Source organism: Clostridium sp. HBUAS56017, assembly GCF_007115085.1.
GTDB lineage: Bacteria > Bacillota > Clostridia > Clostridiales > Clostridiaceae > Clostridium > Clostridium cibarium.
In genome coordinates, this window is record NZ_SULK01000001.1 from 1 (window position 1) to 114740 (window position 114740).

Annotated in this window: 143 protein-coding genes (1 of these 143 running past the window's edge); 8 read left to right on the forward strand and 135 right to left on the reverse strand. The window is 29.6% G+C overall.

Annotated features, from left to right (window positions below):
* Positions 1–253, forward strand: a 253-nt coding sequence (locus FAY47_RS20040; RefSeq protein WP_185966657.1) for a hypothetical protein, incomplete at its 5' end; no start/stop codon positions are given.
* Between the two features lie 108 nt (positions 254–361).
* On the opposite strand, the gene FAY47_RS00005 is transcribed toward FAY47_RS20040, so the two are convergent.
* The 65 genes from FAY47_RS00005 to FAY47_RS00310 form a co-directional block, all read right to left on the reverse strand.
* Complete coding sequence (locus tag FAY47_RS00005) at positions 362–1510, reverse strand: GH25 family lysozyme (RefSeq protein WP_243129478.1); 1149 nt, start codon at positions 1508–1510, stop codon at positions 362–364.
* A gap of 60 nt (positions 1511–1570) precedes the next feature.
* Positions 1571–2023, reverse strand: a complete 453-nt coding sequence (locus FAY47_RS00010) for a phage holin (protein WP_143314182.1) — start codon at positions 2021–2023, stop codon at positions 1571–1573.
* 56 nt (positions 2024–2079) lie between these two features.
* Positions 2080–2556: a phage holin family protein gene (locus FAY47_RS00015; protein WP_143314184.1), complete on the reverse strand. Its 477-nt coding sequence runs from the start codon at positions 2554–2556 to the stop codon at positions 2080–2082.
* Between the two features lie 70 nt (positions 2557–2626).
* On the reverse strand, positions 2627–7600 hold the full coding sequence (locus tag FAY47_RS00020) for a phage tail spike protein (RefSeq protein WP_143314186.1): 4974 nt from the start codon (positions 7598–7600) through the stop codon (positions 2627–2629).
* A 23-nt stretch (positions 7601–7623) separates the two neighbouring features.
* On the reverse strand, positions 7624–8007 hold the full coding sequence (locus FAY47_RS00025; protein ID WP_143314187.1) for a hypothetical protein: 384 nt from the start codon (positions 8005–8007) through the stop codon (positions 7624–7626).
* Complete coding sequence (locus tag FAY47_RS00030; protein WP_143314188.1) at positions 7991–8254, reverse strand: hypothetical protein; 264 nt, start codon at positions 8252–8254, stop codon at positions 7991–7993. The genes FAY47_RS00025 and FAY47_RS00030 overlap by 17 nt, the downstream gene beginning before the upstream one ends.
* Before the next feature lie 69 nt (positions 8255–8323).
* A complete protein-coding gene (locus tag FAY47_RS00035) occupies positions 8324–9040 on the reverse strand; it encodes a phage tail family protein (RefSeq protein WP_143314190.1) in 717 nt (238 codons plus the stop codon).
* A 6-nt stretch (positions 9041–9046) separates the two neighbouring features.
* A complete protein-coding gene (locus FAY47_RS00040; RefSeq protein WP_243129479.1) occupies positions 9047–12691 on the reverse strand; it encodes a phage tail tape measure protein in 3645 nt (1214 codons plus the stop codon).
* 2 nt (positions 12692–12693) lie between these two features.
* Positions 12694–12861, reverse strand: a complete 168-nt coding sequence (locus FAY47_RS20730; RefSeq protein WP_243129480.1) for a hypothetical protein — start codon at positions 12859–12861, stop codon at positions 12694–12696.
* Positions 12862–12946: 85 nt separating this feature from the next.
* On the reverse strand, positions 12947–13378 hold the full coding sequence (locus FAY47_RS00050) for a hypothetical protein (protein WP_143314194.1): 432 nt from the start codon (positions 13376–13378) through the stop codon (positions 12947–12949).
* Between the two features lie 20 nt (positions 13379–13398).
* Entirely contained in the window at positions 13399–14001 is a 603-nt protein-coding gene (locus FAY47_RS00055; protein ID WP_207706202.1) for a hypothetical protein, read from the reverse strand.
* Between the two features lie 20 nt (positions 14002–14021).
* A complete protein-coding gene (locus FAY47_RS00060) occupies positions 14022–14357 on the reverse strand; it encodes a hypothetical protein (protein ID WP_143314196.1) in 336 nt (111 codons plus the stop codon).
* A gap of 11 nt (positions 14358–14368) precedes the next feature.
* Positions 14369–14716, reverse strand: coding sequence for a hypothetical protein (locus FAY47_RS00065; protein WP_143314197.1), 348 nt, complete (start codon positions 14714–14716; stop codon positions 14369–14371).
* Positions 14713–15081, reverse strand: coding sequence for a hypothetical protein (locus tag FAY47_RS00070; RefSeq protein ID WP_143314199.1), 369 nt, complete (start codon positions 15079–15081; stop codon positions 14713–14715). Before FAY47_RS00070 ends, FAY47_RS00065 begins: the two co-directional genes overlap by 4 nt.
* Positions 15078–15389, reverse strand: coding sequence for a hypothetical protein (locus FAY47_RS00075; protein WP_143314201.1), 312 nt, complete (start codon positions 15387–15389; stop codon positions 15078–15080). Before FAY47_RS00075 ends, FAY47_RS00070 begins: the two co-directional genes overlap by 4 nt.
* 44 nt (positions 15390–15433) lie before the next feature.
* A complete protein-coding gene (locus tag FAY47_RS00080) occupies positions 15434–16492 on the reverse strand; it encodes a major capsid protein (RefSeq protein ID WP_143314203.1) in 1059 nt (352 codons plus the stop codon).
* Between the two features lie 18 nt (positions 16493–16510).
* Complete coding sequence (locus FAY47_RS00085) at positions 16511–16876, reverse strand: hypothetical protein (protein WP_143314205.1); 366 nt, start codon at positions 16874–16876, stop codon at positions 16511–16513.
* Positions 16877–16892: 16 nt separating this feature from the next.
* Positions 16893–17519, reverse strand: coding sequence for a phage scaffolding protein (locus FAY47_RS00090; RefSeq protein ID WP_143314207.1), 627 nt, complete (start codon positions 17517–17519; stop codon positions 16893–16895).
* 486 nt (positions 17520–18005) lie between these two features.
* Positions 18006–18203: a hypothetical protein gene (locus tag FAY47_RS00100; protein WP_143314209.1), complete on the reverse strand. Its 198-nt coding sequence runs from the start codon at positions 18201–18203 to the stop codon at positions 18006–18008.
* Positions 18204–18237: 34 nt separating this feature from the next.
* Positions 18238–18483, reverse strand: a complete 246-nt coding sequence (locus FAY47_RS00105; protein WP_143314211.1) for a hypothetical protein — start codon at positions 18481–18483, stop codon at positions 18238–18240.
* Between the two features lie 50 nt (positions 18484–18533).
* Complete coding sequence (locus FAY47_RS00110; RefSeq protein ID WP_143314213.1) at positions 18534–18797, reverse strand: hypothetical protein; 264 nt, start codon at positions 18795–18797, stop codon at positions 18534–18536.
* Positions 18798–18806: 9 nt separating this feature from the next.
* Entirely contained in the window at positions 18807–19775 is a 969-nt protein-coding gene (locus FAY47_RS00115) for a hypothetical protein (protein WP_143314215.1), read from the reverse strand.
* A complete protein-coding gene (locus tag FAY47_RS00120) occupies positions 19768–21363 on the reverse strand; it encodes a phage portal protein (RefSeq protein WP_143314217.1) in 1596 nt (531 codons plus the stop codon). The genes FAY47_RS00115 and FAY47_RS00120 overlap by 8 nt, the downstream gene beginning before the upstream one ends.
* Positions 21363–22715, reverse strand: coding sequence for a PBSX family phage terminase large subunit (locus FAY47_RS00125; protein ID WP_143314218.1), 1353 nt, complete (start codon positions 22713–22715; stop codon positions 21363–21365). The genes FAY47_RS00120 and FAY47_RS00125 overlap by 1 nt, the downstream gene beginning before the upstream one ends.
* Positions 22708–23673 carry a terminase small subunit gene (locus FAY47_RS00130; protein ID WP_143314220.1) on the reverse strand — a complete coding sequence of 322 codons (966 nt, stop codon included), beginning with the start codon at positions 23671–23673 and terminating at the stop codon, positions 22708–22710. The genes FAY47_RS00125 and FAY47_RS00130 overlap by 8 nt, the downstream gene beginning before the upstream one ends.
* A 184-nt stretch (positions 23674–23857) precedes the next feature.
* Positions 23858–24718 carry a DUF2971 domain-containing protein gene (locus tag FAY47_RS00135; RefSeq protein ID WP_185966658.1) on the reverse strand — a complete coding sequence of 287 codons (861 nt, stop codon included), beginning with the start codon at positions 24716–24718 and terminating at the stop codon, positions 23858–23860.
* Positions 24719–24775: 57 nt separating this feature from the next.
* Entirely contained in the window at positions 24776–24997 is a 222-nt protein-coding gene (locus FAY47_RS00140) for a hypothetical protein (protein WP_143314224.1), read from the reverse strand.
* 361 nt (positions 24998–25358) lie between these two features.
* Positions 25359–26168, reverse strand: coding sequence for a hypothetical protein (locus tag FAY47_RS00145; protein WP_143314226.1), 810 nt, complete (start codon positions 26166–26168; stop codon positions 25359–25361).
* 48 nt (positions 26169–26216) lie between these two features.
* A complete protein-coding gene (locus FAY47_RS00150) occupies positions 26217–26687 on the reverse strand; it encodes a hypothetical protein (protein ID WP_143314228.1) in 471 nt (156 codons plus the stop codon).
* A 189-nt stretch (positions 26688–26876) separates the two neighbouring features.
* Entirely contained in the window at positions 26877–27704 is an 828-nt protein-coding gene (locus tag FAY47_RS00155) for a hypothetical protein (protein ID WP_143314230.1), read from the reverse strand.
* A 135-nt stretch (positions 27705–27839) separates the two neighbouring features.
* Entirely contained in the window at positions 27840–28004 is a 165-nt protein-coding gene (locus FAY47_RS20045) for a hypothetical protein (protein WP_185966659.1), read from the reverse strand.
* 177 nt (positions 28005–28181) lie between these two features.
* The gene (locus FAY47_RS00160; protein WP_143314232.1) at positions 28182–29021 is read right to left on the reverse strand and encodes an SEC-C domain-containing protein; all 840 of its coding nucleotides are present in this window, start codon (positions 29019–29021) and stop codon (positions 28182–28184) included.
* 80 nt (positions 29022–29101) lie between these two features.
* Complete coding sequence (locus tag FAY47_RS00165; RefSeq protein WP_143314233.1) at positions 29102–29446, reverse strand: nucleoside triphosphate pyrophosphohydrolase family protein; 345 nt, start codon at positions 29444–29446, stop codon at positions 29102–29104.
* 11 nt (positions 29447–29457) lie between these two features.
* The gene (locus FAY47_RS00170; RefSeq protein WP_207706203.1) at positions 29458–29718 is read right to left on the reverse strand and encodes a hypothetical protein; all 261 of its coding nucleotides are present in this window, start codon (positions 29716–29718) and stop codon (positions 29458–29460) included.
* Between the two features lie 56 nt (positions 29719–29774).
* Complete coding sequence (locus FAY47_RS00175; RefSeq protein ID WP_143314237.1) at positions 29775–29996, reverse strand: hypothetical protein; 222 nt, start codon at positions 29994–29996, stop codon at positions 29775–29777.
* Positions 29997–30153: 157 nt separating this feature from the next.
* A complete protein-coding gene (locus FAY47_RS00180) occupies positions 30154–30378 on the reverse strand; it encodes a hypothetical protein (protein ID WP_243129481.1) in 225 nt (74 codons plus the stop codon).
* Positions 30379–30403: 25 nt separating this feature from the next.
* Positions 30404–31381 (reverse strand): radical SAM protein, encoded by a 978-nt coding sequence (locus FAY47_RS00185; RefSeq protein ID WP_143314239.1) that lies wholly within the window; start codon positions 31379–31381, stop codon positions 30404–30406.
* Positions 31381–31575: a hypothetical protein gene (locus FAY47_RS00190; RefSeq protein ID WP_143314241.1), complete on the reverse strand. Its 195-nt coding sequence runs from the start codon at positions 31573–31575 to the stop codon at positions 31381–31383. Before FAY47_RS00190 ends, FAY47_RS00185 begins: the two co-directional genes overlap by 1 nt.
* Positions 31572–32165 (reverse strand): hypothetical protein, encoded by a 594-nt coding sequence (locus tag FAY47_RS00195; RefSeq protein ID WP_243129482.1) that lies wholly within the window; start codon positions 32163–32165, stop codon positions 31572–31574. Before FAY47_RS00195 ends, FAY47_RS00190 begins: the two co-directional genes overlap by 4 nt.
* Before the next feature lie 20 nt (positions 32166–32185).
* Positions 32186–32542: a CDC27 family protein gene (locus tag FAY47_RS00200; protein ID WP_143314243.1), complete on the reverse strand. Its 357-nt coding sequence runs from the start codon at positions 32540–32542 to the stop codon at positions 32186–32188.
* A 44-nt stretch (positions 32543–32586) separates the two neighbouring features.
* The gene (locus FAY47_RS00205) at positions 32587–33195 is read right to left on the reverse strand and encodes an HNH endonuclease signature motif containing protein (protein WP_143314245.1); all 609 of its coding nucleotides are present in this window, start codon (positions 33193–33195) and stop codon (positions 32587–32589) included.
* A 3-nt stretch (positions 33196–33198) separates the two neighbouring features.
* Entirely contained in the window at positions 33199–33432 is a 234-nt protein-coding gene (locus tag FAY47_RS00210) for a hypothetical protein (RefSeq protein ID WP_143314247.1), read from the reverse strand.
* A 131-nt stretch (positions 33433–33563) separates the two neighbouring features.
* Positions 33564–33929: a hypothetical protein gene (locus tag FAY47_RS00215; protein ID WP_143314249.1), complete on the reverse strand. Its 366-nt coding sequence runs from the start codon at positions 33927–33929 to the stop codon at positions 33564–33566.
* A complete protein-coding gene (locus FAY47_RS00220) occupies positions 33913–34446 on the reverse strand; it encodes a hypothetical protein (protein ID WP_143314251.1) in 534 nt (177 codons plus the stop codon). The genes FAY47_RS00215 and FAY47_RS00220 overlap by 17 nt, the downstream gene beginning before the upstream one ends.
* 30 nt (positions 34447–34476) lie before the next feature.
* Positions 34477–34740 (reverse strand): hypothetical protein, encoded by a 264-nt coding sequence (locus FAY47_RS00225; protein WP_143314253.1) that lies wholly within the window; start codon positions 34738–34740, stop codon positions 34477–34479.
* A gap of 66 nt (positions 34741–34806) precedes the next feature.
* A complete protein-coding gene (locus tag FAY47_RS00230) occupies positions 34807–35067 on the reverse strand; it encodes a sporulation transcriptional regulator SpoIIID (RefSeq protein WP_143314255.1) in 261 nt (86 codons plus the stop codon).
* Between the two features lie 17 nt (positions 35068–35084).
* Positions 35085–35684 (reverse strand): hypothetical protein, encoded by a 600-nt coding sequence (locus FAY47_RS00235; RefSeq protein WP_143314257.1) that lies wholly within the window; start codon positions 35682–35684, stop codon positions 35085–35087.
* Positions 35662–36846: a hypothetical protein gene (locus FAY47_RS00240; RefSeq protein WP_143314259.1), complete on the reverse strand. Its 1185-nt coding sequence runs from the start codon at positions 36844–36846 to the stop codon at positions 35662–35664. Before FAY47_RS00240 ends, FAY47_RS00235 begins: the two co-directional genes overlap by 23 nt.
* 484 nt (positions 36847–37330) lie before the next feature.
* Positions 37331–38140, reverse strand: coding sequence for a DNA adenine methylase (locus FAY47_RS00245; protein ID WP_347562775.1), 810 nt, complete (start codon positions 38138–38140; stop codon positions 37331–37333).
* Between the two features lie 64 nt (positions 38141–38204).
* Positions 38205–38387 (reverse strand): hypothetical protein, encoded by a 183-nt coding sequence (locus tag FAY47_RS00250; protein ID WP_143314752.1) that lies wholly within the window; start codon positions 38385–38387, stop codon positions 38205–38207.
* A 59-nt stretch (positions 38388–38446) separates the two neighbouring features.
* A complete protein-coding gene (locus FAY47_RS00255) occupies positions 38447–39352 on the reverse strand; it encodes an ATP-binding protein (protein WP_143314261.1) in 906 nt (301 codons plus the stop codon).
* A gap of 39 nt (positions 39353–39391) precedes the next feature.
* On the reverse strand, positions 39392–39751 hold the full coding sequence (locus FAY47_RS00260) for a hypothetical protein (RefSeq protein WP_143314263.1): 360 nt from the start codon (positions 39749–39751) through the stop codon (positions 39392–39394).
* 35 nt (positions 39752–39786) lie between these two features.
* A complete protein-coding gene (locus FAY47_RS20050) occupies positions 39787–39930 on the reverse strand; it encodes a hypothetical protein (RefSeq protein WP_185966660.1) in 144 nt (47 codons plus the stop codon).
* Positions 39927–40334 (reverse strand): RusA family crossover junction endodeoxyribonuclease, encoded by a 408-nt coding sequence (locus FAY47_RS00265; RefSeq protein WP_143314265.1) that lies wholly within the window; start codon positions 40332–40334, stop codon positions 39927–39929. Before FAY47_RS00265 ends, FAY47_RS20050 begins: the two co-directional genes overlap by 4 nt.
* 172 nt (positions 40335–40506) lie before the next feature.
* Positions 40507–40938 carry a sigma-70 family RNA polymerase sigma factor gene (locus tag FAY47_RS00270; protein ID WP_185966661.1) on the reverse strand — a complete coding sequence of 144 codons (432 nt, stop codon included), beginning with the start codon at positions 40936–40938 and terminating at the stop codon, positions 40507–40509.
* A gap of 11 nt (positions 40939–40949) precedes the next feature.
* On the reverse strand, positions 40950–42056 hold the full coding sequence (locus FAY47_RS00275) for a sigma-70 family RNA polymerase sigma factor (protein WP_143314269.1): 1107 nt from the start codon (positions 42054–42056) through the stop codon (positions 40950–40952).
* A 4-nt stretch (positions 42057–42060) separates the two neighbouring features.
* Positions 42061–42366, reverse strand: a complete 306-nt coding sequence (locus FAY47_RS20735; protein WP_143314271.1) for a hypothetical protein — start codon at positions 42364–42366, stop codon at positions 42061–42063.
* 71 nt (positions 42367–42437) lie between these two features.
* Complete coding sequence (locus tag FAY47_RS00285; protein WP_243129483.1) at positions 42438–43220, reverse strand: DnaA/Hda family protein; 783 nt, start codon at positions 43218–43220, stop codon at positions 42438–42440.
* Positions 43135–44241 carry a hypothetical protein gene (locus FAY47_RS00290; RefSeq protein WP_143314272.1) on the reverse strand — a complete coding sequence of 369 codons (1107 nt, stop codon included), beginning with the start codon at positions 44239–44241 and terminating at the stop codon, positions 43135–43137. The genes FAY47_RS00285 and FAY47_RS00290 overlap by 86 nt, the downstream gene beginning before the upstream one ends.
* Positions 44242–44268: 27 nt before the next feature.
* Entirely contained in the window at positions 44269–45144 is an 876-nt protein-coding gene (locus FAY47_RS00295; RefSeq protein WP_143314274.1) for a recombinase RecT, read from the reverse strand.
* A 13-nt stretch (positions 45145–45157) separates the two neighbouring features.
* Positions 45158–46270 carry a lambda-exonuclease family protein gene (locus FAY47_RS00300; RefSeq protein WP_243129484.1) on the reverse strand — a complete coding sequence of 371 codons (1113 nt, stop codon included), beginning with the start codon at positions 46268–46270 and terminating at the stop codon, positions 45158–45160.
* A complete protein-coding gene (locus tag FAY47_RS00305) occupies positions 46271–48019 on the reverse strand; it encodes a hypothetical protein (protein WP_143314276.1) in 1749 nt (582 codons plus the stop codon).
* Between the two features lies 1 nt (position 48020).
* Positions 48021–48185, reverse strand: coding sequence for a hypothetical protein (locus FAY47_RS20055; RefSeq protein ID WP_185966662.1), 165 nt, complete (start codon positions 48183–48185; stop codon positions 48021–48023).
* 58 nt (positions 48186–48243) lie between these two features.
* Complete coding sequence (locus FAY47_RS20060) at positions 48244–48396, reverse strand: hypothetical protein (protein ID WP_185966663.1); 153 nt, start codon at positions 48394–48396, stop codon at positions 48244–48246.
* A gap of 111 nt (positions 48397–48507) precedes the next feature.
* Entirely contained in the window at positions 48508–48741 is a 234-nt protein-coding gene (locus tag FAY47_RS00310) for a helix-turn-helix transcriptional regulator (RefSeq protein WP_143314278.1), read from the reverse strand.
* 167 nt (positions 48742–48908) lie between these two features.
* Between FAY47_RS00310 and FAY47_RS00315 the strand changes: the two genes are divergently transcribed.
* On the forward strand, positions 48909–49274 hold the full coding sequence (locus FAY47_RS00315) for a helix-turn-helix transcriptional regulator (RefSeq protein WP_143314280.1): 366 nt from the start codon (positions 48909–48911) through the stop codon (positions 49272–49274).
* 8 nt (positions 49275–49282) lie between these two features.
* Here FAY47_RS00315 and FAY47_RS20065 read toward each other — a convergent pair whose 3' ends face one another.
* Complete coding sequence (locus FAY47_RS20065; RefSeq protein WP_185966664.1) at positions 49283–49429, reverse strand: hypothetical protein; 147 nt, start codon at positions 49427–49429, stop codon at positions 49283–49285.
* A 632-nt stretch (positions 49430–50061) separates the two neighbouring features.
* On the opposite strand from FAY47_RS20065, the gene FAY47_RS00320 reads away from it, so the two are divergent.
* Positions 50062–50340 (forward strand): helix-turn-helix transcriptional regulator, encoded by a 279-nt coding sequence (locus FAY47_RS00320; RefSeq protein ID WP_143314282.1) that lies wholly within the window; start codon positions 50062–50064, stop codon positions 50338–50340.
* Positions 50318–51889 carry a recombinase family protein gene (locus FAY47_RS00325; RefSeq protein WP_243129485.1) on the forward strand — a complete coding sequence of 524 codons (1572 nt, stop codon included), beginning with the start codon at positions 50318–50320 and terminating at the stop codon, positions 51887–51889. Before FAY47_RS00320 ends, FAY47_RS00325 begins: the two co-directional genes overlap by 23 nt.
* 26 nt (positions 51890–51915) lie before the next feature.
* On the opposite strand, the gene FAY47_RS00330 is transcribed toward FAY47_RS00325, so the two are convergent.
* Entirely contained in the window at positions 51916–52833 is a 918-nt protein-coding gene (locus FAY47_RS00330; RefSeq protein ID WP_143314284.1) for a sulfide/dihydroorotate dehydrogenase-like FAD/NAD-binding protein, read from the reverse strand.
* 145 nt (positions 52834–52978) lie between these two features.
* On the opposite strand from FAY47_RS00330, the gene FAY47_RS00335 reads away from it, so the two are divergent.
* The gene (locus FAY47_RS00335) at positions 52979–53848 is read left to right on the forward strand and encodes a methionyl aminopeptidase (RefSeq protein ID WP_143314286.1); all 870 of its coding nucleotides are present in this window, start codon (positions 52979–52981) and stop codon (positions 53846–53848) included.
* Between the two features lie 100 nt (positions 53849–53948).
* Here FAY47_RS00335 and deoC read toward each other — a convergent pair whose 3' ends face one another.
* Entirely contained in the window at positions 53949–54614 is a 666-nt protein-coding gene (gene deoC / locus FAY47_RS00340; RefSeq protein WP_143314288.1) for a deoxyribose-phosphate aldolase, read from the reverse strand.
* A gap of 78 nt (positions 54615–54692) precedes the next feature.
* Entirely contained in the window at positions 54693–55604 is a 912-nt protein-coding gene (locus tag FAY47_RS00345) for a D-alanyl-D-alanine carboxypeptidase family protein (protein WP_143314290.1), read from the reverse strand.
* A 137-nt stretch (positions 55605–55741) separates the two neighbouring features.
* Between FAY47_RS00345 and FAY47_RS00350 the strand changes: the two genes are divergently transcribed.
* A complete protein-coding gene (locus tag FAY47_RS00350) occupies positions 55742–56323 on the forward strand; it encodes a DUF2953 domain-containing protein (protein ID WP_185966665.1) in 582 nt (193 codons plus the stop codon).
* Complete coding sequence (ytfJ, locus tag FAY47_RS00355; RefSeq protein ID WP_143314294.1) at positions 56320–56772, forward strand: GerW family sporulation protein; 453 nt, start codon at positions 56320–56322, stop codon at positions 56770–56772. Before FAY47_RS00350 ends, ytfJ begins: the two co-directional genes overlap by 4 nt.
* Positions 56773–56900: 128 nt before the next feature.
* Here ytfJ and scpB read toward each other — a convergent pair whose 3' ends face one another.
* The 48 genes from scpB to FAY47_RS00585 form a co-directional block, all read right to left on the reverse strand.
* A complete protein-coding gene (gene scpB / locus FAY47_RS00360) occupies positions 56901–57503 on the reverse strand; it encodes an SMC-Scp complex subunit ScpB (protein WP_143314296.1) in 603 nt (200 codons plus the stop codon).
* Positions 57496–58245, reverse strand: coding sequence for a segregation/condensation protein A (locus tag FAY47_RS00365; RefSeq protein ID WP_143314298.1), 750 nt, complete (start codon positions 58243–58245; stop codon positions 57496–57498). The genes scpB and FAY47_RS00365 overlap by 8 nt, the downstream gene beginning before the upstream one ends.
* A 134-nt stretch (positions 58246–58379) precedes the next feature.
* Positions 58380–59648 carry a D-alanyl-D-alanine carboxypeptidase family protein gene (locus FAY47_RS00370; RefSeq protein ID WP_243129487.1) on the reverse strand — a complete coding sequence of 423 codons (1269 nt, stop codon included), beginning with the start codon at positions 59646–59648 and terminating at the stop codon, positions 58380–58382.
* A gap of 124 nt (positions 59649–59772) precedes the next feature.
* Positions 59773–61077 carry a pyrimidine-nucleoside phosphorylase gene (locus tag FAY47_RS00375; RefSeq protein WP_143314300.1) on the reverse strand — a complete coding sequence of 435 codons (1305 nt, stop codon included), beginning with the start codon at positions 61075–61077 and terminating at the stop codon, positions 59773–59775.
* Positions 61078–61096: 19 nt separating this feature from the next.
* Positions 61097–62266, reverse strand: coding sequence for a phosphopentomutase (locus FAY47_RS00380; protein WP_143314302.1), 1170 nt, complete (start codon positions 62264–62266; stop codon positions 61097–61099).
* A gap of 54 nt (positions 62267–62320) precedes the next feature.
* Positions 62321–63199: a tyrosine-type recombinase/integrase gene (locus FAY47_RS00385; RefSeq protein ID WP_143314303.1), complete on the reverse strand. Its 879-nt coding sequence runs from the start codon at positions 63197–63199 to the stop codon at positions 62321–62323.
* Positions 63200–63286: 87 nt separating this feature from the next.
* On the reverse strand, positions 63287–63916 hold the full coding sequence (gene spoIIM / locus FAY47_RS00390; protein WP_143314304.1) for a stage II sporulation protein M: 630 nt from the start codon (positions 63914–63916) through the stop codon (positions 63287–63289).
* A 153-nt stretch (positions 63917–64069) separates the two neighbouring features.
* Positions 64070–64588: an NUDIX hydrolase gene (locus tag FAY47_RS00395; protein ID WP_143314307.1), complete on the reverse strand. Its 519-nt coding sequence runs from the start codon at positions 64586–64588 to the stop codon at positions 64070–64072.
* Positions 64589–64629: 41 nt separating this feature from the next.
* Positions 64630–65121, reverse strand: a complete 492-nt coding sequence (locus tag FAY47_RS00400) for a hypothetical protein (protein ID WP_143314309.1) — start codon at positions 65119–65121, stop codon at positions 64630–64632.
* A 160-nt stretch (positions 65122–65281) separates the two neighbouring features.
* Positions 65282–67318, reverse strand: a complete 2037-nt coding sequence (locus FAY47_RS00405; protein WP_207706204.1) for a hypothetical protein — start codon at positions 67316–67318, stop codon at positions 65282–65284.
* Positions 67319–67958: 640 nt separating this feature from the next.
* Positions 67959–68102, reverse strand: a complete 144-nt coding sequence (locus FAY47_RS20070) for a hypothetical protein (RefSeq protein ID WP_185966666.1) — start codon at positions 68100–68102, stop codon at positions 67959–67961.
* A gap of 683 nt (positions 68103–68785) precedes the next feature.
* Complete coding sequence (locus FAY47_RS00410) at positions 68786–69190, reverse strand: hypothetical protein (RefSeq protein ID WP_143314311.1); 405 nt, start codon at positions 69188–69190, stop codon at positions 68786–68788.
* A 554-nt stretch (positions 69191–69744) separates the two neighbouring features.
* Positions 69745–69879, reverse strand: a complete 135-nt coding sequence (locus FAY47_RS21105; protein ID WP_279232028.1) for a hypothetical protein — start codon at positions 69877–69879, stop codon at positions 69745–69747.
* A 539-nt stretch (positions 69880–70418) separates the two neighbouring features.
* On the reverse strand, positions 70419–71201 hold the full coding sequence (locus FAY47_RS00420; protein ID WP_243129489.1) for a site-specific integrase: 783 nt from the start codon (positions 71199–71201) through the stop codon (positions 70419–70421).
* 78 nt (positions 71202–71279) lie between these two features.
* Positions 71280–71435, reverse strand: coding sequence for a hypothetical protein (locus FAY47_RS20740; RefSeq protein ID WP_243129490.1), 156 nt, complete (start codon positions 71433–71435; stop codon positions 71280–71282).
* Between the two features lie 146 nt (positions 71436–71581).
* Positions 71582–72397, reverse strand: coding sequence for a sporulation transcription factor Spo0A (spo0A, locus tag FAY47_RS00425; RefSeq protein ID WP_143314313.1), 816 nt, complete (start codon positions 72395–72397; stop codon positions 71582–71584).
* A gap of 404 nt (positions 72398–72801) precedes the next feature.
* Complete coding sequence (spoIVB, locus tag FAY47_RS00430) at positions 72802–73989, reverse strand: SpoIVB peptidase (RefSeq protein ID WP_143314315.1); 1188 nt, start codon at positions 73987–73989, stop codon at positions 72802–72804.
* Between the two features lie 162 nt (positions 73990–74151).
* A complete protein-coding gene (recN, locus tag FAY47_RS00435) occupies positions 74152–75846 on the reverse strand; it encodes a DNA repair protein RecN (protein ID WP_143314317.1) in 1695 nt (564 codons plus the stop codon).
* A gap of 20 nt (positions 75847–75866) precedes the next feature.
* Positions 75867–76316 carry an arginine repressor gene (locus FAY47_RS00440; RefSeq protein ID WP_143314319.1) on the reverse strand — a complete coding sequence of 150 codons (450 nt, stop codon included), beginning with the start codon at positions 76314–76316 and terminating at the stop codon, positions 75867–75869.
* Positions 76317–76328: 12 nt separating this feature from the next.
* Complete coding sequence (locus FAY47_RS00445) at positions 76329–77168, reverse strand: NAD(+)/NADH kinase (RefSeq protein ID WP_143314321.1); 840 nt, start codon at positions 77166–77168, stop codon at positions 76329–76331.
* Positions 77169–77185: 17 nt separating this feature from the next.
* A complete protein-coding gene (locus FAY47_RS00450; protein WP_143314323.1) occupies positions 77186–77995 on the reverse strand; it encodes a TlyA family RNA methyltransferase in 810 nt (269 codons plus the stop codon).
* 15 nt (positions 77996–78010) lie between these two features.
* Entirely contained in the window at positions 78011–79867 is a 1857-nt protein-coding gene (gene dxs, locus FAY47_RS00455) for a 1-deoxy-D-xylulose-5-phosphate synthase (RefSeq protein WP_143314325.1), read from the reverse strand.
* A gap of 19 nt (positions 79868–79886) precedes the next feature.
* Positions 79887–80759 (reverse strand): polyprenyl synthetase family protein, encoded by an 873-nt coding sequence (locus FAY47_RS00460; protein ID WP_143314327.1) that lies wholly within the window; start codon positions 80757–80759, stop codon positions 79887–79889.
* Positions 80746–80970, reverse strand: a complete 225-nt coding sequence (gene xseB / locus FAY47_RS00465; protein WP_143314329.1) for an exodeoxyribonuclease VII small subunit — start codon at positions 80968–80970, stop codon at positions 80746–80748. Before xseB ends, FAY47_RS00460 begins: the two co-directional genes overlap by 14 nt.
* Positions 80971–80979: 9 nt before the next feature.
* Positions 80980–82176 (reverse strand): exodeoxyribonuclease VII large subunit, encoded by a 1197-nt coding sequence (gene xseA, locus FAY47_RS00470; protein WP_143314331.1) that lies wholly within the window; start codon positions 82174–82176, stop codon positions 80980–80982.
* Positions 82166–83014 carry a bifunctional methylenetetrahydrofolate dehydrogenase/methenyltetrahydrofolate cyclohydrolase gene (locus FAY47_RS00475; RefSeq protein WP_143314333.1) on the reverse strand — a complete coding sequence of 283 codons (849 nt, stop codon included), beginning with the start codon at positions 83012–83014 and terminating at the stop codon, positions 82166–82168. The genes xseA and FAY47_RS00475 overlap by 11 nt, the downstream gene beginning before the upstream one ends.
* Before the next feature lie 11 nt (positions 83015–83025).
* On the reverse strand, positions 83026–83433 hold the full coding sequence (gene nusB / locus FAY47_RS00480) for a transcription antitermination factor NusB (protein WP_143314335.1): 408 nt from the start codon (positions 83431–83433) through the stop codon (positions 83026–83028).
* Between the two features lie 196 nt (positions 83434–83629).
* Positions 83630–84007, reverse strand: a complete 378-nt coding sequence (locus FAY47_RS00485; protein ID WP_143314337.1) for an Asp23/Gls24 family envelope stress response protein — start codon at positions 84005–84007, stop codon at positions 83630–83632.
* Between the two features lie 87 nt (positions 84008–84094).
* Positions 84095–84631, reverse strand: coding sequence for a SpoIIIAH-like family protein (locus tag FAY47_RS00490; RefSeq protein ID WP_143314339.1), 537 nt, complete (start codon positions 84629–84631; stop codon positions 84095–84097).
* A gap of 42 nt (positions 84632–84673) precedes the next feature.
* The gene (spoIIIAG, locus tag FAY47_RS00495; protein WP_143314340.1) at positions 84674–85270 is read right to left on the reverse strand and encodes a stage III sporulation protein AG; all 597 of its coding nucleotides are present in this window, start codon (positions 85268–85270) and stop codon (positions 84674–84676) included.
* Positions 85271–85283: 13 nt separating this feature from the next.
* On the reverse strand, positions 85284–85850 hold the full coding sequence (gene spoIIIAF / locus FAY47_RS00500) for a stage III sporulation protein AF (protein WP_143314342.1): 567 nt from the start codon (positions 85848–85850) through the stop codon (positions 85284–85286).
* A gap of 4 nt (positions 85851–85854) precedes the next feature.
* Entirely contained in the window at positions 85855–87054 is a 1200-nt protein-coding gene (gene spoIIIAE, locus FAY47_RS00505) for a stage III sporulation protein AE (protein WP_143314345.1), read from the reverse strand.
* A 9-nt stretch (positions 87055–87063) separates the two neighbouring features.
* A complete protein-coding gene (gene spoIIIAD / locus FAY47_RS00510) occupies positions 87064–87447 on the reverse strand; it encodes a stage III sporulation protein AD (protein WP_143314347.1) in 384 nt (127 codons plus the stop codon).
* 8 nt (positions 87448–87455) lie between these two features.
* A complete protein-coding gene (gene spoIIIAC / locus FAY47_RS00515) occupies positions 87456–87653 on the reverse strand; it encodes a stage III sporulation protein AC (protein WP_143314349.1) in 198 nt (65 codons plus the stop codon).
* A gap of 15 nt (positions 87654–87668) precedes the next feature.
* Entirely contained in the window at positions 87669–88187 is a 519-nt protein-coding gene (gene spoIIIAB, locus FAY47_RS00520) for a stage III sporulation protein SpoIIIAB (RefSeq protein ID WP_143314351.1), read from the reverse strand.
* A complete protein-coding gene (gene spoIIIAA, locus FAY47_RS00525; protein WP_143314352.1) occupies positions 88175–89071 on the reverse strand; it encodes a stage III sporulation protein AA in 897 nt (298 codons plus the stop codon). Before spoIIIAA ends, spoIIIAB begins: the two co-directional genes overlap by 13 nt.
* Before the next feature lie 167 nt (positions 89072–89238).
* Positions 89239–89601, reverse strand: a complete 363-nt coding sequence (locus FAY47_RS00530; RefSeq protein ID WP_143314354.1) for a CD1247 N-terminal domain-containing protein — start codon at positions 89599–89601, stop codon at positions 89239–89241.
* A 63-nt stretch (positions 89602–89664) separates the two neighbouring features.
* A complete protein-coding gene (efp, locus tag FAY47_RS00535; protein WP_143314356.1) occupies positions 89665–90222 on the reverse strand; it encodes an elongation factor P in 558 nt (185 codons plus the stop codon).
* Between the two features lie 125 nt (positions 90223–90347).
* Positions 90348–90764: a hypothetical protein gene (locus FAY47_RS00540; protein ID WP_143314358.1), complete on the reverse strand. Its 417-nt coding sequence runs from the start codon at positions 90762–90764 to the stop codon at positions 90348–90350.
* Positions 90718–91128, reverse strand: coding sequence for a hypothetical protein (locus FAY47_RS00545; protein WP_143314360.1), 411 nt, complete (start codon positions 91126–91128; stop codon positions 90718–90720). The genes FAY47_RS00540 and FAY47_RS00545 overlap by 47 nt, the downstream gene beginning before the upstream one ends.
* Complete coding sequence (locus FAY47_RS00550; protein WP_143314362.1) at positions 91109–91735, reverse strand: hypothetical protein; 627 nt, start codon at positions 91733–91735, stop codon at positions 91109–91111. Before FAY47_RS00550 ends, FAY47_RS00545 begins: the two co-directional genes overlap by 20 nt.
* Positions 91710–92096: a hypothetical protein gene (locus FAY47_RS00555; protein WP_143314364.1), complete on the reverse strand. Its 387-nt coding sequence runs from the start codon at positions 92094–92096 to the stop codon at positions 91710–91712. The genes FAY47_RS00550 and FAY47_RS00555 overlap by 26 nt, the downstream gene beginning before the upstream one ends.
* A gap of 40 nt (positions 92097–92136) precedes the next feature.
* A complete protein-coding gene (locus FAY47_RS00560) occupies positions 92137–92589 on the reverse strand; it encodes a prepilin-type N-terminal cleavage/methylation domain-containing protein (protein ID WP_143314366.1) in 453 nt (150 codons plus the stop codon).
* On the reverse strand, positions 92582–92989 hold the full coding sequence (locus FAY47_RS00565; protein ID WP_143314368.1) for a hypothetical protein: 408 nt from the start codon (positions 92987–92989) through the stop codon (positions 92582–92584). Before FAY47_RS00565 ends, FAY47_RS00560 begins: the two co-directional genes overlap by 8 nt.
* A gap of 22 nt (positions 92990–93011) precedes the next feature.
* The gene (locus FAY47_RS00570; RefSeq protein ID WP_143314369.1) at positions 93012–93476 is read right to left on the reverse strand and encodes a type II secretion system protein; all 465 of its coding nucleotides are present in this window, start codon (positions 93474–93476) and stop codon (positions 93012–93014) included.
* Positions 93477–94511, reverse strand: coding sequence for a type II secretion system F family protein (locus FAY47_RS00575; protein ID WP_143314371.1), 1035 nt, complete (start codon positions 94509–94511; stop codon positions 93477–93479). It lies immediately after the preceding gene.
* Complete coding sequence (locus tag FAY47_RS00580) at positions 94462–95868, reverse strand: GspE/PulE family protein (protein WP_143314373.1); 1407 nt, start codon at positions 95866–95868, stop codon at positions 94462–94464. The genes FAY47_RS00575 and FAY47_RS00580 overlap by 50 nt, the downstream gene beginning before the upstream one ends.
* An 82-nt stretch (positions 95869–95950) precedes the next feature.
* Entirely contained in the window at positions 95951–97003 is a 1053-nt protein-coding gene (locus FAY47_RS00585) for a hypothetical protein (protein ID WP_143314375.1), read from the reverse strand.
* A 134-nt stretch (positions 97004–97137) separates the two neighbouring features.
* Between FAY47_RS00585 and FAY47_RS00590 the strand changes: the two genes are divergently transcribed.
* Positions 97138–98877, forward strand: a complete 1740-nt coding sequence (locus FAY47_RS00590) for an NFACT RNA binding domain-containing protein (RefSeq protein WP_143314377.1) — start codon at positions 97138–97140, stop codon at positions 98875–98877.
* Between the two features lie 39 nt (positions 98878–98916).
* Here FAY47_RS00590 and FAY47_RS00595 read toward each other — a convergent pair whose 3' ends face one another.
* From FAY47_RS00595 to FAY47_RS00680, 18 genes are all read right to left on the reverse strand, one after another.
* On the reverse strand, positions 98917–100086 hold the full coding sequence (locus FAY47_RS00595; protein ID WP_143314380.1) for a class I SAM-dependent RNA methyltransferase: 1170 nt from the start codon (positions 100084–100086) through the stop codon (positions 98917–98919).
* An 18-nt stretch (positions 100087–100104) separates the two neighbouring features.
* Positions 100105–100641 carry a bifunctional pyr operon transcriptional regulator/uracil phosphoribosyltransferase PyrR gene (gene pyrR, locus FAY47_RS00600; protein WP_143314382.1) on the reverse strand — a complete coding sequence of 179 codons (537 nt, stop codon included), beginning with the start codon at positions 100639–100641 and terminating at the stop codon, positions 100105–100107.
* An 11-nt stretch (positions 100642–100652) separates the two neighbouring features.
* Positions 100653–101570 carry an RluA family pseudouridine synthase gene (locus FAY47_RS00605; protein ID WP_143314384.1) on the reverse strand — a complete coding sequence of 306 codons (918 nt, stop codon included), beginning with the start codon at positions 101568–101570 and terminating at the stop codon, positions 100653–100655.
* A 150-nt stretch (positions 101571–101720) separates the two neighbouring features.
* Positions 101721–102326 (reverse strand): DivIVA domain-containing protein, encoded by a 606-nt coding sequence (locus tag FAY47_RS00610; RefSeq protein WP_143314386.1) that lies wholly within the window; start codon positions 102324–102326, stop codon positions 101721–101723.
* Positions 102327–102341: 15 nt separating this feature from the next.
* A complete protein-coding gene (locus FAY47_RS00615) occupies positions 102342–103109 on the reverse strand; it encodes a YlmH/Sll1252 family protein (RefSeq protein ID WP_143314387.1) in 768 nt (255 codons plus the stop codon).
* A gap of 2 nt (positions 103110–103111) precedes the next feature.
* Positions 103112–103372, reverse strand: coding sequence for a YggT family protein (locus FAY47_RS00620; protein WP_143314388.1), 261 nt, complete (start codon positions 103370–103372; stop codon positions 103112–103114).
* 9 nt (positions 103373–103381) lie between these two features.
* Positions 103382–103843: a cell division protein SepF gene (sepF, locus tag FAY47_RS00625; RefSeq protein WP_143314390.1), complete on the reverse strand. Its 462-nt coding sequence runs from the start codon at positions 103841–103843 to the stop codon at positions 103382–103384.
* Entirely contained in the window at positions 103836–104516 is a 681-nt protein-coding gene (locus FAY47_RS00630; protein ID WP_143314391.1) for a YggS family pyridoxal phosphate-dependent enzyme, read from the reverse strand. The genes sepF and FAY47_RS00630 overlap by 8 nt, the downstream gene beginning before the upstream one ends.
* A gap of 92 nt (positions 104517–104608) precedes the next feature.
* Positions 104609–105343 carry a DUF881 domain-containing protein gene (locus FAY47_RS00635; RefSeq protein WP_143314393.1) on the reverse strand — a complete coding sequence of 245 codons (735 nt, stop codon included), beginning with the start codon at positions 105341–105343 and terminating at the stop codon, positions 104609–104611.
* A gap of 9 nt (positions 105344–105352) precedes the next feature.
* Positions 105353–105694 (reverse strand): DUF1290 domain-containing protein, encoded by a 342-nt coding sequence (locus FAY47_RS00640; protein ID WP_143314395.1) that lies wholly within the window; start codon positions 105692–105694, stop codon positions 105353–105355.
* Between the two features lie 11 nt (positions 105695–105705).
* Entirely contained in the window at positions 105706–106434 is a 729-nt protein-coding gene (locus FAY47_RS00645) for a DUF881 domain-containing protein (RefSeq protein ID WP_143314398.1), read from the reverse strand.
* A 13-nt stretch (positions 106435–106447) separates the two neighbouring features.
* Positions 106448–107194, reverse strand: a complete 747-nt coding sequence (locus FAY47_RS00650; protein WP_185966669.1) for an FtsQ-type POTRA domain-containing protein — start codon at positions 107192–107194, stop codon at positions 106448–106450.
* A 137-nt stretch (positions 107195–107331) separates the two neighbouring features.
* A complete protein-coding gene (gene spoVE / locus FAY47_RS00655; RefSeq protein WP_243129492.1) occupies positions 107332–108450 on the reverse strand; it encodes a stage V sporulation protein E in 1119 nt (372 codons plus the stop codon).
* A 21-nt stretch (positions 108451–108471) separates the two neighbouring features.
* Entirely contained in the window at positions 108472–109446 is a 975-nt protein-coding gene (gene mraY, locus FAY47_RS00660; RefSeq protein WP_143314402.1) for a phospho-N-acetylmuramoyl-pentapeptide-transferase, read from the reverse strand.
* A gap of 52 nt (positions 109447–109498) precedes the next feature.
* Positions 109499–110845: a UDP-N-acetylmuramoyl-tripeptide--D-alanyl-D-alanine ligase gene (gene murF / locus FAY47_RS00665; RefSeq protein ID WP_143314404.1), complete on the reverse strand. Its 1347-nt coding sequence runs from the start codon at positions 110843–110845 to the stop codon at positions 109499–109501.
* A 106-nt stretch (positions 110846–110951) separates the two neighbouring features.
* Complete coding sequence (locus tag FAY47_RS00670) at positions 110952–112409, reverse strand: UDP-N-acetylmuramoyl-L-alanyl-D-glutamate--2,6-diaminopimelate ligase (RefSeq protein WP_143314406.1); 1458 nt, start codon at positions 112407–112409, stop codon at positions 110952–110954.
* Between the two features lie 34 nt (positions 112410–112443).
* Positions 112444–114645, reverse strand: coding sequence for a stage V sporulation protein D (locus FAY47_RS00675; protein ID WP_143314408.1), 2202 nt, complete (start codon positions 114643–114645; stop codon positions 112444–112446).
* 49 nt (positions 114646–114694) lie between these two features.
* On the reverse strand, positions 114695–114740 hold the 3' end of the coding sequence (locus FAY47_RS00680) for a cell division protein FtsL (protein ID WP_143314410.1). Its footprint extends 455 nt past the window's final position; the window shows 46 of its 501 coding nt (coding positions 456–501); its start codon lies off the right edge, out of view — the gene reads right to left on this strand; it ends in the stop codon at positions 114695–114697.

Consider the following 114740-nt stretch of genomic DNA (forward strand, 5'->3'; position numbering starts at 1 on the left):
AGATTCAGAAAGAAATGTAATGCTCAGTGAATGCACTAAAGAATTTGATAATATTTTTAAGAAAATTGATCCTATTATTTCTGATTTAAAGAAACAAGTTGATAATTGTGTTGACCCTGAACCAGTTCCTGGAACTATCGCTATTCCAATATGCTCTATTATTCAGAATGAGTATTCTTCAAAAAATAATTTATATTTACAACTTAAAAAGCAAAAAGATGCTATAGAGAAATGTCTTCTAAATCCTGAATAATTTACTAGTTATTTTATTGAAAACAAAAAAAGAAGGTAGAGAAGAAAATTAATTCAACTCTACCCTCTTTTGGTTAACTGTTTTATTATTTATTTCATTCTTAGTATACTACATTTCTAATAATTCACGCCAGGTATTTTCTCCCACTATTCCATCTGCACCTAATTGATGGTCTCTTTGAAAATTAAGCACTGCATTATAAGTTCCAGTTCCAAAAATTCCATCAGCTCCATTAGTATCATATCCCAAGTTATTTAATTTCTCTTGCAATAATCTTGTTATATTTCCGCTAGCTCCTTGTCTAATGGTAGGGCATCCATTAAGTGTATTTTCTCCAGCAATTCCATCTACAATTTGATTGCTAAATCTTTGGCTGTTACATTCTTGTTGTAACCTTCTAACCCAATCATCCCCATTGGAATTATTGTATAAGGCATTGAATGTTTGCTCACCAGCTAATCCGTCAGCAACTAATCCATTATCTTTTTGAAACTGAATTAATGAATTATAAGTACCTTGACCAAACTTACCATCAGCGCCACAACCTCCACAATCATAACCTTTGTTTATTAGTAGTTGTTGGAGTTCTGAACATCTTGAACCTACAAATTCTCTAGCTTTATCAACAAGGCTTTCCTCCGAATTATTGTTTCCGGAAATATCCCCTGAATAACTAGAACCTAAGAATATTCCTTCATAGAAGTTGTTTATATCCACGTTGCCATCAATGCCCGAAAGGCTTCCACTCTCAGTATATTGATGTCCCACTAACGGAAAACCTGTTTCCATCGGAGAATCAACTCCATAATGTGCTATCCATCCACCGTAACATTTTACTCTACTGTCTAAATTATCTCTGCCGAAATATCCTCCTGTGTAGATTATAACTTCTTGTCCACTTAGTTCTCTAAATCTATTAATAAACGCTAAACATCTATCGGTTATTTCAGATGCTGAACGCCCATAATTGTTAACCTCTATATCTAAACAAGGTTTAACATCATAATTTTTTCCTTTAATTGCATTATAAAAATCTTCTGCCTGCTGACTAGGATCTGTTTTTTCACTCATAAAGTGATAAAACCCTATATGTGGTATAACCCCATTAGCTCCATTGTAATGTTGTGATAATAAATCATCTACAAAATCTACGCCCTCTGTTGCTTTTATTATTACAACCTCAACTCCACTATTTTTTACTGATTCAAAATCAATTGTTCCATTATGACTAGATACGTCAATTCCTTTAATTTTCATATTACTCACCTTTCCTTCCATTTAATAAATTAAAATAAAATAAAAGAGCAGCCATAAAGACTACCCCTGAACTGGATTCAGCGCGCTATTAATTTGTTCTAACTTTGCTTTTAAATCTGCATTCTCTTTTAGCAAAGTATTAGTATCAACATCAGTATTTTGTGTTGTTTCAACTGTTTTTTCTGGAGTAGAAATTTCAATATTATCTTCAACTTTATTTCCTTGAGTTAATACATCTATAGTATTATTGGTTGATATATTTGGACCAGGTACCTTAATATCATCCTGCTTAGCATTAAGTGTAACTTTCTTATCAGAAATTCCACTTGTACTTGTATCTACGACTACCCCTAGCATAACTAATATAGTCAATACACTATTTACTATATCTCCATAGTTGCCAGGAATTAAATCCTTTAATCCAAGTTGTTGAATAAGTAATACAATGGCACTAATTAAAGCCACCCAAAACGCTTTATTTTTCATTCTTGCTTTCAAATCAATTGTTAACATTTAACGTTCCTTCTTTCTTTTTTGTATTAAAAAAGAGTAGTCTCAGTATCTTAAAACTACTCTTTTTCATTCTTTATTTTATTTGCTAAATTATCGCCACTAGATTCAACTACCACTTTAAAATTAGATACAACTTTAAGCAAAAACGCGGGCATTGGCACCTCCAATCTTGTTAAATTTTCTAATATTGATATTAGTTCATTAATTATTAGCCATATAGTTATTAGCAACCCAAAAAACGTTACAGTGGGTATATTAAATCCTAAGTTGGTAGCAACATTAATTATTGTCCAATCTACAATCATAGCCGTTGCAACCTCTACACCATAAAGCAGCTTTTTAACTATTCCCCACATACCAGTTTTACTATTAGTTTTCCCTTCTTTTTTAGCTGACAACATACCTGTTAAATAGTCAATTATCATAACCGCCATAAGAAGTGGCAATATTATATATAACAATCCAAGCTTAGCGCTTAGGAATGCTCCTATACTAGCTATTGCAGCCTTAACTCCAACTATCATCTTTTCCATTTTCCCTTTACCTTCTTTCTTTAGAGCAATAAAAAAACACCTGCATTGGTGTTTCGGTTTTCTAATCAAATTATTTATGAATAAATTTATACTGTAACTTTTCAGGCTTTGGATTTTCTATTACATCTCTAAATATACATTCCTCATATTGCTGAATAACTTCTTTTAAGTCAACATCTAAAACTTGTTCCTTTTTTTGTAGCTTTAAATAATTATAAAGATCTTCAATCAAGATTCTCATATAATCATTTTCCTTTTTAAGTTCCTGGATTGCTTTAGATAGAACAGGAATTATATTTTCCGGCTTAATTTGATAAGTATCAATTCCATTTGGTTGTCTTACTTTTAGCACGTAGTTAGAATTAATCGACTCCATTTCTTGAGCGATATATCCTATTTCTTGGTGTATATTGGTCTCTTTCCAATCGAATGATCTATGCTTGAATTTCATCACTTCATCAATTCCACTAACATTACTTATATCTATATTCTTCTTTAGCCTTCCATCAGAATCCCAAACAGTTATTCCCTTCAAAAATTGAGCACTCTGAGTTCTGTTTACTACAACTTGAACATATTTTCCATTGGATATATAATTCATAGCTCTAATGTAATTCGATTCAATAAGATTACCTGTATTATTTATATTCCAATTATTCATATTCAAACTTGCACCAGCATTTAAACCTTCAGCTTCAAAACTTCCCGCTCTATGATAGCTTAATACAGTATCATACGTACTAGAACTTGATGAACTTCTAACAGCAAATGATATATATTTCCCAGCCATGTCAAGATCTAATGTTAATCCCTTAATATTACTATCATTTAAATATTCATTGCTTCCTAACCCTCCGATATATCCACCAGTTTCATTGTAAATATTTAATTTTTTATTAGTCAATGACGCTCTTAAAACATTATTATAGTCGTAATTATAAAAATTTCCTCTTGTATTAATATTTCCACTATAATCAACATTAAAAATATTAACTCCCTTACGGTTTAAAATATTAAAAGCGCCATTTTTTATTGTTAATCCATCATTATCCATGACAAATTGTGTTGTTTTAATACTTGCAGTACCATTATCGATTCCACTTGTAATTGTAGTTGTTATAGCCGATGCAGTTATGCTTTGCTCTAATGAGTTTAATCTAGTAGTATTATTACTTGTATCTTTCGTTATTTTACTAACAACCTGACTTATTCCGTCTGAATCTATTTGAAGTTGAGAATATACTGTATTAACTTTAGATTTAGTGTCATCTATTTCGGATTGATTATCTTCTAAAGATGGGGTCCACGCAGTAGCAACTATACCTTCTTCAAATTTAATATCAGCTACCCATATTGCAGTTTTCCCAGTTCCAGAAGCAAAATCTAAACACATAGCACTAAATTTTGTTCCTACGCTACTTGTTTTAAATGTCGCCGTAAATTTAGTCCATGTTTTATCTGGAAGATTTGCAGAAGTAATTGTAATATAATTTCTATAATCAATCAATGTAGAACCATTATACTCTGGAAAATAAACTCTAAATGGTCTTACTAAATCTCCCCAACTAGAAGTACTATCTCTATAAACCCATAAACTTACCGTATAATTAGTATTGTTTTTATAAGGAATATCATACGTAGACCTCGTTCCATCAAATCCAGATGATACTGAATGTATAACCATTGTCTTATGTTTGTTAAATATTAAGCCATCAAATTCTATATAGCTAAAACCATTACTAATCCAAAAATTATAAGACTCTGTAAAAGCAGAATTTCTTATTAGATTTCTTCCACCAATGGTAATATTGTTAATCGCATTAGTGATATCAGTCTTTTCAACTTTTAATTTTATTGAATCTTTAAGTTGAGTTATGCTACTTTCTGCACTTGTTATTCGAGTAGTTATACCACTTAGAGTTGTTCCTATTCTTATATTCCTGATTCCAGAACTTTGTTCATAGAATGAAGCATCGATAATCATTGGCAAAGTTGGTGCAATTAAACTTGTATAAAACAACTCTCCATTTTTGTAATATAAAATTTTATTACTTTCAATAGAAACTCTTAATTTATCACCTATCTCAATATTACCAAAAGTTCCTTTAATAACACCTTTCTCGTATACCTGCACCATTTGCGTAGTAACATTGTTAGCTGTCTGATAAGTTTGGTATATAGCGTAATCTATAGTATTATAATTTGCATCTTTATTAGTAGTACTAAGTCCAACCATTACATGTGTACTTAACTTAGCAACTGTAAATTCTACATACTCACCATTGCTTAATGTATTAATACTTGCAAAGCCACTATTCCAGGCAATACCACCAGTATTTTTAGTAAAATTATTACCATCAAATATCCCATTGACTACATCCTTAAAAGAAAGAGCTATATTTTGTTTATACAAAACATCTGTAACATCGAACATTGAAACTTTACTTGTTATTGATTCTTGCAATGCAGTTATTGAACTAGTAGTCTTTTTTAAATTATCCTGAAAAGTGCTTAAACTACCATCTAAAGCTATCATTTTTGAAGTATAAATTTGTGTATCTAACTTTAACCCAATTGCTTTTTCATTAGCTGTTATTTCAGTTGTATGTGTATCTATCTGTGCTTGTAAATCCTCTGGAGCTGGTGTCCATGCAGTTGCAACTGTACCTTCTTCCATCTTAATATTATCTACAACAAAATCGCAATTATTTCCACCGTTTGAGTTTCCTAAAACAAATCTCAATTCCACCTGCGTGCAATTATTAGGTGGAATAAAGTGTACTACAACCTTCTTCCAAGTTCCATCATAGCCATTAACATAGTCAACAGCATTCCCTTTGCGTAGTCTATTAGCTTCATCTTCTACAGTAGTAGTACCATATAAAAGAATAGCGCCTAAATTTTTACCATTGTTATCTATAAAGTTATGTTCATGAGAAACTGAACAATTCTGTACCTGCCTATAATAGCTTAAAGTGTATTTTGAATTTGGTTTTACTTTTATATAAGTAGTTGTACGTAACATACCACCACATACCAATGCCTCATTACTCTCTTTTACATGAATGTTTGGAGTATAATTTCCTATAACATCAGCGTTTTCACTTAATGTAAGCATTCTAAGTTTTGTATTTCCAGCATTTCTCCATTCTGAAAATTGCCAACCACCGCTCAAATCTCCAGTCTCGAATCCACCATTTAAAACTAGATTTCTACCACCAACTTGAATATTACTCACATTATCACTTAAAGTTTTAAACTGTACATCTAAACTTGTATTATTCATAAGAATCTTTGAACTTTGTATTGTTGTAGTTCCATTATTTATTCTAGTTACAACTTTTGCTATATCTATTTTACTAGGATCTAGGGAATCATTGTCTAACTTATTGTATCCATCTGTAAAACCTTCTTTAGTAAAACCATTTTCATCAAATAATCCGGTCTTACCATCATCTGCTCTAACCCTTATACCAAACTTGGTACCATTGTTATCAATATCTCCTATAACAATCTTTTCAAATAGAGTAGAATCAGACTTTTGCCCAAATATTTGTAACCTATTTCCCTTTAAAACAAGTCTACTATTTGCACCAGCAAGACTTATTTTGGTAGTGTCTATTGTACCTGCATTCAACTTATTAACATCTAAAGAGCTAATTTGTGCATTTCCAATAGCCCCATCTGCGATTACTCCAGAACCAGCTTTTATTGTATTCGCTTCTAACATATCAACAGTAATATGTCCAGCTAATATAGTTTTTATATCTGCTACTTTGCCCTCTAAAATAACTACTCGTTCAATCCCAGCATTTAATACATCTATGTCTGCTTTTTTAGCAAATAAATTATCAATATTTGCTTTATATGCTATGAATTCAGTTGCTTTTACTGTAGTGACTTCTAAAGCACCTATTCTTGCGGTTACTGCATTAAAAGAATTTACATCTATTTTATTTGCTGTTAATTTATCAACTACATTTTTAATAGCAGCTTCACTAATTGTCCCATTGTCACTAGTAATATTATTAACTGTATCAGCCACACTTTGATATTCTTGTTGTATCTCTGCAAAATCTAAGTAAGTATTAGCTAATTCAACTGTGTTTTTAGAAGCATCTTTTAAATACTCAACAATTTTAATAACTTTTTGCTTATCTTTTGTTTTTGATTCAATATCAATAATAGTTACAATATCACCAATCCCATAACTTAAAAATGAATACTCTTGATATTTCTTAGCTAAATCTCTTATGCTAACTTGATAAGCTTTATATGGTTTTGATAATTCTGAAAGTTTATACCCTGCATCCTCTTTTAAATTTTCAACAATAGTATATCTTTCATCTTTCCAAATCTGAGTTTTAACTTTTTTTGAGTACTGATAATTTTCTAAGTAGTTTTTACCACCAGTTATACTTTCTATTGTTAAACCATCTTTTCCGTAGGGTATAAGCCTTGTAAAATATTCTAATGTTGAATCTTGTGAGCTAAGATCAATCAAATTCAATTCATTATGAAAATAGACCCCTTTATCGGAGCCTATATTTTCATAAATATTAATTTTTTTGTTTATTGTATCATACTCGATGAAACACCTATATGTCTTAATCGCTTCATTTATTATATCCAAACTTGAAGTATTAGTAAGTCTTATTGTCCTTTTTTTTGTAACATCACATGAACCTATTACATATCCTGTGCCAGCTATAGCTAAAGTTAAAGAATCTTTAATTGTCTGCTCTACAGTTTCAAACCTATCCCAAGGTTTTCCTTCTAATTCTTCTAGATTAAGATAAGCATAAATTTCATAATACTTTTTCCTTTTGTTCCTTTGCTGTATAACATATTCCTGCTCTTTAGTCTTTAAGTACCCTTCTAGCTCTAGTTCCTCTAATGTATTTTTTATTGGATACCTAAAGATAAGTTTCATATCTCCATTTTTACTTTTTTCTAATCTTAAATCATCTGCTTTATCTATATCTAAAAGGCCTATTTTAACTTTTTCCTTTGTAAAAACTTGCATTCCTAAGTCTTGCTGCATATAATCACCTACTTAAACAAGTCTCATTCCTTTATCATATAGTCAATTTTCATAAGTTCTATAGGTGTGATATCCACACTAGATTTTTCAAGCTTAGATAGTTCAATTTCTTTCAATTCTAACTCATTTTCTATTGCTAATATGTTAGACATTTCTTGATTCCATTTTTCTAGATAGTCTGCTTTTATAACAAAGTTTCCGTTTTCTATCTTTGGCTTTCCATCTTCTTTCTCAGCACACTCATCAATTAATTTTTCTCTTGTAGTATTATAAATCTTTAGTTCACTATTTATCTTATCTATATTTTTATTTAGTGCATATGCTATAACTATAGGTAGCTTTTCATTTAATAAGCTGCCTAATACTTCTATACTATTAACTAACTTCTCATTACTTACTTTTATCACTAGTATTAGTACCTCCCATAACTTCATCTTGTATAACATAAACTGCATCTGTAAAAGCTGCTATATCTTTTCTACATTCGATTTTATTCGCAGTATATGTAACTTGGTCAGTAATTACTGTAGATATCCCTGGTGTTTGCATTCCTCCATCGTACGCTGTCGCAATACTTGCCTCCATATATACAGCTTGAGTTCCTGCTATTTTGCTATAGCCTTTTAAAGTTATACTTTTTTGTGTATCTAACATATTTTTCATCCTTCCTTATTTTAATTTACAAAAAAAGAACCTACAACGTGCAAGTTCTTTAGACTAATATTAAATATATTTAGGTTTATATCTTATATTGATATTACATTTTTCTCGACTGAACTTTATGTCATTAACTCCTGGTACCAATTTAGGATATTGCCACATATCTGTTTTAGAAAATACATTTGCACCATTCAAGGTTACTTTTCTGTTTTCTCCATCTACAATTATTGTTTTACTGAGTTCTAATCCATTAATAATTATTGGATCTATACTTAATCCTTCAATCCTAATATCTATCATATCTATCATTGGAGTAACTTCTATTATGCAAGGTGTATCGCAACTTGAGTTTAATGTTATTGCAGTACTTGTTTCATTCCTTGTATTGTGTATTATTTCCTCCTCATAAATAGATAAAATAGTTAAATTAAAGCTAATAGTTTCGTACCATCCATCAGTTAAGTCATTTTCCATCGCATCATTTACTATTTTCTTTTCACTATATGCAGTATAAAAATTCATATTATCCAAATCATCAAATTTTAATGTAGAGTTTGATAAGGATAAAATTAAACTACCTATAAGTTTTTGTAATTCACTATTTGTTTTTGCATTAAATCCTAACGTTAATTGAATAGTTCCAAGATTATAACTATCTGTATCACTGTAAGGATTCAAGTTTTTTGAAGTATTATCAACTTCATTAACCTTATCTGCATGATTAATAATTCTTTCTATCTCTTCAATATTAGGATCTATTCTTATACCATTTATATACATACTCTATCATCTCCTTTCAATGGCTGACATTGCAAGCTTATTAGCTACAAAAGGATAAAGTATTTCTCCTACTTCTTCGCCTTCTAAAACTGCTTTTCCTACAATCTCACCTTTAACATCTGTATTTAATAAAGTTTCAAAGACATTTGCTATCTTATCCAACTTAGAAATAATAATGTTTATATTATCCATATTGGAATTAGAACTCGAAGATTGTTCCTTGCTATTCATCTTTTCTAAAATAGCTTTAGTTTGTGTTGCATTATAAACACGTTCTCCACCTTCTAAGTTAACTGATTGCCTTTGAGTAGCTAAATTCATAAATCCAGACTTAGATACAATTAATTCAGGTCCATTTTCTGCAACTGTTGCTTGCCCATTTAAAGCATTTGTTGTTCCAGTTGCATATTCTGTAGCTCCTGTATAACCCTCTGTTCCTGCTCTAGTAGTACTTCCGTTTGAATTCCAATTTACTTGTACATTTATAACTTTATCATGCAGGCTTTCCATTTCTCCCTTTACACTTCGGATAGCACTTACTGCTCCATTACTATCAACATGAACAATATACTGTCTTCCATTTAAATCTATTAAAGCATCTCTTGTGCCATTACTGTTATTAGTAATATCTCTTAGACTTCCAACAACTGTACCATTACTATTTACAAGCTCATTATTAGCATTGATTGTTGCTCCTACTTGTAACTGCAACGCCTGACTAATAACATCCTTCATAGCAACATATTCCATTCCAAGTTCACCACATTTTTGAGCTTGTTCAGCGGTGTATCCACTTACTTCTCCAGTAGTTTGATTCCAACATCCAACAATTTTTCCTGTACTTTGATCAACAACAGTATATATTCCTTCTAATGCTCCAGTTATGTTGTTACGAACTAAATGGTATCCTGTAGCAGTTATCTGATCCATAGTTGTATATTTTTCTTTAGTAAGATTTAATTCCTCTTGAGCTTTTTTATCCGCCTCAGATAAAATTTCCCCTGTGTATTGATTTATTTCGCTTGCAAGTTCAGGATATTTTTCTTGCAACAATTTAATTATGTCTGTAAAAGTATCCTTTTGAATTTGAACTCTATGATCCTTCTCCATCTGTAACTTACCAATTTCATCATTTATAGCTTTTTGTTCTTCAGTAGATTTTCCATCCAGTGATAATTTTAATTTAGCTATACTAGTATCATAAAATTCATCTAGTTTAGCTAACTCATCATCTCTACTTTGAGCTCTTTCTTTTACTAAGTCAGACATACCTTGTAAATCTAAGTTCTTAGCTTTAGCTAAAAATGTTGCTTTTGCATTTAGTTTTTCGTCTTCACTTTTAGCAATTACATCCAATGCTCCATTTTCAGCTTGTTGTATAATTCTACTTATTTCAGCGTATTCTAGGGTAGTAAGATCTCTATGTTCACCTGCTGCTTTTTTTAAAATTTCATTTATTTTTGCTTTTCCATCTGTAATTTTACTAATTTCCTCATTGGCACCTTTACTTAAAATGTTAATTACATTTTGCTCTTTTTCATCGATTATTCCATCATAGTTAAATGTATTTTTTAATGTCGAATTAGTTTCATCACTTCTACTCTTTATTGTTTGTATTACACTATCAAATAACTGATTGGTCTTATTAGTAATTGTAGCTGCTTCACCGTCTGAAATAACTTTATCCATTCTAACTTCACTAATTTTTAAATTCAGATCTCTAAATTTACTTGCCAAATCATCTAATGCTTTCCCAGTTTCTTTAGATACTCCACTATTCCAGTTAGCATACACATAACCCATCTTTTCAAGTTCTGTTCGGCTATATTTTTGTACCCCCATAAGACTGGCCATACCCTTTTCCATTAATGACATATTGTCTTTTGTATCTAATATGGTCCCATTAAGAACTTTTTGAGATGAATGATAAGCATAAGCTGCAACTCCCGCGGCTGCTAATCCTATAGTCCATGGACTAAATAGTAAAGATGTAGCCCTTGCTACAAGTCCAAGTTCTCCTATACTTGCACTAGCCATACCTACTGGAGTTATCATTCCTTTTACTGCACTAGCAGCTCCTGTTGTTGCTGTTTCTGTTTTCTTAAATGCACTAAATAAACTACCTAACACTTTCCCACTTGCAGTACCTTCAGTATTTAATTTAGTAAAAATTGAAGGAATACTAACTAATTTAGAACCTATTCCCCAAATTGATGATAATAGTTTTCCTGCTTTTCCAAGTATAATAAGTACTGGTCCTGTTGCAGCTGCTAATGCCCCAAACTTGATAATACTTTTCTGTGTTCCTTCATCAAGATTACCAAACCATGTTGCAACACCACTAACCTTATCAATCAAATCATTAAATGCCGGTAGGATTATTTTACCTACAGTAATACCTAAATCAGCTAATTTATTTTTCATAATTGCCATTTGGCTAGCAGTAGTTCCGTATCTTGTTTCAGCTTCTTTTGTTAACGCAGTATTCTTCTCCCAGGCATTAGTACTTAATTGTATAGACTTAGAAAACTTATCTCCTGCACCACTAGCTCTTAAAAGTGCATCTCTCATTCTAACTTCTGTTATTCCCATTCCATCTAATACAGCTATTGCACTAGTACCATTCTTTTGGCAGTTTTGAAGTCCAGTTATAAACTCTAACAATGCGCCTGTAGCATCTTTTTTAAACGATTGACTAAATTGGTCTGCTGTTTTACCAGTAACCTTGCTAAATGCCTCCAAATTTGCTGAATTACTCATTAAATTTTTAAGTTCATCACTAGTCATTCCCATACTCTGTGCTAATGATTTAAACCCTTTTCCATCAGCATCAGCCATCATTTGAAGTTCTCTAAGACTTTTACCTGTCTTAGCTATTGTTTCATTTGCTTTGCTTCCTGTTTCACTTGCTAATTGCATAGATACCATTACTTTACTAAATGCACTACCTCCGGCTTCTGCTTCAATTCCCACGGAACTTAATGCACCAGCTAAACCAACTATTTGTGCTTCGCTCATTCCAACTTGATGTCCTGCTCCAGCTAAACGAAGGCTCATTTCGGTGATATCTGATTCAGTAGTTGCCATGTTATTACCAAGTTCAACTATGGAACTACCTAACCGTTGAAAGTTTTCTTGTGGCATTCCTGTAATATTTGCTAATCTTGCTAAGGAAGTTGCTGCCTGGTCACTACTCAAATTAGTTGTATCTCCAAGCATAACCATAGACTTTGTAAACCCTTCAATGTTTTCGGTCTTAATTCCTAATTGTCCAGCTGATTCTGCAACTTTAGCTATATCACTAGCACTCTCTGGCATGGATTTTGACATATCCCTTATACTTGTTTCTAATTGAGCGAATTGTTCCTCTGAAGCATTTACAGTTTTTCTTACCCCAGTAAATGCGCTCTCAAAATCAATAGCTGTTTTAGTTGCTAATGCTCCAACTCCAACTAAAGATGTAGTTACAGTTTTAGTAAGCGTTGCCCCTGTTGTTGACATGCTAGAACCTAATGCATTAACTCTTTCAGTTCCACTTTTAGTACTATCCGCAAATGTTTTTAAGTCACCTACTGCACTTTTTAATCCATTAGCAAAATTACTACGGTCTAGGGTTAGATACGCTACAACAGCACCTGCTGAAATGTCCATATCTATTTCACCCCTTTATTAAATTTCTCTAAATTCTTCTTCATTTGATTAAATAGCTCCATATTGTTCTTAGGCTTCTGAATTTTCTTATCTATCCAATTAGGTTCTTTAATCCATTTCTCAGCTACATATCTTTTACCATTCTCTTCAACAATTTCTGTAGTCCTCATAGATAAAATAAACTCACAAGCTTCATCAAAACAAAAAGCGAGATAAGGGTCATTAGTAATCCCTAAAATCTCGCTTGGTCTTTTATTATACTTTTTGCTTATTTTCAGTATCCTCATTACTTGCGTAGAGTTTACGAAAGTTATTTAGTGCGGTCACCCCGAACTGAGAGAATTGCCATATTTCAATTAATTGAGTATCTGTTAAACTAACTCCTGCCTTTTCTAATTCATCATAAGATGGTTCTACTAGTGCAGACTTTGCAACTATCTTATATATCTCTGCATTGTTAGCAATATTATTATCATTTTTCCCAGGTTGATTACTACCATAAAAAAGCGTATATGCTGTATTTAAAAGTTGATTAGGAATTTGCTTTCCTGCTGCTAAACTTAATAGAGAAGGTCTTTTTAATCTAACTACAAAAGGTTCTTTTCTGTAGAACCCTTGTAGTGGCACTATCTCTCCCTCTGCAATTTTCTTTATATCATCTAAACTTGTAACTTTAAATTCGTTCATACTATCGTCCTTTCACTTCTTTATTTAGCTGTACTTGATGTATTGGTTGTACTTGCTGTATAAGTTGGTAATTTTTCTATAAAGTCAAGTGCATAAGGTGCTTCTCCCTTTTTAGGTCTACTCACTATTTTGTATTGTGGTGCCATAAACTCGCCATCCTTAAAATTAAAATCTACAGGTTTCCCCTTACACACTGGGAAAGAGAATTTTGAATATCCAAGTATTTCTCCATCAGTACCTTTTTCTTCGCAATATATGTTTGTAGTAAATAAAGTTCTTTTAACTACTTCACCTAATACAGGTGGCCTATAACCAGTTATTTTTGTTGTATCAACTGTGTCATAAACTAATTTTCCTCCATCAACAACACAAAGTACATCTGGTAACATTATTAAATCCTTTAATGTTATATCAGATCCATACTGAATATCTTCAGTTCTATTTGTTGCTACAATCCTGTTTTTACTTCTTAATATTGTTTCAGCACCTTCGCTTGTTGTTGCCGAATAAGTACCTTCATCTGCTGTATCAAAATACATTGTCCTTGATGTTGTTTCAATTGTTATAATTTCAACTCTTGCTATATTTACCAGTGGTTTTTCTTTCATTTCTACATTTGCCATATCTTAATCGCTCCTAACTTCTATAATCTTTTATGATTCTCATACATTATTGAAAATGTATAAGCCTTTTTCTCAGAATCAGGTACAATCCCTGTTTCATTTCCCGTATATCTTAAATCCTTAAATTCTTTCATGAGATCTTTTACTTGTTTTTTATATCTATTGCATTCTAAGTAATCTGAAATTGGTACAAAAAAAAGAAGGTCAATTAACCCTCTTCCAACTTTTCCAGTATTGCTATTTATGCCATCATCTTTTATTACAACATAATTTTCTTTACATTCACCTTCATATTGACCTGGAAAATAAACATTAATTCCATTATCATAAAGATAGTCAAATAATTTTTTATCCATACTAACCCAAATCACTTTCCTAAAAACTTAGTCCAACCATTAAGTACAATATTCATATTTTTATTAATTGTCGGCCAAAGAATGGCCCACTTCTTTTCATTGCAAAATTCTAAGTATTTAAATTGCGGTGTATTCCCCCGTATTTCTATTTTAGTAATTGTTAAAGTACTGCTAACTTCCCCGTCAATAGTATTTCTAGATAATCCTGTTCTATCTGTCCATGGAGCATTATCTTTAGCCTCTTGTATTAATTTAGTTTTAGCACTTTCAGCAAATAATCTGCTACCTATTTCCGCCTTTTGCTCCATATTTGCAAATTTTTCTGTTAATTGAGATATGTCTATTTTTATACCACTCATAGTTTAACCTCTAATTGCATATCGAAACAAATTTCATTCATATTCCCCAAAGATTTAACAATAAAACTTTCACCTAGTATTTTTATAATATCCCCTTTTTTTACTTTAACCGATTCTTCATTCCAATCAACTAAAAATCTTATAGTTTCATTATCTGTATTTACTCCACCATTATCAATTGTTATATTAACTTGACTTCTATTCTTACCATTTAAATACTTGATACCAGTTAAAGTACACACAGAAATATCATTAATCTTCTTATGATACTTATCTTCCCCTGATCTAGTAACCAATGCAGTGTAAGGAATGCCCTCTTCTATTGCTTTTTTGACCTTTTCCCTAAGCTCTTCTTTGTCTATCATATATCATCCATCCTATTCATTCTGCACTTATAACCATTTGTTGTTGATCCATTACTGGAACTAGTTCTAGAAGCTATTGCTGAATATTGTGTTGATAAATTAGTCCAATAATCTGCTCCTGGCCCTTTAATTGTTATAGGTCCTACAGTTATCTCTTTGTCATTATCAGCTTTCATTACACATAGTGAAGATGCAGTAAGATAAACATTATTGTTATTAGCAGCTAGCAAAGTTGTTAACTCTTCATCTGAAAAATAAGGATATTTCTTTTCTTGCAATAGTATTTTTAATAAATTTAAATCGTTCATGATACCACCTTCTAAAAATATAAATAGAGTGGAATAAATCCACTCTAATATACCTTGGCTAAAAATACTTCATTTGCTCTATCAAAGCTAGGTAATACAATTTGTGATACTTTTGTATCAACAGTTACTGGGTCTTCATTTACCATTGTTGTAATTGCAACACCAGTTTTAACTACTGATGTATCTAATTTAGTAGAACCAAATGATTTATCATATTCCTCTGGTGTAACTGAATACATGGTTTTCCCTAATGTTCCAGTTGGAATAAATGATACTTTACCGTCTTCATAATAGTCAGTATCTTCACCAGTTTCATTTATGAATTGTCCATTAACAAACCCTACTTCTATACCAAATCTATTTTTTAGATAAATAATAAATTCTGATTGAGTAATAATTAAACTATCTGTAGCATTAGCTGCAATATATCGATTTGCCATATCTGCCTTAATAGCTTTATTTATACATACTGTTGAATTGAATGTAATTTCAGTCATAACTAATCTTGTTGGCTTAGTTTTTCCTTCATCAACAAATACTTTTTGCCATCTTAAAATGTCTCCAATTATATCTGCGGTTTCAACATTCCATTTCTTAGTAGCATCAGTAATTGTTTCTTTATGCTTTTTTGATACTCCATAATCTAGAACTACATTACCATCAGCTGTAGTAATGTTTACTTTACCATTCTGAATAACTTGCGCTCTCATTCTTCTTGATTGAACCAATGCACCATTAACAAGATCTGCATAATTATTAAAAACCTTCTTCATTAGAAACTCAATTAAATTTTGATTTCCTGATTGTTGAGCTTGTATTATATCTCTTCTTTGTTTTTCATTAATACCTATAGATTCTTTGAAGAATGGCATTTCATACTTTTCTAAGTTAATTTCCGCATTTAGAGCTCTCTTTTTTGCAGCAACATCAAATGTTGAAATTCTTAGAGCCTTAACTCTACCATCAGCACCTTTTGCTTGCTCTAATTCCATTGACAATTGCTTATCATCTGGGAACAGTGCTGCATCTAAAGTTGTTTCTTCTGGTAACTTTTCAATATATAAAGCTATATCCTTACTGTTTAAAAAATCTTTTAATTCCATGTATTTATCTCCTCCTTATTAATCTAAAAATTTAATCATATTTAAGGCTGTTTGATCAACATCTGCTACATCATATCCTGAATACTTTTTAATCATTGCCTTTGATAAACATCCATGAATACATACCGCTAATATTTCAGTTCCATTAGAGTTATTAAAATCTACGTCATTAACTAAAACACCATATGCATTCGATTTACCTTCAACAACTGCTGCAACTGAACCATCCTTAGCAATTAATGTACCTGTAGGCAATATACCATTAACCAGCTTTTTTTCTACTACACTTTTATCTACATTAATATTCACATTCCACTCTAATCCATTAGCTATTGCTTCAATTATCTTTTGTTGTGTTCCAACTGTATAAGAACTTTGTTTCATTCTTTATTCCTCCTAATTATTTAAAGAATCCATCTAACTTCTCTGAATTTTTCATTTCTGAAATCTTTTCATCTGCTAGTTTTTCTCCAAATGATTTCTTTTCTCCACCATTACCTTTATCATTACTATGGTCATTTAATATAAAGTCAGGAGAACCTGCTACTTCCTTTTCAAATAGGAATTCATTTTCTTTTTGGATTGTTTCCATCTGCTCTTTAAGGCCTATTATTGAGTCCCCATCAACTTTTAGCTTTTCATCATCTATTAAAGCTTTAACAAGCTTAGTATTTTTACATTTGTATGCCCCTAACGCTTTCTCAATAGCATTGTTCATAGTTATTTCAGTTATCTTAGCTTCATACTCTTTATCTTTTTTTGTATTATCAGCTTCTAACTCCTCAACTTTCTCTTTTAAGCCTGTTGCATCTTTAAACTCTTCCTTTAAGTCTTTAATTTGAGTATTTCTTTCGCCAACTTGCTTTTTATATTCCTTAGCCTGTTCATTTACTTGATTAAAACGCTCCTTAGGAATATAAGCCCCATTAGAAATATCCTCTAAATCTTTTTCTTTAAATTCCTTTTTCTTATCTTCAGGAAGCTGCTTATACAATTCTTCCCCTATTATTTCCTTTATATTTGCCATTATTATCATCCTTTCATATCTCTAAATTCCGTTATTTTAGCGAGTTACGACCTCGTTATCTAGAGTACTATTAAGTTCTTTACCGTCTGCTTCATAGTAAAAAAAGACGAAAAGAAAAAGCCTTATTTCTAAGACTTAAATTCTTTCTAATGATTTAGTTTTTATAAAAGTGTTATATAGTTTTTCAAATTGAAGTGCAAAAAAATCAACCATTTCCTCATTCCTTGCCCACTTGCTTTCATTATTTAATCCACTTTCATATATAAAAGCGTGAATTAATTCATGTCTTAATATTCTCTTGTGTTCTATTTCTGATTCTTCTTCATTACAAGTTTCTAAAGTTTTTCTTATAACTATTTCCTTTACTAATGGATTCGTATAACCATTAAGGCCATCTAAATATTTATCTTCAGATTCTTCTTTGTAAAATATTTTATATTCAGTTCCTAATACATTAGCTTTAATATTATTACCCCCAATTATCTCTTATTTATAATTTTTTAATCCACTTATAACCCCAATTAATTCATTATATACTGGATTATCCTTTAGTTCTTTTCCATCTTCATCTTTATAAGTTGAATTTTCAATTTGATCTATTAAGTTTGCTAATCCATTTAACAAATTATTTACTGGTTCAATATCCTTTAATGCTACATTTACTACATATCCGTTTTCGTTCAAATATAATTTCCTCCTAAATTCCAATTAATTAAATCTACAACTCTAATTGTGACTTAGTGCTTAACAATATAGGTGGATGAGTTACACCCATACAAACAAAATATATTTTTCCTGTTTTCATAACTAATTCAAGTTCCTTTTCTGATAATTGCCAGCAACTTTCTACTGCTTTGCTCCCATCTCCATAATTCAATCTTGTTATTGGTAAATCTATTACATCATTACTACCTTTTGGGGCCTTTAGAATTGAATTAGTGTTTTCTGTTTTAACTGGTTTCATGAACTTCCTCCTAAATAAAAATAAGCCTATTATTTATAGACTTATAAAACTTAACCATGATTTAATTTTTGAATATGATCTTTTCTCTCCATTAACAACTTATCCGATTTAATAAGCATCCCTTTATTCCTAAACTCCTCTACTTGCCTTAACATTACCCTTGATTTAGTGTCAAATAAGCTAACTAAATACTTATGTCCACAATGAGGACAAATAAAATACCATTCAGTAATCATTGCCCCTAGATATTTCTCTTTTATTGATTCATTATTAAAATCAAATGTCTTTTTGCACTTATCACATTTAATAATCATACTTGCCTCCTATGCTCCCCTTAGCCAATTATCAAGTAACTTATTACTAGAACCATTTACCCAGTCATGTAACTCGCTACCTATATTATCTAAACTCTTTGATAACACAGCATATTGATGGCATAAACATTGTGGATGTGGTACTGGGACTTTATCTTTAGGAAAATTACCTACACCAACTCCATACCTATTCTGTTCAGTATATTCATCACATACATCTTTACCAAATCGTTTTACTTGTCTTTCATAATGCTCTGGCGATAATCCCCAATGTATTACATTAACAAAAGGGTTTTTCTTTGCATTGCTAATTGTTTGATTAAAGAATGTATGATTTATTGAAGTCCTAAGTAATCTTTGAGCATTAAAATCAACTTTACCACTAGCACTAGGATAAATCTTTTCCCATTTAAAATCTTTTTTAGCTGATGGTTTTACATAGCTATCTAAATCCTTGCATATAGATTTAAAATCCTTTTGTTCTGCCATTCCTTTAGCAATAATATAATTAATATCACCTTTATTCTTATCTGAATACCTCCAAATAGATTTTGATATTCCTGCATTGTTTTTATAAAACTTACCACTAATCATTTTTAGAATAACATCTTGATTAACACCATATATTCCTTTGATATATTTCTTATCTATATCCAATTCATACTTATTATTTATATAAGACAAAAAATCTCCCTCTACTGAACTTGCTATCTCTGCACTAGCTTTGATACCATCCTTAGTAAGCTTTGTTAGATCCTCATTTAAGTTCATGTATCTAAAGCTAATATAATTATTAAAGTCCCTTAGCCATGCCTTCGTAAATCCACCTCTAGCAGTACGTAATTTCTTATTAATGTCTACTGCTATCTCCTCATACAACCTTAGCAATAACCTTGCATTACCATTAGCTAAGTTTATCTTTTCTTTTTGAGCTTCTTCCATGAGTCTTTTATATAGATCATTTCTATTACTACTCATTTAATCCCTCTTCATTAACCTTACTAATATTATCTTTAGTATGCTCATTACTATTAGTATACTGACTTACCCCTAGTGATATATCACTCTTAGTTGCTGCTTCTTCAACAATTTCTTGATATGCTTTTTCTGCATCTTCTTCCTTTGTTATATCCCTTATATATGATTTAACACTTCTTACTCCAGTTGCCACCTCATCCATAGCTAAGGTCTTAGTATCTGTTTCATCTTCTGGAATTGGGTAATTGTGTTTAAATGAAATAGTACACTTTCCTATTAAGTTTGCAAATTGGCTATCCCAACCATCTAGCTTCATTTGTGGAGAAATATCTACAATATACTCTATAAGTTCTAATAAATAAGGCTCCCAATCTGTCCACTTCTCTTCACATCTAGCAACTAAATCATTATAAAGGTACTTCATAGCCTTACCACTTGGTATATTAGTTAAATCTTTAATGTCTGGCATATCAAGCATAAATTTCATATCAGTTTCAAGTGTTTTTAATCTATTCTCTACTGCTTCACCACAACTTAAACTGTATTCTTGTCTTTCTATTTTAGCTTGCTTGCTATCTTTTATTTCATCCCTAGTCTTTATTGCGTGAAGTGCTCCTGGTGCTAACATTAATTTATTTACTGATTCTTCACTGCCATCAACTACTGCTACAGAACCAAACATTTGAAACTTTTGAGCATCTGCATAATCTGATACTTTATGATTATATTCATTTTGTGAATCTATTAAATCTTCTAAATCACTTTCACCATATTGGCTATTAAGTTCTGGACTATTTTTTATAACCCAACAAGGTAATTTATTATTATCAAAGCCTAACTCATAGTTATTCTTTTTATAATCCACTTCCTCTTCTTCTATAGGTTCACTCAGATTGTCTCCCCTATATGTCAGCTTTGAAAATGAAGCCTTGTATTGTAATTCATTACCTTGTTCTCCTTCAATCTCTTTGTAATAATACTTGTAAATATAATATAATTTTTTAGTATCATCTATTTTAGTAGCGTTTCCTAAATCTTCAGAGAAATATTTTATTTCTGTTACAACTCCATCAACTTCTTTATATGAAACATTATCTATTGAATCATATCTAACCTTTAAATACTTTGTATTAGGATTAGCTGCAATTCTTACTGCAACTCTTTTTTTTATTGTTGATTCTAAAAAAGCTTGCCTTGTTTCTTTCCAAAACTTAGCGTTAAGGATGTTTTCAAGATATTTCCGTAAATCTTCACATAACTTCTTTGCATTATCATCTGAGTTATCTGCATTAATTGTTATATCTGGTGGTTTACCAAACATCCATCTTGATTGTTTCTTAAGAAGTGGTTTAGCTTTATTAATAATGCATTGTGTTGGTGTATAACCTAGATCATCATTGACCTTCCAATTCTGTCCAAACAAAACTAAATCATTATTTAACTTAGCAAGTTCTAAATCAGTACTCTTACCTTTATAAAAATTATAAAGATATAATGACTTTACTCTTTCTTTTATTTCTCCATCACTTAGCTGCAATAATTGTTTCTTTATGGTATTATTTGCACCTTCATTTTCTTTTTCAAACATTAGAATACTGTGCCTCCTCTCCTTCTATATGGATCTTTAGTTTTAATAACACCTTTACCTTGACTTGTAACCTCTTCACTATATTTTTTATCTATATCAAATCTTAGAATTGTATAAATAAAATACCGCATAGCATCCATACAGTGATCATTTTCTTTAAGTACTTCTTCTATCCCTTTGCTTGCCTTTTTGTCATCCCACACATACGATGCAAATTCCTTTAACGTTTCTTTACAAACATCATTAACATAAAACAAACCAAGACTTAATGCACTGGCTACTGTTCTTATACCATCTAATACATCATTCTTGGCTTTTAAAATATTCTTAAATCCATCTTTTCTTAATTGAGTAATAAAACTTGCTGCACTTGGATCCACTATAATTCTTATCGGAATAATATCTCCTAAAAACTTTTTTAAATCCTTAGAATACTCAGCATCTGTTTTCTGTAAGCTCTTATCTCTACCACTATAGTAATATTCTCTTGCTATATACCACTTGCCCTTAAATAGGCCCCAGAGTAGAAATACTGTTGCATTTTGCGTACCATAATCAATGCTTACATAATATTTTTCATAACTTCTATTCTCTGTTTTTACCTTATGAAAATCCTCATTAAACATATCATAAATTACGCCCTCAGCTAAGCACCACAGACCTAATATATATCGTTTATAGAATATACCTGAATACATCTTCTTATATCTTTCTTTAACCTTCTCACTTAGAGATAGATTATCATCCATAGTAAAATGTAAATGTAATATATTCTTTTCTTCTATTTGGTCTAAATAGTCAACTTTAAACCAGTGATATGGTCCATCTGGATTACAGTTAAACCACATTTTTGCACCTTCAACTGAACATCTTGCTGTAGCTTGATTTACAAAAGATTTAGGCATTAATGCAACTTCATCAAATAGAACTCCTGCTAATGTAATACCTTGAATTAAGTCTTGAGAACCTTCATCTTTACCACCAAACAAATAAAAATCATTACTTATACCATTCTTAGAAATAGATAAATAATTTTCATTTGATGACCTATGGTCTTTTACTTTATATCCTCTGCCTTTTAGCATTTTCTTAAGTGGTTTAACTACATTTCTTCTTAATGAACCTATTGTCTTACCACATAAAGCAAAATTCTCTCCATCAAATGTTGCATTGGCCCACATTACAAAACTTAAAGACATTACAACTGTTTTTCCTGCTCTTACTGAACCATCTGCAATTATTATATCTCTATCATTAACTGGTGATGCCTCTGTCCACCATGTTAGAACTTTTGTTTGTTTATTAGAAAATGGTTTAAACTTAAAAACTTTCTCCTTTTTCTTTTTACTCATCTTTCCATACCTCAGCGGCTTTACCATTTAAAGCTTCTAAGAATCCATCATCTTCAATTTCAGGTCCATCATCACCTATAATTCTATTAGTTTCTGCCTTAAGTTTCTCATTCTCAAGTTTCATCTTTTCTATAGCTAATTTATTCTTAGTATCATCATCCAATACATTGTAATGTTTCATTAAGAACTCCATAGCTCTCATTTTATCTAATAATTTAAATTTAATACCATCTTTGCCTTGTGAAACTTCACTAATTAGCGTTGTATCAACCATGGTACTTTCATTTAAATCTATGTAATTATATTCAATCTCTTTTTGTTCTCCAGTTTCGGGGTCAATAACTGGTACATCGTTCCCATTTTCATCTTTACCCCATATTTTCTTGTACTTCTTACCAAACTTTATATATTCTTTCATATCGCTAAGTGCTATATCAATATATTTTTGCAATATAACATTCTTATCAAGTAAACTTTCACTTAGTTGCCCTTGCTTAAGAAATTGAATTTGTTCTCTAACCTTATCGTTTCTTAGCAATCTGCTCCCATTAACCATAGCTGACTCATAAGTACAAGTATAAGCTTTTAAATATGCTTTTGTTGCATTGAAACACTGTACGTAAGCAACACAAAAAATTCTTTGCCTTTCAGTTAGTTCTTCATTTTGTAATACTTCTTTTACATCTTCAGGAATTGGTTTAAGTTCAACTGGCTTAGATTTTTTGTTACCATTACTTTTTGTTTTAGTTTTTTTAGTAACGTTACTTTTACTTGTTACTTTATCATTAGTAACATTACCATTTAAAACATCCTCCCACTTATCTTGATTCTTCCACTTTCTTATTTGTGTATCTGACACGCCTAGCTCACTTGCTATATCTTTTAATACTATATCTCCATTAGCATCTAAATACATTTGCTTAGCTTTATCTCTAGCTGGGCTTCGTACCCTTGGCATATCACCTCACCTCATCTTAAAGTATTTATCCTAATATGTACCAACTATTCTTAGTCCTTTTTATTCTCGCTCCTTTGTCTTGGAGTTCCATTGCTTTACTCTTTGTTACCTTTTTCATAACTTCCATTCAACTCCTCCATATGTTTTTTATATTTATATATAATAAAAGCACCTCTTCAGGTGCTTAAATTGTTAATTTGAATTCATACTTATGTAATTTAAATTCTACTATATCTATATTTTTATGTTGCCCTATTTCTTTAATAAGTTGTTTATCTTCATTCGATATCCTTACTCCCATATATATTTTATTAGGCTTAACTTTTAATCTTATCCCCTTAAATGGTCTTTCCCAATATTCTCTGTGTAACAATTTATCGCTATGCTCATTACCTGGAGATATTATTCTCCATTCTTTTTCATAACACCACTCAGTTGATTTGGTTGCTATTTGTTTAATTATTCCAATGCCGGCATCTGGTACAAAATCAGCTGCACTCACCATATCATTGCTATATATAACAGGAAATAATGAATTTGTTTCTTCTTCTATTTTCTTTACTTCATATTCAACACAAATCCCTGTATGTTCATTTGCATAATGACTCCATAATAGTAGTAAATCCTTTTCTTCACATAGAGACCCAATTGTACATTTCTTTCTTCCATCTGATACAAGTTTTTTCAAAATTTCTCTATGTTCATCTATTTCACTTTTTTTCTCAATTTTTGATTTTTCAATTATAGCTTTCTTTTCTTCAATAGATATATTTTTAAAATAATTTCTAGATCTCTCTTTCAATTCTATATCTAACTCTATTATTTTTTCATTCGTTAAATTTATAGAATACTCAAATGGATCATTAAGTGAATCAACTGGCGCACACCATATATATTCTCTTACTAATGAATCTATACTAAAATTGTTTATTGGTAAGTATTTATATAGATATTTAGGAATCTCATAATTACTTCTGTCAAAAGATTTGTTTTCAGATTGGCTAACTTTATCTTCTAGATATTTTATTTTATCTTCATTATTCACAAGTCCCCCCCCCTTTAACAATATAATTCTATATTTGAGTTAAAATTCCTTTGTTCATCACTTAATTTCTCTAATAGCACCATTCTTCCTTTTGTATGACCTAGCTTGCATACAATCTTTCAAATTATCTGTTTCCTTAAGTCTTTTAAGCTTTTTACAACCACAATGACTACAGCTTAAATACTTACCTTGATTTAATGTATTATTAACTTCTTCTGTCAATAGAATCACTTCTTTATTACATCCTATGCATTTGTAAGAACTGTAGATCTTATCCATTGTGTTCACCTTCTTTAAATAATATAAGAATACCAGTAGAAACACTAACAATATAATGTGTAGCGGGGGCTTTCACATCCTTTCATTGTTAATTTGTAGACTACTGGTATTTATTAAATTAGTAACTGATATGAATACATTTTATTTTTAGTTGATTTCACTCAAGTTACTAAACTTAACCTACAAAAAAAGAGACACTTTATTTCTAAAGCATCTCTTTTTAATTACAAGGGGGACATATATTTGAATCCAACTACCACATAATTATAGTAACATTATATTATCTTTGTTTGTTCCCTCATTGTTCCTTTTATATTACCTTATTGTTCCTTACCTGCTATTATCTAAATTGAAATAAATGCTATTTTTTCTTAATTTCTTTAACCTCACTTTTCTTAATATATCTTTCAGTTCCATTTTCAAATAACAAATAATATTCATCATACTCCAAATAGCATCTACAAATTATATTTTCTTTACTAGTACATAGAATATACATTTGTAATTTATCTATTACTTTGCAAATTTCTTTTAAACTATTTAAAATTATAAATGCTGTAATTGTAAAAAATAGCGCAAAACCCACTAACAAAATCATTTTCATATCATCATCACCTAGGTTATTCTCTAAAAAATAAGAACTATTCTTCACAACTAATTTTACTTTTTGGTCTAATAAAGCCCAAATTAAATATATACCTCCACTAGTTGTAATACTTGAAGCAATAACTCCTAAAGTAATAATTTTTTTAGTTATCCGTTTAACTTTATGACACAGTCCTTTTTCTAGTTTCAAGATAAATAAATTACTGACACTACTCCAAGCAAATATAGGTGCACATATTGAAAAGAAAAAAGCAATAACTATAGCTATTCCTACAAAATTTCCATAGTTTATTTCTCCAATTTGTATATTAGCACTCACCCAATGCCAGTCACTATTAGCAATAGATGTAATAATTAAAGTTCCTGCAACAAATAAATATATAAAAACTATTATATAAGCTATCCACTCAACTATTATTTCAAATATAGTTTGCTTTCCTGGAACATTCTTATATCTTTTTCTAATACTTTTCATAAAAAAATCATTAACTGTTTTTATAAAAAAACCGACAACTGTTCCTATTGCAGTTAATGTCAATAAAAAATTTCTAATCTGCTCTAACATAATTCCCCCATCAAGTTTCTAATCATATGCAAAAATAATGAACTCTAATTATTCTATTTTATTTAAGCTATTTTTAATTTCTATTGATTTTATAGGTATATCAACAAATTCTATAGTTTCAACTCTTTTAATATTTTTTGCAATTACCCCAGATTTTATATCTTTTATTACCTCTAAATACATTTTATAAAACCGATAATTCTTAATTGTTTCATTTACCATAATATACATTGCAAAAACTTCCGTAATACAAGTACATACACCTAAAATAATATTTCTCTGAGTAATCACAATATTAATAATTGGGGTTAAGAATATTAATATCAACGACAATAATGACAACTTATCAATATCATTACTAAGATCAATTAATTTGTATTCTAATAACTTTTTATCTTCTAAATTTCTATTAAAATAATTTAAAGCAATTATTTCTATCTTATTTTTAAAACTTTTTCCTTTAGTTTCTTTCCTTAAATCATTAAGTTGTTTTTTGTATTTTTTTCTTTCACCTTCCAATTAATTTCCCTCCTATTTATATATTTCGAGGAAAATCAAAGAAACTTTACATTATACTTCCACACCGAAATATGTATCGAGAATACTATTTATTTAATATTCACACTAATTTTCCATCACTGTCTAGACTTCACTATCCATTTTTATTACATAATAAAAGAGCCCTATTTCTAGAGTTCTTTTTTATTTTTAAGATTTTAATACTTTTGGTAATGTCTCTCCAATATAAAACGTTTTATAAGCTTTTCCAGTAGAGCCAATCATTTTTAATTCCTGTTCAAATTCTTGCCCTACTATGTTACTGTATTTTATTTTTATATAAATATACATATCTCCATCAACATCTAGCAGATTTTTATTTACATCTAAATTTACTCTTATGTATTTACTCTCCTTTGGAGGAATTATAGATTGATTGTAATTGTACTCTTTATATCCAATTTCCTCCTTAGTTCCTTTTCTTAATTCTGGGTCAAGTAAATAACTTTCCCTGTTTTCATTCGGAAATGAGCTCAATAAACTTATGGCATTGTAATAAGCTCTAATATCATATTTGCTTAACTTAGCATATTGGGAAGAAATATTTTCAATCACAAAATTTAATTTTAATATTTTATTTCCGTTTTCTTTAACATACTCCTTCACTGAATCATTATCTGTAACTTCTTCTGGTATATCTCCTGTCATATCTATGCTTGGAACTACTGGATTCAAACCACTTATACGACTTATTACAAAAACAGGCATATTGTTAAATGCCATTTTCATATTCTCAGTTTTCTTATTATCTCTTTGAATTTTATTTGTTTGATATACTGTTAACATCACAGCTACAAGAGTACCAATACACCCTATAGCACCACCAGCTAAACTGCTGCTTAACGATACGGTTTGATCCCCATTCAATACTTTGGTATAAAATAGTATTGTAGGTATTCCTCCTCCTATTATCCCTATAATTAAAATACTTATTGCTCCAATTCTAATATATTTAGGTTCTTTATTTTTATTTTCCATACTTCATTCCCCCTTATAACTGCAATTCTACAAATATTTATAAATTCCTTCAAGAAAACACCTAACAACTTGCTTGGTGTTACTTTAAATATAAAAAGACACTTACCTAAGTAAGTGCCTTTAAAACTCTTGATTTTAATACTCACAATGGTCTTCTCCATCATAATGATCATATGGTATATAAGAAGATTCTAATCGCTTATTGCAATCACTACAAACATCCCAACTACCAAAACCTTTTGAATCCTCGGCATTATATACTGATGAAGACTTCTTGCATTCACAATATTCTGATTCCATAATTATTTACACCTCCCTTTCTCATAATCAATTATAAACCACTAAAAGTTAATTATATAAAAAATGCATCTACTATTTACTACTAGATGCATTCTATTATTATACAGTATATCTAATGCTAATTTATCCTTCTATAATCCCTATTTTCTCCCTGTATTTTATTATTCATTTCTATAATCAGTCTATTTCGAAATTAATCTTACCAAAACCATTTTCAAACCATAATTGTATTGCTTTTGTATTATAAAAATAGTTTCTTATCCATCGTATTTTAAATAATTCTCCATATACCCCCAAAGATATATTATAAACACATTTTTCCATAATATCATTAATTGACCCGATATATCTATTTTCTGTTTTACCTGGCATACATTTCTTTGGACTACTAAATACTATATGTTTTCTACATGTAAATGGACGTATATTATAAATTAAACATTCATTATTTTTATCTAAAAACATACATTTTATTTCTTTTTCGTAATACTCATACCGTAAATTATCATTTATAATAGACTCCTTAAATCTTGGAACTTCTTTGATATTTTTTGCATTATATAGTTCTATTTTTTTTATAATTTCATTGTTAAAATTTTTTCTTACATATCTTCTTATTAATTCAGCCTCAATTGGAGTACATTCGGCAATTATATTACAACAAGTTCCTGAGCAACCTTTTTCACAACTAGCATATTGTGATTGCAATTCAAACTTTTCATCAAATAACTTATACAATTTCTCCAATATATCTAATCCTTGCCTAATTGTTATACCATTTTGCAAATTATAACTATTTGTTATATGACTCTTAGAAAATTTCTCTATCTCTTCTATAGATTTTTTTGTTTTATCCTTATCTAGTAATACTGGTACATCCTTGTAATTATAACCAATAAAATCATATAAAGGTTCACAACATTCCTTATATTTTTTATTACTACCACATGGACATTTTTCTTCATTAGAAAAAGCAATTTTTTTTATACTATTATGCCCCATTATCTCCATTTTCATGAAATCACCTCCAAATATCTACATAAATCTATTTTCGTAATATTTATGGTTTACTTTAACATTATTGTAAAAACTCATCTTTAACTTTCTCTATAAATACTTTTTTCTTTATCAAACCCTTGTGGGTATCTCTTCAATAGTTTGTCTACATTTATTTCTAAAACATCTGACATATCTATATTGTAAAGTGTAACTAGATTAACTAAATAAAACATTATGTCTCCAAGTTCCTCTTTTAAATGCTTCTTATCTAATTCATGTCCATGGAATAAATGTTTTTTAAGTATATCAGTTACCTCTCCAGCTTCTCCTTCTAATCCAAATATCATATTACATATTTGTAATGTTTTAAATACATCATACTGTGGTTCATACTCTTTAGGCATTGTCCTTATTGATTTTTCTTGATATTCTTTTATTTTCATTTTTATCTCCTTTAATCTGTATCTATTCCTATCTTCCATTGACTTAATACACATATATCTGAATTTAATAATTGCTCTTGAATTACTCTAATGACTTTTCTTGATTCTTTTAATTCTTCTAGCCACTCTATTAATTCTAAACATTGATTTCTCAATTCTTCAGTTTCGAAATTTTCGTCTTGTAATTTATTTTCTAGATATTCAATCTTTTCATCTAAGGGCATTGATACATCCTTAAACTCTTCTACTTTCCCAAAATAAAAATACCGCATATTCTTTATTTGAATAATACGGTATTTAAAATATTTTTTATTATTTTTGAATAATTCTATAGTATTACTGCCTTTCCAGTGAACTTCTCATCTGAAATTATAATAACATTCTTATCATTCACTTTTAACTTTACGAATAGAGTTTCTCCTTCTTGATTATATACTCCAACTATCGGAATATTGCCTAAATCATGTTTTAAAGTAATTCTATAATACTCACCTTTTTTTTGTGGTTCAATCCACTCATTTTCCTTGAATTCTTTTATAATTCTTTCCATTCTATAATCCCCCCATCATTTAATTTAATTAATCATCACACAAAGAAATTATATCATATTATCTACATAATATACATTATTTAACATAATTTATATATAAAATACCGTATTATTCAATTTTCAAAGATCAATTTAACTTCTATTTCTATATATTTAATTATTTTATTAATTTGAGTTTATTTCTTTTTGACTCTGCATAACAATTTGCAATTCTAAAGTTATTACATTCGAACTTCACATTTTTGCTTAGTGTATCATCATCCATACCATAGTAATAACATTCGTCACAATTAAAACACGCTGTATCTAGTACATTATTAAAAAAGCTCTCGACATAATTATTTACACACTTATTACATAAGCATTTATTGCAAATTTCCATATATCACTCCTATTTCTCTATATTTTTAAAACATACTAATTTGAAAATATTCTACTTGTGATTTTATCCAAGGCTCATACTCTTCCCAAGTACAACTTTTATATATCCTTCCATTAACCCACCTTGCAAAATGTTTTAACCTAACATCTTTTAGTTGGTTATAAATCATTACATAAGGGTCCACTTTTAACTCTCTTAGTGTTCTGAACCTATGCATATCTTCTTCAAAGCTTGTATTAAATCCAACTAACATAAAACACATATGTCTATAAGGTTTAATGTATTTGCTTAAAATCTTAATTCCTTCAATTACACTTTTCTCAAATGTCATTAGGTCCCAAGCATAATGCAAACTTCTTAAATGTTTAGCTTCACTCATTGCTTTTGCTATATCATCAGTCATAAGCCTTATGTCACAACCTTGGTTAATATCTACTATTAATTTTCTGTCTCTTATTTCATGCAACTTATCAATACAGTTTGGATCTGCTGTAATATTGTTATCATGAAGAATTAAAATGTTGCTCTTGGGATTAATTAAATCCTTTATTTCTGCTATTTGCCTGAACTTGCCCTCTTTCTTAGGTACAAAGCAAAATCCACATTCCCTAACACAACCACGACTAGTAAATCCTATTCCGGCATTAACTATCTCTGTAGCTTTTTCTAATTTACGTTGCTTAGTCATTATTCCTCGCATACGTGATACAATCATTTCTGCTGAATATAGTTCATAATCCGGTTTGCTATATTCAATTTGATCATCAAGTACCTTGTGAATATCCCAACCAGTACCACCTATTTCAATCCTATCTCCATATTGTTCTTGTAATTTTAAGCAAATGTCTTTACTTCTAGTAAAAATAGCACTAGCAAAAATCTTTTCATAGCTTTTATTAGGTTGTACGAATTCAACTTCTTCTCCTAAACTTTTGTAATAGCCGCTTATTTTCATAAGTGCTAAATTAGGAATTTTGCTATCTACATCAATTAATCCTATCATTAGTAACTCACCTTCCTGCAACTCTCTTTTAATTGACCATAGAACATATTATCTAAGTAAATAATATAATTCTTCTCTTGCTCCATATAAACCTCAAATTCTGCATCTTTCTTAAATTTAGGATTAAGGCTTGTATTATCTTTTATAAATACTACTCTAGCCTTATCCCAAAAACTCAATTGTCTTTTAATCATTTAACTTCAATTGTTTCATCTTTTTCAACAGTGTAACAAGTAGGAAATAGATTATGCTTCTTATGCCAATTATAAAATACTTCATTTAGTTCTTCTTCTAATTCCTTTCCTTGCTCTTCAGTAACATCATCTAAATAAGTTTCTGATACTTCACCAACTTCATCATATAATTGCTCTCCAGCACTTTCTATTATTGTATCAGCCCAAATTGTTGGTACTGTACAACATTCTTTTTTACCAATTCTAAAAGATTTTAATCCTTGTTTCTTAGCTGCTTCCATTCCTTTTTCTATAGCTTCTTCTCTGCTATTACAATCTATATCCGAACTCCATGTTTCATAATCATCTTCTGTTAGCTCAACTATCCATTCTTCTTCTTTTTCTATACTTTTCTTTATCTCTTCATACTCCTCTTTTAGGTTATTGAAATCTGGTATATATTCACCATTTGAAGCTGCATACTCTTTTTGAGTTCCATTCCAACAATGTTCACACATCATTGCTGTTCTATCTGCTAAAAATGGTGATGGTCTTAAAATCTGATTTTTTTCACTACAATAACCACAAGTTCCTAATTTATAAATATTCATTTATTTAACCTCCTCCTTACCTACAAACATGTTTCTATAAGCTTAATAGCTTTTTCACACTCTTTGTCTTTATTATCTAAAGACCATGCAATATTAAAATTTAAATATGCATTTTTAGAATTGTTAAGCATTGAATAACAATAACCCAAGTTGAAATAGACTTTACTGTCTTGATACCCTAAGTCCAAAGCACATTTAAGTAGCTTTAATGCATTAGGATACTCTTTTAACTTAATGCAACAAACTCCAGCGTTATAAAATGATTTAGTTACATGATCTTTTTCTTTTATAGCTTCTTTATATAAAGCTAATGCTTCTACATACTTTTTTTCTCCATAGGTAACATTTGCCTTATTGAAATAATTTGCATCACTCATCTATTAGAACATTCTCCTTTTCCATCTTTTATTTTTCATTAGCTCTACCTAGCTTTCTTTCTTTGACTTATTTTTTGATATATGTCTGCTATAATTACTCCTGTTCTTGTTAACTCAGAATCATTTTTTATTAGCTTATTTCTATTTAATATTAATAATTGCTGCCTTGACACTAATAAAAGATTATTAATATTTATATTAGCCTTATCACTATCAGCAAATACTAATGCATAGCCTTTTGGCAATGGACCATTTTCTCTTTCCCAAATTACAATATGTTTTAGCCTCCACTTATTTGGTTCCGTAATTTTTATTTCAACATATCCATCTTTTGTTATTCGTTCTGATCCAACTTCTCTATGATTTATTGGAGTATTGCCTTTTTTGAACCATGTCTTTTTACTTCCTTCATAAATAACACCTTTTATTCCCTTATTGTCTGGAACATGGCCTTTATCGAATCTCCCGGAAAATCCAGTATTTAATTTATATCGTCCTATAGCTCCTTTAATTTGGCTCACTGTCAAATTAATCTCAAATTTTTCATTAACTAATTTCTGAATTTCTTTATAATGCCTTCCTGGTGTTATTTGAGCTAAATATTCTTTTTCTTCAGCACTCCATATATGAAGCACCTTATTTCTACTATCCATAATCTAGTCCTCTAACATCTTAGGAATAGTTACATTACTTCTCCCTAGCGTTACCGCTTGGAGCTTTTTAGCATTTAAAACAGTATTTGCATTATCAATTATTGTAGCTGCAACATCTGTTACTGCTTTAGCTCTTAATATTTCATCTTTTAATTCTTCCCCAGTTAATTCTTCATCCCCTAATCGCTCTAATTGAGCAAACAGATGATTATTTAAATCTCCTAATTTATTTCTCATATTACTTTTCACCTTCCTTGAAAATGATATTTATATGAGAATAGGACTTTAGAAAGCTACTGAGTTTTATTCCTATTCTCATAGTTACATAAAACTTTTGAATTGAATCTATTCAAATTTATAATCTTACACTACTGTTCACTAAAAACACTGTATAATATTTTTATAGTTTCCCTCAAAGCATTAATATCTTTTGCTTGCTTATTATTGGTTTCTATAATTTCTCTCATATATGCTTGATTTTCTTTTAACTGAAGTTCCTTTCTTTCAAGTAAATCAGCACTCTTTTTATTCCTCTCTATGAAACTTCTAATTATTTGATTTTTTTGTTCCAACTCTTCATTTACTTCATCAATCTTACTTTCATAAGTTTTCATCTTATGTTCAAGTTCCATATTTTCAACTTTTAAATCTCTAAAAATCTTTTGTACTTCTTCCATTGGACTACTCTTAACATTAGTTTTAGATTGGCAACAACAATTACACTTCTCTTTCATAGATATCCTCCTCCATCCATTTTCCTAATTTCTCTATTATGCTATTTTTTAAGTTATAGTAAGGGTTCTTAGTAATATGAAGCTTAGCAAGCATGTCTTTAAGTTGTAAGTTTGAACCATATTTATATTTAACAAATTTAAATTCTAACTCATTTAATCTTTCTAGTTTTGTACTTATACTAATAGTAGATCTCCTAAGCTTCATCAACTTCATTTCTTTTTTAGTCATTTTATGCCTAATACTTTTTTGCTCTTTTAAAAACAATCCTGCCATTGCTATCATTTGGCTTTCAGCTTGACTTGAACCATTAGGACTTGTCTGAACTCTTTCATCATTTCCTATTGCTTTTAAATCAGTTGATAATGATGGATATTGATTAGTCTTTAAAATTTCTTCGATACGTTTATCCTGGCTTTTTAAAACTTCTATCTCTTTTTCTAAAGCGTCTATCTCCTGTAAGTTCTCATAATAAACATACAGTTTTTTCTCAATTCTTCCGTATGAGACTTTTTCCAAGCTCATCCCTCCTTGTTACTTATCTAATTATCAAATTCCTTGTCTTAAAATGTTTCCTTCTAAATCTTTTATCTCTCCAGTAAGTAAATTAATATTTGCATCAACTTTTGTACCCTTAACAAGATATTTGCATCTTACAACAGAATAATTTTCTTTTGCATTAAGCTTGTCAGCTTTGTCCACGTAATCCATAAACTTTTTAGTATCTCCATTTAGATACTGGATTATACCTCGTAGACAGTATGCTGCAGCTTCATTTGATATTGATTTATTCTTTAAAGGTTGTTGTACCATATTCATTCTCCTTCCCCAAAAGTGCCCTAAATTTTAATAAATATACTTTACATAATATTATTATTGTTAAGCTAGATTTTTCATATCTGAGTATTTAATCATTGTAGCTATACCACCTCGGATACTTCTTTCTTCCTTATTAGTATCTAAAACTTTCCTCACTTCTTTATGAAGAACAGGATCTAATTGAGGAAGTCTTTCTGTTAAATCCTTATGCACAGTTGACTTACTAACTGCCAATGCTTTTGCTGTTGCTCTTAAAGTTGATCCAGTATCTACAATATAAGCAGCTTCATCCTTTATTCTATTAACTATATAATCTTTCATTTTCTTAATCTCCTTTCTTACTTTTCTATCCTTTCAAACTCAATTACCCAAACCCAAGGATTAGCATCCCATCCATAAAGATTTAATTGGTCCTTTTTTATAGTTGTACCCCACAATCGTGCAAAGTTACCTAATGATGTTAATAATTCTCCACTATTGTTTAAGGCATTATCATCTTTAAATCCTTCTTTTATTGCTTTTGTTCTAGTCATATCCTGCAATCTTTCAACTTTAACATCTGTAACCTTTAAAAATATCCTTGCTGCTGACTTTGGCATATGGATACTTGGTTTCCACCCACCAGTAAAATTTTCATCAGTTGCTTTATATACAAACTTGTTTGCTTTTGCATCTAAGTATTCTTGTACTGGATTTGTATTCCACGTTTCTCTAACATAAAGAATATCTCCAACTTTGTAAGGTATTTTAATATACCCCTTTTCCCCTATATGCGAATTATCATCGTATACCGCAACAAGTTTATTATCTTTTTTATCTATCCATGCATTTTCGATGGTAGCTTTCCTATGTGATTTTATAATTCTTCTTGTAGTAGTCTTTCTCCCCTCCAGTATCGCCTTAACCATTTCCGTATTAAATAATATTGGCTTTTCCATTACCTTTAACCTCACCTTCTAAATAATCACACCATTTTATAAATCCAGTTATCATAGGCCTTACATTTGCTCCACCTGCCCAACCTGCAAACCCTATAAATCCATTTTCATTAAAGCTAATACATTCACGTTTTTTAAAATAATGTGCATCGACATATATAAACGCTTTTATTATCTTGCTATTTGTTCTACACTTTGTCCTTATCTTTGGATGAATTACCATAGTTTCTAAAACTTTATTTTCCTTTACAAACTTTTTAATTTCTTCACCAACAAAATCCCTAAGTTTTTCTACATCTTTTCTCTTAATATCCTTATAAGAAAGTGCTTTTTTATCAAAGTATTTTCTTGCTGCTTCACTACTTGTTTCAAATGAATCTTTTTTATTTTTCTGTATTCTTCTGAATTGAAAATCTTTTACTATAGGATCAAACAATTCAAAATCCGCTATATTTGTATAATCTGTATCATTTAATATTACCCACCACATATTATTTATATTGTGATATACTTTACCCCTTTGAAGCCTTCCTTTGTAATCTCTAAAATACTTCACTTGACCGTTGTATATTGTCTTCTTATCTCTATCTTCATTGTTATGTCTTTCTTCTACAGTAGTTCCATCTAAATCTGAAAGATTAAAATTCATATTTTCTTGTGGTTTATGCCAACTATCTACGAAATGATACTTAACTTTCTCTTCAGCTAACTTGTAATCTTCTTTGGTATCACAGGTAACATTATCAACAATACTCTCAATAAATTTTTCTATATATTCTGTTTCCTTTATCCACATTAATCTTATAAGATATGGAGCTATTTTAAATTTATTAAAATCATAATATCCACCACTCTTATTTTCATAATTAATATTTTGAAAAAATTCTATCTCCCAACCTCTAGGATACCTTTTGGCTTTAAATTCCAAGTCACCTTTTCTACCATACCAATGATCTTTATTTAAACATTTATAATATTTCTGTATTCTTGGATCTCTCCCAATATTAAATCCACGTTCTTTCATAAAATTTAAAACTCTATTTAATATTGGATAATGCGCCCACTTATCTCTATCTTCCCACCTATCATGTTTTTCATCTGTATCATTAACAAAAGTTATACTAAATAAATCTTTATTAATGCTATAAGAATAACCTTTCATTATTTTCCCTTCCCCCTTAGCTCTAAATTAATCCCAAAATGCATAATATTATTAAACCAATTATCCAACCCAACAAGATAGAATTTATAATCTTTATAAGTTCTACTTTGTTCTTTATTACATATCTTTTTATGTCCACTTTATACTTCCTCCTTATTTGATTCATTTATATAAGTCTTCCTAGAGAACTCTCCTTTTTTATATACAATTACATATTCATTCATTGTTCTACATCACTTTCAAAATTATAAATTTCATGATATAATTAAACAATTAGTATATTGAGTAAGGCCAAAGCCAAGGAGACAATTAAACAATCAGCAATACAATTAAAGGAGGGATGTACAATGATATTAAAATCCACTTTTAAATTATTCATTGCTATCGCTAATATTATTGAATTATCTTTGAATTTAGGAGTATTCTCATTCAAAATTGCTGGCTGGTCCTCCTGAATATACTTATTCTTTCTAAATCAACTCTTTTAAATTGAAAAAGATATTTGTTTTGATAACTCAAAATTAAACCACAGAACTTCAATTCTTTCTTTCCCTTGTTCTGCATTAGTACAAATTTCTTTAGTATTCCAATCTTTTAAAACATCTTCATACAACTTACTTTTGTATCCTGAAATTATTACAGATCCTGAATGATTTTTTAATAATTCCAATAGTTCTAAATGTTCTTGGTCATCTGTCATTTCAACATTGTAATATCTTTGTCTTCTGGTACTTAATAAGTAAGGTGGATCAACATAAATTAAACAATCTTCCCTGTTGTACTTTTCAATCAAATCAAAAGCATTTCTATTTTCTATTTCTGCATCTTTTAATCTACTAGCTGCTTCAAGTATTCGTTCAGGAACTTTGTTCCAATCACCAGTTACTCTTTGTTTTGTCTTAGCTCCTAAAACTGGACCTGCATGTCTCCAACTTGAAGAATAATATTGCATACCTGCTCTAGCCATGTTGCACCTTATTAAAAATTGTCTAGATTTTTCAATGTTATCTAGATTCTTATCATTTCTTTTATAACTTTCCTGATATTCTTCTCTACTATATGGAGTTAAATAAATACTATTGGCCAATTCTTCAGAATCATCTCTTATGGTCCTAAACAGATTTACTACCTCACCATCTAGATCATTTAATATTTCAGTATTGCATGGAGGTTTCAAAAAGAATACTGCTCCGGACCCAAAGAATGGCTCTAAATAAATATTATGTTTTGGCATCATTTCAATTATCTTTTCACCTATAGACCATTTACTCCCTGGCCATTTTAATACTTTCAATTTCATCACCTCACTTTACTGCATCTTTTCTATCCATTTGCTACACTCTTTTTAGTATTGCTAATTAATCATATCTTTCATTTTTACCTAATACCCAACGTAAAGCACCAATAGTTGCAGAACAATCTATAAGTTGAGTTTCTAAAACATCTTTTGGTATTTTACCCTCTTTATAAGCATTACGATAATTTTGAATAGTCCTTTGGGTTGCTTCAATTTCTTCTTGTATTTCTTTTTCTGGCTTCAATGACATCACCTTCTACTCTAGCCTTATCCCAAAAACTCACCCTTTCTTAGTATTGCGTATTAAGATATTGAAATTTCTTTATTTTCAACAATGCAATTTACAATTCTATTTGTAAGTACATTTGTTATATTGGCACATGATTTTTCATTAATTGTAGATAAGAATTTTTCGATTTCTTCCTTAGAAAACTCTGTATTAGGTATAGTTTTCAAGAAAGATTCAACAATTCTGTGCTGAATTTCATTACTTGGAAGTTTCATTTCATATTTAAGCGAAAATCTTCTTTTTAATGCTTTGTCTATCATATCTTCCCTGTTAGTAGCCCCTAATATTATTGAGCTATTGTTAAACTTATCTAAACATTGCATTAAATTTATTACTACCCTCGAAAGTTCTCCTACGCTATCTGTACCACGTTCCAATCCTATAGCATCTATTTCATCTAACATGAATACACATTTTAAACTTGATATATAATCAAATACTTTTTGTATGTTTTCACCTGTTTTCCCTAAGTAGGAACTAATCAAATTACTAAAGTTTAAATATGCAAAAGGTACTTTTAACTTATAAGCTATATATTTACCTAACATAGTTTTGCCGCACCCTGGAACCCCATATAAAAGCAGAGAGTTTAAATATCTAATGTTATATTCAATAAGCTTATCATTAACCTTATAAGTATTAATAACTTGATTAATAATATTTTCATCTTCTTGGGTTATTACATATCTTTTTTCATTAAAAGTAAGTTCCACATTTTCTACTTCTACAAATCCTTTTATATTAGGAGGTACTTCAATTAAATTTAAACTGGAAGTATTTAATTTTCTTAAAACATTGTTTTTTACCCAGTTATCACATTTTTTATTATTATTTTCAAGTAGCACCTTTACACATTTTTTAGCTTTGATCAAATCATTATCTGAAACAGATTCAAATAATTCTCTTGTTATATTATCCATTAATTTTTCTCCTTTCGATTGGTACACAATTTCTACAAACTACGAATTTAAATAAGTTGCTCTATCATAAGCTAAACTTGATCTTAAAACTTCTATCTGCATCCTATGATTCTTCAATGTTTCCTTACATACATCTACATTGATTTTAGCTATATCTCTTGCATATCTTAGTTCAGCAACCTTCTCGTCACCTTTAGCATAATTAAGAACTAACTGAGCAGGTTCATTTCTGCCCTTTGTTCTATACTCAAGTTGTTTCTTAGCAAGTGCTTTTCTGTACTCTCTTTCAGCACTTGCTAATTTAATACATCTATCATTAAGTCCATTAGTCAATTTATCTAATGTTCCCATTGCTTCACTAAGCCTATTTAGTTTTTCTTCTGGAAGTATATTACACATTTATCCATCCCCTTTATATTCAGTATTTACCAATCCTAATGAACTTCTCCAATATCCACAGGTCTAACAATTAAAAAACCTATTAAATTGATTGCCACTAGATATACTGTTTCAATGCATCCACATACTTTTACATAAGCTTGTTTAGCTTTAACTAAGACTTCATCTCCTAGCTTCATAAAGCACCTTCTTTTACTTCCTCTATTTCAAATTCAACTCTCTCAATTTCCTCGGTAAACTTCTTTTTTACTATTAGCTCTACAACTTGGCTATCATCTCCATATGCTATCTTGTTAAGGCTATCTAGTAGTATCTTTGCTATATTATCTGCATCAGGTTTCTTTTGCGGATACTCTAGCCCTTCTCTAATAGCCTTAATTCTTTTCTTCGCATATGATTTAGGTATTTTATAATAAGCTGTTATTGCTGCTCTTACAGGCCCTTCAAAATACTTACCCGCCTGCTGCTGATAGCAAAGCTTTACCCAATTCTCATAATTCACGCTATCTTCTGGTGTCATAGCATGGCCATTATATACTCTAGGTCTTGCCTTCCCTTTTATCTTTCCTTCAACTTTTATCACTTTCTCTCCTCCTACATGAAACTGATAGTTAATTGAGAAATAGGAAGTGTGTTTGTAGTGTTTTTCACTCCTATTCCCCCTACTATTTAATTTTTCATCTTATTTGCCTCTCACTCAATTAATAACTTCTTATTCTTAGCTAACTCTTTATATGCAGTAGTCTCTTCACCCCTTAGGAAACTAGTTCTTTACAAATTATTTTTTTCAGATTATTTTGAGCTCGTTTTATTCTGCTATTAACTAATGATCTTGATTCTCCTAATATCTTTCCTATATCCCCCCTCTTTAAGTCCTCATAATATAGAGCTACTAGTATTTGCCTATCTTCATAATCAATTTTGCTTAATAAATCTTCAACATATACTCCATCAATTACTTCATTGATTCCATCTTCAATAGATAACATATTGTTTCCCACAAATTCATTTTCCCTATTGGTGAAACCATCAACAAACAAAAGCATAACTCCTTTTCCTGATTGAATCATTTCCCTATTTCCTATCATTCCATATCCAATAAGATCCTCACATTCAAAAAATGTATTTTTCTTATATCTATTGGCTATCTTATTAACTAACCCGATATGTTCTGTTACATCAATCATCTTTATTCCCCCTAAGCTATAGTTGCTTTTAACTTGAATAAAGATTTTATTTCCTGGTACCATTCATCTAATTCTTTTTCATCTCTGAAAGCAATTATTAAACTTTCTCCATCAAAGAGAGATACATTTTCTTCAGTTACCTTGTAATCACCATTTTCACCTTCAACACTTAAATTAGTTACTTTTAATTTTTTTGGCTTTTCAAAACACCCTATTGTCTTTTTCTCAAGAATCCCTATTTTTGATTCATTAACACTTTTCTCTTCAATAATCAGATTACTTTTTTGCTTTTTCCATGAAGTCAAATATGATGCAGCTGTATTCTGACTAATCCCAAATTCATTCTTTAGTTTATTGATTACATCTTTTCTCTCTTTTTCCGGACTAAAATTTCTATCTAACCAACTAAAAACTAATTGAACCTTTCCTACCCTCATTTCTGATCCTCCTTCAAAGATTTCCTTAATATTATTTATTGCTTTTCTCTCTATCCTGCTTACTTGTACCTGGCTTATTCCTAATATTCTTGCTACCTCAATTTGAGTTTCGCTTGCAAAATATCTTAAATACATAACCTTTTTTGATTTATCATCCAAACTCTCTATTGACTCTTTTAGAATAAGCTTGTTTACTATATCTTCTTCTCTTTCTTCACTACCTTCTTCTCCAATCTTATCTATTAGTAAAATTGGTTGACCATCTTTGTGATAGACTGTGTCATATAAATACTGAATACTTTGTGAAGCCTTAATTGCTTTTTCAACATCTGCTTTATTCTCATCCAAAACCTCTGCTATTTCTTCACTAGTAGGTTCTCTATTCAAATTTCTATTTAACTCTGTTCTTATAAATCTAACTTTATTTCCTAACGTTTTTGTATTTCTATTTATTTTAACTAATCCATCATCCCTAAGAAATTTTCGTATCTCTCCTTTAATCATAGGAAAAGCATAAGTAGAAAACTGCACATTATAGGATGTATCAAAATTCTTAATAGCTTTAATTAGTCCAATGCATCCAATTTGTACTATATCCTCGTATTCAACACCTTGAGGACATATTATTTTTTGAGCTATACTATGAACTAGTCTAAGGTGATCCTCTGCCTTTATTCCCATGGATTCACCTGCATTCTTGAAGCTTAGCTAGTTCTTCTAATCTACTTCCTAAATTTATAGCGAATTCTTTTACTTCTGCTTCTCTTGCACTATGTTTTTCATTCTCTAACAAATAATCAATAGCTAAATTAATTCCCTTATATACACATCTATCTGCTGCTAAATCTCCTGCCGCTCTTTTAGCTCCTGGTACATTCCCAGCTTCATTTTCTTTAACTATGATTTCTTTTTTATCCCTTATCATAATTCTTAAAGCATGTTTTATAATACACGCTGCTTTGTAATCAATTTCTAAATTAACATTTTTCATTTAATGTTCCCCCAATTCTATTAATTTGTAACTCAGGAGGACTAGTTTATTACTATTTAGTCCTCCATGCTTTATTTTCTGTACTTCCTTAACCTGTAATTAAATTCTCTTCCTTGAAAAGTTGTTATAAACTCTCCACAACTTTCAAGTATTCTTCCAGCAAGTGCTTCATCTAAATCTATTAACATTTCTGGTGTACACTCTGTACTAAAAAGTGTTGGTAATTTATTTGCATATCGAAAATTTAGTATTGGATATATATGCTTCATATCAGCCTCTGTTAAATCTCCAACAAGCTTGCTATGCTTTATCTTATCTTTATACAAATCATCAATTACAAGCACCTTAGCCCGTTTGTATCTGTTGCTCAGCGTTGAATAATATTCCTCATTCATGGAATTAACTTTTAGTTCTCTTATAGCCTCTAAGTACGGCATATATACTACTGGAACTTTTCTTTTTATTAAAGCTGAACCTATAGATATAACAACATGCGATTTTCCTGCTCCACTCTGGCCAAATGCTCCAAATGAATTTTCCATGCTACCCGTTATCTGTTCAAAGTTGTCAATGTAATAAATAGCTTTTTGCCGGAATACTTTCGTTACAGGATCATATGGTTTGTACTCACTTATGCTTTTTACTTCATCAGCTTTTACACCATAGTTCTCCCAAAGCCTTTTTATATAATTCATTTCCATGCAGCCACATTTTCTATATCCGTTAGTACCTAATACCCATCCTGTACCTTTACAACTAGGGCAAACATTAATATTCTCCCGTATCTTCGACTTCATCCCACTTTCTGTCGCTATTCCCTTTGCTGAAGTCATAGATCTCGCTTTTGCATTCATTATTCTGTTCAGAATTGCTTCTACGCCCTCCATCTGTCTGCTCCTTTCCTTTAGTCTGCCAATTTTGTAGTATCCCAAGGACATAAGAATAATTATTTATTTTTCCTCTCTTCATAGCTATATCTGCTGCTTCCATTAGCCAATCAGCACTAAAAACACTTATATCTGCTGATATAAACTCCATTAACTTAGCGGTCATAAGAAATCCACACTTTTCAAAGTGTTTAAAAACTGCCATATTATTCAAATCAACAACTGCCGACTCGGATACGTTACATGGTTTATGGTTTGTGGTTTTAGGTTTTAGGATTATGGTTTTAGGATTATGGTTTATGGTTTTAGGATTATGGTTTTGTCCCCTTATCGTAGACGAATCGTTACACGTATCGTCAGAATTGGCATTATTAGTGCTGTTGTACATATCGTTACACGTATCGCTAGTGGTAACGTTGCACGTATCGTCCACGTTACTGTTTTGTGTATCGTTATACGTATCGTCCCCCGTACCGTTATACATATCGTTATGCGTATCGCTATTTAAATCCATATTTTTTTCTGAGCTATTAACAAAATTATTATCTCTGGCAGCACTATTTTTGAATTTGTACATATATTCTTCTATAAATTTCTTTATTGCAGGATTCTTTACGTGTACAACCATTTGGCTAATTAAATTTTTGTCTATAACAGTTGATAAATCTTTTCTTATACAATCAAGCATTGGTTTTCCACCTCTATTTAAGTTGTACTTGCCATAATTCTTAATGCATATTTCTTTAGTTTGCTCATTATAAATTATCAACTCATGACACTTAATAAACCTATCCATTAAGCTATTAACTGATTCTATTGAATACCCTAAATCAAAAGCCATTTGTTTTTTTACTATCTTGTAAATCCCAATCATATTTGTACAAGGATTAGTAAGAAGATATAAATAAAAGTATTTATCTTCAGGTGTCATTTCTTCCATTACCTTTGAATCATTCCAAAACTCTGTATATACTAATCTAAATGCCATATAACACTTTCCCTCCTCTGAGGGGATTTACTCCCCTGTATTATCTTCATAAGGTGTTCCTTTGAACATATCTTCTTGTTTCTTTGGTTCTTCCTCATTCTTTTCTACTTTGTAATCAGTATCCACTGCATTATTAGGATTATCAGGATAATTCAAATCTTCATGATTTAAATCATCTAAATTGCTTATTTGTTTTTCTACTATTGCTTGATCTATTTCTATTGCCTTTTGCATTTCTACTGATAAGATTCCCCATTTAGTCAAACCATTTTTTAAAACTGTTTTTTTAGCCATAGCATTAAAATCGCTTTTCCAGGGTCCACTATTATATGTTTTTGAAAATCTTCTCGCATGAGCTTCAACACTTTCTTTTGTCCAATATACTGTTTTTTCAAATCCATTAAGCAATCTCATATAAAATGCATATCCAATTATTTTCTTTTCACCATTATCATTTGTAAGTTCTAGTTCTATTTCTTCTGTCAAGGGATTAAATAATTTTAGTTGCCCATCATAAACCTCAATAACATTAAGATTTTTATATTGTCCTGTCCTAAGTGCTAGTTGAACATACCCCTTATACCCAACTTGGAATTGTGCTTGTTTCCCATAAGGAATAATCCATGCAAAGCCAAACTCCTTATTAATTGGTAAATCTAATGTTGCTGCTAATAAAGCTGAATTTACAACACTATAACCATCAACATTTTGAAATTTATTATCAGAATTATAAAGACTTATTATACTAGCCATAAATCCTGAAGCTTTTTTCCCTAAAATTTCAATAAACTTCTTTTTCATGTTTTCATTTGCTAAAATATTTTTAGGATGTACCATGGTTTGAAGATTTTGTGTGTTTTGATTATTTTTATTAGTAACTAATCCTCCATTTACATTTGCCATTGTTTATTCCTCCCTATTTACATTTAGTAATTCTCATATTTACATACTCTGTACTGCCTTTTAATACTGATTCATAAGTCAATGGGTACTTCTCCTTTAATAACTTATTATCTAGGGTATCTCGCTTAATTTGGAATCTAGAAACCTTGTATAATCCATCAGTACCTTTTTGGGCATTTCCTAAATCAAGAAAAATCTCTTGCTTAAGTTTTTCTTTTTGCTGCTCTAATTCTTTAATCTCATCTGATACTTTTTGATAGTTACTTAACTTTTCATCTAATATGTTAACTACACCAATATCATTTAAGGCTTGTTGTTCCTTTATTTGGTCAGTTTCCACCGCCAATCCTGTAGGGGATGGGGCTACTTTTTGAATAATATGTTGAGTCCAAAACTCCTGGCCAATATTCCTTAAAGCTTTAATATCATCTTCATCTCGAGGTATTACTTTCCACTTAACCTCTTTACCCAAAAGATAAATTATTAGAAAGTGTTTTAATCCTGTAACACCCATATACCATTGAATCTGGCAATAATATGTGTCAGGGATATCTTCTCCTGTCCACATCCTTTTTAAGAACTCTGAACCAGTTTTTATTTCTAAACCAAATAATTCTCCTGGCTCAATACTCCAAAATTCTCCTGTATCTCTATTTTCTCTATACTTCCATTGGTTCTCTAAAAGCCCTAATCCATCTATATTGGCTGAGAAGTATGGTATTTCTCTATCTATCATCATGTATGGATACTCATAAGTCTTTAATGCAATTCCTGTATCTTCTTCAAAATCATCTTGAATCCATTCCCTAATATATGGTTCCATCCTAGTACCAAATTTTGTATGAATGTTCCCTTTGAATTTATCAACCAACCCCAATTTGTCATTAAATACTGTTAATGGTGAAGCATATTTACTATATCCTGCAATTGCTCCTATCTCTGAACCACCTATTGAATTAACTCTTTGCTCTAGCCAATGTTTTCTGTCCTCACTATCTTCTCTACTATCAAATACCACTTTTGCTGTAGGAAAAATATCTTTGTTTTCAATAACTTTTACCTTTCCTTCACCAGTAACTCCAAGAGCTTTTCCGTTGTCACAACGAATAAACTTCATAGTATCCATCTAGATCACTTCTCCAATCTTTTCAATTTCCACTTCTCCAGTTTCAGTAGCAACAACTTGAGTTACAAAATATTGATACTCATCATTTTTCATTTCTTCAAGTAACTTTTCTCTTGATACCATGTCTAAAGATTCAAACTTATCAAGACAAATTACCTTTAATTCGCCACATTGAGCCTTGGCAACTTTCATCGCAAGTTCAAGTTTTTCTCCATCACTTAATCCATCTATAAGTGTTCCATCAATTCTTACCCTTCCATCAACATCTACACTTATTCCTTCAACTGGCATATTAGCAGTTCTTAAAAGTTCTCCTGGAAGTGTTCTTGCTTTTTCAATTCTTGCAGTAAGTTCATTAGCATAACGCTCCTTTGGTGCTAACTGGTTATCTCTAATTTCGCTAATCTTATCCCACTCTCTTAAATATGAAACCATTTCTTGTACTTTATTTGCTTCTTCTTGCAATGATTCTATTTGTATTTCCTTATGTTCCTCTAAATACGTGGAAGCTTTTCCAATCCTTATTTCTTCTTTTTCAATCTCTGATTTAACTTTTTCATCAATTTGATTTTTTTCTGTTTTTTCTTTAGAATCTATTCCTAACAACTCTTGTTCTTTAGCTGCTATCTTATTATTTTGTATTGATATTAAATCTTTTTGTTCAGCTACGCTATCTACTAACTGCTTTTTCGCACTTTCTATATTCTCATTCAAGGAATTATCTATTGCATCTAATGCGAATTTGTAAGTTTCTTCTAAATTTTTCTTTCTTATTGCAAATTCTTCTTCTAGTACTTTTAAATCTTTACTATACGTATCTTTAGTTGCATTAGTCTCAGAATTACTTTTATTAGTCAACTCTTGAATCCTTATGTCTAATTCACGATCTGCACTATTGATATAATCATTTGTTTTTTCAATCTTAGATTTTGAGAGTGTCAAAATATCTTTAATATCTTCGCTCTCACTCTTATATCTAAGAGTAATTCTTGATTTCTCAGATTCTCCATTAGCCTTTAAACTTTCAACTTTAGAATCAAAATTTTCTTTTAGAGCTCTAGCCTCAGCTATCCATCTATTGATGTCTTGAGCTTCTTTAACTTTGTTATAGTATTCCTGAACATTTTTATCTTTCCATTCTTCACCGTTATACTCTGCAGGTAAATCATCAACTATTACTTTTATCTGAGCCTTTAGTTCCTTCACTTTCCTATTGACTTCTTCACGTTCATTGTAGTATTGTGTTTCTATACTCTTTAGAATGAGTAAAATATGTTGGTCATAGTCGATATTGCCAGGGAGGTCGCCAAACCAATTAGTAATATCGTCTTTATTCCATCCTATTTCTAACATACTTAACAAGCTCTTAGTTTGTTCTCTAACACTTAAATTAATCCAATCTAACGGTCTAAATATATTCCCATTTACTAAGTCCTTTAAGAACTTTTCTGAAGATTTAATTCCGCCTTCATCTTGCCTTAGTTTTAAATAATCTGCCTTTTCTTTTCTAACCCTTCTATCAATACTAAGTCCATCATTTGTCTCAATATATATAGTTGCTTCATCTGAACCATGCTTTATTACTTCTGTTCTCCTATCTTTGTTGAGAAAAGTCTTTTCTATTGATTCAATTACAGTCGTTTTCCCTGCTCCTTTTGGTCCTTTAAAAATATTAATTTTGCTAGGTTCTACTTCTAGTTCATCAACTCCAATAAAATTGTTAACTCTTAAAAATGAAATTTGTGACAAATTAAATCCCTCCTAAAATTTTATTTACAATGGTTATAAAACTAATTAATGAGAATATAGTTAATCCACCATTAATAAGTACCCCTTTTGGATTGTTTGATATTCTAAACTCTCTACCAGCTACTACCGAGAGTATTGCAAAGAAAATAGCTATTAATATCATCATCTTTAATTCCCCCTATTTACTTTTTTTACATTATGTCTACCTAAAATAGTTTAGGCAATTAAGCCTCTTTTTCTTTTGAGTATTCATTAACTAAAACCTCACACTTTTTGACTCCAAGATCATTTATTAAAATTTGTGCAAGCCTTTTATGAAACGCTTTTACTGCTTCTGAGCTAGGATTATTCATTACTTTTGCTGTAAAAACTTTCATGTAATCCTCCTAAAATCGTTATTACATTTTATTCTTTTGTGTTATCATCGGTTACAACACTTTTCCCACTCCTTTCATAGTGTTTTTTTTGCACTAATGGACAAACTAAATTTAAATAGTATTTGTTGACTTTAAATCAACTTTGTCGTTAAAAAAAATTTCATCTACTCTTTGTGGAGTTAGATTTAGAACTTCTTTAACTATAGAAATATCTTTTCTACTAAAATCATTAACTCCATTTAACTTTTTACTTAAAGCACTCTTAGTTATTTCTAACTTCTCTGCTAATTGTGTTCGGTTGACTTTGTTTCTTAGCATTTCAACTTTAAGTTCTGTATTATTCATTGAATCACCCTCTTTCTTCTAAGTTGACTTTAAATCAACCTTATATTTTTATAATAGTTGAGTTCAAGTCAACTGTCAAGTACTTTTATAATTTTTGTTTCTAATTTATCAACTTTAATTTATTTGTAGTCAACTTTATTTATAATATAAGTAATGGAGGTGAGTTTATGGCAACTTTCGCAGATAGGCTAAAGCTACTCAGGAATGAAAAAAGAATCACACAAGAAAAATTAGCTGAACAATTCTTTATAACGAAAAGTGCAATATCTAAATACGAAAATGGAATTAATGCCCCAGAAAATAGAATGCTCCAAGATATGGCTGACTTTTTTAAAGTATCAGTTGATTATTTATTAGGCAGATCTGATATACGTAAAGAAGAGATAAACAATTATGAAAGTTCATATAGTGCAAGAGATAAAGCACAAGAGATTTTAGAAGTAATAAAAAACGCTGGAATTGATCTTAACAATATTGATTATGAAAAATTAGAGCAACTTTTAAAATTAGCAAATATTGAAAAAACGAAGTAGTCCTAGCCTCAGCTAGTACATACTTCGTCTTTTTTGCAATGTTTTTCAATAAATTCTATATTTACATTCTTACCTTTGTCAGGGAACCTTTCTAATATAATAGTTATTTGAGTTAAACACATTTCTTCTAAGCTTACAGTATTGTTATTAGACATATACATCCACCCCTTAATCCTTATAATATGATTTTACAACTTTTCCCCTCTTCATATAAAAACATTCGTTCGTATTTTTTGATTTATAAAACAAAAAAACAAGGTTCTTACATCGAGACATAATAATACTAAAAGCACCAGTTCTAAAAACTTACGGTTCATTGTCAACTGTCAATGAAATAAATTAATCTTTTATTGACTATTGTCAATGCAGTGCGTTTTTTTTATTATGTAACCATGTAAAAATCTTGTTCTTATAAATGTTATAAAGTTTTTACTTATATGTGACTATCATATAAATTACTCTATTTATATGATTCGTATGCTGAATTATTCAGCATAATATGTACTTTAATTTCTATTTTTGTTTATTTTACCACATATTGCACTATAATGCAACATTTTTACTAAAATAGAATTTACATGATTTACTTTATTCTATTATAAACCCACATATACATCGCTGATAGCGATACTTTCGACAACTAAACAACTTTTTAACTACTTAAAATTACATTATAATATTATTTATATGATATTTATGTAAAATACTCCACCATTCTACTATTTAAACTTAAAATCGCTATAGTTTATATTATAGATGGTAGCTTCTTAAAAAGGAGTAATAACGAATGATAAATAAAAACCCCAAGATTAGATTAAAATATTACAGAGAACAAAAAGGTATTTCTCAAAAAGAACTCGCTGAAAAAGTTGAAACAAGTCAAAGCTATATATCTGAGATAGAGAAAAATTTAAAGAGTCCCACAATTCGAATGTTATATCACATCTCTGAAGTTTTAGAAATTTGCCCTCATCTATTATTACCTTGTATAATAGATTGTAAAGGAAGAAATAATTGTAATCTTTGTGAGGGGAATGAAATAGATGATAAAAGTAGCTATCTATAGTAGAAAGAGTATTTTTACAGGTAAAGGTGAATCAATCGAAAATCAGGTGGAAATGTGTAAAGATTATTATTATAGAATGTATGGAACAAATGTAGAGTTTGTTATATATGAGGATGAAGGATTTTCTGGTGGTAATTTAAAAAGGCCTAGATTTCAAGAATTATTAAAAGATGTAAAGTTAAAAAAATTCAAAGCTCTAATTTGTTATAGGTTAGATAGAATTTCTCGTAATGTTGCTGACTTTTCAAATACTCTTGAATTATTGCAATCCCACGGAGTTGATTTCATATCTATAAAAGAGAACTTTGATACAAGCACTCCAATGGGAAGAGCTATGATTTATATCAGTTCTGTTTTTGCTCAATTAGAGCGTGAGACTATCGCTGAAAGAGTAAGAGATAATATGCTGCAATTATCTAAAACCGGAAGATGGCTTGGTGGTACTCCCCCTATTGGGTTTGACTCTACAAGGGAAACATACATAGATGAAAACTTTAAAGAACGTAGCTTAAGCAAATTAGCCCAAAATAATGATGAATTAAAAATAGTAAAGGAAATTTATAAGAGCTATAAGGAAACGGAGAGTCTAAATCAAACAAGTAAACATTTTATTATTAATAATATAAAAGGTAAACTTGGCGGTGATCTTGATAAAAGCGGTATAGCAAATATCCTTCAGAATCCCGTGTATGTTAAAGCTAATGATAAAGTTATTAACTATTTGCGTTCTGAAGGTTATGAGGTGTTTGGAGAACCAAATGGGAATGGCCTGTTGAGATATTCTCAAGATACAAAAGATAAAATAGCAGCGGTAAGTAAGCATAGGGGAATTATTGATGCTGATGAATGGTTAGAAGTCCAAAGGATACTTAAGAGTAACACATTTAAGGCTCCTAACTCAAAATCAAATACAGCTTTACTAACTGGGCTATTAAAGTGTGGCAAATGTGGTTCATCTATGAATATTAAGTATGGTTCCATCTATAAAAATAATGATAGAGCCTTTTATTACAAATGTGCAAATAAAACTAAATCAGGAGGAATAAGATGTAATGCATCTAATATTAATGGTGATATAGCAGAAAGACTGGTAATTGAAACAATTTCAGCTTACAATGAAGATGCTTTAATTAAGGAATTAGAAAACTTAATTGAACAATCTAAAAAAGTGGAAGTTGATAAGCCAAAGGATCTTGAAAAAGAAATCTCTTCTCTGGAAGATAAAATAAAAAGATTAATTTCAAAGCTATCCCTTACTGATGATATAGAAATTTCAAAATTAATTATGGATCAGATTACTGAGAACAAAAAACTAATAGCAAAATTGAAAGAAGATCTTAGTTCTGAGATTGATAAAGAAATTGAAATTGGACTTTCAAGAAAAGAAATAGATGATGTATTAAATAATCTAAAAAATTTCAAATACATTTTTCATAAAGCAACTACTGATGAAAAAAGAAAACTGTTAACTGATTTACTTGAAAAGATTGTCTGGAATGAAGAATCTAAAGACATAGAATTGTATTTTAATATTCCTAAAAAAAAATAGATACCCTTTTGGGTATCTTGCCCAATTCATGGCATTTTAGTACAAGTAGCACAAATTCCTTCTCCACAGCACATTTTAAAATTATTACAACATGAAAGTTTTATATCATTTCTATTTAATTCATTTAAATACTCAATCACACCATGAGTTAAAATATCTGCACCTGCTAAATGTATAAACTCTATGTTCTTATCCTTAATTGAATGATCTATTATAAATCTGCCTTCATCTGACAACTTTCCATTATGAAGTAGATTAGTTTCTTTAGGAAATATTCCATACTTCTCAATATATTCTTTCGCAAAGTTCTCCTTAAATGGGTTGCAATCTACATAAACATCTACCTCATTTTTATTAGTTATAAGCTTTCTAATAACTGGCATCATTGGCGCCATCCCTATTCCTCTAGCAAAAACTAAACAATTTTTCCCCTTTTGATTAGCTATATTCTCTAGTCCGAATACACCATTCCAGTATGGACCTCTTATAACTATTTCATCATATAAATTTATTCCCCGTAATTTCTTTGTTTTAATTCCTCTAATTTCAATAACAACTGTAATTATATTATTTTCTATATCTGACTCCATAATAGAAATTGGAATATCAAAGAAATAATTTTCATCTGTTCTTATAAATATATAACTTCCTGGCTTCACCAAATCTAGAGCTAGCTTATGAGGAGCAATAAATTTAATCATAGAAGCTCCACTATCGAAAGTATTAACCTCTATAACCTTACAAGTTATAGCCTTTCTTCCCTCTTTAGCTTTCATCCCATTATTGAAATATTCTTGATATACACAAACTCCTTTCCAGTTTAAACAATCACAAAAACATTCTCCATGAAGTTGAGAACATAGTATGCATTCACCTGATTCAGCTAATTTACATGGACAATATTCTGTTCCACAGTCAATACAATCCACTTTTTCTTTAATCATTAAGTACTCCTTAATAGAAATTACTCCTTATAATAAAGTATTTTTTAAAATCTAATTTGTTACATCATTATACTTTTATTTCATTCCTATTCTTCCTTAAAAGTTATATAATAAATATAGATGACTAATAAAAGGAGAGATAAAAATGGATTTTAATAGAAATGATCTCTGTTGGTGTGGTAGTAATAAAAAATATAAAAAGTGTCATTTAGAATTTGATCAAAAAATACAATCATATGCAAATAAAGGTTGTATAACTCCACCAAGAGAACTAATAAAAAACGCAGAGCAAATTGAAGGAATAAGAGCAAGTGCTAAAATAAATACTGAGGTTTTAGATTTAGTTGCTAAAAATATTAGGATAGGCATGTCTACAGAAGATATAGATGTTTTAGTTCATGATTATACAGTTTCTAAAGGTGCAATTCCTGCTCCACTTAATTTTGAGGGATTTCCTAAAAGCTGTTGTACTTCTATAAATGATGAGATATGTCATGGTATTCCTGATAAGAATGTAATTTTAAAAGAAGGAGATATTATAAACGTAGATGTATCTACCATCTATAACGGATACTATTCTGATGCTTCACGAATGTTTATTATTGGAGAAGCCCATGAAGATTTAAAAAAATTGGTTAGAGTGTCTAAGGAATGCTTAGATTTAGCCCTTGAAGCTGCTAAACCTTGGGGTTTTCTTGGTGACATAGGCGAAGCTTGCCAAAAGCATGCTGAAGCAAATGGTTACTCTGTTGTCCGTGAATTTGGCGGCCATGGTGTTGGAATTGAATTCCATGAAGATCCTTTCGTAGCTCACGTAGGGAAAAAGGGTACCGATATGTTATTAGTTCCTGGTATGATTTTTACTATAGAACCTATGATTAATATGGGTAAACCTAATTTATTTGTAGATGCCGATAATGATTGGACAGCCTTAACAGAAGACGGATATCCTTCTTCTCAATGGGAATATACAATTCTTATAACTGAGACTGGAAATGAAATACTTACTCATTAGTATTTTTATATAAATTTAATAAATCATTTAGTTAAGCAAAAAATTCCTACTTACCTTTTGATATTATTGAAAGGTAAGTAGGAATTAAATTTCTTACTAATTAATATCCAGTAACTTCTTCATTATTAATTATTTTTACAATAGAACTAGTTCCAAGTCTGCTAGCTCCAATATTAATAAACAATTCAGCTGTTTCTAAATCTCTAACTCCTCCAGCTGCTTTTATCTTTACATTTGGACCTACATGTTTTGCAAATAATTCTAAATCTTCTTTAGTAGCTCCTCCTGTTCCAAATCCAGTAGAAGTCTTAATAAAATCAGCACCAGCCTTTGTTACAACTTCACACATTTTTACTTTTTCTTCTTCTGTTAAAAAACATGTTTCAATTATAACTTTAAGAATTTTTGAACCACAAGCTTCTTTTAATGCTTTAATTTCATCTTCTATAAGATCAAATTTTTTATCTTTAACCCATCCAAGGTTTATAACCATATCTATTTCATCTGCTCCATTTGCTAAAGCATCTTTTGTTTCAAACACCTTAGTTGCTTTTGTCATATACCCATTTGGGAAACCTATAACCGTACAAAGAGCCAACTTATCGCCAACATATTCTTTAGCTTCTTTAATATATGAAGGTGGTATGCAAACTGATGCTGTTTGATATTTTATACCATCATCACATATTCCTTTTATTTCTTCCCATGTACTAGTCTGACTTAATAATGTATGATCTACTGTACTTAATATTTTTTTCTTATCCATTTAACTTCCCCCTGTAACTTTTACTCTCTTCAGATTATCAAAATACTGTAAAAAAAGCAAACCATTTATTACAAAAGCTTACGTCCTAACTTCAAACTGTGCCTCTTCTTTTTCAAATCCATATTCCTCATCTTGATTTTTTACAAGTTCTTTCATAACCATACTTTCATAAGCATTGATTCCTTGTACATATTTATATATCTTTTCTGTTTGATTCCACCTATCTGGACAATTTAAAACTACAATTATTATATCTTTTCCATTATCATTAATGGATGAAACTAAACACTTTCCTGCTTGCCCTGTATAACCTGTTTTTACACCATTTGCTCCTGGTATTTTCCATAATATTTTATTTATATTATTATAACTTCTTGTAAAGTTATACTTTGATTTATCTATTTCTTTAGTTCCTACTATTTCTCTAAAGGTATCATATCCCATACCTTTTGCTGTTAAAATTGCAAGATCATAAGCTGATGAATAATGATCTTGTGAATCTAACCCATGAGGAGATTCGAAATGAGAATCTAATAATCCTAAACTAACAGCATAATGATTCATTATATCTGCAAACCCTTCAATTGATCCACCTATTCCTTCAGCTATAGTTATAGCTGCATCATTACCTGATTTATACATTAATCCATATAAAAGCTCCCTAATAGTTATTTGTTCCCCTTCTTTATATCCTACCTTAGAACCTCTTACACATGCAGCCTTTTTACTCACTGTAAAACTATTATCTAAATCACCTCTTTGAATTGCAATTAATGCTGTCAATATTTTTGTTGTACTAGCCATAGGAACTAACTCATAGCCTTTTTGCTCAAATAGTATCTGGCCTGTTTCTCTATCTATTGCTATTGCATTGTGAGCACTAACTCTAAAGTTACTCTTACTGTATGCTTCAGCAGTACATAGATTTATATTTAATATATAAATAGTAGTCACCATAAAGACAAATATTTTCCGCTTTATTTTTTTCATATAAACCACCTTCTAAATTGTACTATATGTGTAGTTTTTCTTTTTTTCGTTAAATAATACACCTCGTAAATAAAAATTATAGTTTATTTTGTGCATAACTGGTAATACTAAGAATGTTATATTTACGGAGGAATATCATGAAATTATTTCTATTTATAATTTTTCTTATTCTTTTTGTTCCTATCCCTATTAAAATTCACATACTTTTTTCTAAGGAAAATTACTATATAAAAATATATAACTTTTCATTAATAAAGAAAGAAAAAAAAGCAAAAAAGAGTTCTAATAAGGTAAAACCAGAACAAAAAGATAATAATGCTGAAAACAAAACTAAAAATGCAAAAAATACTTTTCTAAATGGGCTTTCTATAGATAAAGTATTAACAATAATTAAGGAATTTAAAAAATCAACATTTAAACCTAGCTTAAAAATTCATGGCTACTTTAATTACTCTATTGGAGATGCAGCTAAAACAGCTATTTTATATGGAATTTTATCAACGTATTCACCTTTACTCTCTTGGTTTTTTAGTATAATTTTTAAAATTAAAAAATTTGGATTCAATATAAATCCAATCTTTAAAGACGAAATTATTGCAGAAATTAAATTAACTAGTATAATAACCCTTTCTATAGCACAAATTATTTATATGGGAATTTTATTCATTAAGGTAATTTTATTCATTAAAGAAGATGAACTTAAAGGAGGTAAAATATGAATAATGAACATCCAATTGATAATTTAATGAAAAGTACAATGGAAAATCTTAGAGACATGATAGATGTTAATACAGTAATAGGTGATGCCGTTGAAACTAAGGATGGCAGTTATATTATTCCTATATCAAAAGTTAGTTTTGGTTTTGCATCAGGAGGTAGCGAATTTCCAGATAAATCAAATTCTGATAAACTTGAATCAAAATATCCTTTTGGAGGAGGGTCTGGTGCAGGTGTTACAGTGAAACCAGTTGCTTTCCTAGTTGTAAAAGAAGATTCTGTAAGGCTTCTTCCACTAGATCACGATAGTACATATGATAGAATTGTAGATACTGTACCTCAAGTTATGGATATGATAAAAGATCTTTTTAAAAAACCATCATCAAATAAAAGTCAAAAATCAGATTCATATGATTCCACTGATTATTCATGCAAATTGAATGATGAATAAACATGGAGTTAACTATCCTTAATAGAAATTTAATATTTCCATTTACACAAATAATTTTTTCATAAAAATATTTAAGTAAAAATAAGTGTCTTTAAATAATTTACTCATTATTCAAGACACTTATTTCTTTACTCTTCTTCCAATGTGATACTAGCTTCACTTTTCTCATCTTCTGACACGAATAGATCTAATGATGGTAACTCCTTCAAATCATTTAATCCAAATTGTCTTAAAAATTCTTCAGTAGTACCATATAAAATTGGCCTACCTGGAACTTCAAGTCTTCCAACTTCTCGAATAATTTCTTTTTCAACAAGTTTTTGAATAGCACTTTCGGATTTTACTCCTCTAATTTCATCAATGTCTATTCTCGTTATTGGTTGTTTATATGCTATAATAGCCAAACTTTCTAGTGAAGCTTGAGATAAGGATTGTCTTTTATTCTTTTTTAATAACTTTTGGATATAATCACTGTACTCACTTTTTGTTACTAATTGATATCCTCCGTTAATTTTAATTAACTTTATCCCTCTCACTTCATTTTCATAATCATTCATAAGCTCTGTAAGTAAATCTTCTACATATTTTGTACTAGCTTCTAGATGAATAGCTAAATCCTTTAACATAAGAGGTTCTCCACTTACAAAAAGCATTGCTTCTATTATAGCTTTTTCTACACCTCTTCTTGATGTCTCTTCGAATTCAAATTGTCCAACTTCAAAATTATTCATCCTCTTCTGCCATCCTTTCAATGATTATGGTACCAAAGCTTGAACTTTGATATACTTTAACGACTTTTTGTTTAATCATCTCTAACAAAGCTAAAAAAGTTACTACACATTCTATTTTACATTCACATTCCATCATTATATCTTCAAAATCTGTAGCTTTTCCTTTTTCTAATCTTTCTGATAAATAACTAAATTTATCTTCAATTTTATATTTGTCAACATAAATCTTTTTTTGAATAACGTTAGCTCTATTTTGTTTATTCCTATGGATTTCAATTAAATTATTATATATGTTATATAAATCTAATAAAGTAATATTCTTTAGTAAATCCTGATTATCTATAGGTTCTCTAACTTCTTCTATTATCTCTGGCTTTTTAGTGAATATACTACCGGAACTTGTATATCTTTCTCTAAAAAAATTAGTAGACTCCTTAATTTTTTTATAAAGAATTAGCTTTTCTAACAAATTCTTTTCAATATCTTCTTCATCTTCTTCTTCCTTTTTGGGCTTTGGAAGCAAAGTCTTTGACTTAATTTCTATAAGGGTTGCTGCAACAACAATAAATTCTGAAGTAATGTCCAAATCCATTTCTTTCATTTTATCCAAATAACTTAAATATTGGTTAGTTACCTTATATATTTCTACATTATAAATATTCATTTGATTTTTCTTTATTAAATGTAATAACAAGTCAAAGGGTCCTTCGAAATTATCTATTTTTATACTTGGTAATTCCATATATAATCCCCCTTTACCCTATAAAATTCTATAGTCTACTCTTTATTATAATATAATTTTTATTTTCTTTAAACCTAATTTTTTTCATAATAAAAGGCTGCTTCTTCAATAGAAACAGCTTTTTATTAATTATCCTATTTAAATATACTTTTTATATTATATTTAATACCTTCTAAGAATCCACCTTTTTCTATATCCCTATCAGAATATATTTGTACTTCTCCAACCTTCTCTTTTCCTAGATAAACTTCACATTTTCCTACTACATCGCCAACTTTATATTGTTCCTTAAGTTCGTCAATTACTATCTTCTTCTCTAATTCGCCATCAATTCCTTTTGGTATTACTACTTCTAAATCATTTAATGCTTTTGCTATAAAAAATTTATCAGTTTTTTCTCCCATTTTAACTTCTTCTACATCTTCGTCTTTTGATAATAATTTCTTTCCTTGAAACTTTGAAAAACCATGATTCATAAGAATACCAGCGTCTCTGTTTCTTATCTTATATGTAGGAGCTCCCATTATGACAGATAACATCCTTACCCCATTTCTTTTAGCTGTTGCAGAAATACAATATTTTGCTTCACTTGTATATCCTGTTTTTAAGCCATCACACCCCTCAAAAAACCTAACCAATTTATTATGATTTACGAGTTCTATTGGAGATTTTCTTCCTTCTGAAATTGTCTCCATATATATTCCTGAATATTTTAATATAGTTGGATGTTTTAGTAATTCTTGAGACATGATTGCAATATCCCTAGCAGTTGATAGATGTCCTTCTGCTGGAAGTCCGTTACAGTTTTTAAAAGTGGTATTTTTCATTCCAAGTTCTTTTGCTCTTTTGTTCATCAAGATAACAAAATCCCCTTCTGTCCCACCTATGTATTCAGCTATAGCTACTGCAGCATCATTTCCTGATGCGATAGCTACACCTTTAATAAGTTCTTCTAACGTTCTCACTTCACCTGTATCTAAGAGCATTGTACTTCCACCCATTTTCTTAGCATTTTCGCTACAGGTTACCTTATCTGATAAACTTACCTTTCCACTGTCAATAGCCTCCATAGCAAGTAACATTGTCATAATTTTTGTTACTGAAGCAGGTGCAAATTTCTCATCTATATTTTTCTCATAAATTATCTTTCCAGATATAGGTTCCATTAATAAAGCTGATTTTGCCTCTATGTTTTCTGCTCCACCTGGAGTACTTTCTTCTTTCCCCTCCTCTTTCTCATCTGCTTCTTCAGCTTCTGTTTCAGTTTCTGCCTTTTCCTCTGTTTTTGGTTCTTGTTTTATATCATCTTCTACTGCAAATGCTATGCTATTATTTGGAATTATAAAAAATGTTAGCATAAATAATAGATATAATGATATAACTTTTATGCATTTTTTCTTCATTTATCTTCCTCCTTTCAAGAATTATTATCTCCATTTACAAAAAAAATATCACATATTGTCATTTAAATAAAAAAGCTGTATCAAAGTTTTAATAAGTAAACTTTGATACAGCTTTATAATTTTTCTACTTTATTATTTCATAAATTAAAGGAATTGTTTCAATATAAGAATCAGAAATAACAATTTCCTGAAGAAGCTTTTCTACAGCTCTTTCACCCTTTTCTTTCGAATTTGCATAAACAGTAGCCAAGACTTCTCCTTCCTTAACCTCTTCCCCTCTTTTCTTTCCAAGTACTATTCCTACAGATAAGTCTATAACACTATCCTTAGTTGCCCTTCCAGCTCCAAGTTCCATTGCTATTATCCCTACTCTTTCAGCATGTATCTTAGAAATAAAACCAGCTCTTTTAGATTTAACTTCCAACTTATATTTAGCCTTTGGAAATAAGTCTAAATCATCAATCATATTAGGATCTCCACCTTGAGCTTTTACAAATTCCTTTAACTTTTCTATAGCTTTACCATTTTCTATAGTTTCTAATAAAAGTTTCTTACCTTCTTCTATATTATATGCCTTCTTAGCTATCATTAACATGTTGCTACCTATTGTCAATGCTAACTCTAATAGATCCTTCGGTCCATTTCCTTTAAGAGTTTCAATAGCTTCAATGATCTCTAAAGAATTACCTATAGCAAAACCTAAAGGTTGATCCATATCTGAAATTACTGCAACAGTTTCTCTTCCTACATGTTTTCCTATATCAACCATTTCTCTAGCTAATGCTCTTGCATCTTCTGGAGTTTTCATAAAAGCTCCTTCTCCAACTTTTACATCAAGAACTATTCCATCAGCACCAGAAGCTATTTTTTTACTCATTATACTAGATGCAATTAATGACATATTATCAACTGTAGCTGTAACATCTCTTAATGCATATAGTTTTTTATCTGCTGGCGCTAAATCTGTTGTTTGGCCCGCTATGGCTATTCCTATGTTATTTACATTTTTAATAAATTCTTCTTCTGTAAGTTCTACTGCGAATCCATTAAATGCTTCTAACTTATCTATAGTTCCTCCGGTATGTCCAAGTCCTCTACCTGACATTTTTGCAACAGGAACGCCAAGAGCTGCAACCATTGGTGTTAACACTATTGAAATACTATCTCCAACACCACCAGTCGAATGTTTATCAACCTTTATTCCATTAATTCTATCTAAATTATATTGTTCTCCTGAATTAACCATTGCCATTGTTAAATCAGCAGTTTCTCTCTTATTCATACTCTTAAAGAAAATTGCCATTAAAAGAGCTGAGGCTTGATAATCAGGAATTTCTCCCTTAGTAAAGCCTTGAATGAAATAATCTATTTCTTCAGTTGTTAGCTCTTCTCCTCTCCTTTTCTTTAAAATAACATCGTACATTCTCATACTTTATCCACCTAAACCTTTATAGAATGATATCTATAAAAGATTCGCCTTTCAATTGATTTGGAACATTCAAGTAATCTAATATAGTCTTTCCTATATCAGTAAAAGATTTTCTTACTCCTAATTCTGCTCCACCCTTAACATTTTTGCCATACACAAGTATTGGTATGTATTCTCTTGAATGGTCAGTACTCTTAGTAGTAGGATCACAGCCATGATCTGCTGTTAGTATTAAGATGTCATCTTCCTTAAGCTTACTATATATTTCTCCTAATCTAGAATCAAACTCCTCGATAGCCTTTCCATATCCTTCAGGATTATTTCTATGACCATAAAGCATGTCAAAATCGACTAAATTGGTAAATATAAGTCCTTCATCAATACTATCCATGTACTCTAATGTCTTATCTACCCCATCCATATTTCCATTTGTATGAACTGCATCTGTTATTCCCTTTTTATTATATATATCTTCGATTTTACCTACTGCAGCTACTTTCTTATTTGATTCCTTAATATATTCAAGCATAGTCTTACCAAATGGATCCAAAGCATAATCCCTTCTATTTGAAGTTCTCTTAAAGTTTGGTGCTTCTCCAACAAAAGGTCTTGCAATTACTCTACCTACCGCTTTATCTCCAACTAACATATTTCTAGCCACTTCACACATTTTGTAAAGATTATCAAGTCCTACAACCTCTTCATGAGCTGCAATTTGGAACACGCTATCAGCTGATGTATAAATAATTGGGTAACCAGTTTTTACATGCTCTTCTCCTAATTCCTCTATAATCTCAGTTCCTGAAGCTACTTTATTTCCTAGTATACCTTTGACCCCTGCCTTATCCATGAATTCCTTTATGATTTCCTCTGAAAATCCATTTGGATAAGTATTCAACGGCTTATCCAATACAACTCCTGCTATTTCCCAATGTCCAGTAACTGTATCCTTACCTATAGATTTTTCCATAGACTTACCAAAGGCCCCAATTACCTCTTCTTCTTTTCCAAGTTCATTAACTCCATCAATATTTCCAAACCCTAATTTTTTTAAATTTGGAACATTAATACCTCCAACACTTTTACATATGTTATCTAAAGTATGACTTCCTTTATCACCAAAAGCTTCAGCATCGGGCAATTCCCCAACTCCTAGGCTGTCTAAAACTATTAGTATTACTCTTTTCATTTAATGTTCTCCTTTCAATCTAGCAAATATCCTTTGTAAAAAATCATCATTTTCTTATGCTCTTGGATGTGATTTTTTATAGATTAAGTTTATTTTATCACTATTTATGATTTCATAATAGGTATCCATGTAAGTTAATACTTGATTTCCAAGTAATTTTTGAACTGCACGTACATTTGCACCATTTTGCAACATGTGAACTGCAAAGGAATGTCTAAAAGTGTTTAAATTAACATCTTTATCAATTCCAGCTTTATGAGAATATTCTTTTACTATTCTCCATATTCCTTGCCTTGTTAACTTGTTTCCATTTAAATTAACAAAAAGATTATTTACTCCTACTTCTGCTACCTGATCTCTAATAGAAAGATAATCTTCTATTGCTCTACATGCGCTTCTTCCAATAGGTATTAATCTTTCATAATGCTTGTTATCAGTACATTTTACAAAAGACAAATCAAGATTAACATCCTCAACATTTATTCCAATAAGTTCAGACACCTTCATGCCAGTTGCATACATAAGCTCAAGTAAAGCATTATCTCTTATCCCTTTAACTCCATCTTTGTCTACAGACCTTATTATTCTATCTACCTCATCAATAGTCAATATTTGTGGTAATTTTTTTGTATTTCTGCTACTTTTATAAGTTATCTTAGGTATATCATTTACTAAAGATCTACTCTTTAAATATCCGTAAAAACTTCTTAGACTAATTACAATCCTATTTATTGAACGTTCTGATTTTCCTTGGTTTAAGAGATGTTGAATATAAGCCATAACTGCCACATTATCAGAACTATACAAATTCATTTCCTTCTTTTCTAGGAATTTTGTATAAAGATTTACGTCAGTCACATATGCATATACTGTATTTTCACTCTTATCATTTTGCAGCAAGTAGTTCTTATAATTATTTATAATTTCTATCATTACCTTCTCCTACACCATTATTATAATTATATATTCGACATAATCAACCTTTTCCCTTCATCTATTCATCATTATGTTGTCATTATTCTAACTATATATCTTTGTTACCACTAATTTTATTAAATTTGGACACACATAGGTTTCTATCATTATTCCAATCACAAATAGCCCAGCTATTATTATAAAGTAATTCCCTAAACTTTTGGGATTAAATTGAACATTACTCTTTTTCAAGAACTTTACTCTAAACTTGGAAGCAGACAGCTCTAAGGCTATAACACTTAATGCTATAAAGCATGGTATATAAATAATGTTTTGAGGTATTATAGATGCAAAAGCTAAGCCTATACCTTTTCCTTCAAATGTTGTTAATAGAAAAGTAAAAGTATATCCTAAACTAAACCCTTTAAAAAAATCGATAATTAAAATAATTGGAGCTCCAAAAAAAGTAAAACCTAGTACAAATATTGGAAGTATCAGATATAAGTTTTTTTTAACTACATCAAATAGTAAAGTGCTATAATTTATCTCTCTATCACCAATACCATTTACAAATGTAGTAAAATAATTAGCTAAATCTTCTTTATCTCCTAAGTTCATATATTTTACTGTATAAGATCCTACTACTATTCCTACACAAAATAGAAGTAAAACAATTATATAGTAAAGTTTATTTTCTCTAAAAGTTTCATTCATTTTTTCTATTAACTTATTCATCTCTTCATCCTCCTACTGTTGTTCTAAATAATACTATGATTACTATTTATAAATTATGCCTAGTAGGTAAATTACTAATATGTGAAGAGTGGAAAAAGGTACAAAACCTAAAATCTCTTTTAAGTTTTGTACCTTTCATTTGGAAATAATTTATTAAAGATACATCATAGATGATATTGTTTTTGCATCAATAATTTTTCCTTCTTTAATAAGCACTCTTACATCTTGAAGTTTATACGGTACTACTTCAATAAATTCATCATCATCTCCACCCTTAATTCCTTGAAATAGTTCAGAAGCTTTATATATGTGTATTTTTTCATCTGTAAATCCTGCACCTGTTGCAATCGTTCCTAAATACTCCATTTTTCTTGCTTTATATCCTGTTTCTTCTTCAAGTTCTCTATGTGCACACTCTACAGGATTTTCACCTTTTTCAAGTTTGCCAGCTGGAATTTCTAGTAAAGTCTTATTTAATGCCATTCTAAATTGCTCCACTAATAATATTGTTTCAGAATCTAGAAAAGCCAATAGTGCAACAGCTCCTGGATGTCGAACAACATCTCTGTTTCCTTCATTTCCATCAGGCAACCTTACCTTTAACTTTTCTACTACTAAAAAGTCACCTCTAAATACTTCTTTTTTATCAATAAGTGTTTCTTTAAAATCCATTACAATCCTCCCGATAAATATGTTACCAATTTACAAAATAATTATAACAAATCATCAGCATCAGTAATACTACTTATTTCCTCTTTAGAGCTTTCTTCTAAAACACTTTCTTCATTTTCAAACATTTCTTCTGTCGTTGATTTTTCTTCATATCCTTCACATTCTTCCTTCATCCACTTTACGTAGTCATTAATCTTCTGCACTACATCATATATTTCTATTGATTTATCTCTGTGAGCCTGACTTAATTTAAAGTCTCTTTCATTCTTTATTACATAGCTTGATTTGTCCTCAATAAAATCTATAGTACTCTCTAATGTGCTAGCCAAATTAAGCAATGAATTTCTTATTTCAGTAGCCATGGAAGGGAAATTATCAATGACATACTTAGTTATTTCTCTATCCATTATAGTTGTGTCTTTAATTTTTTTAAACTCATAATTTTCTACTTCCTTTTTCTCAATATTGTTTGTTTCATTCTGTGAAATTTCTGTATACTCATTACTTTTCTTAAAAAAACTTGATTTAGCCATATTATTTAATACCACCTTTATATTTTATTAAATTATATTCTATATGTAATATATTACCATATTATTCCAATAAAAAACACCTCTATAGTAACTTTTTTTACTATAGAAGTGTTTTTAGTATTTGCATATTTATTAAAATCTATTAAGGGTTGTTTAATTTTTAATATATTGTTTTAAGCCAATCTTGGGAGCTTAATTGAATGCTTCCTGCTCCAGCTCCATTAACTCCTGTTAATCTATCTATTAATGTTGCTGGATCATCAATTTTGTAATTATAAGGTAATTCAGAAAATCCGTTCCACGAGAAGCTTAAAGCTGGTGCTACCGGATTTGGTGCTAAAGGACTACCTGCTGTATCACTATCTCCTCTATATGACACATTATCATATTTATAGATAGTATCCGTTGCCTTAATCTTACCTGTATAATTTGCTTTATTAGGATCTTTTTGATTATTTCTTAGTGGGTTTTGAACCCCTAAAATTTGGCTCTTTTCTACAAGCACTGCACCACCTTCTGTAGATAATGCACCATTACTTGAAATGCCAAAATGATATCCTGCCTTTATTATTGCAGCAGTAACAGCTGAAGGCACTAATTTCGAAGCTTCATGAGCCCCTGTTGCATCCATTACTACATTATAAACATGTGCATTTCCACCTCTTAGTCTAGGCATACGATCTTGAGAATCTTTATAATAATTATGATGTAAAGTTACTTGTAGTTTTGCATTGTCACTTGCAAACTCTGTAGAACCAATTAAATGTGTTTTCTTTTGTGGAGCTGAAACTTTCATTATATCTTCTTTGCTTAATCCTTGAGATTTAACAAAGTTATACATTGGATACTTTGCTATGTTCTTCTCCATCTCGTCAAACATAGCAGTATAGAATCCTCCACTTGTCATATCACCTGGTAAGAACTTAGACCAAGATATAGTAAGACCTGTTGTACCTTTCTTTGAATCAACTATACCATCGTATGCTTTGCCAAAAGTACAGTGATCAATCCATACACCTTGACATCCCTGAACAGTCATGTAATCCCAGTCATTTCTATCATAATTTCCTTTTGTATTCTCATCCCATTCCCAAAGTTCATCAAATTGTAGATTTCTAATAACTACATTCTTACAACCATCTAAGGTTATACCAGCATGTTTCAACTTAGCTCCATTCTTAGAATAAATGGTAAGTCCATTAAAACTTTTAACATAAAGCTTACTTACACCAGTTTCCTTTAATATTGGATGTGTAAGTGGTGTATTAGCAGCACCAAAAGGTGATCCTTTTGCTGATTCTGGAATCTCGTTCCATCCTAAATTAATATCATTCATTATTTCTATAACTTTAGCATCTGATCTCTTATTCAAGGCTTCTGCTAATTCTGCTGCATTTGTTACTTTCTTATAATAAGGACTTGATTCGTCAATTACTCCACCACCTTGGTTTCCAGATGAAAATCCTGTAATTGAATATTCATTTAATGTTCCTACATTTCCTTGGTTTGGATTCACTGGCTTTGTTGGTTCAGATGGATTTGTTGGTTTTGTTTCATCATCGTTTGTATCAGTAGTTGCTCCTATAACTTTTACATTATCATAAGTAGCACTTACTTTACTTGCCATTAATCCAACTGCTCCATTTTGTAAAGAATTATCATCCTTTTCTAATAGTAAAGTATCGTTTATGTACACTTTAATTGTTGTTCCTACCATTTCAAGCTTTACATTATATCTAGTACCAGCTTTGATCTCTGTTGAAGCTTTTGCTATAGTTTTATTGGATCCATTTACTTTCTTTTTTAATTCAACAGTTCCACCATTTTTGCTACTTAAGCTAACAGCATAGTAATTTTTAGCATCAGCATAACGTCCGCATAATAATGCTTTATTAGATCCATTAAAATCTAATACTTTTACATCTGCTTGTACACTATAGTCTGTCCATGCCTTGTCTCCTCTTGTAGCAACACCTTCAACTTTCTTTGAAGTCTGGCTAAACACTTGACTCTCGTCACTAGTTAAATCCCAACTTCCCTTTTCAACATTCCAGTTTTGACAACCTGATTCAAAGTCATCACTAAAATAACTTTCAGATGCAAATGTCACTTTTTGTGGCACTGCAACACCCATGAGCAAAGAAGTTGCAACTATACAGCATAAAGTTTTTCCTTTAAACTTTCTCCTGTATTTCATAAACATAAACCTCCCTCTATCTTTTTGTCTGCACTTGTATACTAATATTACATAAATTCATACACATACTAACATATTGAAAATGTCAACACAACAGTCATTTCCTAAAGTTGCTATTCTACTTCTTGAAATACACATACTTAAAATTTACGACTTTATTGTATACCATTTTTATGAATGTCTGTTATTTTTTGATTGAAATAAAAAACCTTCATATTCTCAGGTAATATTTCATATAAAAAACAATCTTATTAATCTGCAAATCAATAAAAAACATCTCCTATCCATTAGTACTTAAACTAATAAATAGGAGATATTTGCCTAATAATACAATATTATATTTATTGTAATAATTATTTTTAATATCATTTAGATAAAAAATTTCAGCTCTATACTTAGGATTTTGAAGATTGAACTTTTTTACATACAAATCAATTTCTTTGCTTTTATTGTTATTAGTTATATAGTTGTAAATAAACTGTAAAATCTATATAACTTTTATATTTTGTAAATATATTTTGTAATTCTAATGATTTATTATAAGTTCCATTTCTTAAAGCATTTATTGGTTTTAACAAAAAATCATTTTTAACATAATTTTCAGATAACAAAGTATTATTACTATAATATTTATTTTGAATTAAATAATTAAATATAAGTCCTTAGTTTCTTCATAAAATTCAAATGCATCAATTCCCATATCGTTATAATCAATTATTTTTCCTTCTATCAATTCCTCTTCTTCATAAAAAAATTTATCTAAAACCCAATAATTAAATGCCATTCATATTTAAATTTTTTCTCATATTCTATTATAGCCTGCTTAATTTGTTTTCTAAAATTGCTTTCCAAATTAATCATCCTTTTCATCTTTTGTTAAATTTAATTAAATTTTATTGTATTTCTTTATATAAGTCAATTTCATTGTTTTATACTTTATTTTTTCTACTTTGCTTTAATTTATTAATCATTACTCCTATTTTTGTTTTGCTTTTGTATTATTTCTCGCTTTGATTAATACACCCCCTATATCTTTATTATTTTTTCGTTGTAAGTTTTACAATAAGCCCCATAAATTACTATATTGTTTATAAAAAACTCCTACTTAAAGCCTGTTTTATTCCTAACTTATTTTTATTCATGTATGTTATTAATGATAATCCTCCGTAAACAGCATCATCACTTAATAGAAACAGCGTTATCCTATTATTTATGCAATCATCTATTCCAATAATTATAATAAAATTAATTTTATAATTATCTTCTAATCAAGTAACTGCCCCATTTTTAAAATTTGTTTCAGCCTCCTAATTTATTTATTGAATTAAAATTCGCAGTTTATGATTCCATACTGTTAACATAATAATGATGCAAATAGTGAAGCCTGATTTATAAATCAGGCTTCACATAATTATACTTATTAATACATGGTATACAAGCCTTCATAATACGTATATGATTATTCCATTAATCAGGATATCTAAAAGTATATGTTTTAGATACACCGTTGCATGTTGTTTTAATTCTTCCAAACACTAGAACCGCACCTACGCACCTACGAGTATAATGAATATAATCATGAGCATCAATTTTAACCGTTTGACTATAAGTTTTTAATGCATTACCATGTGAATCGCATCCTTCAATTGTATATTCTACAGTTATTGGATACGATGATGGATTTTTCAAAGTATAATTAAATCCTTTGCTTGTAAAATCAATGCTACAATCTGCTTCAACACCAGTACTTCTACTAACAGTAGCAATAGTATTATTATTAGTACTTGCAGAAGCTACCACAGAAATTTGTGATGAAACTCCTAAGGCTAAAGCCAAAGCTAACATAAGTGATACAATTCTTTTCTTTTTCATAATAAACATCTCCCTTTTATATTATATCTAATTTTAACATAATATTGTTAAAATGTAAATAAGTGTAATTAAGTTTTCTATTTAACCAATAAGACACCATTTATAATTTTATTACTTTTCATAATCTATATTCTTTTATTTATTTCACATGATGTTCACATAATATAGCCATCATATTGCCACAATCTCTCTATATAATAAACTCATAAAGTTAATAAGACATTATTTGTTCCCCTAAAAAATAGATAATGTAATATTTTAGAATGGCTTATCTTCACCCTTGATTTAGCCATTCTTTTTTTATAGCTTTCCTTATTAATTTTAATTTATTTGTCTAACATTTCTATGAAAGGTTAATGAATAAACCTAAGTGCTAACATGAATTATTCTTAATTATATTCTCTGAACTATGTGGATCTGTGACTTATGGAGTTTATATAAGATACAATTATGAACTCAAAAAAGAACCTAGAAATAACTAGGTTCTAAACACTTTTATTTACTTTTAATAGATTTCACACTTCAATTCCAATAATTTGAATTCAAATTTCTCCCTATTTAACACATTTATCGCAAGGGTCTGTTTTAGGACAACTTGATGCCTGTCCTTCTAATATGTTCTTACTTTTAGCAAGTGTAGGGCAATCTTTTCTATAATGATATGATTTTCCATTAGCTACCCAATACACAGTTCTATTTCCTTGGGCTGGTTCATTTGTAGTAGTCGAATTACTAGAAGAACTACTCCCAGTACTAGTTTTTGTATTATTTATAATAGTATTATCCTCATTAGTAACTGGCTTTTCTATATTATTATCTGTAGTAACAGTATTTTGATTTTGGACCTTTGTATTATCTTCAGTATTAACTACTTGTTCAGGTTCTAATACTTCTTCTGTTTTAGATTCTTCCTCATTTATTTTTGGTTCTGATTTAGGAATAGTAACGCCAACTAATATAAACGAAACTACTAAAGCTGTTCCAAAATATTAATATAAATAAAATTGCCATTCTCTTCCCCTCCGTAATTTTTATTATAAATTTAATATTAATCTACATTTACATAATACTACATTTTACCCACTACTTCTACGAAACAAAGAAAGAGAATCCAAAATATTTTCTATAACTATCTTGTTATTTGTTTACATTTCATAGTACTCAATACTTTTTATTTATTTTGCAAAAAAACCCTATAACTAGTTAAAGTTGTAGGGTTTATAATTATTTAATAATTCTTATCATACATATTTGCTAAAGGACTATACGATTGATATTTCTTTCTTAAATCTTCATTCTGCAAGTCTAAATAAGTTGATTCTGTTACTGCTGTGCTACTATGTCCTAATATTTTAGATAATATAGGTAACGGCATTCCTGATAATAAACTTCTTCGAGCCAAATTATTTCTAAGTCCATGTGGCGTAATATACTTATTTATTTTAGTTCTTTTTAAATACCCTCTAAAGTTCCTCTCAAAATTTTGGTTACAAATTATCCTATTAGTCCTTTGAGTTTGGAATAATAATTCTGTTTTTTGCATAGTGTCTTTAAACTTTAACCATCTTTGTAGTAGTTTAGGCATCTGAACACTAAAGAAAATCACCCTGTCTTTTCTACCTTTCGTTAAATCTGCTAGTATTAGTATAGTTCTTCTTAATAAATCAATGTCGTTTATATTTAAATGCAATGTTTCATTCAATCTCATACCTGTGTCAAAAATTAAATTGATTATTATATGATCTCGAAACTCATGAAATTTAGTCCAATCTAAACATCTAGCAAGTTTTTTAAACTCTTCATCTGCTAATTGTTCCTTAGCTCTTCCTTCTGTTTTTATAAATTTACATTTATGAACATCACTCTCTTTAATTATTTGCATATCCACTAAATAACTAAAAAATGCTTTTATATTTCTTAAATAATTATTTAATGTTGAATTAGATACTTCTTTCCCTATATCTATTCTTTTGTCTATATTAGCCTTTAGCATCCCTTCTTCTGATACCACAAAAGAAATATTTGCCCCTCTATTTTGTGAAGCTTATATACTCTTTTACGACTTCTTTATCGATTTTACTGATACTTGTTATTTCTTTTTTTCCTCCAGATATTTTGAAAATAACATAAGAGTTTGGTGATATGATTTTATAGTTTTTATAGTTAAATTTTTGTAATTACAATATTCTAAGTAATCTACTATAATATCGTCAATTGATTTTGATTTTTTTGAAATTCTAGGCATAAAAATGCACCTCCAATATATTGACTTTAACCAATATATTAAAGGTACTATTCTTATCATATTTATTGCTATGAAATTCATATTTCTAGGATTATTTTTTGAGTTTATTGGCTTGAATTTTACCAAAAATAGCTCAGTTAAGCGATCTAGCTTACTTTGTTTTTTAATCTTAGCTTATCTGCAATTATTGCAATAAATTCACTATTTGTTGGCTTACCTTTTTCATTATGAACAGTATATCCAAATAGTCTATTTATTGCTTCTACTTGACCTCTTCCCCAAGCTACTTCTATAGCATGCCTTATTGCTCTTTCTACTCTTGAAGCAGTTGTATTATATTTTTTTGCTATTGAAGGATATAATTCTTTAGTAACAGCTGATAATAACTCCATATCATTAACAACCATTGTAATAGCTTCTCTTAAATACATATATCCTTTAATATGTGCTGGTACTCCTACTTCATGTATAATATTTGTTATTTCTGTTTCAAGATCTACAGGTCCTTTACTAGTTGCTGCTGTTTCTCTTTGCATAATTGGCATTTGAGCAACATGTCTTCCTATATCAGCTACTTCTGTTGTATTGAACATTTCTCTAATTCTTTTTGTGAAAATATCCATGTCAAATGGTTTAACAACATAATAATCTGCACCTAATGTAATTGCTTGTTGTGTTATTTTGTCCTGCCCTACTGCAGATAATACTATTACTCTTGGAACCTTCTCTAAAGTCATACTATTAAGTCTCTCTAAAACTCCTAAACCGTCTAAGTGAGGCATAATAATATCTAGAACAACCAAATCAGGTTGTCTCTCTTCAATTAGCTCTAAAGCTTCTCTCCCATCCTTCGCAATTCCTGTTACAACGATATCTTTTTGATTTAATAAATAATCATTAAGTATGCTGCAAAACTCTTTGTTATCATCAGCAATAAGTACTGATATTTTTGAATCTTCCATGTATTTCTCCCCTTTATCCAATATTTACCATCATAATTGATCTATTTAAATATTGTAAATTATTCTAACATGATGAAAATATATTATTTCCGTATCTTAACTGTATTCGACAAAACTAACTCGAAATCCTTCCTAAAAATAAATATAAAAAATTCAAGATATTAGAAATAATTTGACAATATATTTTTACAATTTTTATGATAGTACCCAATTCAAATGGATTTAATCCATTTATCTTTAATATTTCTTCCACTATTTGTAAATTATACACTATTATTTATTATTCGTAAATACTTTTAAATCATTTTTTTTATTTTGTTTACTCTATAGTAACTTAATTAGCTAGAATTGTATCGTGAATATAATAATAATTGGCAAGAATTTTGTATTCTTGCCAATTATTATTACTTAATTAATCCTACGTCTTCCAACATCCAGTCTATATAAATTCCATACCCTACATCTGGTTTATTAATTAACACATGTGTTACAGCTCCTACTATTTTACCATTTTGTATTATTGGACTTCCACTCATACCTTGCACTATTCCTCCTGTTTTTGCCAAAAGTTCCTCATCCGTTATCTTTATTATCATGCTTTTAGGCCCAGGCTCATTTTGTTCAAATAGCTTTACTATTTCTATTTCATATTCTTTTGGTTCATTTTCATCTACAGTTGTTATTATTGATGCCTTTCCTATATTTATTTCATCCCTCTTTGCCACATGCATTGGTTTTGTATTATTAAATTTGCATGCATTTTTATTTCCTTCTCCAAATATCCCACATTGAGTATTTTTTTGTATTTTTCCTAATGGACTATCCTCTTCTTGGAATATCCCTCTAAGTTCTCCTGGAAGTCCCTTTTCACCTTTTTTTACACTAATAATTGATGACTTTAACAATTCTCCTTCCCTTATTGCAAAAGGCTCATTTGTTTCTCCATCTGTTACAGGATGTCCTAATGCCCCAAACTTACCACTTTTTTCATCATAAAATGTCATCGTTCCTACTCCAGCAGTTGAATCTCTTACCCATAATCCTATCTTGTACCCCTCATCTTTTTCCTCTATAAGTTTTATCTCCTTCTTTACATTCATCCCATCTCTAACAATATCTAATTCTAATTTGTTTGATTTTGAATTTTTCACTTTATCAATTAAATCTTTAGACTTCTCTATCTTTTCACCATTAACTTTAATTATTAGATCACCTATTTCGACACCTGCAAACTTTGCTGGACTTTCTTTTTTTTCATTATTAACCATTACATCTGAATGGCCTACAACTAATACACCTTCTGATGATAACCTAACACCAATACTATTCCCTCCTGGAATTACCTCTATATCATCTACTTTTCTAGCTGCTACAGATTTAGCTTGAAATGCTTTTAATAATTTATCTTTAAATTTTATATTTGAATTATTAAAATTAGCTAAAAGAGACATGTCTTCTTTAAAAGCTTCCAATGCCTGCATTTTATTTTTATTAGAATAATCAGGTATACTACTAATAGAAAGGCATGCCATAATTACCAGAATCAAGATTGGAGTTACTAATTTTATTCTTTTATTTAATACCTTCTTCATCTTTTCTCCTCCTCCTTTGCTTCTGTCTTTAAGTTGCCCTTTGTACATACCTTATATGCTATATTAAGTTTTCTATTATAGACAAAAATTTTTAACTAAAAAAAATAAAACCACATATCCTATGTGGTTTTATTTTTTCCAAAATCCCATTACTTATGTACTCTAATTGCCTTTTATCTCTTGTTTTTTATTTTCTGAAAACCTAAGCATTTCTCTAACGTTTTCCAATGTTGCCTCTGTAACTTCTCTACCGCCTAACATAGATGCAACTTGTTCTATTTTTTCATTAATTGATAAAAGTTCTATTTTGGTAAAAGTCTTTTCATCTTTCACTTCTTTTGAAACAAAATAATGATAATCTGACAATATTGCAATTTGTGGTAAGTGTGTTATGCACAAGACTTGATGTCCTAAAGAAACTTCATACATCTTTTCTCCAACTCGTTGTCCAACTTCACCACTTATTCCAGTATCAATTTCATCAAATATTAATGTAGAAATATCATCTTTATCTGCAAATACGCATTTTAATGCAAGCATTATTCTTGAAAGTTCACCACCAGATAAAACTTTTTCAAGTGGCTTTAAAGGTTCTCCAGGATTAGTCGATATCATTATATTAACCTCATCAAAACCTCTTTCTTTAATATCATTTTCAAGTTGCACTTCAATATGCATTCTTGATTTATCTAAGCCTACATAGGAAAGTTCTTCTAAAATCTTCTCTTCTAAAATCTTACTATTTTCACATCTTATATCATGCAATTTGCATCCAATACTTCTTAATTCCTTCAAAATATTATTTTCTTTTACCTTTAACTCATTTATTATTTCTTCGGCATTTATAAGTTCATCATATTTTTCTTTTAATTTTTTATAATATTCTATAACTTCTTTTATTGTTGTTCCGTACTTCTTTTTGTATGTATTTATTTCATAAATTCTTTCATTAATCTTTGCAAGTCTAGATTCATCATAAACTATTTCACTACCTAAATCTCTAATATCCCTTGCTACTTCTTGAATATTAAAATAAGCACCTTCAAGCAATTCTCTTTTTTCTCTTACTGTTTCTAAGTGTTTCTCGATGGATGAAATTTCACTTATTACTTTTGATAAAGATTCTAGTATTGAATTTCCATCTTCTCTAGAATCAAGATAACCATAACTAACTTTTATTGATGATATTATTTTTTCTGCATTGGATAAGATATTGTATTCTTCTTTTAATTCCTCTTCCTCACCAATTTGTAATTTTCCTTTCTCTATATCCTCAATTTGAAATTTAGTGTAATCTATTAATTTTTCTCTGTCCTCGCTTCCTTTAATGGCAGATATTTTATCTCTTATACTATGTAATTCTTCCTTCAATTTTAAAAATTCATTTAAAGGTTTTTCTATTTCCTTACCTATAAAATTATCTAAATATAAAATATGGCTTCCTCTTTGTAGTAGTGTTTGATTTTGATGCTGTCCATGAATATCTAATAGTTTTTCACGAATTTTTTTCAATTGAGATACTATTAAACTTTTTCCATTTACCTTAACTATACTCTTTCCACTTATTAAAGTCATTCTTGATATTATTAATATATCATCGTATTCTATACCAATTTCATCTAAAATTAAATTAATTTTTTTATTATTTAATGAAAATACTGCTTCAACATAAGTTCTATCCTTGCCTGTTCTAATAAGATCTTTTGAAAACTTTCCACCTAAAACATAGTCTATTGCATCGATAAGTATAGATTTTCCTGCTCCAGTCTCTCCTGAAAGTATATTAAACCCTTCTCTGAATTCAACTGTTAGCTCTTCTATTAAAGCAAAATTTTTAATGTTTAACTGTATTAACAAATTAACACCACCTTTTACAATTAGGAAATGTATTCTCTGATTTTAATAACTAGTTCTTCAGCCCCTTTAATTGATCTTACCATAATAAATACTGTATTTTCACCAGCTATACTACCTGCAATATCATCAAAACCAAAACCATCAATAGCCTCTGCGACTGGATTTGCTCCAGCAACAACCGTTTTTACTATTACCATCTTATCTATATTTTCTACCGATACTGTTAACGTAGATAAAACCTTTGTCAACTTTGCAGATAAATGATTTTCTTCGGTTTTCGGTGCAGCATAACTGTATATTCCTGTCGCTCCTTGCATTTTAACAAGTCTCAAATCCTTTATATCTCTGGAAACTGTTGCTTGTGTAACATTAAAACCTTCACTCTTTAATTCTTCTGCAAGTTCTTCTTGAGTTTCAATATTTTTTTGTCTAATAATTTCTAGAATTTTTATATGTCTTTTAGATTTCAAAATACATCCCCCTTATTCATTTGAACTATTTAAAATTTTTGCCCTTAACACATTAAAATAATCATAATCGTCAAATAAAAGCAATTGTACATGTTTTTTAGCTCTTCTAACTTTAATAGGAGTTGCCTCCTTTATCTTCGTAGCTTTCTGTCCATCAATAGTCAAGTAAATTTCATCTTCTCCATTTTCTGGTATAATCTCTATAGTACTATTTCCACTTAGAACAATTGTATGCATACTCCTAGTATGTGGACATATTGGAGTTAAAGTTATCAAGTCAAGATTAGGATAAATAAATGGACCACCTGCTGAAAAAGAATATGCTGTGGAACCTGTAGGCGTAGCAACTATAAGCCCATCCCCCTTAAAAGTTGAATACAACTTATTATCGACAAAAACTTGAAATTTTACCATCCTTGACAAAGTTCCTCTAGCTACGACTATATCATTAAAAGCATTATCTATTCTAATACTTTTATCTTCATCATAATGACAATGAAGTAGCATTCTATTGTCAATTTTGAATTTCCCCTCTTTTATCTTTTCAATAGCTTCATCAATATCCGATATTTCAATACTAGATAAAAATCCAAGATTCCCTATGTTAATTCCAAATATGGGTACTATTGTTTTATTGCATACTTCTCTAGCAACATTTAAAAGAGTTCCATCTCCCCCCAAAACTACAAGTAAATCCATGTCACTATCAAATTCCTGTTTATCAGTTTCAAAAGAACTAAATATCTTGATTTCTTCTAAATCAAAGTTATTTTGAAACTTATCTATTATAAAATTTAATATTTTATTATCTATATCTTTTGTATTATTAATTGCTATGCCAATTTTTTTCATAATACCCCCCTTATATATTAAATTTCAGTATGTGACGCTTCCACTACCTCATCTATATCTTTCAGAGAGAATATAGTTTCTCTAGTTTTGTCCTTAGTAAAATAAACAAGATACTCTATATTTCCTTCTGGTCCCTTTATTGGAGAATATCCAACCCCGAGTATCACCAATTCCTGACTTAATAGATATTCAACTATTCCAGATACAACTTCCTTATGTACCAAACTATCTCTAACTACGCCTTTTTTCCCAACCTTTTCTCTACCAGCTTCAAATTGTGGTTTAATTAATGCTACTACTTCACCATTTTCTTTTAAAAGATTAATAGTCGCAGGCATAATTTTCTTTAGAGAAATAAACGAAACATCTATAGAAGCAAAATCTAATTTTTCTCCTATATCTTCTGGAGTAACATATCTAATATTAGTCCTCTCCATACATATAACTCTTTCATCTGTTCTTAATTTCCAAGCAAATTGTCCATATCCAACATCTACTGAAAACACTTTTTTAGCCCCATTTTGAAGCATACAATCAGTAAACCCTCCAGTAGATGCCCCTATATCCATACATACCTTTTCTTCTAAAGTAATAGGCCAAATCTTCATAGCTTTTTCAAGCTTTAGTCCCCCTCTACTTACATAAGGTAAATTATGTCCTTTATATTCAATATTAGCTTCAACAGAAACCTTTTCTCCTGCCTTGTCAACTCGTTGTCCATCAACAAACACATTGCCTGCCATAATGCAAGATTTTGCTCTCTCTCTTGAAGTAATAATCCCTTTCTCAACTAATAAAATATCTAATCTTTGCTTTTTTTCTGCCATAGTTTACTCCTTTAACTAAATTAACTCTAAGGCTTCTTTTGCAATTCCTTCTGGATCTAATCCATTTTCCTTGTAAAGAAGGTCAACACTTCCTTGTTTAACGAATTCATCTTTATAACCTAAATTTCTAAACTTACCTTTATATCCTTCTCTAACCAATACTTCCATTATTGAAGACCCAAATCCACCCTTTTTCATATTGTCTTCCACTGAAATTATATTGTAATTTTCATTAGACAATTTTTTTAACAATTCTTCATCTAGAGGCTTTATAAATGTAGCATTAATTATGGTTACATTAAAATCCTTCTTATCTAATATTGCTTTTGCTTTTAAAGCATGCTGCACCATTTTACCAGTAGCTATAATAGCTACCTTTTCTCCCTTACTTAATACTTCCCATTTACCTAATTCTATTTCTTTGCATGGATTTAATCCTTCAATAGAATCTCCGCCTCTCGGATATCTTATTGCTACAGGTGTTCCCTTTTTAATAGCCCATCTTAAAACACCTTCTACTTCACTTAGACATTTTGGGGCAACTATAGTCATATTAGGAATCATAGAAAGATACGAAATATCCATTATTCCTTGATGAGTTTCTCCATCTTCCCCAACTATACCTGCCCTATCTAAGCACAATACAACCGGTAAGTTCTGTATACATACATCATGCAATACTTGATCATAAGCTCTTTGCAAGAAAGTTGAATAGACTGCAAAGATAGGTTTTAATCCACTACAAGCCATACCTGCAGCAAGCGTTACTGCATGTTGTTCTGCAATCCCTACATCAAAAATTCTCTCTGGGAATTCATTAGCAAAACTTCTAAGCCCAGTTCCATCAGGCATCGCAGCTGTAATTGCTACTACATCTTTATCTTCTTTTGCTATATTTATAAGTGCTTTTCCAAAAGCTTTTGAATAACTGTTTTTAGGTGAAACATATGGTTCACCACTTTCTAAATCAAAAGGTGATACTGCATGATATTGCGCTGGACTTATTTCTGCTTTTTTATAACCTTTACCTTTTTTAGTGATTGTATGAATAATAACTGGCCCCTTTATTTCCTTAGCATTATTAAATACTTCAATCATAGATTTAATATCGTGCCCATCAATTGGCCCTAGATATTTTATTCCCATGTCCTCAAAAAGCATTGAAGGTACTACTAATTGTTTTATACTATCCTTAATTTTAGAAAGAGAATTTACTACAGACTTTCCAATTTTCGAAGTACTAAGGGTGCTATTTATATCAGTTTTTAATTTATTATATCCAGGATCCATTCTGAGTTTTCCTAAATGTCTTGATATTCCTCCAACATTCTTAGATATAGACATTTGATTATCATTTAATATTATTATCATATCAGTTTTCTTAAAACCTACATCATTTAATGCTTCAAATGCCATTCCCCCTGTTAGTGCACCATCTCCTATAATTGATACAACTTTATAGTCTTCCCCTTTTAGATCTCTGGCCCTTGCCATTCCTAGTGCTGCAGAAATAGATGTACTGCTATGTCCTGTGTCAAAGCTATCATACTTACTTTCATTCCTTTTTGGGAATCCACTCATTCCATCTTTTTTCCTAAGAACATCGAATTTATCTTTTCTGCCTGTAAGTATTTTATGAACATAACTCTGATGACCTACATCCCAAATTAATTTATCTTTTTCCATATCAAAAGCCTTAAAAAGACTTAGAGTTAAATCAACTACTCCAAGATTTGAAGCTAAGTGACCTCCAGTCTTAGACACTTTTTCTATAAGGAACTCTCGTATTTCTTCTCCTAAGCTTTCTAGTTCTTTTGTGCTTAACTTTTTTACATCCCCAGGAAATTTAATACTTTCTAAAATATTATTCATTTATATCATTTCCCTCTTTTTAGTTTTCTCTATTTAAAAGATTAAACGTTAGTTCTTTAATATAAGTTGCATCTCCTGATATTTGATTTAACAATTCAATTCCTTCAGAAGTAAACTCCCTACATAAATCTTTACATTTATCTATTCCATACATGGTAACATAATTACACTTATTTTTCTTCATATCTTTCTGTGCATTTTTCCCAAGCTTTTCAACCGATCCAACAATATCTAAAATATCATCTTTTATTTGAAAAGCTAACCCAAGTTTTTTCCCATATTCATTTAACTTTTCTATATCTTCTTTAGGTGCATCAGCTAGCATTGCGCCTGCTACTATAGCACTTCGTATAAGTTCTCCTGTTTTTTTTGAATGCATATAGTTTAATTCATCTTCTGATATAGTTTCCTTGCTTTCACTAAGTATATCTACAACCTGACCACCTATCATTCCTTCTGCTCCAGCTGCAACAGCTATTTCTCTTGATGCCTTCAATGCACTTTCTCCGTATTTTAATGAAAAATCTAACATACATATAATTGCTTCATTTAATAATGCATCTCCAGCCAAAGTAGCTATACCATCACCAAACACTTTATGATTTGTAGGCTTTCCTCTTCTCAAGTCGTCGTTATCCATAGCTGGAAGATCGTCATGAATTAATGAGTAAGTATGAATCATTTCTATAGCTCCTGCCATTGGCAATACTCTTTTATAATCTTCCTTATACAAATTATAACTTAGTAATAATAATATTGGTCTTATTCTTTTTCCCCCTAAGTTTAAACTATAACTTGAGGCATCATAAATTAGCTTATTAAATGTTCCTTTACCTTCAAAATAACTGCTTAAATATTCTTCTATTTCCTTTTTACAATTATCTAATTCCATCTTCTCCTTCAAACTCCACTTCTTTACTATCTTTAACCACTGACAATTTTCCTTCCAATGTACCTAAAGTTTTATATAATTTATTTATTAGTTTAACTCCATCTTCATAAGCCTTTATGGAATCATCTAAATTCAACTCATTTTCCTCAAGATTTTTCAAAACTTCTTGGAGTCTCACTAATGTTTCTTCATAACTCTCTTTTTTAGCCATAAAGTCCTCCTATATATTAGGTGTAAAATCACCTTCTACTTTTCCATCTTTTAAGATAATCTTTATTGTTTTCTTTTCTTTCAAATTTTCTACACTATTTATGATTTTTGCATCATCTTCTATTATAGCATATCCTCTTTGAAGGAGGTTCACGGGATTATGTGCTATCAATAAATTGTTTAATCCCCTCAATCTTTCTTTTTCTATATTTATCTTGTTAATAACATTATTTTCTAAAGCCTCTTTTAATCTATCAACAACAATATAATTATTAACTATCTTGTTCATTGGCGAATTTAATTTAAGTATTTTTTCTAGAGATTCTATCTTTAATTTTTCACTTCTAATTTTGTTTTCTACATTATTTTCAAGCCACTTTTTTGACTCTTCTAATTTTTTATATATATCGCTCTCTAAAGGAACTGCTATTTCAGCGCCTTGTGATGGTGTTGCAGCTCTCAAATCAGAAACAAAATCTGAAATAGTATAATCCACTTCATGTCCGACAGCTGATATAATTGGAATTTTGGATTTAAATATAGCCATAGCCAACTCTTCTTCATTAAAGTTCCAAAGTTCCTCTATTGACCCTCCACCTCTTCCAATTATAATTACATCCACACTCTTTACCTTATTAAAATACTCTATTCCATCTATAACTGTTTCATACGCCCCTACCCCTTGAACCTTTGCAGGATATAATACAAGGTCAACCAGATTATTTCTACGTCTTGCTACATTTATTATATCTCTAACTGCTGCTCCAGTTTCAGACGTAACAATACCAATTCTTCGTGGCATATATGGTATAGTTTTCTTATTTTCTAGGTCAAAATATCCTTCTCTACTAAGCCTATCCTTTAATTTTTCAAATTTAACAAACAGGTCTCCTAAACCCTCTTTTTCAATTTCATCACAATATAATTGAAAGCTTCCATTTGCAGTATAAACAGAAGCTCTTCCACGAATTACTACGCTCATACCTTCTTCTAATCTAAAATTCAAAAATTCTACTCTATTCCTAAACATGACACAATTTACTTTTCCAGCTTCATCTTTAAGTGAAAAATAAATATGCCCACTAGTGTGATATTTTAAATTAGAAATCTCTCCTTTTACAGAGAGATTATTTAGTATAAAGTCATTATCAATTATTTTTTTTAAGTAATTATTAACCTCACTAACGGATAAAGTTTTAATTTTCATTATTTTTCAAAGCCTCACACGCGTTTTTTATTAATAGTGTTGTTGTTAAAGCTCCAACTCCCCCCGGTACTGGAGTAACAAAAGATGCTTTATTAATAACCTTATCAAAATCCACATCTCCAGTAATCTTTCCTTCTACCGATGACGTTCCAACATCAATTACAATAGCCCCATCCTTTATAAAAGTTTCATCTACAAACCTAGGTTTTCCTATCGCTACCACTAAAATATCAGCCCTTTTGCAAACTTCCTTTAGGTTTACAGTTCTAGAATGACATATTGTAACTGTGGAATTTTCATTCAAAAGCAATTGTGCCGCAGGTTTTCCTACAATATTGCTTCTACCTAAAACTACTACTTCTTTACCTTCTAAAGACATTTTTAAACTTTTTAGAAGAGTTAGTACAGAATTTGGAGTACAAGGCAAGAATCCTGCCTCCCCCATATAAAGCTTACCTTGAGATTCTACTGTCAAACAGTCAATATCCTTTTCAGGCGATATTTCAGCAACAACTTTCTTTTCATCTATATGTTTTGGTAATGGCAATTGAAGTATTATTCCATCTACATTCATATCGTTATTTAATTTATGTATCTCATCTATTAAGTTATCCTCTTTAATACTATCTTCTAATATTACCTTTTTAAATAATAATCCTAATGAAGTAGCTACCTTTTCTTGATTATTCATATAATAGATAGATCCTCCATCATTACCTACTAATATAGATGCAATTTTAGGAATTCTTTTATTATTTTCAGCCCTATTCTCTACAAAAGATTTTATTTCTTCCTTAATATTGGCTGCTATCTCTTTACCATTAATAATTTGCCCCATAATTAATCCTCCTAAAGATTCTTAAGCACTTTATCAAGAACTGCATTTATAAACGAAACACTCTTATCATCAGAATATCTTTTAGCTAATTCCAACCCTTCATTTAATGCAACTCTTCCTGGCACGTCATCTACATATTTCATTTCAAATATTGCAAGTCTTAAAATTGTTAAATTAATCTTAGCTATTCTTTCTATCTTCCAATTTTGAAGATTTTGTTCAATTATTGAATCTATTTGAACCTTATTATTATCTATTCCTTCAAGAATTTCTCTAATATATTGTAAATCTAAATCTTTTAAATTATCCCCTTCAAAATTGTCCACAAAAGTTTCCAAGGCCTCATTTGTTGTATCTTTGCTTATTTCCATTCCAAATGCCAATTCCATTGCTTTTTCTCTCGATTTTTTTCTACTCATTATTTCCTCCAAAATTTATAAAATAAATTTTACTTAGCATATCAAAAATTATAACTTTACTATCTATTATTATATACATTATAAAAACTTAATAAACAGCTTTCTATATTTTAACACAAGGACTGCATCCTTACCACAAAAAAATATACCTAGCTATTTAAACATAAAAAACCTCTGCCTTGGCAGAGGTTTTTTATTAGTTCTCAGTTTCTTCTACTTTTGAAAGATAAATGTTTTGAACATAAACATTTACTCCATCAACTACTAATCCAGTCATAGCTTCAACAGTCCTCTTTACATTTTCTTGAACCTCAGCTACAACTTCCATTATCTTAACACCATATTCAACTGAAAGAGCTAATTCTATGGTTGCTCTATCTTCTTCTAGGGTTACCTTAACTGCCTTCCCTGCTGATTTCTTCCCCTTAAATATTTGTGATATGTTACCTGAAACCCCTTGTTGGAATCCCATAACTCCTTTTATCTCTTCTGCTGCTATACCAGCTATAACGCTTACAACTTCATCGGATATTTTTACAACTCCTACATTTTCTTCGCCATTATATTCTTGCATCCTTTAATTCGCCTCCTAAGTCTTGATACACAAAACTGACTAATCTTAGGTTAATTATATCAAATACACTTTTATATTACAACGGATTTATTTTTTTACTTCTATAGAAACTTCTTTAATATTAGCAGCATTTTGTACTATTTCTTGGATTTCTGCTCCTTCTTTTTCACTAACACTATTGGCAGTTTTAACTATAACGTTTGCCTTCTTTTGATCATTTGAAATTTCACACAAAGCATCATCATAACCTTTATTCTTCAAGTTTAATTCTATAGTCTTCTGTTTATCTTGTTTTATTGTTACCTTCTGTAATTCACTTGTCGCACTTGCCTTTTGTTCTGAAGTTGTATTGGCATTTTCAGATATAGATTTTAAACTTTGTATTGTAGCTGCATCCTTTTGTTCCCTTTCACTTCTTGCATCCAAGAAAAAATCTGTTTGACTTAGAGTCTCTGTATCCTTTTTATCTTCCTTATCTGATTGATTTTTATCTTCTGTTGATAGAACTGTACTTAAGTCACTTGGATCATTAAGTCCTCCATTATTCAATTTTGCTGCAAGTAATGCAGTACAAACTATAAGAGCTAATAATGTACATATTATCCCTAATTGTTTTTTAGTCATATTGTCACTCCTCCCATCTATTTTCTATTGAATTATATGCTATTAATTCATAGTATATACATTAACCTTATTGGCAGGGAGACCATACAAATTCTCCACTGCTTTTTCTATATCACTTTTTACTTTACTATTTTTGGCGCCTTCAGCTACTACCAACACTCCAATTACTTTTGGCTTATAATTCTCCAAAATAAAAGGTTCATTATCACCGTTTTTCGATGACATAACCACTTTACTACTATCGTTTTGCTGTTTATTAACTCTCTTGCCGCCATCTTTATCTGTTTCTTCTGTAGTATTATTTTGCTTATCAATATCATAAGCTGGTACTTTTACTTCTCCACTTTCAAAAGTTATCATACAATCAACATTTCCAGTACCTTGAATCTTTTTCAATATATTAATTAATTCCTTCTTTTGTTCTTCTTCATAATTTTTAGTAGCACCACTAACAGTTTCATCTGCAACAGTTTTTACTTCATTTTGATTTTTGCTTGTTCCAGTTGTTATAAATTTAGGTAGCAAAATATTAATAGCAATAAGAACAAAGGCTAATATCAACAACACTGCTAACGAATTACTTACTTTTTTGTCTTTAAGTATTTTTTTTAATTCATTAAATATCTTATCTTTATCCATTCTATACCTCCTTTTACCTATAATGCACTTCAATTTTATCTTCTTCCAAGTCTAATTCCTTGCTTAAAAATCTTTTTATTTCTTTTTGTGTATTGTCTTCTGATTTTTCTTCTTTATGTTCTTTACCCAGTTCTACCTTTTCCACCTTTTTTATTCCCTTTTTCTGCACCCCAATCCTTAATTTAATAATCTTAAAATTCACATCGGTAAAATCCACTTTGCATTCCACAGCACTGACAAAATTGAAATTATTAAACTCCTTATTTAATAGACTCTCACAATTCCTATTAAAATTATTTTTAAAGCTCTCCTCACGTATCTTATTGTTATCTTCTGTTTTTTTCTTATCATTTATATCCTTTGTTACCTCTTTAGAATACTTTCCTATTACTTCTGTTAAAACAGTTTCTCCTTTGCTAAAAAAATTAATTATTGGATTTAATATAACAGCTATCAAAATTAATCCTAAAACAAACTTTAAATATTTTTTCATACTATTATCAGGACCTATTAGCTCAATAGCAGTAATAAAAATTAAAGTTGTGACAAGCGTAACTACAAAATTTTTAATTAATTCCATTACCCTATCCTCCAACTATAAATTTTCCCGCAGACGCCATTATTGCAAGTAAAACAAAAAACATTAAACTTACACTAAGGACAGATGATAATAGCAAAACTAAAGAATCCCCTGCTGCAGCTATAGTACTTGTTATTCTTCTATCACTTATTGGCTCAACTACAGCAGATGATAACTTATATATTAAAACCATTAATACTATCTTAATTATTGGATAAAGTATAATTAATATAATTACTGCAAGTCCAATACTACTTATTGCATTTTTAATTATTAATGAATAACCCGCCACAGCTGTTATAGCGTCCGAAAAAGCTTTTCCAACTATTGGCACAAAGTTATCAACAGCAAATTTTGTTGTCTTTAGAGTTACCGCATCAATTGTAGTTGAAGTTATTCCTCTAATAGTTAGCAACCCAATAAAAATAGTTATAATTATTCCTTGTATCCATATGGTCGACTGTTTAACAAGCTTACACAAGTTATCTATTTTATGTTCCTCCGAAAGATTATTTGAAAATTGCAATACAAACCCTATTAAAATTAAAGGAATTATGAGGATTGTATAAATTCTTGGTATAATTACTACAGCCCCCATTACTATCGGATCAATCGTAGTAGCTTGTACAATTCCTCCTGCTAGGCTAATCATGGTTACTAGCACTGGTAACATAGCTGCCATAAAATCTGAAACGTCGTTAATGACATCTTTAGCTACCGAAATTGATATTATAAAACTCTTAGAAAGAACCATAACTAAAACAGCATAACATGCATAAAATGCTATTTGAGATATACTTTTACTATTAAAAGCATCTTGCAAGTTATTCAATAAAGCGCATATAATAGCTATTGCAATTAACGAAACTGCTAACTTTAGCACACTTCTAACTTCTTTAAACAATAAACTAACAAGAGCTTTCCAAACCTTTTCAATCGAAATATTACCTTTGCCATCTTTTATATAACTTTTAACATATTCTATAGGATCTAATTCATTCATTAGCTCTACATCTGTTTTTCTTTTATTTATATAATCATATAGTTTATTTAAATCTTCTTTTGTACTTTCATCTAATAACTTGCTTCTATCTTCCGTTTGATTTTCAACAGGCTTTTCTTCACTATAAACATTTATAGGTTTAAACGAAATAATAATAAGGTTTACTACTATTAAAATCATTAGTCTTTTAACTATCTTCATAATTTACCTCTACAAAATCTGTAATATTGAATCTAGTACTGCCATCAAAATTGGTATAGCAAGTACTAATATAAATATTTTTCCAGAAAACTCCACTTTCGAAGCTAAGCTAGAAGCTCCAGCATCTTTACATATTTCACTTCCAAAAGAAGCTAGATAAGCTATTGCTAAAATTTTCAAAACTATACCTAAATAAACTATATCAAAACCAGCTTTTTCTGCTATACTTTTTAAAAAATTTATTACCTGCGAAAGTTCTGTTAAGCAAAATATAAATACTAAAATTCCTGCTGCTAGCATAACTAATATAGCTAAATCTGATCTTTTATCTTTAAAAAATAAATATAAAAACAAAGCAATTAGAACAAAAGATATAACTTTAAGTATCAACATATGGCCACCTAAAATAAGAACATAGTCTTAACTGTATTAAACAAATTACTTATTAGAGAAATAACCATAATTAGTATAATTACAATACCTGCTATATTCGCAATAGCTGCTATTTCTGACTTTCCGCTACTAGTTAACACCTTATCTAAAATAACTAAAATAATCCCTGCTCCAGCAATTTTAAATAGTATACTCAAATCTAGCATTATTCTCCCCCTCTATTACAACAATAATATGGATATCATAACTCCGATACAGATTCCAAGATATCTATAAAGTTTGGTGTTTTTTTTTCCTAATTCATAAGCTTCCTCTATATTAATTTTCAAGTTTTCAAGAGATAACTTAAAGATTTTTTCTTGTCCATATACTCCTGATTCACCTAATGATCTCACAAAATCCTCAAGTACACTTTTATCCTCCCTCGCAAAGAAAAAATCATTTTCTAAACTTGTAAATTCACTTTTAAATGCAGAATAAACATCACATTCTGTTCCTTTGCTTAATTTTTCTGAAACTCTATTTAAAAGTACATTCATAGGCTCTTTGGTTTTACTAGCTACATCCATAAATGCTTCTGGAAGAGGGGTGTTATTAAATACTACTTCATTTTGAAGTATAGTTATACATTTATAGCTCTCTTTCAAAATAACGTATCGTTTTCTAAAGCTTTCACCATATATATATCCAACAGAGGTACAAAAAATTAAAATCACTATTATAAGCATTATCTTAAACATTTCTTTTCACCCCCATTTTCTATAGAATAAATTTTTTCTATAGTACCTACACCTTTACTATTGCCTAAAACTACTACCCTTTCTAAAATATTATTTGAAATTATAGTTTCAAATACTTTCCTATTATATATATCCTCAATACTATATCCATGTAAAGTCACAATAATATTAACTCCTGAATTAAATGCCATATGAAGTGATTCAATATCTCTTGAAGTACCAATTTCATCACATATTAATACTTCTGGAGAAAGAGATCTTATTGCCATTATCATACCTTCACTTTTCAAACAATTGTCTAATACATCTGTTCTGATACCAACTTTCATTTGAGGTACCCCTAAATAACAAGCTGCAATTTCACTTCTTTCATCTATTATTGATATTTTCTTTCCATTATCAGATAAACTTCTTGTTACATCTCTCAAAATTGTAGTCTTTCCACATTTGGGCGGCGAAATAATTATAGTATTGAAAACACGCCCTTCTTTATAAATATATTTCATTATCTCTTTTGAACATCCAATTATTTCTCTACAAATACGAATATTTAAGGATGAAATATTTCTTATAGTCTTGATTTTTTCTTCTTCCATAACACATTCACCTGCAAGCCCTACCCTATGTCCTCCTTTTATTGTTATAAATCCTTGCTTTATCTCTTCTTCATAGGCATATAAAGAATAATTCGAAATTCTTTGAAGAATATATTTTACCTCTTCTCTAGATATTATATAATTTAGCACTGATTCACCTTTTGAATATACTACTATAATAGGTTTACCAATTCTAATCCTTATTTCTTGTAATGTTATATCTTTAAGAAAATTATCTAAATAATTAGCTATATTTTCTGGAAATATATTTTTCACCTCATCATTCATCAACCACTTCCTCCTCTATAAGTCCCCTATATTTAATCTTTATTTAACTTACAATGGAATTATTACAGTATCAGAAAAAAATATGTAAAACAGAATTTAAATTTCTATACAAAAAAGTTGTCTTTCTAATAATCTCTACCATCATTAGAAAGACAACTCTTTAAAAACTATATTATATTTTCATTACAATATGGACACGGAATTTCATGTTTTTCCGATAACGCTGATGTTTCTATGAAGATAGTTTTACCACAATTCTTACAGCTAACTTCTCTATATTCTTCTTCAATTTCATCTAATTCTTCTAATGTTACTTCTTGAAAAAGTTCCTCTTGAAGATTTGATATATCATCATCCATATATTTAAAATTCTCTGCTAGGACAGTTTCATTAACCATTATTTCTTGAACCTTAGCTGATAATCCTTCTAAAACACCCGATACTCTCTCAAAAAACTCTTTATACTGCTCATCTTGTATTTGAGAAATTTTAATGTTTAAATCTTCTATCTGCCTTTTTATTTCTTTCATAACAAACACATCCTTATTAGATTAAAAATTGCTAAGTTCAATAACTTAGCAATTTTTAGTCTATTAAACTCTTTCCATATATTCGCCAGTTCTTGTATCTACTCTTATTACATCACCTTCATTGACGAACATTGGAACGTTAACTACTGCTCCTGTTTCAAGTGTTGCTGGTTTTAAAGCATTTGTTGCAGTATTTCCCTTTACACCTGGTTCACATTCTGTTATTAATAATTCAACAAAATTTGGTGCTTCAACTGAGAAAGCATCTCCTTTGTAGAATTTGATTATAGCAAACATATTTTCTTTTAAAAACTTTATTGCATCTTCAACCTTTTCGTGGTTTAGTGGAATTTGTTCAAATGTCTCTTGATCCATAAAATAATAAAGTTCTCCATCTGAATAAAGATATTGCATTTCTTTTCTCTCTATTACTGCTTCTTGGAATTTAGCTGATGGATTAAATGTTGTATCTGTAACTGAACCAGAAATAACATTTCTAAGTTTAGTTCTTACAAAAGCTGCCCCTTTACCTGGTTTTACATGTAAAAAGTCTAAAACTGTATAAACTTGTCCTTCGTTCTCAAAAGTTGTACCTTTTCTTAAATCTCCTGCTGATATCATAGTAATATCCCTCCAAAATGTATAAGTTTCATAATAAATACCACGAATTAGCGTGGTACTCTAATTTGTTTATTCTTCTAGTCGCATAACAATATTATTTTATCAGATGAAAAAGATAAATGCAATTATTTATCTTTAGTTTCCCTAAAATTCACCTTTTGTGTATAATTAAGCGTTAATCTTCCCTCAATATTCTTTTCATCAAAATTGATGCTATAATCAACTATATTATAATTGTTTAAAATATTTATTTTTTCCATAGCCCATTCCTTTGTTCCTTCTATTTTAACTTCTATCTTATAACCCTCGCTTTCCTTCTTAGCAGCTAAAAAAGTAATATCATTTTCTTTTAACTCTTTTATTACATCTCTCAGTTTAATTTCATTCTTTTCATATGTAATTGAATTTTCAACATCTTCTTCTCTTTTGTTTTCTTTTAAAAAAGTTAGCATCTCAAATACAACAAAAATAGTCAATAGGAATAAATAACATTTTCTATTTATTATCTTCTTGAATAACTTGTAACCTATATTTATTTTCACCTAAATCCTCCATTGTATTTATAACAATTTTTTCATTTTGCAAAACCTTCTCCAAATCGTCTTTGTTATAAACGTATATATTACCTTCATAAGATGTAAAATTTCCTTGAAAACAATCATTTGTAATTTCCAACCAATTTTTTAATCTTTTATTTTCCAAGTTTTCATCTAAATCACTATTCTTAATAACAGGTTTATTTTCTCTAAAATAATATTTAATATTACTCATAGATATCGGGAGTAACATTAATGCTATTGCAGTTATGATAATACTGTCTCTTTTACTCACAAAATTTATATATTTATTTTTTTTAGTTACAAAGCTTCTAGGCAAGAAATCTTTATTATACAAATACTTTTTCACTGAAGATTCCTCCTAACTTGACTTCTCTAGCTTTTATTTTATCTGATAGATTTATTTTTTTAATACCGCTTTCAACATAAATTACATCACATGTTTCAATACTTACTAATTTTTTCATTAAGTTTTCTAAATCATTAAACACATGCGCCTCCTCAAGAAATCCATCTAAAATTAAATTATAGTAATAAATTTCATTATAACTAAAAATGCATATATAAGACTTTTTCTTAATTTTTCTTCTTATTTTTTCCATCATATACATTTGAATTGGGATAATTTTAACTCTATTTGCACCATCACATAACTTAGAAATTCTTATACCACCCTTTATCGAGTATATATAAAGAATACCTGCTTTCTTACACACTTTATAATCCATAAGATACTCTTCATCTCTCCCAAAGGATTCTTCTTTAATTTTTTCAATATCTATATTAACTAAATCTTTTAAATTAGTACTAACTTTTTTAATGTAAATATCCTCATCCAACACTACTATATATCTTTTCTTGAGCAATTTTATTTTTTCATAAAATGATTTATAGTCATAACTAATTTTATTGTAAATCAATATATTTCTACTAATTAAAACTATACTTTCTTTCAATTTTACTCTCCTCATTCATATATTTCTCTGCTAAAGGTAATAATACTACTTTACTCCCCACATCTTTATACCTTAAAATTTTTTCTTGTCTAAATCCTTTATCCGTATATATCAAGTAAAACTTATCTATTTCTTTTTTATACCCTAAATTCATCCCAAAGTTTATATACTGTTCAGTTCCTTTTTTTCTTAATTCATTTATATTTTCTCTATTTTCCTTTGAATATTTATTTAATAGACATAATATTTTTTCAAAATCCTCAGAATTATATAGATCTTCTTTTTTATTCTCTAAAGACTTATGCATTATATTATTTATAACTACCTTATTACATATAAGCCCTATCAAAGAAATAATCATTAATATTAATAGAATATTGATAAGAACATACCCTCTATTTTTATAGACACTTTCTATATTCAGTTCCTCCTTTACTTATGTTTATATAAATTAATCTTCCTTTAATTTTAACTTTAAAATCATCTATATTAGAAATTATTGTATTCCTAGTTGTGTATCTATTAAAATTCCTTATATCATAATATTTAATTATTAAATTATTCTCGAATTTCAATATTTCCTGTATTTCGAATATGTTACTTTTATCCCCTCTATATATTATTATTTTGTTATCCTCACTACTTATCTTCTGCACTCCAGTATCTCTTAAAAACCTATCAATATCTAAAAAGCTTCCATCAATAGAATTTAAACCAAGACTTTTTTTAACGGTTTCAAAATATACACTAGTACATGTAACCAAAAGTTTAAATCCAATAATCATAATTAACATGGATAAAAACATATATACAACGCATTCAATCAGTGTAAATCCGTTATTTTTCCTAAACATACTCCATCCAAGGAGCTTTGAAAATAATTTGTTCTTCCTTAATATCTTTATATATAATCTTAATATTTATCTTCATATACTCTCCATTATCCTCAATTAATTCTAATTCAATTTTTTCATCATCTTTAGCATTCTTATTCATAAAAAGCAATTTAGTATTAGGAAGAAGAGATAAAAATTCTTCATTATATAGAAACGTTAACTTGTTATTTTTAATTTCATCCCTTATATCTTCATAAGCAACATTATATTTAACTTCACTACAAATTGCATAAAGTGTTTCATTAACATTATACTTAATTAAACGAGTTTCATTTGAATTAATGAATCCCTTAACTATATTTGCTAAAATAATTATACAAATACCTAATATCCCTAAAGATATAACAACTTCTATCATCAGACTACCTTTGCTTTTTACTTTAACTCCCTCCTTCCTTTACTAGAATTACATTACCACCAACTTGTACTGTAATTATAAATTCTTCTAATTTTTCATTAATAAACTTTATTGTAGTAGGTTCTACATATCCAAATTCATTAATCCTAAGATTTATATTTCTTATTTCTTCTTCATTATCAAAAGGCTTAATTCTTAAAACTTCTTTAATCTTTATATTTTTTATTACTTTATTATCAGCTATTAAATATACCTGCAAATAATCATTATTATTAATCAACTTAACATTTCCAGATAAATCATTACTTGCACAATAACTTTTTCCGTAACTTATCATATCAATGGTCTCATAAAGGAAATTACTTATTTCAATTTGTTTGTAACGTGTTTTAAATTGTCTTATACTAGCTATACCTATACTAAAAATAACAGATAACACTCCAATAACTGCTATTATTTCAATTAATGTAAATCCTCTTTTTTTCATTTACATATATCCAGAATAGACCATATCAATCAATGGCATAATGAAACTGACTATAAAAAGTAATATTAGTAATGACATTAACCCTATAAACAAAGGCGAAATAAATGTTACTACTCTCTTCATTTTCTCTGTTATAGAATTTTCTAATCTTTCTTGAGTCTTATTCAAAACATCTGTTAAGTTTCCGCTTCTTTCTCCTAAATATATCATTGAATATGTATATTTAGATAAGAAAGAAATATCTTTAATTGCTCTATTTAACTCACTACCTTTTAATATCTCTTCATTTATATCACATAGGGCATTTCTTATAATCTTAATATTCACTGAATCAATGCACAATTCTATTCCTTTTGTTAACTGAATGCCACTAGATAAAATGACTGTTAACAACAAAATAAACATGTACTCATAATAATCTCTGATGTATTTTATTTTCAAAAAAATACTGCTCCAATGGCTTTTTACCCTATTCCCCAAACTTTTTCCTAATAAATATATCACTATACTCCAAGAGAGAAGTGCTACAAAACTTATTATAGGATTATTACAAATCCAATCACTTGCATCATAGCACGCTTTAATAATCTTTGGCACCTTACTACTTATTGAACTGAATGTTTCATATATATTAGGAATAATGATAAAAAAAGCACTTATCGATAATAGCATTAATGATATAAAAATAATCAAGGGATATCTTAACTCTGCTTTGATATTTCTCTTAACCTTATCTATTTCATAATAGTATTTACTAATACTCCTTAAACATTTATTAAGTTCTCCACTATTTTCTCCTATTGAAATAATCCCCACAAAGAGAACCGGATATAAATTGCTATATTCACCAAATACTTCAGCTAGTGAATACCCTTTTAGAATTTTCACTTTAATTTCTTTAAGGCTATTTTTATAATTCTTACTAAAATGCAATTCTGATAACAATTCAAAAGATAAATCCATAGATATACCATCTTCATATAAATTAGCTAGGTTTTCTGCAATAATTGATAGTTCTCTGTAATTCTCCTTCATTTAGATCTTCCCCCTCTATAAATTGCAAATAATCATAATAGTCTATACTTTCACTTATTAATAGTTTTTTCAATACTACTACCATTTCGCTGTTGGATAATATATTTTCATCTTCATATATATTTTTAGTACTTTCTTTCAGTTCTTTATCTAAGTAATGTACAGCCGATATTAAGGTTCTGCCAACAAAGCCTGTTCTATTGCAAGCTTTGCACCCTGTCTTCTCAAAAATTGGTACTATATTAGAATCTATATTTACTTCTCCTATTTTTCTCTTACATTCATTGCATATTATTCTAATCAGCCTTTGAGATATGATTCCACCTAAAGAAGCTCTTATTAAATAAGGTTCAACCCCCATTTCTTCTAATCTTAAAAATACTTCACGGGGAGATTTCGTATGTATAGTTGAATATACTTTATGTCCAGTAATCGAAGCTCTAACAGCCATTTTTGCTGTCTCTTCATCCCTTATTTCACCTACCATAATTACATCTGGATCCTGCCTTAAAACACTTCGGAGCCCTGTAGAAAAAGTTATTCCTATCTTATTATTTAAATTAATTTGATTTATTCCTTCTAAAGCTATTTCTATAGGATCTTCTAGGGTTGTAATATTAATATTATCACTTTTAATTTCATTAATTATGGAATATAAGGTTGTAGATTTACCGCTTCCTGTAGGTCCATTTACTATTATTAAACCTGTTTTAATAGCAATTATCTTCTTTAATGATTTTATCTGATTCTCCGTAAAGTTTAACTTTTCTATGCTTGATAGATACTTTTCACCATATAATATTCTTAAAACTATTTTTTCACCATATATCACTGGCACTGATGATAATCTACAATTGTAAATTGTCTCTTCATGTTCCATAAACAACTTTCCATCCTGAGGTTTTCTTTTTTCTGTAATGTCCATATTAGATTTAATTTTAAATCTAGAAAGTATTTTCCCGTACTCATTCATCATTAGCTTTCTAACTAGAACTAATGATCCATTTATTCTAAATCTGATATTTACAGAACTTTTAACAGGTTCAAAATGTATATCACTTACCTTCATTTTTATTGCTTCTCCAAATATTTTTTGCTCTATATCTTCATAGTCATAATCTAATAAAATCTCAGTTAATCCCGCCAATTCTTCTCTACTAATTTCTATAAACCTCAAATCTTTTTGTAGTAAAAATTGCAAATATTCTTTTCCTTTTTCATTTTCCTCAATAGTTCCTACAAAGATTTTACCTTCACTCTCATATAGCGGGATAATTTCATATTTTTTTGCTTGCTTTAAAGTAATTTTTCTTGCTATATTTAAATCAACAACCTCGATTAAGCTTTCCTTATTCATGTTCCCTCCTATATATGTAAATATTGCCACAGAACATTTATTCTATTCTTATAAAATAAAAAATATCAATAAGATTTAAATCTTATTGATATTTAACAAAAGCATATTCTTTTACACTAGCTTTAGCTTCGCTTATTGAGCCTTCCTTAGTTACTTTATAAATTTCTTCATTCTTTGAATTTTTAGAACTACTCCCAATAAATAAAATATTACCTTTTGAATCCATGCTAAGGCCTTTATCATAATCTATTTTAGCAGGAAAATCAAAAACCATCCTTTTTATTATGTTATTATGAATTCTATATAAAGAATTATTATTTCCTTTAACTTTCCCTAAAAAATAATAATCTGTTCCATCAGTTATTATATCTGAAATATAAGTTATATCAGGCGGAAGTATTCCTTTCTCTGTTCCATCTTTATCTAAAAATTTTACTACTTTTACATTGTCTATAGTTTCTTCAATACAAATGACTCCTGTTTGTATATTTTTCACAAATTGAACAATTCCTCCATCCAACTTATAAAAAAGATCTTCCTTTTCATCACTAACATTGTATTTAAATACTCCATTAACTCTATCTTCACTTATACCATAATAAATTATAGTGTCTTCATCTACCCAATCAAGATAGGTATCCGATATAGCCACATTTGACTTAATTTCAATTAAGGAACCATCCTTAAGAGAAATGATATTTAACTTTAATATATTTTCTTCTTTTCTAAAATAACTTAAATATTTACCGTTAGGAGATAATTTCAAATCAATATCCTCTAACTTTACACCCTTTAATTCTTCCACTTTTCCCAAGTAGTAGGAACTATATTTTCCATCTTTCTGAGTTATATAATTTCCACTTTTACTATCAAACAAACTTATTATCTCATCGTTCTCTATTTTATTAAAGCTACCCTCATGCAAGTTATAATTTGAATAGATTCCACCTTCATTTTGAATTATTGCTCCCTTTTCCAGCTTTACTCCATCAACTTTTTTTTCCACATGACTTTCACAAGACATTAAAAACAAAGAACATAATACTACTATAAAAGCTCTGTATTTCGCTCTTTTAAACCCTTTCATTCTTTCTCCCTCTGCATAATTAATACTGCATTTTATGTACTTTTTCATCTCCCATTAACATAATACTATCTATTTTATCCCATTACAATAGAGAAAACTACAGATTTATTACTTTTCTTGTCTCTTAACTTAATTTTTAATTAATGATATACTATGAGTATTAGAAAGCGAGGATGAACATTATGGCACTAGATGGAATTTTTCTACACAGTTTATTAAATAATATAGAGCCTATTTTACTAGGTTCTAAAATAGATAAAATAAATCAACCAGAAAAAGATGAAATAATTTTAACTATAAGAAAAGAAAGAAAAAATCACAAACTTCTTATATCTGCTTCTTCGAAATTTCCTAGAATGCATTTTACTGAAGAAGTAAAAGAAAACCCATTAAAAGCTCCTATGTTTTTAATGGTTTTACGTAAATACTTAATTGGAGGTAAAATTACTAAAGTACATCAAAAAGATGGAGATAGAATAGTAATTCTAACTGTAGAAGCTTCTGACGAAATGGGATTTAACAGTACTTATTCTCTTATTATCGAAATAATGGGTAGGCATTCTAATATAACACTAGTTCGTGATAGAGATAACAAAGTTATGGAATCCATTAAACATATTACTCCTGATATAAACACCTATAGAGTTCTTTATCCTGGTGTTAGTTATATGCTTCCCCCAGCAACTACTAAGTTAAGTCCTATAAATTTTACAGAAATTGAATTCATAAGCTTTATTAATGAAAATCATCTTGAAATGAACGATAGTTTTTTCTTCAAATCCTTTACTGGAATTTCAAAAACTATTTCAAAAGAATTATTTAATCAGATAGTTACAAAAAACCTAACATTAAATAATATAGACTCATTATATGATTTTCTTAAATCTTCTTTTACAAATATATTAAATAGCACTGAATTCTTAATATACAAGGATGATTCAGGTATATATAAAGATTTTTATTGTTATAGATTCAAATTTATATTTAATGATTTAGATGTTATTTCCTACGATTCTCCTTCTATTATGTTGGATAATTTCTTTAATGTTAAAGATAAACAAGAAAGACTTTCAAATAGATCAACTGATTTGCAAAAACTTATTCATACAAACATTGAACGTTGTAAGAAAAAATCAAAAATTCTAAATGAAAATATTAGAGAAAGTCAAAATAAAGAAGATTACAAAATAAAAGGCGATTTATTAACTTCATACATTTACAGTATTAAACAAGGTGATAAGGAAGCTACTCTTCTTAATTTTTATTCTGAAAACTCGGAATATGCTACAATTCCTTTAGATGAATATAAAACCCCTTCCGAAAATATACAGTCATATTATAAAAAATATAATAAACTAAAAAAATCTGAAGAATGGGCAATTGAACAACTTAAGAAGAATGAAGAAGAGTTGGAGTACTTAAATTCTGTTTTAACTAACATACAAAACGTAGACTCATACAATGAGATAGAACAAATTAAAACTGAACTTATGGAAACAGGATATATAAAATATAAAACTCATAAGAAAAACATAAAAAAGACTAATGCTGATAAACCTCTACATTTTATTTCCTCAACAGGATTTGATATTTATGTTGGAAAAAATAATATACAAAATGATTATCTAAGTTTAAAATTTGCACATCGAAATGATCTTTGGCTACATGCTAAAGAAATTCCTGGTTCTCATGTGATTATTAAAGGAATTGAAATTGATGATACTACAATAGCAGAAGCTGCTATAATAGCTGCATATTATAGCAAAGGAAAAACGAATTCAAAAGTTCCTATAGATTACACAGAAATACGTAATCTTAGAAAACCAAATGGTGCAAAACCAGGAATGGTCATTTATTATACAAACAAAACAATTTACGCAGATCCACAAAAATACGAGAAATTAAATTTGATAAAGAAATAAAGAAAAAATGCACAATCTAATAAATTGTGCATTTTTTGTTTAAGAATTTCTAATCATCTCTTGAATAACGGTATCTCCTTGACCTTTTATTTCTTTGTTATCCATGTACTGATAATAATAACACTTAAGCTTTCCATTATAAAACTTTCTGTTTTTAGTTGATTTTCTACCAAATGGCTTTTCAAAGCCTTCATAGGAGGTTAAAATATTAAATTCCCAATTTTCATATTTATTTTTATAATCACCAAATATCTTGTATAATTTTTCAACTTCGCTCTTTTCACTTAATCGTTCCCCATAAGGAGGATTTGTTATTATAAATCCATTCTTTTTTCTATGAGAAAATTCTCTAAAGTCTCTATGTTGGAACTCTATATAATCACTTACGCCTGCTTTATACGCATTATTTTGAGCTGTCCTAAGTACCCAAGTATCATTATCATATCCAATTAGTTTAATTTCTTTATTCTTCTCCGCCCTTTTTGCCCCTTCTCTCACCTGTTTAAATATATAATCAGGCATAGATGGCCACGTCTCACAGACAAAGTCCCTCATTATACCAGGAGCTATATTTTGCATTATCATAGCAGCCTCAACTAATATTGTTCCTGATCCACAAAATGGATCAATCAGTTCATAACTTTCCTGCCACCTAGATAACAAAACCATTGCTGCTGCTAAAGTCTCCTTAAGCGGCGCTGCTCCAGAATTTTCCCTATATCCTCTCTTATGTAACCCAGATCCTGAGGTATCTATAGTCAATGTAACTTTATCTTTTAATATTGCTACCTCTATCTTATATACAGGACCATCCTCCTTAAATTCACTCCCCCCATAAACTTCACTCATACTTGTAATAATAGCTTTTTTCACTATTGATTGACAATCAGGCACACTATGTAAAGTTGATTTTATAGATTTTCCTACAACATGCATTTTACCATTTATAGGTATAATCTTTCCCCAATTAACCTTTTTTGTTCCTTGAAATAATTCTTCAAAACTTCTAGCTTCAAACTCAGCCATTTTAATCAAAATTCTATCTGCTGTCCTTAAATGAATATTGGCAATAGCTATGTCCATTTCATCTCCAGAAAAAAACACCTTACTAGTTTCCGTTTTTACATCATCATATCCCAGAGTCTTTAATTCTTTAGCTGTTATCCCCTCTAATCCAAAGGTTGTAGTAGCTATTAAATTGTAATCCATATTTCCTTCTCCTTTTAGTTAATCCTCATATATTTTTACTGAATCCTCATTATCAATTTCAAGAATATGTACAGCTATCTTCTCATCCTTTGATGTTGGTATATTCTTTCCTACATAGTCTGCTCTAATTGGTAATTCTTTATGTCCTCTATCTATTAATACTGCAAGCTGAATTGCATTTGGTCTAGCGACATCTATTATTGCATCCATTGCTGCTCTAACTGTTCTACAAGTAAATAAAACATCATCTACTAAAATTACTTTTTTATTTTCAACATTTACGCCTAACTCAATATTAGATACTTTAGGAGCTTCTTCCTTGTATGTTAAATCATCTCTATAAAATGTTATATCTACACTTCCCACAGGAACGCTAACTCCTTCAATTTTAAGTATTTCATTTGCAATTCTTTGAGCAAGTGGATAACCCCTTCTTTTTATTCCAACCAAGACAATTTCCTCTACCCCTTTATTTCTCTCAATAATCTCATGGGATATTCTAATTAAACTTCTCTTAACCGCTTTATCATCTAGCAGGTTAGCTTTCAACTTCATTTTTTTACCTCCTAAACAACCTCGTTACGTAATTTATCTAATAATTCACTAAAATATAGTGGCAACTCTGACGTAAATTCCATATACTCATTTTTAGTTGGATGTATGAAACCAAGAGTTTTTGCATGTAACGTTTGTCCATCTAACTTATATTTTTGCTTTTTAAATCCATATAAAGAATCTCCAACTAGCGGATGTCCAATTGATGCCATATGAACTCTTATTTGATGAGTTCTCCCAGTCTCCAAAACACATCTAACTAATGTTGTACTCTTAAATCTTTCAATAACTTCATAATGTGTTACTGCCCTTCTTCCACCTTCAACTATTGAAATTTTAATTCTATCCTTCTTATCTCTTGCAAGAGGTCTATCAATCATACCTCTATCTTCTTTCAATCTACCTTCAGCCAAAGCATAATACTCACGCTTCATAGAATGATTTTTAAGTTGTTCAGATAAAAAAATATGTGCTTTATCATTTTTTGCAACAACTAGTATACCTGTTGTATCCTTATCTATTCTATGTACTATTCCTGGCCTAATTACTCCATTAATTGTAGATAAATCTTTACAATGATATAATAAAGCATTAACTAAAGTACCATTATAATTACCTGGTGCCGGATGGACTACCATACCTTGCGGTTTATTTACTACAATTACATCTTTATCTTCATATATTATATCTAATTCTATATTTTCAGGCTCTACTTTTAATTTCAAAGGTTCTGGTAGGCTAATTTTAATTTCATCATAGGACCTTAATTTATAATTACTTTTTATATCTTTTCCATTAATTATAACATTGCCTTTTTCAATCAACCCTTGTAAGTATGACCTGGACTTATCTTTAAAAACTTGAGTTAAATACTTATCAACTCGCTCCCCTTCAAAGTTCTCGTCTACTACAAAAATAGTTTCTTCCATTACATTATACACCTCGCCATTGTATTCCTTAACATTATAATATAACATTACTTATTACTCAATTATTAATTTGAAGCTAATCTTTTCCTTTGAATATTATTGCACAACAAAAAAGAACCACCATTTTAGTGGTTCCTTCAAAAAATATATTTATTCCTCATCTTCTTCTGATTTAGCAAAAAAACTTTTTATTTCATCTATACTATCATCAGCATCTTGATATGAACTTAAATTTTCTTCATTAAAATCTATATCAGTGTCTTTAACTTCTTCCTCAACTGGTGTAGCAATACTATAATTTTTATTAAGATCTTTTTCTAAATCATCAAAAGTTTCTAATTGTGTATTTATAAAGTTTCTAAACTTAGCTCTAAACTTTATAAATTCTTGCTTTGTTTTATCAAATTCTGCATTTATTTCAATTACATCATTATGAGATTTATCTAAAATCTTTTGAGCAGTCTCATTTGCATTCTTTATTATCATTTCAGCTTCTTTTTGAGAAGAAGATTTTGCTTGTTCAGCCGCATTTTGAGCTAGTACTAACGTATTTTGTATTGTAGTCTCAATTTTTGAATATTGCTCTATCTTTTCTGTTGCAACTGTAAGTTTTTCTCTTAGTTTCGAATTATCCTTATACAATTCTTCGTAATTCTCAACTATTTCATCAAGAAATTCATCAACTTCTTCTGGAGAATATCCTCTTAATCCTCTCTTAAATTCTTTATTGTTTATATCCATTGGTGTCAGTTTCATTTAATTCACCTCAAATTATGTATATTTTTTTACTAATACCTTAAATTTACCACTTTTACTATTACCTAATATGTCACTTAATATGAACTTTCCAAATCCTCTAATTGTTATTGTTTCATCTATCTGTACTTCTGACGATTTATTTTTAGCAGAATTATAATCAATAAGTACTTTTCCTTCATCAATCATAGTCTGTGCCTTCCCCCTAGAAATCTTTACAAGTTTTGAAACAATAGAATCCACTCTAAGGGATTGGACTAAAATTATTATCTCATCAAACTTTACTTCTGGCGGAATAAAATCCTCTAATAATATTTCTACAGTACAAGGAGACTTTCCAATTGATTTTAAGTTACTCACTATAAATTCTTCTATCTCTTCACAAACCGGAAAATAACAATAATTTTCGTCGACTAAAAGATCTCCAATTTTATTTCTCTTAATTCCCAAGGCTAATAAAGCTCCCAAATAATCTCTATGACTTGGTATATTGAACTTTGATGAACTAGTTATCTTTATAACTTTAAACGGATAAGGTATATTATAAATGTTGTTAAAAGATATCATCCTTCGCTCAGAATCTTTGAAAAATCCATTAGAAGAAATATTAAAATCATTGTTTCCTAAAACTTTTTCAAAAAACTTCCACACTTTTGGGGAATAGAAATTATTGCCAAAGAGAGGTATCTCCCTCTCTCTAGCCAAATTATATTTTTCATATAGATTAAGAACTTCTGGTTTGTCACCATCTTCGAAGTTTTTTAATAATGTCTTTTTATCCATAATTAAAATATTGTAATAAGAAACCTACTTATCATTTGGAGAAGGATAAGTGCAAATATTGGTGAAACATCAATACCTACATTTCCAAAATACTTATATTGCAATCTCCTAAAAGGCTCTAAAATTGGATTTGTAATAGTTCTAAGTAAATTCATTATTTCATTTCTACTATCTTGAATAATCCAAGATAGTATGCACTCAATAAAAATAATCAGCTCATAAAATCTAATAAAAGTTAACAATATCTTTATTATTATTTCCATTAGCTGCTCCTATTTTGACCAGTTAAACATAGCTTTTGAACTCAACTCACTTTTAAGTTCATTTGTAACTTCAACATTTGAAGGAGATAAAATATATACACCTTTTTCAATTTCTTGAAGTTCTCCACCTAAAGCATAACATGTTCCACTTATAAAATCTAATAGTCTTTGAGCTATTCTTATTTCTAAAGCTGATGTATTTACTAACACTATTCTTCTTGACTTCAATGCATCACTTATCTCTGTTGCTTCCTCATATGCTAATGGCTTTGTGATAGTAACCTTTGTTGATGAAGAAGTATGAATATTAACAACTTTATTGTTTCTTTTGTTGTTTTGTATTACAGGCTCTATTCCTTCCTCCACCTCTTCTTCATTTTCCACATCATCAAAATCATCGTATTCATCATACTCATCCTCGTACTCACCAAACCCTAAAAAAGATTTAACTTTTGTTAACATACTACTCATTATTTTCTCCTCCTAAATTATAATTTCTTTTTCCAAATATACCTTCACCTATTCTAACTAAATTTGACCCCTCACTGACGGCGATAGTATAATCATGAGTCATTCCCATAGATAGAACTTCCATATCAATATTTTTGAGTTTTCTTTTCTTTAACGAATCAAAAACTTCTTTAGTTTGCCTAAAATACTTACTATTGCTAGCTTCATCTCCCTTAGGAATAATCACCATAATACCTTTTACTTTTATATAGTTAGATTTTTCAACCTCAATTATGAGATTTTCTAATTCTTCAAGTAAAATTCCACTTTTACTCTCTTCCCTCCCTATATTTATTTGTATAAGTACTTGCGCAATTTCTCCACCTTTTTCATATTCTTTTTCAATTTGTTTTAGCAATTTAATACTTGATAAAGAATGAATCAAATGAACTTTTCCTACTACATACTTTACTTTATTGCTCTGAAGCTTGCCTATAAAATGCCAATTTACATCTTCATGAAAGTTCTCCTGCTTTTTTAGCATTTCTTGTACTTTATTTTCACCAAAATCCCTAATTCCAACCTTATAAGCCTCTTCCATTTCTTCTAAAGATTTAGTCTTAGAAACAGCCAAAAGTTTAACAGAACTTGGCAACTTACTTTTTACTTCTTCTATATTCTGACTAATACTCACAATAGTGCCCCCTTTAGAGTAACTAATCCTATTTATAGTTATTCTTCATAAAAATTATATTTCCTTCACAATTTAATTAAATTTAATTATTTCTATTTATTTTTTTTTATATACTCTTCTGCATACTTCATTTCTGAAATATTTGCAGCTTTAAGAGTGATATTATCCTTTACATCTAAATTTACTGATAATCCTCTAATTTTTAATCGCTTCAAATAACTACCTTCTTGTAATAACAATGTTTTCATACTCTCAGGATCTCCAATAGCATAAATATTAAAAGGTGCTGATACCATATCTCCATCTTCAAATTCTAAAAAAGCATATTTGCAAGTTAATGCTGTTAATGGAGAAATTCTATGATCATTAATTGCTATAGCCTCTGCTCCTGCTGACTTTAATTCATTCAATAAAGAAAACATATCAGCATCATGCAAAGTTTTTCTATCTGCATCCTCCTGACTATCTGCAGAATTATCTATTATTCCATCATTTATTACAACTACTATTCCAGGTCCAGTTGCCTCATTAAGACCTGTCAGCATGCCATAATCACGAACTTGCGCCTTCATATCGCTTAGTATCTTATCATAGTTCACATCATTATTATTATATTTATCGATTTTTTCTTTAATTTCTTGATTGTCGGATTTTAAGCTACCAACTTCTTTTAAAAGATTATTTTTTGTTTCTATAGCGTTTTGATACTCCTTTGCATTAAGCGGAAATGATGAATCAAATCCTTCAAAACTAAAATTACCAGCAATTAAAAAGCCTACTACTATTGTAGAAATAAACACAATGACTTTAGCTCTTTTGTTATTCATTTAATCACCTCATCGTTTTGACTTAGCTTTTTCAATCAAGAGCCTTCTAATTATAGCAAAGTTATCAAATATTCTTCCGCCAAAAACAATTACTGCTGCTATATATATAGGTATTCCTAATTTATCTCCTAAATAAGCTAATCCAGCTGCAAGTAATGCATTTCCAAAAAAACCTGAAATAAAAATATTAGCTTTGAAATTCTTCGACAAATTAGCTCTAACAGCTCCAAAAACTGAATCTAAACATGCGAGAATTGCAACTGACATATAAGGCGAAAACTTTTCAGGTATATTAACATCAACCACAAAACCTAAAATAATTCCTATCAAAACTCCTATTGCTGCTATCATTTATTTTCCCCCTATCCATTAACTGGCTTAATGTAATCACTTTTTATTGTTTGTGTTGTTTTATTAATCCCTACCTCATCTACTAATTTAACATCCACGTCATAATTTGCCAAAGAGCCCGTTGTTAAATTATAATCTGATTGAAATCTAACGCCAACATTTAAATTTGTTTTATCACCTATAGCCTTTATAACTATTTTTTCTTTTGGGCTAACCTTTCCTGCTGATCCAACCCACAAATAATTTCCTGAAGATTTAATACCTGTTTGAGGTGTCATTCTAAAATCATTAACAGATACCGCCTCAGCTCTAGAAAACCATAGTAGATTAATTATGTTAATTAATTCTCTTTCATCTAAATCTGTACTTGAATCACTAGAATTTGCTCCAAATATATTGGTTTTTGGTGTTATTGTAATAACTATTCCCTGACCCTTCACGTCAACTAATCCTAGTTGCATTCTTGCAGTATCCAATTGTTTTTTCACTTCTTTTTCTACTTGCCCTTCTTGAGTAGCACTTTCCTCTATCTTCTTTAAGTCCTCACTTAATGAAGCATTTGCATTTACAAGATCTTCTTTCTCTTTTTTTAAACTTTCTATTTCGCTTAAAACATTTGTATTATTACTATTTACATTTTTATTTTCTGCTTTTGATAATACTTTAAATTGATAAGCTAATAAAAATCCTAAAATTCCGCATACTATTGCTACAACTATTTGTGATGTGAGCTTTTTCATGTTATACCTCCTACTACTCAATATCTGGGGATCCATTAAAACTAATATTTATGTATTTTTTTGCAATACCTTGCTTAAAAATAGCAGCTGCTGTCTTAATTTTATTTGTCAAATTCTCATCATTCCCCAAGTAAACTTCGATTTCTCCAAAATTAAGCTTAATCTTAGAGAGGTTGCTAATATCAATGGATGTTATTTTTACATTATCTCTATTATCATCAAATGACTTTTGTACCTTATATGTATCTTGTAAGATTTCCTTCACTCTCTCAGAATCCCAAACTTTATCTCCCAAATTCTTCCCTGAGAAATTTGCACCCTTTATTTCAACCAAATTTCTGCCATCTATTGAATTTACTTTTTCTAAATAAATCATTTCGTCACTTATTATATTATAATTTCCATTTTCTGAAGCATAATACAAACCTTTTTTCTCAACAATTCTTATTTCTAGAGTACTAGGATATTTTTTACTAAATTTTATATCCTCAACATAAGGATTTTCTTTTAATTCTTTCATAAAATCACTTTTACTTATAAATAAAAGATTTCTATTTTTTAACATCTCTGCCTTATCGACGACATATCCTCCTGTAACAAGATTATCGCCTACACATTTTATTGTTTTTATTTTAAAAATATCTGTATAGTTAATTACTACAACCACAAGTGCTGCCACCAAAATGCTTGATATAATTATTTTTTTTATTTTTTTCTTTCTTTTTGCTTTTCTAATATACTCATTGTTACTCTTTACCATAACCATCCCTATCCCGTTATATTACATAATATGCTATTAATATAATACCACTTAACATTGTTAATTTCATTACAAAATTATAAAATATTTAAAAAAACTACTGCAAAATTTTGCAGTAGCTTCTTTTTTAATTTTATCTACTTTTGTGCATTTGCTTGTCTAGATATATTTAACAAAATTCCCATGGCTGCCATTGTTATAGCTAGAGAGGTACCCCCATAGCTTATAAAAGGTAGCGGAACGCCAGTAACAGGCATTGAACCAGTAACAACTGCAATGTTTATTATTGCCTGAACAGCAATTACAGATGTTATACCTGTGGCTAAAAGAGTTCCATAAGTATCCCTTGCTTCCATTGCTACTTTAACACCTCTCCATATTAGAAAAACAAATAGCAGTATTATAACAATACAACCTATTAGTCCCAACTCTTCTCCTATTATGGAAAAAATAAAATCATTATGAGGTTCTGGCATATACAATGTTTTTTGTCTTGACTGACCTAAACCTAATCCTGTTATCCCTCCGGCTCCTAGTGCATAAAAGGATTGTATTAATTGGTACCCATCACCAGCTGCATCTTCCCACGGATTTATAAAATTAAGCATTCTCCTTCTCCTATAATCAGGAATTAACGCAAATGCAAAAGCTGCCGCAATAAGTGTAGGAGCAACATATAAAAATAAATGTTTTAAATCTCCACCTGCAGTAAAAAGAATTATAAATGTCACTATCATTATTAGTGCTGCTATACTAAGATTTTTTTGTGCAAGTACTAATCCTGCATAAAATCCACCTACTCCGATATAAGGTACTATTCCAGTCCAAAATTTTCTTACACCATCACCTTTTACTGATAAGCTCATGGCCAAAAACAGCACTACTACATATTTTGCCAGTTCTGAAGGTTGAAATGATGTAAATCCTAAGTCGATCCACCTGTATGCTCCATTTGTAGGTTTAAATGCATATACTAGTAGAAGCAATGGAACAGTTATAACCATAAGTGGTACCGTAATTTTTTTCAGCCTATGATAATCAATATTAGCTGTAAAAAATAAAGCTATTATACCTAATACACCAAAGATAATTTGCTTCTTTAGAAAAAAAGTACTATCTTTATACTTAAACATAGCAAAATATGAACTTGCCGAATATACCATAACTATTCCTATTGCCAATAGTATTAATACACAATAGAAAATACCATAATCCATATTTCCTAATTTCTTTTTCTTTCTCATACCTCGAACCATTTAACAACCTCCATACAATTACTAAAGAGAGATAAATCCTAAAATACACAGAACAAACGTAATTACTGAAAATATTGTTACTATCTTAACCTCTGACCAACCTATCTGCTCAAAATGATGATGTATAGGTGCCATTTTAAACACTCTTTTCCCTGTTAGCTTAAAAGATGTAACTTGAATAATAACTGATAAGGTCTCTATAACATAAATACCACCTACTATTATAGCCAACAATGGTGTTTTTAAAACTAACATTATAGTTGCAATTGCACCTCCTAATGCCAAAGAACCTGTATCACCCATAAAAATCTTTGCTGGAAATGCATTGAATTTTAAAAATCCTAGTAAAGCTCCTGTAAGTCCTATAGCAAATACAGACACGCTATAAGCCCCTAACTTGAACGCCACTATACTAAAGAAAGTTAATACAAGAACTGTAACTGATGTAGCTAATCCATCTAATCCATCTGTTAAATTAACTGCATTAGTTATTGCGGCAAAGTAAAATATTACAAAAGGAATATAAAACCACCCCATATTCCATTGAAAATCTATAAATGGTATTGAAATTGTTGTTCCAGTCACTTTATATCCATAAATAGCAATTGCCGTTGAAAATATTAATTGCAAAGTAAACTTTTGTCCCGCTTTTAATCCTTCATTATCTTTATGAATTATCTTTAGTAAATCATCTAAAAACCCAATTAGTCCAAATGCTAAAGTTCCATATAGTACCACCATAGCTTTATCTGACAAATCATATCTCATAAAGATCATAACTAATACTATTGAAAATATAAATATTAACCCACCTATTGTAGGTGTTCCAGCTTTCTTCAAATGACTCTTTGGTCCTTCTTTACGTATATTTTGCCCAAACTTCAGTTTATGAAGTACTGGTATTATTAATGGTCCTAAAATAATCGAAATTATAAATCCCATAAAAAAGGCTAGTATAATTTTATTGTTGAAAAATTGGTTTAAAAATTCCCCCATGGTATTGCTGCCCTCCCTGGCAGCTCACCTCCTTTAATTTCTGTATTTCTATTTATTCTTTTAACTTAGCTACTACATCTTCAAACTTAGCTCCCCTTGAAGCTTTTACCAATATAACATCATCCTTTTTAATGAATGTTCTTATTTCATTTATCATTTCTTCTTTGCTACTGTAATTTTTAAATTTACCGCAATTAAATCCTAATTTATAATCTTCTACATATTCTCCCGTAGTAACTAATATATCTGCTTTATCATTTGCATATTCACCAACAGCCCTATGAGCTTCTTTAGATTCATCCCCAAGTTCTCTCATTGTTCCTAAAACTGCAATTTTCCTTTTACCCTTATAGTTTTTCAAAACATCTAATGCTGCATTCATTGAATCCGGACTAGCATTATAACAATCATTTATTACTGTAAATCCATTCACTTTTATAAATTCTAGTCTCATTGAAGTAGCTTCTATATTTTTTAAACCTCTTTCCATTTCATCGTACGTTACACCTAAGGTTTTAGCTGCTGCTATACCTAATAAAGCATTCAATACATTATGTGCACCAACCATTGGCAACGTAAATTCATGTTCATAATCTCCATCCCTTAACTTAAAAGATGTTGTACTCTCACCCAAAACAATATCCTTTGCAAAAAATTTATTACCCTCTCCATATCCTGTTTTTATGAGTTCATAATTTTCTCTACTTAGATTCTTTAAATATTCATCCTCACTATTAACAATAAGTTTATTATCACTATTAAAGAAATCAGTTATTTCTAGCTTAGCTTTCAAAATATTTTCTCGTGTCTTCAAATTTTCTATGTGAGATAATCCAATATTAGTAATTAAAGCAATATCTGGTCTTGCACAATCTGCAAGGGTATGTATTTCACCAAGATTACTCATACCAAGTTCTAGAACTGCTACTTCTATAGACGAATCTAAACTAAGTATCATAAGTGGTAATCCTATATGATTATTAAAATTCCCTTTAGTTTTAAAAACTTTATATCTCTCACTTAAAAATGCTGCAACTAAGTCCTTAGTAGAAGTTTTACCAGTTGACCCTGTTATACCAACTACCTTTACTCCCAGTTTTTCTCTATAGTACTTTGCAAGTGATAATAAGGCATCATATGTATTATCTACCTTTATCACTGTACCTTTTACTTCCACTGGTTCAAAACAAACTTCGTCTACAATAGCAATAGAAGCTCCTTTTTCCAAAGCATCTTTTACATATTTATTTCCATTAAAATTATCACCTTTTAGTGCTAGAAATATATTATCTTTTACTATTTTTCTTGTATCAGTACAAATATTATTAAATATTTTTTTATTCTTAAGTAACACTTCTCCATCAATAGCTTTCACCAATTCCTTAAAAGTTAACTCCACTTTCTAATCACCTATCTCTTTACTTTATTTCAGTAATATGTGGAATACTGCATACTTTGCAATATTCCACATAACTTATTATAATATACACTTACTTAAAATATTCTTACATTCTACTCTTCAATATTTCGTCGACAACTTCTCTTTCATCGAAATGAATTTTACCTGTATTTAAAATTTGATAATCCTCATGTCCTTTGCCAGCTATTACAACAACATCTCCTGCTTCTGCTATCTCTATAGCTCTTTTTATTGCTTCTTTTCTGTTTTCTATTACTTCATAATTATCTTTATCAATCCCTACTAAAACATCATTTATTATGCTCATAGGTTCCTCTGTTCTAGGATTATCAGAGGTAACTATAGCTATATCCGATAAATCTGATCCTATCTTGCCCATTTGTGGTCTCTTAACCTTATCTCTATCTCCACCACAACCAAACACAGATATAAGCCTGTTCTTAGTAAATCCTTTTGCTGTTTTTAATATATTATCTAATCCATCTGGCGTATGGGCATAGTCAACAATTATAGTATATGGTAAGTTATATTTTCTACCAACCATTTCACATCTACCTAAAACAACTACTTCTTCTATCCCCTTTTTTATACTATCTAACGAAATTCCTAATTTATACATAGCAGCTATTGCTCCTAGTGAATTATATATATTAAATTCACCCGGCATTCCAACCAAGAAATCTTCTTCTCTATCTAACTTTAATTTAAAGCCAATATGCTTGCTTTCACACTTCTCGTCATAAGCCCTAAAATCGCTTTCTTCCTTAATAGAAAAAGTAACTATATTATTTTTACCTTGATTTTTAAGATCTTTAACTACATCTTTTCCATAGTTATCGTCTATATTTACTACACTTAAACTACTTCTTTGAAACAATTTGAATTTTTCAGAATAATAATTTTCAAAGGTTTTATGAAAATCTAGATGATCTCTTGTTATATTAGTAAAAATTCCCGCATCAAATTCTATACCATAAACTCTATCTAATGCAAGGGAATGTGATGATACCTCCATTACACAATACTCACAGCCATTTTTAACCATCTCACTAAATAACTTTTGTAATTCAAATGATTCTGGAGTTGTTCTTTCAGTATCTAACTTTTTATTGCCTATATAATTTGCTATTGTTCCTACTAATCCTACTTTTTTTCCTGCACTTTCTAATATAGTTTTAAGCATAAAAGTTGTTGTTGTCTTTCCATTAGTTCCTGTAACTCCGATAATCTTCATCTTTTTACTAGGATTTTCATAAAAATTGCAACCAATTATAGCTAAAGCTTTCCTACTTTCTTTAACTCTTATTATAGTTATACCCTTATCTTCACATTCAACTAAATCCTCACAAACTATAGCTATTGCACCTTTTTCCACTGCTGCATTAACATATTTATGTCCATCAACTTGGAATCCTTTTATACATACAAAAAGGTCTCCTTTTTTGACAAGCCTACTATCATAGTTAACTTCATTAATTGTTATATTTTCACTTCCTTGTACTACTTCATAGTTTAATCCTTCTAATAATTCTTTTAGAATCATGTTACCACCTCAAATTTATTTATCTGTATTAGAATTAATCTTTATAACTAGAGTTTAATTCTAATTTTATTGCTGTTTCCTTCGTAATTACCTCACCAGCTGGTACATTCTGAGTATATACCATGCCACTTCCTGAAATTGTATACTTTGTTAGTCCCAAAGATTTTAGCAATCCTGTTGCTTTCTCAGAAGAATACCCTCTAAGTTCAGGCATTACAATACTATTAGTGCTTCCACCATCTTCATTTACATAAAGGCTTATTTTGGACCCTTCCTTTACTGTATATCCTGGATATGGTTTAATTGTTTTAACAACACCACCTTCTCCAACTAACTCTCCATTTAATTTTAAATTACTTAAAACTTTTTTAGCTTCATCAACCTTCATTCCTCTTACTTCAGGAATAACTACATCCTTTACTAATGCATTATCATTTTCAGCAGAGAATTTACTTTCCATATAATTAAATATGTCAGTAAATAATATTTTAGCATAAGGTACTGCTACTTGACTAGCATAGTATGCTCCAGCTCCAGGTTCATCAACAGTAATCATAATTGTTACTTTAGGATCGCTAACAGGGGCCATTCCTACAAATGATGATATATATTTTTCATAATTTCCAGTTTCTCTATTTACTTTTTGAGCAGTACCTGTCTTTCCTCCTATATGATACCCTTCAATAAATGCACCATTACCTGATCCATTTGTTACAACCCTCTCTAAGTATTGTCTTAGTTGAGCTGCATTATCACTACTAACTACTTCAGTTTTAGTTGGATCAAATGTGTTATCAACTACAACAGTACCATTATCATCTTCATGGGTAACTTCTTTCATAACATGAGGTTGAATTAGTTTTCCCCCGTTTGCAATTGCATTAAATGCAGTCATATATTGAACTGAGTTAACCGTATTAGTTTGGCCAAAAGATATAGTTGCTAGGTCAGTTTGCGAAATGTTTTCAACTGCTTTTACTATCCCTGAAGCTTCCCCTGGTAAATCCACACCACTTTTTTGACCAAATCCAAATTTCCCTATATATTCACATAACTTTTCTTTTCCTATCTTTTCACCTAGTTGCATAAATCCAACATTACATGAATTTTGAATTATATCCCCAAAATGCTGAGTACCATGCCCCTCAGGCTTCCAACATTTTATTGTTCGCTTACCAAATTGCAAACTACCATTACACGTAAAAGTATCACTATCTGAAACTAAATTTTCCTCCATAGCTGTAGCTGCTGTTATAACCTTGAATATCGAACCTGGTTCAAAAGTGTCATTTACTAACCTATTTCTCCACATTTTTTGAACTTTTTCACCTTCAGTATTTCCCTCAAAAGATTCTATTCCCGCATAAGGATTATTAGGATCAAAATCCGGTTTATTTACCATTCCTAATATTTCTCCCGTTTTAGGATCCATAACCAAAATTGATACAGCCTTTGCCTTTTGTTCCTTTTCAGCTTGTGTAGCAACTTTTTCAGCAAAAGCTTGAATATTTTCGTCAATAGTTAAATTCACATCTTTCCCTTGAACAGGTGCAGTATATTGCGAAATAGTATATGGTAAATCTCCACTTTTGCTATCAAGTTCAGCTATTTTCATTCCTGGTGTTCCTGATAACACATCATTATATTTTAGTTCAACACCAGTCAATCCCTCACCATCTATATTGGTACTACCTAATACATGCGCCAAAAAGTTGTTATTTGGATAATATCTTTTAGTATCTGGCGAAATGATAACACCTGATATTTTTAATGCTTTAACACTATCCGCAGCTGCTTTCTCAACTCTTCTTTCTAATATTGCTGAACCAGCTTCTGCCCCACTTTTAAGTTTAGTCTCAAGCTTTTCCAAAACTTTTTTTTCATCTATTCCAGAAGCATTAGCAATAGCTTTAGCTATTTCCGCATTACTCTTATATTTTGAATCTTCCTTTTTTATATAAGCCCTTATGGAATTCAAATCAAAATCAATTCTATATACATTTGCAGAAACTGCAAGTTCTACACCATTTCTATCTAATATTCTACCTCTTTTGGCAGATATTTTAACTTCGCTTGTCCATTGTTCTTGGGCCATACCTGAATATTCACTCTGCTTCACTATCATTATATAAGCAAGCCTTAACGTAAGTAAGAATAACAACGTTGTTATAGCAATCAATGCTGCACTTATTCTTTTCCTCATCTTTGCTTTGTCCCTAAAATTTCTCTTCTTCACCCTAACGCCTCCGTCAATATTCTTTGATAAACAAACTTAGGATGCACTGCTATTTTAGCGCATCCATTAGCTTTGAAAACAATGTTTCTTGATTC

What these genes read in the sequence shown, in the direction of transcription:
- FAY47_RS00005 (WP_243129478.1), bottom strand. Translation starts at nt 1,510, where the DNA reads ATGAAAATTAAAGGAATTGACGTATCTAGTCATAATGGAACAATTGAT.
- FAY47_RS00010 (WP_143314182.1), bottom strand. Translation starts at nt 2,023, where the DNA reads ATGTTAACAATTGATTTGAAAGCAAGAATGAAAAATAAAGCGTTTTGG.
- FAY47_RS00015 (WP_143314184.1), bottom strand. Translation starts at nt 2,556, where the DNA reads ATGGAAAAGATGATAGTTGGAGTTAAGGCTGCAATAGCTAGTATAGGA.
- FAY47_RS00020 (WP_143314186.1), bottom strand. Translation starts at nt 7,600, where the DNA reads ATGCAGCAAGACTTAGGAATGCAAGTTTTTACAAAGGAAAAAGTTAAA.
- FAY47_RS00030 (WP_143314188.1), bottom strand. Translation starts at nt 8,254, where the DNA reads ATGTTAGATACACAAAAAAGTATAACTTTAAAAGGCTATAGCAAAATA.
- FAY47_RS00035 (WP_143314190.1), bottom strand. Translation starts at nt 9,040, where the DNA reads ATGTATATAAATGGTATAAGAATAGATCCTAATATTGAAGAGATAGAA.
- FAY47_RS00040 (WP_243129479.1), bottom strand. Translation starts at nt 12,691, where the DNA reads ATGGACATTTCAGCAGGTGCTGTTGTAGCGTATCTAACCCTAGACCGT.
- FAY47_RS20730 (WP_243129480.1), bottom strand. Translation starts at nt 12,861, where the DNA reads ATGAGGACTACAGAAATTGTTGAAGAGAATGGTAAAAGATATGTAGCT.
- FAY47_RS00050 (WP_143314194.1), bottom strand. Translation starts at nt 13,378, where the DNA reads ATGAACGAATTTAAAGTTACAAGTTTAGATGATATAAAGAAAATTGCA.
- FAY47_RS00055 (WP_207706202.1), bottom strand. Translation starts at nt 14,001, where the DNA reads ATGGCAAATGTAGAAATGAAAGAAAAACCACTGGTAAATATAGCAAGA.
- FAY47_RS00060 (WP_143314196.1), bottom strand. Translation starts at nt 14,357, where the DNA reads ATGGATAAAAAATTATTTGACTATCTTTATGATAATGGAATTAATGTT.
- FAY47_RS00065 (WP_143314197.1), bottom strand. Translation starts at nt 14,716, where the DNA reads ATGAGTGGTATAAAAATAGACATATCTCAATTAACAGAAAAATTTGCA.
- FAY47_RS00070 (WP_143314199.1), bottom strand. Translation starts at nt 15,081, where the DNA reads ATGATAGACAAAGAAGAGCTTAGGGAAAAGGTCAAAAAAGCAATAGAA.
- FAY47_RS00075 (WP_143314201.1), bottom strand. Translation starts at nt 15,389, where the DNA reads ATGAACGATTTAAATTTATTAAAAATACTATTGCAAGAAAAGAAATAT.
- FAY47_RS00080 (WP_143314203.1), bottom strand. Translation starts at nt 16,492, where the DNA reads ATGGAATTAAAAGATTTTTTAAACAGTAAGGATATAGCTTTATATATT.
- FAY47_RS00085 (WP_143314205.1), bottom strand. Translation starts at nt 16,876, where the DNA reads ATGAAACAAAGTTCTTATACAGTTGGAACACAACAAAAGATAATTGAA.
- FAY47_RS00090 (WP_143314207.1), bottom strand. Translation starts at nt 17,519, where the DNA reads ATGGCAAATATAAAGGAAATAATAGGGGAAGAATTGTATAAGCAGCTT.
- FAY47_RS00105 (WP_143314211.1), bottom strand. Translation starts at nt 18,483, where the DNA reads ATGAAACCAGTTAAAACAGAAAACACTAATTCAATTCTAAAGGCCCCA.
- FAY47_RS00110 (WP_143314213.1), bottom strand. Translation starts at nt 18,797, where the DNA reads ATGATTATTAAATGTGATAAGTGCAAAAAGACATTTGATTTTAATAAT.
- FAY47_RS00115 (WP_143314215.1), bottom strand. Translation starts at nt 19,775, where the DNA reads ATGAGTAGTAATAGAAATGATCTATATAAAAGACTCATGGAAGAAGCT.
- FAY47_RS00120 (WP_143314217.1), bottom strand. Translation starts at nt 21,363, where the DNA reads ATGTTTGAAAAAGAAAATGAAGGTGCAAATAATACCATAAAGAAACAA.
- FAY47_RS00125 (WP_143314218.1), bottom strand. Translation starts at nt 22,715, where the DNA reads ATGAGTAAAAAGAAAAAGGAGAAAGTTTTTAAGTTTAAACCATTTTCT.
- FAY47_RS00130 (WP_143314220.1), bottom strand. Translation starts at nt 23,673, where the DNA reads ATGCCAAGGGTACGAAGCCCAGCTAGAGATAAAGCTAAGCAAATGTAT.
- FAY47_RS00140 (WP_143314224.1), bottom strand. Translation starts at nt 24,997, where the DNA reads ATGGATAAGATCTACAGTTCTTACAAATGCATAGGATGTAATAAAGAA.
- FAY47_RS00145 (WP_143314226.1), bottom strand. Translation starts at nt 26,168, where the DNA reads ATGTTAGAGCAGATTAGAAATTTTTTATTGACATTAACTGCAATAGGA.
- FAY47_RS00155 (WP_143314230.1), bottom strand. Translation starts at nt 27,704, where the DNA reads ATGGAAAATAAAAATAAAGAACCTAAATATATTAGAATTGGAGCAATA.
- FAY47_RS20045 (WP_185966659.1), bottom strand. Translation starts at nt 28,004, where the DNA reads ATGGAATCAGAATATTGTGAATGCAAGAAGTCTTCATCAGTATATAAT.
- FAY47_RS00160 (WP_143314232.1), bottom strand. Translation starts at nt 29,021, where the DNA reads ATGAAAATGGAGATAATGGGGCATAATAGTATAAAAAAAATTGCTTTT.
- FAY47_RS00165 (WP_143314233.1), bottom strand. Translation starts at nt 29,446, where the DNA reads ATGAAAATAAAAGAATATCAAGAAAAATCAATAAGGACAATGCCTAAA.
- FAY47_RS00170 (WP_207706203.1), bottom strand. Translation starts at nt 29,718, where the DNA reads ATGCGGTATTTTTATTTTGGGAAAGTAGAAGAGTTTAAGGATGTATCA.
- FAY47_RS00175 (WP_143314237.1), bottom strand. Translation starts at nt 29,996, where the DNA reads ATGGAAAGAATTATAAAAGAATTCAAGGAAAATGAGTGGATTGAACCA.
- FAY47_RS00180 (WP_243129481.1), bottom strand. Translation starts at nt 30,378, where the DNA reads ATGGAAATTTGCAATAAATGCTTATGTAATAAGTGTGTAAATAATTAT.
- FAY47_RS00185 (WP_143314239.1), bottom strand. Translation starts at nt 31,381, where the DNA reads ATGATAGGATTAATTGATGTAGATAGCAAAATTCCTAATTTAGCACTT.
- FAY47_RS00190 (WP_143314241.1), bottom strand. Translation starts at nt 31,575, where the DNA reads ATGATTAAAAGACAATTGAGTTTTTGGGATAAGGCTAGAGTAGTATTT.
- FAY47_RS00195 (WP_243129482.1), bottom strand. Translation starts at nt 32,165, where the DNA reads ATGAATATTTATAAATTAGGAACTTGTGGTTATTGTAGTGAAAAAAAT.
- FAY47_RS00200 (WP_143314243.1), bottom strand. Translation starts at nt 32,542, where the DNA reads ATGAGTGATGCAAATTATTTCAATAAGGCAAATGTTACCTATGGAGAA.
- FAY47_RS00205 (WP_143314245.1), bottom strand. Translation starts at nt 33,195, where the DNA reads ATGGATAGTAGAAATAAGGTGCTTCATATATGGAGTGCTGAAGAAAAA.
- FAY47_RS00210 (WP_143314247.1), bottom strand. Translation starts at nt 33,432, where the DNA reads ATGAGAAATAAATTAGGAGATTTAAATAATCATCTGTTTGCTCAATTA.
- FAY47_RS00215 (WP_143314249.1), bottom strand. Translation starts at nt 33,929, where the DNA reads ATGAAAGAGAAGTGTAATTGTTGTTGCCAATCTAAAACTAATGTTAAG.
- FAY47_RS00225 (WP_143314253.1), bottom strand. Translation starts at nt 34,740, where the DNA reads ATGGTACAACAACCTTTAAAGAATAAATCAATATCAAATGAAGCTGCA.
- FAY47_RS00230 (WP_143314255.1), bottom strand. Translation starts at nt 35,067, where the DNA reads ATGAAAGATTATATAGTTAATAGAATAAAGGATGAAGCTGCTTATATT.
- FAY47_RS00235 (WP_143314257.1), bottom strand. Translation starts at nt 35,684, where the DNA reads ATGGAAAAGCCAATATTATTTAATACGGAAATGGTTAAGGCGATACTG.
- FAY47_RS00240 (WP_143314259.1), bottom strand. Translation starts at nt 36,846, where the DNA reads ATGAAAGGTTATTCTTATAGCATTAATAAAGATTTATTTAGTATAACT.
- FAY47_RS00255 (WP_143314261.1), bottom strand. Translation starts at nt 39,352, where the DNA reads ATGGATAATATAACAAGAGAATTATTTGAATCTGTTTCAGATAATGAT.
- FAY47_RS00260 (WP_143314263.1), bottom strand. Translation starts at nt 39,751, where the DNA reads ATGTGTAATATACTTCCAGAAGAAAAACTAAATAGGCTTAGTGAAGCA.
- FAY47_RS20050 (WP_185966660.1), bottom strand. Translation starts at nt 39,930, where the DNA reads ATGAAGCTAGGAGATGAAGTCTTAGTTAAAGCTAAACAAGCTTATGTA.
- FAY47_RS00270 (WP_185966661.1), bottom strand. Translation starts at nt 40,938, where the DNA reads ATGATTGATGTAACAGAACATATCGGGTTAGTTAATAAGATAGCCAAT.
- FAY47_RS00275 (WP_143314269.1), bottom strand. Translation starts at nt 42,056, where the DNA reads ATGGGAATAAAGGCAGAGGATCACCTTAGACTAGTTCATAGTATAGCT.
- FAY47_RS20735 (WP_143314271.1), bottom strand. Translation starts at nt 42,366, where the DNA reads ATGAAAAATGTTAATTTAGAAATTGATTACAAAGCAGCGTGTATTATA.
- FAY47_RS00285 (WP_243129483.1), bottom strand. Translation starts at nt 43,220, where the DNA reads ATGAATGCAAAAGCGAGATCTATGACTTCAGCAAAGGGAATAGCGACA.
- FAY47_RS00290 (WP_143314272.1), bottom strand. Translation starts at nt 44,241, where the DNA reads ATGGCATTTAGATTAGTATATACAGAGTTTTGGAATGATTCAAAGGTA.
- FAY47_RS00295 (WP_143314274.1), bottom strand. Translation starts at nt 45,144, where the DNA reads ATGGCAAATGTAAATGGAGGATTAGTTACTAATAAAAATAATCAAAAC.
- FAY47_RS00300 (WP_243129484.1), bottom strand. Translation starts at nt 46,270, where the DNA reads ATGGATACTATGAAGTTTATTCGTTGTGACAACGGAAAAGCTCTTGGA.
- FAY47_RS20055 (WP_185966662.1), bottom strand. Translation starts at nt 48,185, where the DNA reads ATGATGATATTAATAGCTATTTTCTTTGCAATACTCTCGGTAGTAGCT.
- FAY47_RS20060 (WP_185966663.1), bottom strand. Translation starts at nt 48,396, where the DNA reads ATGAAAGTTTTTACAGCAAAAGTAATGAATAATCCTAGCTCAGAAGCA.
- FAY47_RS00310 (WP_143314278.1), bottom strand. Translation starts at nt 48,741, where the DNA reads ATGAATAATACAGAACTTAAAGTTGAAATGCTAAGAAACAAAGTCAAC.
- FAY47_RS00315 (WP_143314280.1), top strand. Translation starts at nt 48,909, where the DNA reads ATGGCAACTTTCGCAGATAGGCTAAAGCTACTCAGGAATGAAAAAAGA.
- FAY47_RS20065 (WP_185966664.1), bottom strand. Translation starts at nt 49,429, where the DNA reads ATGTCTAATAACAATACTGTAAGCTTAGAAGAAATGTGTTTAACTCAA.
- FAY47_RS00320 (WP_143314282.1), top strand. Translation starts at nt 50,062, where the DNA reads ATGATAAATAAAAACCCCAAGATTAGATTAAAATATTACAGAGAACAA.
- FAY47_RS00325 (WP_243129485.1), top strand. Translation starts at nt 50,318, where the DNA reads ATGATAAAAGTAGCTATCTATAGTAGAAAGAGTATTTTTACAGGTAAA.
- FAY47_RS00330 (WP_143314284.1), bottom strand. Translation starts at nt 52,833, where the DNA reads ATGATTAAAGAAAAAGTGGATTGTATTGACTGTGGAACAGAATATTGT.
- FAY47_RS00335 (WP_143314286.1), top strand. Translation starts at nt 52,979, where the DNA reads ATGGATTTTAATAGAAATGATCTCTGTTGGTGTGGTAGTAATAAAAAA.
- deoC (WP_143314288.1), bottom strand. Translation starts at nt 54,614, where the DNA reads ATGGATAAGAAAAAAATATTAAGTACAGTAGATCATACATTATTAAGT.
- FAY47_RS00345 (WP_143314290.1), bottom strand. Translation starts at nt 55,604, where the DNA reads ATGAAAAAAATAAAGCGGAAAATATTTGTCTTTATGGTGACTACTATT.
- FAY47_RS00350 (WP_185966665.1), top strand. Translation starts at nt 55,742, where the DNA reads ATGAAATTATTTCTATTTATAATTTTTCTTATTCTTTTTGTTCCTATC.
- ytfJ (WP_143314294.1), top strand. Translation starts at nt 56,320, where the DNA reads ATGAATAATGAACATCCAATTGATAATTTAATGAAAAGTACAATGGAA.
- scpB (WP_143314296.1), bottom strand. Translation starts at nt 57,503, where the DNA reads ATGAATAATTTTGAAGTTGGACAATTTGAATTCGAAGAGACATCAAGA.
- FAY47_RS00365 (WP_143314298.1), bottom strand. Translation starts at nt 58,245, where the DNA reads ATGGAATTACCAAGTATAAAAATAGATAATTTCGAAGGACCCTTTGAC.
- FAY47_RS00370 (WP_243129487.1), bottom strand. Translation starts at nt 59,648, where the DNA reads ATGAAGAAAAAATGCATAAAAGTTATATCATTATATCTATTATTTATG.
- FAY47_RS00375 (WP_143314300.1), bottom strand. Translation starts at nt 61,077, where the DNA reads ATGAGAATGTACGATGTTATTTTAAAGAAAAGGAGAGGAGAAGAGCTA.
- FAY47_RS00380 (WP_143314302.1), bottom strand. Translation starts at nt 62,266, where the DNA reads ATGAAAAGAGTAATACTAATAGTTTTAGACAGCCTAGGAGTTGGGGAA.
- FAY47_RS00385 (WP_143314303.1), bottom strand. Translation starts at nt 63,199, where the DNA reads ATGATAGAAATTATAAATAATTATAAGAACTACTTGCTGCAAAATGAT.
- spoIIM (WP_143314304.1), bottom strand. Translation starts at nt 63,916, where the DNA reads ATGAATAAGTTAATAGAAAAAATGAATGAAACTTTTAGAGAAAATAAA.
- FAY47_RS00395 (WP_143314307.1), bottom strand. Translation starts at nt 64,588, where the DNA reads ATGGATTTTAAAGAAACACTTATTGATAAAAAAGAAGTATTTAGAGGT.
- FAY47_RS00400 (WP_143314309.1), bottom strand. Translation starts at nt 65,121, where the DNA reads ATGGCTAAATCAAGTTTTTTTAAGAAAAGTAATGAGTATACAGAAATT.
- FAY47_RS00405 (WP_207706204.1), bottom strand. Translation starts at nt 67,318, where the DNA reads ATGAAATACAGGAGAAAGTTTAAAGGAAAAACTTTATGCTGTATAGTT.
- FAY47_RS20070 (WP_185966666.1), bottom strand. Translation starts at nt 68,102, where the DNA reads ATGGCATTTAATTATTGGGTTTTAGATAAATTTTTTTATGAAGAAGAG.
- FAY47_RS00410 (WP_143314311.1), bottom strand. Translation starts at nt 69,190, where the DNA reads ATGAAAAAGAAAAGAATTGTATCACTTATGTTAGCTTTGGCTTTAGCC.
- FAY47_RS20740 (WP_243129490.1), bottom strand. Translation starts at nt 71,435, where the DNA reads ATGCCTAGAATTTCAAAAAAATCAAAATCAATTGACGATATTATAGTA.
- spo0A (WP_143314313.1), bottom strand. Translation starts at nt 72,397, where the DNA reads ATGGAAGATTCAAAAATATCAGTACTTATTGCTGATGATAACAAAGAG.
- spoIVB (WP_143314315.1), bottom strand. Translation starts at nt 73,989, where the DNA reads ATGAAGAAGGTATTAAATAAAAGAATAAAATTAGTAACTCCAATCTTG.
- FAY47_RS00445 (WP_143314321.1), bottom strand. Translation starts at nt 77,168, where the DNA reads ATGAAAAAAATTGGCATAGCAATTAATAATACAAAAGATATAGATAAT.
- FAY47_RS00450 (WP_143314323.1), bottom strand. Translation starts at nt 77,995, where the DNA reads ATGGCAGAAAAAAAGCAAAGATTAGATATTTTATTAGTTGAGAAAGGG.
- dxs (WP_143314325.1), bottom strand. Translation starts at nt 79,867, where the DNA reads ATGAATAATATTTTAGAAAGTATTAAATTTCCTGGGGATGTAAAAAAG.
- FAY47_RS00460 (WP_143314327.1), bottom strand. Translation starts at nt 80,759, where the DNA reads ATGGAATTAGATAATTGTAAAAAGGAAATAGAAGAATATTTAAGCAGT.
- xseB (WP_143314329.1), bottom strand. Translation starts at nt 80,970, where the DNA reads ATGGCTAAAAAAGAGAGTTATGAAGAAACATTAGTGAGACTCCAAGAA.
- xseA (WP_143314331.1), bottom strand. Translation starts at nt 82,176, where the DNA reads ATGAAAATTAAAACTTTATCCGTTAGTGAGGTTAATAATTACTTAAAA.
- FAY47_RS00475 (WP_143314333.1), bottom strand. Translation starts at nt 83,014, where the DNA reads ATGGGGCAAATTATTAATGGTAAAGAGATAGCAGCCAATATTAAGGAA.
- nusB (WP_143314335.1), bottom strand. Translation starts at nt 83,433, where the DNA reads ATGAGTAGAAAAAAATCGAGAGAAAAAGCAATGGAATTGGCATTTGGA.
- FAY47_RS00485 (WP_143314337.1), bottom strand. Translation starts at nt 84,007, where the DNA reads ATGCAAGAATATAATGGCGAAGAAAATGTAGGAGTTGTAAAAATATCC.
- FAY47_RS00490 (WP_143314339.1), bottom strand. Translation starts at nt 84,631, where the DNA reads ATGACTAAAAAACAATTAGGGATAATATGTACATTATTAGCTCTTATA.
- spoIIIAG (WP_143314340.1), bottom strand. Translation starts at nt 85,270, where the DNA reads ATGGATAAAGATAAGATATTTAATGAATTAAAAAAAATACTTAAAGAC.
- spoIIIAF (WP_143314342.1), bottom strand. Translation starts at nt 85,850, where the DNA reads ATGGAATTAATTAAAAATTTTGTAGTTACGCTTGTCACAACTTTAATT.
- spoIIIAE (WP_143314345.1), bottom strand. Translation starts at nt 87,054, where the DNA reads ATGAAGATAGTTAAAAGACTAATGATTTTAATAGTAGTAAACCTTATT.
- spoIIIAD (WP_143314347.1), bottom strand. Translation starts at nt 87,447, where the DNA reads ATGTTGATACTTAAAGTTATATCTTTTGTTCTAATTGCTTTGTTTTTA.
- spoIIIAC (WP_143314349.1), bottom strand. Translation starts at nt 87,653, where the DNA reads ATGCTAGATTTGAGTATACTATTTAAAATTGCTGGAGCAGGGATTATT.
- spoIIIAB (WP_143314351.1), bottom strand. Translation starts at nt 88,187, where the DNA reads ATGTTTAAGATAATGCTTATAATAGTGATTTTAATTTTTTGTACCTCT.
- spoIIIAA (WP_143314352.1), bottom strand. Translation starts at nt 89,071, where the DNA reads ATGAATGATGAGGTGAAAAATATATTTCCAGAAAATATAGCTAATTAT.
- FAY47_RS00530 (WP_143314354.1), bottom strand. Translation starts at nt 89,601, where the DNA reads ATGAAAGAAATAAAAAGGCAGATAGAAGATTTAAACATTAAAATTTCT.
- efp (WP_143314356.1), bottom strand. Translation starts at nt 90,222, where the DNA reads ATGATATCAGCAGGAGATTTAAGAAAAGGTACAACTTTTGAGAACGAA.
- FAY47_RS00555 (WP_143314364.1), bottom strand. Translation starts at nt 92,096, where the DNA reads ATGATTATTTCTTTGATAGGGCTTATATGTAATAAGGTAGTTATAAAT.
- FAY47_RS00560 (WP_143314366.1), bottom strand. Translation starts at nt 92,589, where the DNA reads ATGTTTAGGAAAAATAACGGATTTACACTGATTGAATGCGTTGTATAT.
- FAY47_RS00565 (WP_143314368.1), bottom strand. Translation starts at nt 92,989, where the DNA reads ATGATAGAAGTTGTTATATCTTTAGGGATATTAGGTATTTGTATAATT.
- FAY47_RS00570 (WP_143314369.1), bottom strand. Translation starts at nt 93,476, where the DNA reads ATGAAAAAAAGAGGATTTACATTAATTGAAATAATAGCAGTTATTGGA.
- FAY47_RS00575 (WP_143314371.1), bottom strand. Translation starts at nt 94,511, where the DNA reads ATGAAGGAGAATTACAGAGAACTATCAATTATTGCAGAAAACCTAGCT.
- FAY47_RS00580 (WP_143314373.1), bottom strand. Translation starts at nt 95,868, where the DNA reads ATGAATAAGGAAAGCTTAATCGAGGTTGTTGATTTAAATATAGCAAGA.
- FAY47_RS00585 (WP_143314375.1), bottom strand. Translation starts at nt 97,003, where the DNA reads ATGAAAAAGTACATAAAATGCAGTATTAATTATGCAGAGGGAGAAAGA.
- FAY47_RS00590 (WP_143314377.1), top strand. Translation starts at nt 97,138, where the DNA reads ATGGCACTAGATGGAATTTTTCTACACAGTTTATTAAATAATATAGAG.
- FAY47_RS00595 (WP_143314380.1), bottom strand. Translation starts at nt 100,086, where the DNA reads ATGGATTACAATTTAATAGCTACTACAACCTTTGGATTAGAGGGGATA.
- pyrR (WP_143314382.1), bottom strand. Translation starts at nt 100,641, where the DNA reads ATGAAGTTGAAAGCTAACCTGCTAGATGATAAAGCGGTTAAGAGAAGT.
- FAY47_RS00605 (WP_143314384.1), bottom strand. Translation starts at nt 101,570, where the DNA reads ATGGAAGAAACTATTTTTGTAGTAGACGAGAACTTTGAAGGGGAGCGA.
- FAY47_RS00610 (WP_143314386.1), bottom strand. Translation starts at nt 102,326, where the DNA reads ATGAAACTGACACCAATGGATATAAACAATAAAGAATTTAAGAGAGGA.
- FAY47_RS00615 (WP_143314387.1), bottom strand. Translation starts at nt 103,109, where the DNA reads ATGGATAAAAAGACATTATTAAAAAACTTCGAAGATGGTGACAAACCA.
- FAY47_RS00620 (WP_143314388.1), bottom strand. Translation starts at nt 103,372, where the DNA reads ATGGAAATAATAATAAAGATATTGTTAACTTTTATTAGATTTTATGAG.
- sepF (WP_143314390.1), bottom strand. Translation starts at nt 103,843, where the DNA reads ATGAGTAGTATGTTAACAAAAGTTAAATCTTTTTTAGGGTTTGGTGAG.
- FAY47_RS00635 (WP_143314393.1), bottom strand. Translation starts at nt 105,343, where the DNA reads ATGAATAACAAAAGAGCTAAAGTCATTGTGTTTATTTCTACAATAGTA.
- FAY47_RS00640 (WP_143314395.1), bottom strand. Translation starts at nt 105,694, where the DNA reads ATGATAGCAGCAATAGGAGTTTTGATAGGAATTATTTTAGGTTTTGTG.
- FAY47_RS00645 (WP_143314398.1), bottom strand. Translation starts at nt 106,434, where the DNA reads ATGAAAAAGCTCACATCACAAATAGTTGTAGCAATAGTATGCGGAATT.
- FAY47_RS00650 (WP_185966669.1), bottom strand. Translation starts at nt 107,194, where the DNA reads ATGGTAAAGAGTAACAATGAGTATATTAGAAAAGCAAAAAGAAAGAAA.
- spoVE (WP_243129492.1), bottom strand. Translation starts at nt 108,450, where the DNA reads ATGGTTCGAGGTATGAGAAAGAAAAAGAAATTAGGAAATATGGATTAT.
- mraY (WP_143314402.1), bottom strand. Translation starts at nt 109,446, where the DNA reads ATGGGGGAATTTTTAAACCAATTTTTCAACAATAAAATTATACTAGCC.
- FAY47_RS00670 (WP_143314406.1), bottom strand. Translation starts at nt 112,409, where the DNA reads ATGATTCTAAAAGAATTATTAGAAGGATTAAACTATGAAGTAGTACAA.